At 57.7% G+C, this 112,268-nt stretch carries 112 protein-coding genes and 1 other RNA gene (1 of these 113 running past the window's edge); 50 read left to right on the top strand and 63 right to left on the bottom strand.

Features of this window, described 5'->3' with window-relative positions; genetic code table 11:
* On the top strand, positions 1-397 hold the 3' portion of the coding sequence (gene maa / locus KHQ26_RS13115) for a maltose O-acetyltransferase (RefSeq protein WP_002892030.1). Its footprint begins 170 nt before the window's first position; 397 of the gene's 567 nt are visible here — the last part of the coding sequence; its start codon lies off the left edge, out of view; the stop codon is at positions 395-397.
* Here the strand turns inward: maa and KHQ26_RS13110 are convergent.
* Positions 369-509: a hypothetical protein gene (locus tag KHQ26_RS13110; RefSeq protein WP_004147370.1), complete on the bottom strand. Its 141-nt coding sequence runs from the start codon at positions 507-509 to the stop codon at positions 369-371. The two genes, maa and KHQ26_RS13110, sit on opposite strands and share 29 nt — an antisense overlap.
* Before the next feature lie 20 nt (positions 510-529).
* Between KHQ26_RS13110 and KHQ26_RS13105 the strand changes: the two genes are divergently transcribed.
* Complete coding sequence (locus KHQ26_RS13105) at positions 530-1,000, top strand: YlaC family protein (RefSeq protein ID WP_040187972.1); 471 nt, start codon at positions 530-532, stop codon at positions 998-1,000.
* Here KHQ26_RS13105 and KHQ26_RS13100 read toward each other — a convergent pair.
* On the bottom strand, positions 975-2,426 hold the full coding sequence (locus tag KHQ26_RS13100; protein ID WP_004177237.1) for a PLP-dependent aminotransferase family protein: 1,452 nt from the start codon (positions 2,424-2,426) through the stop codon (positions 975-977). The two genes, KHQ26_RS13105 and KHQ26_RS13100, sit on opposite strands and share 26 nt — an antisense overlap.
* Positions 2,427-2,526: 100 nt before the next feature.
* Here KHQ26_RS13100 and KHQ26_RS13095 point away from each other — a divergent pair, with 100 nt between their 5' ends.
* The gene (locus tag KHQ26_RS13095) at positions 2,527-3,225 is read left to right on the top strand and encodes a GNAT family N-acetyltransferase (RefSeq protein ID WP_004177238.1); all 699 of its coding nucleotides are present in this window, start codon (positions 2,527-2,529) and stop codon (positions 3,223-3,225) included.
* Here KHQ26_RS13095 and ykgO read toward each other — a convergent pair.
* The 3 genes from ykgO to KHQ26_RS13080 all read right to left on the bottom strand — a co-directional run bounded on the left by ykgO (position 3,222) and on the right by KHQ26_RS13080 (position 4,811).
* Positions 3,222-3,362, bottom strand: a complete 141-nt coding sequence (gene ykgO, locus KHQ26_RS13090; protein WP_002892018.1) for a type B 50S ribosomal protein L36 — start codon at positions 3,360-3,362, stop codon at positions 3,222-3,224. The genes KHQ26_RS13095 and ykgO overlap by 4 nt on opposite strands.
* Complete coding sequence (locus KHQ26_RS13085) at positions 3,362-3,625, bottom strand: type B 50S ribosomal protein L31 (protein ID WP_002892011.1); 264 nt, start codon at positions 3,623-3,625, stop codon at positions 3,362-3,364. Before KHQ26_RS13085 ends, ykgO begins: the two co-directional genes overlap by 1 nt.
* A gap of 115 nt (positions 3,626-3,740) precedes the next feature.
* The gene (locus tag KHQ26_RS13080) at positions 3,741-4,811 is read right to left on the bottom strand and encodes a LacI family DNA-binding transcriptional regulator (protein WP_004177239.1); all 1,071 of its coding nucleotides are present in this window, start codon (positions 4,809-4,811) and stop codon (positions 3,741-3,743) included.
* 270 nt (positions 4,812-5,081) lie between these two features.
* Between KHQ26_RS13080 and KHQ26_RS13075 the strand changes: the two genes are divergently transcribed.
* A complete protein-coding gene (locus tag KHQ26_RS13075; protein WP_004177240.1) occupies positions 5,082-6,353 on the top strand; it encodes a maltoporin in 1,272 nt (423 codons plus the stop codon).
* A gap of 136 nt (positions 6,354-6,489) precedes the next feature.
* Here the strand turns inward: KHQ26_RS13075 and KHQ26_RS13070 are convergent, their stop codons facing one another.
* The 6 genes from KHQ26_RS13070 to KHQ26_RS13045 form a co-directional block, all read right to left on the bottom strand.
* Complete coding sequence (locus tag KHQ26_RS13070; RefSeq protein ID WP_002892003.1) at positions 6,490-6,804, bottom strand: glucose PTS transporter subunit EIIB; 315 nt, start codon at positions 6,802-6,804, stop codon at positions 6,490-6,492.
* Between the two features lie 64 nt (positions 6,805-6,868).
* Entirely contained in the window at positions 6,869-8,926 is a 2,058-nt protein-coding gene (locus KHQ26_RS13065) for a beta-galactosidase (RefSeq protein ID WP_004177241.1), read from the bottom strand.
* Positions 8,927-8,957: 31 nt separating this feature from the next.
* A complete protein-coding gene (locus KHQ26_RS13060) occupies positions 8,958-10,160 on the bottom strand; it encodes a glycoside hydrolase family 53 protein (RefSeq protein ID WP_049124783.1) in 1,203 nt (400 codons plus the stop codon).
* Between the two features lie 4 nt (positions 10,161-10,164).
* Entirely contained in the window at positions 10,165-11,016 is an 852-nt protein-coding gene (locus KHQ26_RS13055; protein ID WP_000079398.1) for a sugar ABC transporter permease, read from the bottom strand.
* A gap of 10 nt (positions 11,017-11,026) precedes the next feature.
* Positions 11,027-12,334 (bottom strand): carbohydrate ABC transporter permease, encoded by a 1,308-nt coding sequence (locus KHQ26_RS13050; protein WP_004177243.1) that lies wholly within the window; start codon positions 12,332-12,334, stop codon positions 11,027-11,029.
* 62 nt (positions 12,335-12,396) lie between these two features.
* Complete coding sequence (locus KHQ26_RS13045; RefSeq protein ID WP_002891991.1) at positions 12,397-13,629, bottom strand: maltodextrin ABC transporter substrate-binding protein; 1,233 nt, start codon at positions 13,627-13,629, stop codon at positions 12,397-12,399.
* A gap of 356 nt (positions 13,630-13,985) precedes the next feature.
* Between KHQ26_RS13045 and KHQ26_RS13040 the strand changes: the two genes are divergently transcribed.
* Positions 13,986-15,095, top strand: coding sequence for an ABC transporter ATP-binding protein (locus KHQ26_RS13040; RefSeq protein WP_004177244.1), 1,110 nt, complete (start codon positions 13,986-13,988; stop codon positions 15,093-15,095).
* Positions 15,096-15,329: 234 nt separating this feature from the next.
* Positions 15,330-16,889 (top strand): EAL domain-containing protein, encoded by a 1,560-nt coding sequence (locus tag KHQ26_RS13035; protein WP_004177245.1) that lies wholly within the window; start codon positions 15,330-15,332, stop codon positions 16,887-16,889.
* Positions 16,890-16,923: 34 nt separating this feature from the next.
* Here KHQ26_RS13035 and KHQ26_RS13030 read toward each other — a convergent pair whose 3' ends face one another.
* A complete protein-coding gene (locus KHQ26_RS13030; protein ID WP_004177246.1) occupies positions 16,924-17,196 on the bottom strand; it encodes a metal-sensing transcriptional repressor in 273 nt (90 codons plus the stop codon).
* Between the two features lie 164 nt (positions 17,197-17,360).
* Here KHQ26_RS13030 and KHQ26_RS13025 point away from each other — a divergent pair, with 164 nt between their 5' ends.
* Positions 17,361-18,224 (top strand): nickel/cobalt efflux protein RcnA, encoded by an 864-nt coding sequence (locus KHQ26_RS13025; protein WP_004177247.1) that lies wholly within the window; start codon positions 17,361-17,363, stop codon positions 18,222-18,224.
* A gap of 44 nt (positions 18,225-18,268) precedes the next feature.
* Here KHQ26_RS13025 and KHQ26_RS13020 read toward each other — a convergent pair whose 3' ends face one another.
* Positions 18,269-18,883, bottom strand: coding sequence for a YczE/YyaS/YitT family protein (locus KHQ26_RS13020; protein ID WP_004177248.1), 615 nt, complete (start codon positions 18,881-18,883; stop codon positions 18,269-18,271).
* An 88-nt stretch (positions 18,884-18,971) separates the two neighbouring features.
* Here KHQ26_RS13020 and KHQ26_RS13015 point away from each other — a divergent pair, with 88 nt between their 5' ends.
* Positions 18,972-20,399: a PLP-dependent aminotransferase family protein gene (locus tag KHQ26_RS13015; RefSeq protein ID WP_004142690.1), complete on the top strand. Its 1,428-nt coding sequence runs from the start codon at positions 18,972-18,974 to the stop codon at positions 20,397-20,399.
* Positions 20,400-20,533: 134 nt separating this feature from the next.
* On the opposite strand, the gene KHQ26_RS13010 is transcribed toward KHQ26_RS13015, so the two are convergent.
* From KHQ26_RS13010 to ffs, 3 genes are all read right to left on the bottom strand, one after another.
* Positions 20,534-20,749 carry a hypothetical protein gene (locus KHQ26_RS13010; protein ID WP_004142688.1) on the bottom strand — a complete coding sequence of 72 codons (216 nt, stop codon included), beginning with the start codon at positions 20,747-20,749 and terminating at the stop codon, positions 20,534-20,536.
* On the bottom strand, positions 20,746-21,003 hold the full coding sequence (locus tag KHQ26_RS13005) for a hypothetical protein (RefSeq protein ID WP_002891977.1): 258 nt from the start codon (positions 21,001-21,003) through the stop codon (positions 20,746-20,748). Before KHQ26_RS13005 ends, KHQ26_RS13010 begins: the two co-directional genes overlap by 4 nt.
* 309 nt (positions 21,004-21,312) lie before the next feature.
* Positions 21,313-21,409: signal recognition particle sRNA small type (gene ffs / locus KHQ26_RS13000), an RNA gene on the bottom strand.
* A 240-nt stretch (positions 21,410-21,649) separates the two neighbouring features.
* Here ffs and KHQ26_RS12995 point away from each other — a divergent pair.
* The gene (locus KHQ26_RS12995) at positions 21,650-22,057 is read left to right on the top strand and encodes a dTDP-glucose pyrophosphorylase (RefSeq protein ID WP_004178755.1); all 408 of its coding nucleotides are present in this window, start codon (positions 21,650-21,652) and stop codon (positions 22,055-22,057) included.
* A 67-nt stretch (positions 22,058-22,124) separates the two neighbouring features.
* Entirely contained in the window at positions 22,125-22,436 is a 312-nt protein-coding gene (locus KHQ26_RS12990) for an MGMT family protein (RefSeq protein ID WP_004142687.1), read from the top strand.
* A gap of 37 nt (positions 22,437-22,473) precedes the next feature.
* On the opposite strand, the gene KHQ26_RS12985 is transcribed toward KHQ26_RS12990, so the two are convergent.
* Positions 22,474-22,965 (bottom strand): YbaY family lipoprotein, encoded by a 492-nt coding sequence (locus KHQ26_RS12985; RefSeq protein WP_002891903.1) that lies wholly within the window; start codon positions 22,963-22,965, stop codon positions 22,474-22,476.
* Between the two features lie 216 nt (positions 22,966-23,181).
* Here KHQ26_RS12985 and tesB point away from each other — a divergent pair, with 216 nt between their 5' ends.
* Positions 23,182-24,045, top strand: coding sequence for an acyl-CoA thioesterase II (gene tesB, locus KHQ26_RS12980; RefSeq protein ID WP_020804789.1), 864 nt, complete (start codon positions 23,182-23,184; stop codon positions 24,043-24,045).
* 54 nt (positions 24,046-24,099) lie between these two features.
* Here tesB and amtB read toward each other — a convergent pair whose 3' ends face one another.
* The 5 genes from amtB to KHQ26_RS12955 form a co-directional block, all read right to left on the bottom strand.
* Positions 24,100-25,386, bottom strand: a complete 1,287-nt coding sequence (gene amtB / locus KHQ26_RS12975) for an ammonium transporter AmtB (protein ID WP_004152876.1) — start codon at positions 25,384-25,386, stop codon at positions 24,100-24,102.
* A gap of 33 nt (positions 25,387-25,419) precedes the next feature.
* Positions 25,420-25,758 carry a P-II family nitrogen regulator gene (gene glnK, locus KHQ26_RS12970; RefSeq protein ID WP_002891893.1) on the bottom strand — a complete coding sequence of 113 codons (339 nt, stop codon included), beginning with the start codon at positions 25,756-25,758 and terminating at the stop codon, positions 25,420-25,422.
* A 243-nt stretch (positions 25,759-26,001) separates the two neighbouring features.
* The gene (locus tag KHQ26_RS12965; RefSeq protein ID WP_004178754.1) at positions 26,002-27,780 is read right to left on the bottom strand and encodes a SmdB family multidrug efflux ABC transporter permease/ATP-binding protein; all 1,779 of its coding nucleotides are present in this window, start codon (positions 27,778-27,780) and stop codon (positions 26,002-26,004) included.
* Entirely contained in the window at positions 27,773-29,545 is a 1,773-nt protein-coding gene (locus KHQ26_RS12960; protein ID WP_004213754.1) for a SmdA family multidrug ABC transporter permease/ATP-binding protein, read from the bottom strand. Before KHQ26_RS12960 ends, KHQ26_RS12965 begins: the two co-directional genes overlap by 8 nt.
* 43 nt (positions 29,546-29,588) lie before the next feature.
* Complete coding sequence (locus tag KHQ26_RS12955) at positions 29,589-30,047, bottom strand: Lrp/AsnC family transcriptional regulator (RefSeq protein WP_002891873.1); 459 nt, start codon at positions 30,045-30,047, stop codon at positions 29,589-29,591.
* 115 nt (positions 30,048-30,162) lie between these two features.
* Here KHQ26_RS12955 and KHQ26_RS12950 point away from each other — a divergent pair, with 115 nt between their 5' ends.
* Complete coding sequence (locus KHQ26_RS12950; protein WP_004147342.1) at positions 30,163-31,215, top strand: PLP-dependent cysteine synthase family protein; 1,053 nt, start codon at positions 30,163-30,165, stop codon at positions 31,213-31,215.
* 44 nt (positions 31,216-31,259) lie between these two features.
* Here the strand turns inward: KHQ26_RS12950 and cof are convergent, their stop codons facing one another.
* Positions 31,260-32,078 (bottom strand): HMP-PP phosphatase, encoded by an 819-nt coding sequence (gene cof / locus KHQ26_RS12945; RefSeq protein WP_004151335.1) that lies wholly within the window; start codon positions 32,076-32,078, stop codon positions 31,260-31,262.
* A 127-nt stretch (positions 32,079-32,205) separates the two neighbouring features.
* On the opposite strand from cof, the gene KHQ26_RS12940 reads away from it, so the two are divergent.
* Together KHQ26_RS12940 and queC are read left to right on the top strand one after the other, a co-directional pair.
* The gene (locus tag KHQ26_RS12940) at positions 32,206-33,906 is read left to right on the top strand and encodes an SgrR family transcriptional regulator (RefSeq protein ID WP_211777894.1); all 1,701 of its coding nucleotides are present in this window, start codon (positions 32,206-32,208) and stop codon (positions 33,904-33,906) included.
* A gap of 66 nt (positions 33,907-33,972) precedes the next feature.
* Entirely contained in the window at positions 33,973-34,674 is a 702-nt protein-coding gene (gene queC / locus KHQ26_RS12935) for a 7-cyano-7-deazaguanine synthase QueC (protein ID WP_002891863.1), read from the top strand.
* A 111-nt stretch (positions 34,675-34,785) separates the two neighbouring features.
* Here queC and KHQ26_RS12930 read toward each other — a convergent pair whose 3' ends face one another.
* From KHQ26_RS12930 to bolA, 9 genes are all read right to left on the bottom strand, one after another.
* On the bottom strand, positions 34,786-35,187 hold the full coding sequence (locus tag KHQ26_RS12930; protein WP_002891860.1) for a YbgC/FadM family acyl-CoA thioesterase: 402 nt from the start codon (positions 35,185-35,187) through the stop codon (positions 34,786-34,788).
* A 111-nt stretch (positions 35,188-35,298) separates the two neighbouring features.
* Positions 35,299-35,667 (bottom strand): helix-hairpin-helix domain-containing protein, encoded by a 369-nt coding sequence (locus tag KHQ26_RS12925; protein ID WP_004144680.1) that lies wholly within the window; start codon positions 35,665-35,667, stop codon positions 35,299-35,301.
* A 148-nt stretch (positions 35,668-35,815) separates the two neighbouring features.
* On the bottom strand, positions 35,816-37,690 hold the full coding sequence (ppiD, locus tag KHQ26_RS12920; protein WP_020804792.1) for a peptidylprolyl isomerase: 1,875 nt from the start codon (positions 37,688-37,690) through the stop codon (positions 35,816-35,818).
* A 214-nt stretch (positions 37,691-37,904) separates the two neighbouring features.
* Positions 37,905-38,177, bottom strand: coding sequence for a nucleoid-associated protein HU-beta (gene hupB / locus KHQ26_RS12915; RefSeq protein WP_002444653.1), 273 nt, complete (start codon positions 38,175-38,177; stop codon positions 37,905-37,907).
* Positions 38,178-38,386: 209 nt separating this feature from the next.
* Positions 38,387-40,741 (bottom strand): endopeptidase La, encoded by a 2,355-nt coding sequence (lon, locus tag KHQ26_RS12910; protein WP_004151336.1) that lies wholly within the window; start codon positions 40,739-40,741, stop codon positions 38,387-38,389.
* 183 nt (positions 40,742-40,924) lie between these two features.
* On the bottom strand, positions 40,925-42,199 hold the full coding sequence (clpX, locus tag KHQ26_RS12905; RefSeq protein ID WP_002891807.1) for an ATP-dependent protease ATP-binding subunit ClpX: 1,275 nt from the start codon (positions 42,197-42,199) through the stop codon (positions 40,925-40,927).
* Positions 42,200-42,449: 250 nt separating this feature from the next.
* On the bottom strand, positions 42,450-43,073 hold the full coding sequence (gene clpP, locus KHQ26_RS12900) for an ATP-dependent Clp endopeptidase proteolytic subunit ClpP (protein WP_002891804.1): 624 nt from the start codon (positions 43,071-43,073) through the stop codon (positions 42,450-42,452).
* 309 nt (positions 43,074-43,382) lie between these two features.
* Complete coding sequence (gene tig / locus KHQ26_RS12895; RefSeq protein WP_004147333.1) at positions 43,383-44,681, bottom strand: trigger factor; 1,299 nt, start codon at positions 44,679-44,681, stop codon at positions 43,383-43,385.
* A 345-nt stretch (positions 44,682-45,026) separates the two neighbouring features.
* The gene (bolA, locus tag KHQ26_RS12890) at positions 45,027-45,344 is read right to left on the bottom strand and encodes a transcriptional regulator BolA (protein ID WP_002891649.1); all 318 of its coding nucleotides are present in this window, start codon (positions 45,342-45,344) and stop codon (positions 45,027-45,029) included.
* Positions 45,345-45,646: 302 nt separating this feature from the next.
* On the opposite strand from bolA, the gene KHQ26_RS12885 reads away from it, so the two are divergent.
* The 8 genes from KHQ26_RS12885 to KHQ26_RS12850 all read left to right on the top strand — a co-directional run bounded on the left by KHQ26_RS12885 (position 45,647) and on the right by KHQ26_RS12850 (position 53,591).
* Positions 45,647-46,225: a lipoprotein gene (locus tag KHQ26_RS12885; protein ID WP_002891647.1), complete on the top strand. Its 579-nt coding sequence runs from the start codon at positions 45,647-45,649 to the stop codon at positions 46,223-46,225.
* 43 nt (positions 46,226-46,268) lie between these two features.
* Entirely contained in the window at positions 46,269-47,744 is a 1,476-nt protein-coding gene (ampG, locus tag KHQ26_RS12880) for a muropeptide MFS transporter AmpG (protein ID WP_020804780.1), read from the top strand.
* Between the two features lie 479 nt (positions 47,745-48,223).
* Positions 48,224-49,168, top strand: coding sequence for a cytochrome o ubiquinol oxidase subunit II (gene cyoA, locus KHQ26_RS12875; RefSeq protein WP_002891641.1), 945 nt, complete (start codon positions 48,224-48,226; stop codon positions 49,166-49,168).
* Positions 49,169-49,187: 19 nt separating this feature from the next.
* Positions 49,188-51,179, top strand: coding sequence for a cytochrome o ubiquinol oxidase subunit I (gene cyoB, locus KHQ26_RS12870; protein ID WP_002891638.1), 1,992 nt, complete (start codon positions 49,188-49,190; stop codon positions 51,177-51,179).
* Positions 51,169-51,780, top strand: a complete 612-nt coding sequence (locus KHQ26_RS12865; protein WP_002891635.1) for a cytochrome o ubiquinol oxidase subunit III — start codon at positions 51,169-51,171, stop codon at positions 51,778-51,780. The genes cyoB and KHQ26_RS12865 overlap by 11 nt, the downstream gene beginning before the upstream one ends.
* Entirely contained in the window at positions 51,780-52,109 is a 330-nt protein-coding gene (locus KHQ26_RS12860; protein ID WP_002891634.1) for a cytochrome o ubiquinol oxidase subunit IV, read from the top strand. Before KHQ26_RS12865 ends, KHQ26_RS12860 begins: the two co-directional genes overlap by 1 nt.
* A gap of 11 nt (positions 52,110-52,120) precedes the next feature.
* Complete coding sequence (cyoE, locus tag KHQ26_RS12855; RefSeq protein ID WP_002891629.1) at positions 52,121-53,008, top strand: heme o synthase; 888 nt, start codon at positions 52,121-52,123, stop codon at positions 53,006-53,008.
* Positions 53,009-53,258: 250 nt separating this feature from the next.
* Positions 53,259-53,591, top strand: a complete 333-nt coding sequence (locus KHQ26_RS12850) for a hypothetical protein (protein WP_004178748.1) — start codon at positions 53,259-53,261, stop codon at positions 53,589-53,591.
* 39 nt (positions 53,592-53,630) lie between these two features.
* Here KHQ26_RS12850 and KHQ26_RS12845 read toward each other — a convergent pair whose 3' ends face one another.
* Complete coding sequence (locus tag KHQ26_RS12845; protein ID WP_002891624.1) at positions 53,631-54,389, bottom strand: IclR family transcriptional regulator domain-containing protein; 759 nt, start codon at positions 54,387-54,389, stop codon at positions 53,631-53,633.
* 152 nt (positions 54,390-54,541) lie between these two features.
* On the opposite strand from KHQ26_RS12845, the gene KHQ26_RS12840 reads away from it, so the two are divergent.
* From KHQ26_RS12840 to KHQ26_RS12805, 8 genes are all read left to right on the top strand, one after another.
* The gene (locus KHQ26_RS12840; protein ID WP_004178747.1) at positions 54,542-55,363 is read left to right on the top strand and encodes a shikimate dehydrogenase family protein; all 822 of its coding nucleotides are present in this window, start codon (positions 54,542-54,544) and stop codon (positions 55,361-55,363) included.
* Positions 55,360-57,036: an FAD-dependent oxidoreductase gene (locus KHQ26_RS12835; RefSeq protein ID WP_004223003.1), complete on the top strand. Its 1,677-nt coding sequence runs from the start codon at positions 55,360-55,362 to the stop codon at positions 57,034-57,036. Before KHQ26_RS12840 ends, KHQ26_RS12835 begins: the two co-directional genes overlap by 4 nt.
* A 13-nt stretch (positions 57,037-57,049) precedes the next feature.
* Positions 57,050-57,370 (top strand): NIPSNAP family protein, encoded by a 321-nt coding sequence (locus KHQ26_RS12830; RefSeq protein WP_002891541.1) that lies wholly within the window; start codon positions 57,050-57,052, stop codon positions 57,368-57,370.
* A gap of 10 nt (positions 57,371-57,380) precedes the next feature.
* Positions 57,381-59,078 (top strand): FAD-dependent oxidoreductase, encoded by a 1,698-nt coding sequence (locus KHQ26_RS12825; protein ID WP_020804783.1) that lies wholly within the window; start codon positions 57,381-57,383, stop codon positions 59,076-59,078.
* A gap of 57 nt (positions 59,079-59,135) precedes the next feature.
* Complete coding sequence (locus KHQ26_RS12820) at positions 59,136-59,954, top strand: sugar phosphate isomerase/epimerase family protein (protein ID WP_002891476.1); 819 nt, start codon at positions 59,136-59,138, stop codon at positions 59,952-59,954.
* A 10-nt stretch (positions 59,955-59,964) separates the two neighbouring features.
* The gene (locus KHQ26_RS12815; protein WP_004177260.1) at positions 59,965-61,329 is read left to right on the top strand and encodes an MFS transporter; all 1,365 of its coding nucleotides are present in this window, start codon (positions 59,965-59,967) and stop codon (positions 61,327-61,329) included.
* Between the two features lie 331 nt (positions 61,330-61,660).
* Complete coding sequence (locus KHQ26_RS12810) at positions 61,661-62,839, top strand: Gfo/Idh/MocA family protein (RefSeq protein WP_004177261.1); 1,179 nt, start codon at positions 61,661-61,663, stop codon at positions 62,837-62,839.
* A 159-nt stretch (positions 62,840-62,998) separates the two neighbouring features.
* Positions 62,999-64,363, top strand: a complete 1,365-nt coding sequence (locus tag KHQ26_RS12805) for an MFS transporter (protein WP_004144660.1) — start codon at positions 62,999-63,001, stop codon at positions 64,361-64,363.
* A 42-nt stretch (positions 64,364-64,405) separates the two neighbouring features.
* On the opposite strand, the gene KHQ26_RS12800 is transcribed toward KHQ26_RS12805, so the two are convergent.
* Entirely contained in the window at positions 64,406-64,897 is a 492-nt protein-coding gene (locus tag KHQ26_RS12800) for a YajQ family cyclic di-GMP-binding protein (protein WP_002891465.1), read from the bottom strand.
* Positions 64,898-65,088: 191 nt separating this feature from the next.
* On the opposite strand from KHQ26_RS12800, the gene panE reads away from it, so the two are divergent.
* From panE to KHQ26_RS12785, 3 genes are read left to right on the top strand one after another with little or no spacing between them, the layout of a single operon-like run.
* Positions 65,089-66,000, top strand: coding sequence for a 2-dehydropantoate 2-reductase (panE, locus tag KHQ26_RS12795; protein ID WP_004177262.1), 912 nt, complete (start codon positions 65,089-65,091; stop codon positions 65,998-66,000).
* Positions 65,963-66,556 (top strand): protein deglycase YajL, encoded by a 594-nt coding sequence (gene yajL, locus KHQ26_RS12790; protein ID WP_002891460.1) that lies wholly within the window; start codon positions 65,963-65,965, stop codon positions 66,554-66,556. Before panE ends, yajL begins: the two co-directional genes overlap by 38 nt.
* Positions 66,557-66,606: 50 nt before the next feature.
* A complete protein-coding gene (locus tag KHQ26_RS12785; RefSeq protein ID WP_004177263.1) occupies positions 66,607-67,083 on the top strand; it encodes an SRPBCC family protein in 477 nt (158 codons plus the stop codon).
* 66 nt (positions 67,084-67,149) lie between these two features.
* Here the strand turns inward: KHQ26_RS12785 and thiI are convergent, their stop codons facing one another.
* Positions 67,150-68,598 (bottom strand): tRNA uracil 4-sulfurtransferase ThiI, encoded by a 1,449-nt coding sequence (gene thiI / locus KHQ26_RS12780; RefSeq protein ID WP_004151340.1) that lies wholly within the window; start codon positions 68,596-68,598, stop codon positions 67,150-67,152.
* A gap of 181 nt (positions 68,599-68,779) precedes the next feature.
* Here thiI and xseB point away from each other — a divergent pair, with 181 nt between their 5' ends.
* The 4 genes from xseB to KHQ26_RS12760 are packed head-to-tail and all read left to right on the top strand — an operon-like array spanning position 68,780 to position 72,838.
* Complete coding sequence (gene xseB, locus KHQ26_RS12775; RefSeq protein WP_002891398.1) at positions 68,780-69,022, top strand: exodeoxyribonuclease VII small subunit; 243 nt, start codon at positions 68,780-68,782, stop codon at positions 69,020-69,022.
* Entirely contained in the window at positions 69,023-69,922 is a 900-nt protein-coding gene (gene ispA / locus KHQ26_RS12770; protein ID WP_004177264.1) for a (2E,6E)-farnesyl diphosphate synthase, read from the top strand.
* An 18-nt stretch (positions 69,923-69,940) separates the two neighbouring features.
* Entirely contained in the window at positions 69,941-71,803 is a 1,863-nt protein-coding gene (gene dxs / locus KHQ26_RS12765; protein ID WP_004144655.1) for a 1-deoxy-D-xylulose-5-phosphate synthase, read from the top strand.
* A 60-nt stretch (positions 71,804-71,863) separates the two neighbouring features.
* A complete protein-coding gene (locus tag KHQ26_RS12760) occupies positions 71,864-72,838 on the top strand; it encodes an aldo/keto reductase (RefSeq protein WP_004177265.1) in 975 nt (324 codons plus the stop codon).
* 45 nt (positions 72,839-72,883) lie between these two features.
* Here KHQ26_RS12760 and pgpA read toward each other — a convergent pair whose 3' ends face one another.
* The 6 genes from pgpA to nrdR form a co-directional block, all read right to left on the bottom strand.
* Positions 72,884-73,387: a phosphatidylglycerophosphatase A gene (gene pgpA, locus KHQ26_RS12755; RefSeq protein WP_004177266.1), complete on the bottom strand. Its 504-nt coding sequence runs from the start codon at positions 73,385-73,387 to the stop codon at positions 72,884-72,886.
* Entirely contained in the window at positions 73,380-74,351 is a 972-nt protein-coding gene (gene thiL, locus KHQ26_RS12750) for a thiamine-phosphate kinase (protein ID WP_004177267.1), read from the bottom strand. Before thiL ends, pgpA begins: the two co-directional genes overlap by 8 nt.
* A gap of 71 nt (positions 74,352-74,422) precedes the next feature.
* Entirely contained in the window at positions 74,423-74,842 is a 420-nt protein-coding gene (gene nusB / locus KHQ26_RS12745; RefSeq protein WP_002891356.1) for a transcription antitermination factor NusB, read from the bottom strand.
* A 19-nt stretch (positions 74,843-74,861) separates the two neighbouring features.
* Positions 74,862-75,332 carry a 6,7-dimethyl-8-ribityllumazine synthase gene (ribE, locus tag KHQ26_RS12740; protein ID WP_001021161.1) on the bottom strand — a complete coding sequence of 157 codons (471 nt, stop codon included), beginning with the start codon at positions 75,330-75,332 and terminating at the stop codon, positions 74,862-74,864.
* 87 nt (positions 75,333-75,419) lie between these two features.
* Positions 75,420-76,523 carry a bifunctional diaminohydroxyphosphoribosylaminopyrimidine deaminase/5-amino-6-(5-phosphoribosylamino)uracil reductase RibD gene (gene ribD, locus KHQ26_RS12735; protein WP_004144650.1) on the bottom strand — a complete coding sequence of 368 codons (1,104 nt, stop codon included), beginning with the start codon at positions 76,521-76,523 and terminating at the stop codon, positions 75,420-75,422.
* Positions 76,524-76,526: 3 nt separating this feature from the next.
* Positions 76,527-76,976, bottom strand: coding sequence for a transcriptional regulator NrdR (nrdR, locus tag KHQ26_RS12730; protein WP_002890417.1), 450 nt, complete (start codon positions 76,974-76,976; stop codon positions 76,527-76,529).
* A 147-nt stretch (positions 76,977-77,123) separates the two neighbouring features.
* On the opposite strand from nrdR, the gene KHQ26_RS12725 reads away from it, so the two are divergent.
* Both KHQ26_RS12725 and KHQ26_RS12720 read left to right on the top strand, forming a co-directional pair.
* The gene (locus KHQ26_RS12725; RefSeq protein WP_002890414.1) at positions 77,124-77,663 is read left to right on the top strand and encodes a DUF3251 domain-containing protein; all 540 of its coding nucleotides are present in this window, start codon (positions 77,124-77,126) and stop codon (positions 77,661-77,663) included.
* Positions 77,664-77,961: 298 nt separating this feature from the next.
* The gene (locus KHQ26_RS12720) at positions 77,962-78,846 is read left to right on the top strand and encodes a nucleoside-specific channel-forming protein Tsx (protein ID WP_002890412.1); all 885 of its coding nucleotides are present in this window, start codon (positions 77,962-77,964) and stop codon (positions 78,844-78,846) included.
* Positions 78,847-78,900: 54 nt separating this feature from the next.
* Here KHQ26_RS12720 and KHQ26_RS12715 read toward each other — a convergent pair whose 3' ends face one another.
* From KHQ26_RS12715 to KHQ26_RS12680, 8 genes are all read right to left on the bottom strand, one after another.
* Positions 78,901-79,596 (bottom strand): helix-turn-helix transcriptional regulator, encoded by a 696-nt coding sequence (locus KHQ26_RS12715; RefSeq protein WP_004144646.1) that lies wholly within the window; start codon positions 79,594-79,596, stop codon positions 78,901-78,903.
* Between the two features lie 23 nt (positions 79,597-79,619).
* Positions 79,620-79,985: a VOC family protein gene (locus KHQ26_RS12710; protein ID WP_002890404.1), complete on the bottom strand. Its 366-nt coding sequence runs from the start codon at positions 79,983-79,985 to the stop codon at positions 79,620-79,622.
* Positions 79,986-80,121: 136 nt separating this feature from the next.
* Positions 80,122-81,093 carry a protein translocase subunit SecF gene (secF, locus tag KHQ26_RS12705; RefSeq protein ID WP_002890403.1) on the bottom strand — a complete coding sequence of 324 codons (972 nt, stop codon included), beginning with the start codon at positions 81,091-81,093 and terminating at the stop codon, positions 80,122-80,124.
* A gap of 10 nt (positions 81,094-81,103) precedes the next feature.
* Positions 81,104-82,951, bottom strand: a complete 1,848-nt coding sequence (gene secD / locus KHQ26_RS12700; RefSeq protein WP_002890400.1) for a protein translocase subunit SecD — start codon at positions 82,949-82,951, stop codon at positions 81,104-81,106.
* Positions 82,952-82,977: 26 nt separating this feature from the next.
* A complete protein-coding gene (gene yajC / locus KHQ26_RS12695) occupies positions 82,978-83,310 on the bottom strand; it encodes a preprotein translocase subunit YajC (RefSeq protein ID WP_002890398.1) in 333 nt (110 codons plus the stop codon).
* 22 nt (positions 83,311-83,332) lie between these two features.
* Complete coding sequence (gene tgt / locus KHQ26_RS12690; RefSeq protein ID WP_002890395.1) at positions 83,333-84,460, bottom strand: tRNA guanosine(34) transglycosylase Tgt; 1,128 nt, start codon at positions 84,458-84,460, stop codon at positions 83,333-83,335.
* Positions 84,461-84,568: 108 nt separating this feature from the next.
* Positions 84,569-85,633, bottom strand: coding sequence for a tRNA preQ1(34) S-adenosylmethionine ribosyltransferase-isomerase QueA (queA, locus tag KHQ26_RS12685; protein WP_002890390.1), 1,065 nt, complete (start codon positions 85,631-85,633; stop codon positions 84,569-84,571).
* A gap of 64 nt (positions 85,634-85,697) precedes the next feature.
* Entirely contained in the window at positions 85,698-85,814 is a 117-nt protein-coding gene (locus tag KHQ26_RS12680; protein WP_004218831.1) for a hypothetical protein, read from the bottom strand.
* A gap of 74 nt (positions 85,815-85,888) precedes the next feature.
* Here KHQ26_RS12680 and acpH point away from each other — a divergent pair, with 74 nt between their 5' ends.
* Positions 85,889-86,470, top strand: coding sequence for an ACP phosphodiesterase (acpH, locus tag KHQ26_RS12675; RefSeq protein WP_004177269.1), 582 nt, complete (start codon positions 85,889-85,891; stop codon positions 86,468-86,470).
* Between the two features lie 127 nt (positions 86,471-86,597).
* Entirely contained in the window at positions 86,598-87,200 is a 603-nt protein-coding gene (locus tag KHQ26_RS12670) for a peroxiredoxin (RefSeq protein ID WP_002890386.1), read from the top strand.
* 123 nt (positions 87,201-87,323) lie between these two features.
* On the opposite strand, the gene KHQ26_RS12665 is transcribed toward KHQ26_RS12670, so the two are convergent.
* Positions 87,324-87,491: a hypothetical protein gene (locus KHQ26_RS12665; protein WP_004893917.1), complete on the bottom strand. Its 168-nt coding sequence runs from the start codon at positions 87,489-87,491 to the stop codon at positions 87,324-87,326.
* Between the two features lie 55 nt (positions 87,492-87,546).
* On the opposite strand from KHQ26_RS12665, the gene KHQ26_RS12660 reads away from it, so the two are divergent.
* The 5 genes from KHQ26_RS12660 to fba all read left to right on the top strand — a co-directional run bounded on the left by KHQ26_RS12660 (position 87,547) and on the right by fba (position 91,613).
* Complete coding sequence (locus tag KHQ26_RS12660; protein WP_002890380.1) at positions 87,547-87,990, top strand: PTS sugar transporter subunit IIA; 444 nt, start codon at positions 87,547-87,549, stop codon at positions 87,988-87,990.
* Positions 87,991-87,995: 5 nt separating this feature from the next.
* Positions 87,996-88,283: a PTS sugar transporter subunit IIB gene (locus KHQ26_RS12655; RefSeq protein WP_002890376.1), complete on the top strand. Its 288-nt coding sequence runs from the start codon at positions 87,996-87,998 to the stop codon at positions 88,281-88,283.
* A gap of 20 nt (positions 88,284-88,303) precedes the next feature.
* Entirely contained in the window at positions 88,304-89,695 is a 1,392-nt protein-coding gene (locus KHQ26_RS12650) for a PTS ascorbate transporter subunit IIC (RefSeq protein WP_004151345.1), read from the top strand.
* 65 nt (positions 89,696-89,760) lie between these two features.
* Positions 89,761-90,723 carry a carbohydrate kinase family protein gene (locus tag KHQ26_RS12645; RefSeq protein WP_002890372.1) on the top strand — a complete coding sequence of 321 codons (963 nt, stop codon included), beginning with the start codon at positions 89,761-89,763 and terminating at the stop codon, positions 90,721-90,723.
* A 35-nt stretch (positions 90,724-90,758) separates the two neighbouring features.
* Entirely contained in the window at positions 90,759-91,613 is an 855-nt protein-coding gene (gene fba / locus KHQ26_RS12640) for a class II fructose-1,6-bisphosphate aldolase (protein WP_004218830.1), read from the top strand.
* Positions 91,614-91,671: 58 nt separating this feature from the next.
* Here fba and KHQ26_RS12635 read toward each other — a convergent pair whose 3' ends face one another.
* From KHQ26_RS12635 to KHQ26_RS12625, 3 genes are all read right to left on the bottom strand, one after another.
* A complete protein-coding gene (locus tag KHQ26_RS12635) occupies positions 91,672-93,540 on the bottom strand; it encodes an amidohydrolase (RefSeq protein WP_004177270.1) in 1,869 nt (622 codons plus the stop codon).
* 24 nt (positions 93,541-93,564) lie between these two features.
* Positions 93,565-94,110, bottom strand: coding sequence for an antibiotic biosynthesis monooxygenase (locus KHQ26_RS12630; protein ID WP_002890365.1), 546 nt, complete (start codon positions 94,108-94,110; stop codon positions 93,565-93,567).
* A gap of 186 nt (positions 94,111-94,296) precedes the next feature.
* Positions 94,297-94,938: a hydrolase gene (locus KHQ26_RS12625; RefSeq protein WP_002890357.1), complete on the bottom strand. Its 642-nt coding sequence runs from the start codon at positions 94,936-94,938 to the stop codon at positions 94,297-94,299.
* A gap of 266 nt (positions 94,939-95,204) precedes the next feature.
* On the opposite strand from KHQ26_RS12625, the gene KHQ26_RS12620 reads away from it, so the two are divergent.
* Entirely contained in the window at positions 95,205-96,107 is a 903-nt protein-coding gene (locus KHQ26_RS12620; protein ID WP_002890353.1) for a LysR substrate-binding domain-containing protein, read from the top strand.
* On the opposite strand, the gene malZ is transcribed toward KHQ26_RS12620, so the two are convergent.
* The 5 genes from malZ to phoB all read right to left on the bottom strand — a co-directional run bounded on the left by malZ (position 96,104) and on the right by phoB (position 103,272).
* Positions 96,104-97,921: a maltodextrin glucosidase gene (gene malZ / locus KHQ26_RS12615; RefSeq protein WP_004147293.1), complete on the bottom strand. Its 1,818-nt coding sequence runs from the start codon at positions 97,919-97,921 to the stop codon at positions 96,104-96,106. The two genes, KHQ26_RS12620 and malZ, sit on opposite strands and share 4 nt — an antisense overlap.
* Positions 97,922-98,072: 151 nt before the next feature.
* Positions 98,073-99,446, bottom strand: a complete 1,374-nt coding sequence (gene proY, locus KHQ26_RS12610) for a proline-specific permease ProY (protein ID WP_004177271.1) — start codon at positions 99,444-99,446, stop codon at positions 98,073-98,075.
* An 86-nt stretch (positions 99,447-99,532) separates the two neighbouring features.
* Positions 99,533-100,852 carry a branched-chain amino acid transporter carrier protein BrnQ gene (gene brnQ, locus KHQ26_RS12605; protein ID WP_004144627.1) on the bottom strand — a complete coding sequence of 440 codons (1,320 nt, stop codon included), beginning with the start codon at positions 100,850-100,852 and terminating at the stop codon, positions 99,533-99,535.
* A 413-nt stretch (positions 100,853-101,265) separates the two neighbouring features.
* The gene (gene phoR / locus KHQ26_RS12600; protein WP_002890344.1) at positions 101,266-102,561 is read right to left on the bottom strand and encodes a phosphate regulon sensor histidine kinase PhoR; all 1,296 of its coding nucleotides are present in this window, start codon (positions 102,559-102,561) and stop codon (positions 101,266-101,268) included.
* Positions 102,562-102,582: 21 nt separating this feature from the next.
* Positions 102,583-103,272 carry a phosphate response regulator transcription factor PhoB gene (gene phoB / locus KHQ26_RS12595; protein ID WP_002890343.1) on the bottom strand — a complete coding sequence of 230 codons (690 nt, stop codon included), beginning with the start codon at positions 103,270-103,272 and terminating at the stop codon, positions 102,583-102,585.
* 182 nt (positions 103,273-103,454) lie between these two features.
* Between phoB and sbcD the strand changes: the two genes are divergently transcribed.
* Both sbcD and sbcC read left to right on the top strand, forming a co-directional pair.
* Positions 103,455-104,660 (top strand): exonuclease subunit SbcD, encoded by a 1,206-nt coding sequence (gene sbcD, locus KHQ26_RS12590; protein WP_004177272.1) that lies wholly within the window; start codon positions 103,455-103,457, stop codon positions 104,658-104,660.
* Positions 104,657-107,794, top strand: a complete 3,138-nt coding sequence (gene sbcC, locus KHQ26_RS12585; protein WP_004177273.1) for an exonuclease subunit SbcC — start codon at positions 104,657-104,659, stop codon at positions 107,792-107,794. Before sbcD ends, sbcC begins: the two co-directional genes overlap by 4 nt.
* Positions 107,795-107,867: 73 nt before the next feature.
* Here the strand turns inward: sbcC and mak are convergent, their stop codons facing one another.
* A complete protein-coding gene (gene mak / locus KHQ26_RS12580; protein ID WP_004177274.1) occupies positions 107,868-108,782 on the bottom strand; it encodes a fructokinase in 915 nt (304 codons plus the stop codon).
* A gap of 89 nt (positions 108,783-108,871) precedes the next feature.
* Between mak and rdgC the strand changes: the two genes are divergently transcribed.
* Positions 108,872-109,783 (top strand): recombination-associated protein RdgC, encoded by a 912-nt coding sequence (rdgC, locus tag KHQ26_RS12575; RefSeq protein WP_002890285.1) that lies wholly within the window; start codon positions 108,872-108,874, stop codon positions 109,781-109,783.
* A gap of 71 nt (positions 109,784-109,854) precedes the next feature.
* Here the strand turns inward: rdgC and ppnP are convergent, their stop codons facing one another.
* The 4 genes from ppnP to aroL form a co-directional block, all read right to left on the bottom strand.
* Entirely contained in the window at positions 109,855-110,139 is a 285-nt protein-coding gene (ppnP, locus tag KHQ26_RS12570; RefSeq protein ID WP_002890284.1) for a pyrimidine/purine nucleoside phosphorylase, read from the bottom strand.
* Between the two features lie 77 nt (positions 110,140-110,216).
* On the bottom strand, positions 110,217-110,897 hold the full coding sequence (locus tag KHQ26_RS12565; protein WP_004144619.1) for an AroM family protein: 681 nt from the start codon (positions 110,895-110,897) through the stop codon (positions 110,217-110,219).
* Positions 110,898-111,147: 250 nt separating this feature from the next.
* A complete protein-coding gene (locus KHQ26_RS12560) occupies positions 111,148-111,339 on the bottom strand; it encodes a YaiA family protein (protein ID WP_002890278.1) in 192 nt (63 codons plus the stop codon).
* Between the two features lie 71 nt (positions 111,340-111,410).
* Positions 111,411-111,944: a shikimate kinase AroL gene (aroL, locus tag KHQ26_RS12555; protein ID WP_002890276.1), complete on the bottom strand. Its 534-nt coding sequence runs from the start codon at positions 111,942-111,944 to the stop codon at positions 111,411-111,413.
* Positions 111,945-112,268: the final 324 nt, after the last annotated feature.

Genomic DNA, 112,268 nt, shown 5'->3' with positions numbered 1-112,268 from the left:
CGGCGATGCGTATATCGAGCCAAGCTTTCGCTGCGACTATGGTTATAATATTTTTCTCGGCGCCGGTTTTTACGCCAATTTTGACTGCGTGATGCTCGACGTCTGCCCTATCCATATTGGCGATAACTGTATGCTGGCGCCAGGCGTCCATATTTATACTGCCACTCATCCGCTGGACGCCGATGCGCGTAATAGCGGCCAGGAATACGGCAAGCCGGTAACTATTGGCCACAATGTGTGGATTGGGGGTCGGGCAGTGATCAATCCCGGCGTGACCATTGGCGATAATGCGGTCATTGCGTCCGGCGCGGTGGTCACCAAAGACGTCCCTGCCTGTACCGTCGTCGGCGGTAACCCGGCGCAGATCATTAAGCGCCTTCCGCCGACAAATCCGTAACTGTTATGCTTTTCTGTAACTGATCTGTTACTTTCTCCGCAGAATATTGCAACATAAAATAGCCTTCAGGCTGAGCCTGCCGCGCCTGGTCCGCCGGGCGCGGCAGGCTCATTGCAGAATTCGAGGACCAAGATGACAGAAATACAACGCCTGCTGATTCACACCATTGACGAACTCAACGTCCAGGAAAAACGCGATAATCGCCCGCGTTTTAGCATCAGTTTTATCCGCAACCATCCGGGACTGTTTGTTGCCATGTATGCCGCGTTTCTGGCGACGCTGGTGGTCATGCTGCGCTCTGAAACGCTGGTAGACTCGGTCTGGTTGCTGGTGGTGCTGTTCATCCTGTTCAACGCCTTTTTCTTCTTTGACGTCTATCCACGCTATCGCTACGAGGATATCGATGTCCTCGACTTTCGCGTGTGCTACAACGGGGAATGGTACAACACCCGCTTTGTCCCCCGGCAGCTGATCGACCGTATCCTGCAGTCGCCAAACGTCGATAGCGAGCAGAAGGCGCAGCTCAAAAAGATGGTCGCCACCAAAGGCGAGCTCTCCTTCTACGACGTCTTTACCCTCACGCGCGCCGGTGCTGCGCAATAAGGCGATTTAGGGTCCGCAGCGCCGGGAGATAGCGAGAAGCAGAGGTATTGCCATACCCAAGCACCAGTCCGCTCCGCGCTCGCTGCGGGTCGAGATAGAAATGACTTAACGCGGCGGGCGCCAGCTGAAACTGGCGCGCCTGCTGCGCAAGCGTCCGGTCATTAACGCCCTCCATCGCCACCGTCAGGTGCATCCCCCCTCCCCCGCCGAGAACGTCGCACGGCACGGTTATCTCTTGCGCCAGCGCCTCGCGCAGCTGTTGCTGACGTTTACGGTACAGGCGGCGCATCGCTGCCAGATGGCGCGCATAGTGTCCCTTCTCGATAAAGCTGGCCAGCGCCCGCTGTTCAGCACGGTGTCCCCCGCGCAGCAGCGCGCCAATGGCGTCCTGAGCAGCATCCGCCAGCGCGGGCGGCATAACCATAAAACCGATACGCAACGCCGGAAACAGCGTTTTGCTGAAGGTGCCGAGATAGACCACCGGGGCATCAGGCACCATTCCCAGCATCGCCGGGATCGGTTCTCCGCTATGGCGAAACTCGCTGTCGTAGTCATCCTCCACAATCCACGCCCCGTGCCGGCGGGCATATTCCACGAGCGCCAGACGGCGCCCGGCGCTCATGATGCTCCCACAGGGATACTGGTGTGAAGGAGAGGTGAAAATGAGCCGGGGCGGCTCCGCGACGCCGTTGGCAATACACATCCCTTCATCGTCGACAGCCATTCCTCTGACCCGCAGTCCCGCCCGCTGAAAGCCACTCCTCGCCCCCAGGTACCCCGGTTCTTCCAGCCACACGCTGTCGCCCGGGTTGGTCAGTAGCGAGGCGCATAAGTTGACGCCTTCCAGCGCGCCTTCGGTGATGACGATCTGCCGGATATCGCACCGGATGCCCCGGGAGAGCGCCAGATGACGAGCGATAGCCTCTCGCAGCAAAGGATCGCCCGCGGCTTCGCCATAACCCAGCAGCGCGCTACCATCTTCGCGTAGCACGTTATCCATCAGTCGCCGCCACAGCGGCAGCGGGAAATAGTTTACCGCCGGCATGCCTGGCGTAAATGCCAGCGTCGGTGAGTCGCGGCGCATCGCGGCTGGCAGCCTTTGCAGCCGCTCAGGCAGCACGACGGGCGGCATCTGACCCACCTCCTGGCGGCAGGAGGCGAGTGGTGCCACCTGCGTTCCCTGACGGCTCCGTGTCAGGTACCCCTCCAGCGCCAGCTGTTCCAGTGCGGCATTGACCGTATTCCGCGACAGGTGTAGCCGTTCGGCCATCACCCGCGATCCGGGTAAACGGCAGCGGGCCGTCAGGGTTCCCTGCAGGATAGCGTCACGTAAGGTGTGGTAAAGGGCGCGCTGTAAGGTTTCGACCGTGCGGTTCCGCATCCCCTGCGTCAACAGCGTAAAAAACCCCTCGTCCGGTATATTCATATTGCCTCCTCGTGGCCCCATAAAAACATACTCTAATGGCACTTTTTATGGAACCAGCGAGCGCGTACGCTGCCTGTAAATCCCCAATAAGGAAACCGCAATGTGCGAATATAATCAGTTTGGCCAGGCGCTCGGCGTCGCGCTGCCTGACTGGCAGCCGCGCCCCTGGCCGACACGACAGGTATTACAGGGCAGCCGTTGTCGACTCGAACCGCTGACTCTTGCTCATGCCAGCGATCTGTTCGCCGCTCACCAACTGGCGCCAGACGCCCGCAGCTGGACGTGGCTGCTGCGTGAACCTGAGAACAACCTTGCAGAATTCAGTGCCTGGGTGGAGCAGGTCGCCACGCTGGCAGACCCGATTCATTTTGCCGTCGTTGACCAGCAGCGAGGGAAAGCGGTCGGCTCGCTGGCGTTAATGCGTATCGATATCGCTCACGGTGTGGTAGAGGTGGGGCATGTGCATTTTTCACCGTTACTGAGCCGAACGGCCATGGCCACCGAAGCGCACTGGCTGTTGATGCAGTATGTCTTTGATACGCTCGGCTACCGTCGCTATGAATGGAAATGCAACAGTCTTAATATCCCATCAGCCCGGGCGGCAAGGCGGCTGGGGTTTCAGTACGAAGGACGTTTTCGCCAGGCGCTGGTGAGTAAAGGACACAACCGGGACACGGACTGGTTTTCGGTGATAGACGGCGAATGGCCGGAGCTGGATAACGCCATGCGCCAATGGCTGGCCGCCGACAATTTTACCGCCGACGGCCAACAGCGCCGCTCGCTGGAGAGTTTCCGTTAACGGCGTTTTTTGCGCCCCTGCACCGCTTTGAAGCGGGGGTTGCTCTTACAGATAACGTACAGCCGCCCTTTGCGTTTAACCAGCTGGCAATCCGGGTGGCGCTGTTTAGCGCTACGTAATGAGTTGACGACCTGCATCATGCTTTCCTTTTCGCATCAATAAAGCCGCCGAAGCGCTGGCGGAATCGGGCTGCACTGCCTTCATTGGCGAAGGTTTTTTGTTTGCCCGTGTAGTACGGATGCGATTTCGAGGAGACGTCGATCGTCACATACGGAAAAGTTTCGCCATCGAGTTCAATCACGCGATCGGTGCGGATAGTTGAGCCGACTTTAAAATACTCATTCGCGCTGGTGTCGTGAAACACCACCGTACGATAGGGAGGATGGATATGGGCTTTCATGATGACCTCTTTATTACGTTATAACATAACAATAAGGTTACGCCGTGCTGTGACAAAGATCAACCCTGCTCAATTTAAGGGTAAGGTGATAAGGCGAGTTTCCCCGCCTTTGGCGTCAGGGTGCCAGACGGTGGGCGATGGCGCGGAGCTGTTCCGCAATGGCCTGCAGATCTTTTCCCTGCTCAATTCGGGCGCCGCTGGAATGGCGTATCACCAGGCGCGCCGGCAGAATGGATGAGGCATGAGGCGCCCCGCTGGTGCTGGCGAGGATCCGCCGCACCGCCTCTTTCCCCTGCAGGTCGAGGTCGAGCGACACGGTACTCAGCGCCGGATAGAAAAAGGAGCTTTCGTAGGTATCGTCATAGCCAATAACCGACTTCTCACCCGGCACCGCCACCTGATGCTGATGGAAGGCGCTGAGCACCCCCAGCGCCATCTGATCATTACCCACCAGCACAGCGCTGAAATTAGGCGTTTCGCGCAGCATCTGCAGCGCGCCGGCGTAGCCGCTCTGCGCATCCCAGTTGCCGTGCAGGACGGTCACCGGCTTCAGACCGTAACCATCCAGGGTCTCCAGCCAGCTTTTTAACCGGAGTTTGGCCGAGACTGAGCTGTCCGGCCCCGCCAGCAGGGCGATCTCCCGATGCCCCATCTCATAGAGATATTTGACGCTGGCCCGGGTGCCGTCCGCCGGGTTAAACGAAACGTTAAACACGGAGCTGTAGGGATCAACGTCGAGAAACAGGCAGACGATATCATCGTTGTCAGCAGCGATTTTCTGCGCCTGTTCGGTCTCCAGCGGCACGTTGATAATGACTTTATCCACCCGCTGAGATTTCAGCTCATTGATGGAATCCTGGATGCTTTGGTTGACGCTCTCATCGATCATCGAAATCAGAACCTGGTAACCTTCCAGGTTGGCATAGCGTTTTACCGCCGCCGCCACCTGGGAAGGCGCATGCCAGGCCAGAGAAATAGTCACCAGCCCGACCGTCTGGCTCTCCTTCCCCACCAGCTGCTGCGCCAGCCGGTTTGGCACATAGCGTAAGGCCTCTATCGATTTCTCCACCTTGCGACGCGTCGCCTCGGATACATTAGCTGATTTGTTGAGTACCCTGGACACGGTCTGGTAAGAGACGCCCGCATGGCGTGCGACGTCTTCCAGAGTAGCGCTTTTAGACTTCATGGTCCGGTTCCTTATGTTGTTATCCCATGATTGTAACAGGGGCCATTTGAAAAAACGCTCACCGCCACCTCTCACTGCAAAACAATAGCGATAAAAGTATTACGTTCACAATACAACGAATTGTGAATCATCTCACCCATCGCAACAAAAACCACCGTGATTATTTGCAGTTAGTCACACAATAATCATATCTCATTTGCCTGAAGTTACATTTAGGCATTTTATGACACCAGTTATGTGAACGTAATACAAAACAATAAGAGGATAGAGATGAACACTACACTGCGCGCCCTTTCAGTCGCGTTAGCCGCTGCGCTAATCGCTCCTTCCGCGTTTGCGGCCACCGCCGCGATCCCAACGATCGATTTCCATGGCTATATGCGCGCCGGGGTTGGGGTCTCCGGCGACGGTAGCGAAGCGGAATGGCAAAAAAATAAGCTGGGCCGTTTGGGGAACGAGTCGGATACCTACGGCGAGCTGGAGCTGGGCTCTGAGGTCTATAAGAAAGATGACGTCAGCTTCTATCTCGACAGTATGGTCAGCATGGTCTCCGACGGCTCTAACGATAATGAAACCACGCTGAACGATGATGCACAGTTCGGCTTACGTCAGTTGAACCTGCAGATAAAGGGGCTGATCCCTGGCGATCCGAATGCGGTGATCTGGGGCGGTAAACGTTACTACCAGCGCCATGATCTGCATATCATCGATACCAAATACTGGAACATTTCCGGCTCCGGAGCCGGGGTGGAAAACTACACCCTCGGCCCGGGCGCCGTCTCGCTGGCCTGGATCCGCGGCGATGCCAACGATGTTGACTATCGCGTCGATGGCGACAGCAACGTCAATATCAACTATATCGATTTACGCTACGCGGGCTGGAAGCCATGGGCGGGCTCGTGGACCGAATTCGGTATCGACTACGCGATGCCAAACACCACCAAAAAACAGGATAGCTACGGCGGACTGTACGATGCTGACAACGGCGTCATGCTGACCGGTGAAATCAGTCAGGATATGCTGGGCGGCTATAACAAAACCGTGCTGCAGTACGCCAACAAAGGCCTGGCGCAGAACATGGTCTCCCAGGGCGGCGGCTGGTACGATATGTGGAACTACGTGAACGACGCCACCGGTTATCGCGTGATTAACACCGGCCTGATCCCGATTACTGAGAAGTTTTCTATCAACCACGTTCTGACCTGGGGCTCGGCGGATGACATTACCGACTATACCGACAAAACGCGGATGCTGTCGCTGGTCGCCCGCGGGCAGTACCAGTTCACCGACTACGTGCGCCTGATTGGCGAAGTCGGCGGTTTCTATCAGAAAGACAGCTACAACAATGGCACCAGCTACAAACAGGCCGGTGAGAAATACACCATTGCGTTGGGCCTGGCGGACGGGCCAGACTTTATGTCACGTCCGGAATTACGCATTTTTGCTTCATATTTGAATGATTCCGAAGATGGTAAACCGTTTGAAGACCAGACGGCGAATAATACCTGGAATTTCGGCGTGCAGGTTGAGGCCTGGTGGTAATTGCGCACGGCTAAGACTCATACGTTATTTTTATCTCCTGCTGTAAGACTGTTAATTATCTTCCGGTAAACTTTATTGCCACTGCTGTCTTTGTCTTATTTTCGGGATAACCTGCTTTCAGGTTATCCCGTTTTATTTATTTCCGGGCGGCAAAATGTTCATCCAGAAGCTGACGCAGCGCATCGGACTGTTTACCGAAAATAGCATGCACCTGCTGACCAAGAATAATAACCCCCAGCGCGCCCTGCTGCTGTAATGCTTCGGAGTCCACGGCCGCAAGATGGCGAACGCTAACCCGCAGACGGGTAATACAGGCGTCCACTTGCGTAATATTCGCTTCGCCACCAAAGGCCTGAATAAGCGCCTCGATTTGCTGTTTTTCCGCCTCGCTTAATGGCTGTGCCGGACGCGCTGGGGAGAAATAGTGCAGGAAGGATTTTAAACTCACCATAATAAACTCCAGGTTTAAGATAAAAAAAAGCCTGCTCGTCAGAGCAGGCGTGGAGAAGAAGAAATTACGCGTGACGACGGAGAATACGGCAATCCCATGCCGACAGGGTCAGTGGAGCCGATACCGCCGCGTCGGTCAGGCAATCCCAATACCCTTGCGGCAGGGTCAGGGTATGGTTTTGCGCGCTGTAGTTCTGCAGGAAGATAAATGCGTTGTCACCGTCGGTGCGCGCAGTCGCCACCACGCCGGGTGGTAACTCCGTCGCTATCGCCCGCGGCAGGGCCAGCTCCTTGCTCAGGGCGGTAAAGAAATCGCGCTGGAAGGCTAAATCGTTGCGGGAGGCCACATGCCAGGCTTTGCCTTTCCCGAACGCGTTCACCGTCACAGCCGGCCGTCCGGCATAAAAATCATCCCGGTAGGTGGCCAGCGCCTGGGCGCTCTCGATATGGATCAGTTCGCAGAGATGGCGCACCTGATAAGGGCCCTGCAGACCGCACTGATTCCCGGCAAGCCCCTGCACCAGATTAAACTCGCCGTCATTCAGGCAGTCGATCTCTTCCGCCCAGATCCCCAGCAGATTGCGCAGCGGGCCCGGGAAGCCGCCGAGATAGCAGAGATCGGACTCATTGACGATACCGGTCCAGTAGGTGGTCACCAGGTGGCCGCCGTTGGCGACAAACGCCTCCGCCCGACCGGCAAAGCCGTCGCGCACCATATATAACATCGGGGCAATCACTAACTGATACGGCGTTAAATCGACATCGGCATCAATCACATCGACGGCGATGCCCTGCTCCCAGAACGGGCGGTAGTGCTCGTTGACCGTCTTCTCATATTCCATCCCAAGATTGCGCGGCCCCTGGGCGTCATCCAGCGCCCAGCGGTTCTGCTGGTCGAAGATAATCGCTACTTTCGCCTCGGTGCGACAGCCCCTCACCTCCGGCAGCTTGCTGAGGATCTCGCCGAGCTGGCAGACTTCGCGGCCAATGCGGGTATCAATATGTCCGACGTGGTCGACCACTGCGCCGTGAAATTTCTCAACCGAACCGCGGCTTTTCCGCCACTGGAAATACTGCACCGAGTCGGCGCCATGCGCCACCGCCTGCAGCGAGGAAAGAATATGCATTCCCGGCTTCTTCAGTTTGCTGGTCGGCTGCCAGTTGGTGGCGCCCGGGGTGGACTCCATCAGCACAAACGGTTTGCCGCCCTTCAGGCTGCGCATCATGTCGTGATACATCGCGGTGTAGCAGGCCAGCGCGGTTTCGTCTTTATCGCGGTGCCACATCGGATAGCTGTCCCAGGAGATGAAATCCAGCGCCTCCGCCAGCTGCCAGTAGTCGTAATCGTAGAAATACTCCATAAAGTTGGTAGTCACCGGCAGGGAGGCATTCGCCGCCTTCAGCGGAGCAATTTCATGGCGGCAGAAATCGGTCACCTGAGCGGTGTTAAAGCGATGCCAGTCAAGATTAAGACCGTGGATCGACATCTCGCCCTGCGGCGCAGGCGATTCAATCTGCGACCAGTCGGTATAGGTATGACTCCAGAAGGTGCTCCACCAGGCCTGGTTGAGGTTCTCCAGGGTCTGGTAACGCGCCTTCAGCCAGTCGCGAAAACGGTTCTGGCAGAGATCGCAATGGCATTCACCGCCATATTCGTTGGAAATATGCCAGCCCAGCACCGCCGGGTGTGAGGAATAACGTTCTGCCAGCAGGGTATTGATTTGCAGGGTTTTCTCGCGATAGACCGGTGACGACATACAGTGGTTGTGACGGCCGCCGTGCAGGGCCGGCACCCGATCGCGCCCCACCCGCAGAACCTGCGGATAGCGCTGCGACATCCACGCCGGACGCGCGCCGCTCGGCGTGGCCAGAAAGACATGAATGCCGGCGGCATACAGTTTATCGAGGATAATATCCAGCCAGGCGAAATTAAATACCCCTTCGCGTGGCTCCAGTTTCGCCCAGCTAAATATTCCCACCGACATCACATTGCATTTTGCCTGCTGCATCATGGCAATGTCTTTATCAATAATATCGGGGTCATTCTCCCATTGCTCCGGATTATAATCCGCGCCATGCAGCAGCGTACTAACCTTCGGATGTAAAGGTGCAAATTTATTCATAATAAACTTCCTGAAAAAGACGACAAAAAAATTAATTAAAAACTTTTACCGACGGCAATACTTTTCCCTGGCAATCAAATAGCGCCTGATTTTCACGTGCATTACCCTCTTTCCACTCGTCGTGGATATATTTCATCCCCGCCGGGGTGGCCCAGGTATTTCCCGGCACGGCAATCCATGTAGGCTCCCAATAGAAAATACCTTTACCACGCTGGTCTGGCACATCAACCACCGCCTGCATTAAATCGTGAATATAGTTATATTGCCCCTGTACGCTGGCGGGATATCCCCCATCCTTTTCCTCTTTCGCCTGGAAACTATTTTCCGCGTTATCGCAGTTGGCCAGGGTATAGGCATAGGCCGCCTCGACGACGATGACGTCTTTGTTATAGCGTTTGCTGATGTCATCCATATTGGCCTTCAGGGCGCTGATCGGGCCATTCCAGTAGGTGTACATCGACAGACCAATCACGTCATACGGTACATGGCGCTTGTCGATCTCATCAAACCACCAGCGGAAGGTATCGTTCCTGGTCCCTTTGGCCAGATGCAGCATGATTTTCACCTGCTCGCCCTGGCGCAGGTTCTCCTTCAGGCCAGCGATAGCCGCGTTCAGCAGGCCAGCCAGCCGGTCGAACTCTCCGCCGCCCTGCCCCCAGCTTTTCCCTTCCGGCCACAGGATGCCGCCGTTGATTTCGTTGCCGATCTGCACCATATCCGGCAGCACGCCCGCCTGCTTAAAGCGGGCGATGGTATCGCGGGTATAGTCATGAATCGCCGTTTTCAGCTGCGGGTAATCCAGCTTTTCCCAGGCTTTCGGCTTGAACTGCTTGCCGGGATCGGTCCAGAAATCGCTGTAGTGAAAATCAAGCAGCAGCTTCATCCCCTGGGCTTTCGCCCGTTTCGCCAGCGCCAGGGTGGTGGCCAGATCGTTATTCCCTCCGCCATAGTCCTCGCCGCTCGCCGATTGCGGATCCACCCACAGACGGAGGCGGACATAGTTGACGCCGTTCTCTTTCAGAATAGCGATCGGATCCTTGCGCTGATTATTCTGATCGTAGAACGTCGCCCCGTGCTTTTCGGCGTCCAGCAGCGTGGAGATATCCGCGCCTTTGATAAAGTCCGCCGGCATGCCCTGAAACGCGCGGGTTGCAAGCGCGTCCGCGGCCAGAGAAGAGGTGGAGAAACTGCATGCCAGACAAACCGCAAGCCATGCGGGTGTGAATCTTTTCATGTGCTTATCCTTTAGTACTGCCCGAGGTCAGGCCGGAGACGAAGTATTTTTGTAGCGCCAGGTAGAGGATCGCCACCGGTACGGCGATCAGCACCGCCCCCGCCGCGTAGGTGGTGTAGCTGGCACCCATTTTTTGCGCCACCAGGTTATACAGACCGATAGGCAGCGTGTATTTATCCGGGGTACGCAGGATGGTGCTGGAGAGGATGAAATCCCCCAGCGGCCCAGTGAACGAGAACAGCGCCACCACCGCGAGGATGGGCCTCGACAACGGCATGATGATCTCGATAAAGATGCGAAAGCTGCTGGCGCCATCCATGCGGGCGGACTCATCCAGATCTTTGGGGATCGCGTCGAGATACCCTTTCATCAGCCAGGTATTCATCGGGATCATCCCCCCGACGTAGATCAGCACCAGCGCCAGATGGCTATTAATCAGGCCAAGCAGTTGCGACAGGACAAAGATGGCAATCAGCGCGGAAAACTGCGGGATCATCTGCAGCAGCAGGAACAGCATCAGCCCGTTCTGCCGCCCTTTAAAGCGGAAGCGGGAGAAGGCGTAAGCGGTAAAGCTAACGCTAATCAGGGTCAGCACCATGGTCAGGAAGCTGATTTTCATCGAGTTCCAGTACCAGGTGAGGTAATTCACATTGCCATTGAACAGATCGGCATAGTGCTGGAACGACACATTTTCCGGAATGATTGAGGTACTGAGCAGGCTATTGCCGGCGTTCAGCGACGCCCCGACCGTCCAGACCAGCGGATAGATAATCACCACCGAGACCAGAATAACCACCAGCCAGGTGAGAGAGAGCCGGATCCACTTTTCGCGTTTAATACTGGGTGATTGAGCCATGTTGCTTCCCTTACGCCATGTCGTCATTTTTGAAGGATTTGGTGGCGCGGAACTGCCACAGCGCCAGGCCGACGACAAAGATCGACAGCAGGATCGTGATGGTCGCCGCGATGGCGTACTGCGACGAAGACATCGTCAGCTTATAGATCCACGACACCAGAATATCCGTCCCGCCGGCGTTAGAGCCTGCCACCGCAGGGCCGCCGTTGTTGAACAGGTAAATGATATTGAAGTTATTAAAGTTGAAGGTGTACTGGGTGATGATGATCGGCGCGATCGCATACAGCACCAGCGGCAGGGTGATGGTGCGCAGACGGGTAAAGGCGCTGGCGCCGTCCATCGTCGCCGCTTCATACAGATCGTCCGGGATCGCCTGCAACACGCCGGTGGTCATGGCAAAGACAAACGGGAAGCCAAGCCAGGTCTGCATCATGATCAGCGCCGTTTTGGTCCAGAACGGATCGGTGAGCCATGCCTTCGGACTGATGCCAAAAAAGGACAGGATCGCGTTGTTGATGACCCCGAAGGAGTCGTTGAACATGCCGGCAAAAACGAGAATGGTGACAAACCCCGGCACCGCCCACGGCAAAATAAAGATGGTGCGGATCAGCGGCTTAAAGCGCAGATCTTTTTGGTTCACCAGAATCGCCAGCAGCACGCCCACCGTACACTGCAGGGTGGTCGCCAGCAGCGTCCACACCACGGTCCACTGCAGCACATCCAGGAAAGTGGAGCGCCAGATGGAGAGGGTGAAAATATTAATAAAGTTTTTCAGCCCCACCCAGTCCACCAGCTTCGCCGGCGGGGTGTGGTACAGGTTGTAGTTGGTGAAGGCGATGGCGAAACCGAACAGAATCGGAAAGATCACCACAAACACCAGCAGAATAAAGCCCGGGGTGATCATCAGGTACGGAAAGCCGTCGCTCAGCAGCATCTGGTACTGCTTACGCACGCTGTTGAGGGCGATCCCCTCATCGCGTTTTTTGCCGTTGAGCCACGCATCCCGCAGCGAGAGAAAATAGATCAGCACGCCGAAAGCGACGATCAGCACGCTGATAATCCCCTCGGCTAACAGGAAGATAGAGTTATCCCGCGGTACCTCTTCACCCAGGGTATATAACCCCCACAACCCCTCACGCAGGAAATCATAAAAAATCCCCAGAAAGCTGCTCAGCAGCACCAGGAAGACCAGCCCTTTCAGCCACTGGCGATGATAAAACTGACCGAAACCCGGCACGATTGCCAGCAGCAGGCCGCACCATGCATGGCGCCCGGGCCCGCGTGCGTCGCTAAAATTTTCGCTGGAATGGATGCTCACACTCGACTCCTTCTACAAACGGGAGGTCCCCCTCCCGCTCGGTGACTTCACGTGACGGTGAATTACTGATTGCTGGCCTGCATCGCTTCGATCTGCATCGTGATCTGTTTCACCGCGTTATCAAGCGCGGCCTGCGGCGCCTGCTTACCGGTGAGGCTCAGTTCAAGCGCGGCGTTGGCCGGCCCCCACACTTCCCCCATCTCGGGAATGCCCGGCATCGCTACCGCTCGCGCCGACTGGATGGCGACGGCGCTGGCCTTTTGGTCGTTTTTAATCACCGGATCGTCAATCATCGCCTTCAGCGGCGGAATTTCGCCAGTGGCGACATAGCGGGCTTTCACATACTGCGGCTGGTTGATGAACTCGATAAACTGTTGCGCCAGCGCTTTGTCTTTACTCCAGGTCGATACTACATAGCCTTTGACGCCGAGGAAGGAGCTCATCGGCTTGCCGTCCGGCAGGGTCGGCAGGGGCGCCACGCCATAGTTAATGCCAGCGGCTTCATACGGCTGGAAGGCCCAGGGGCCGTTGATCACCGCCGCCGCTTTTTTCTCGGTAAACAGGGAATCGATGGCATTCAGCCCGTTATCGCCGAGGATCCCCGCCGGAAAGACCTTCTCGGCATAGAATTTTTTCAGGAAGGTGACGGCTTCCACGGCGCCGGGGGTATTGAGACCCACCTGCTGCGGGTTAAAGCCGCCGCTGTCGTTTTTAGCAAAGATATAGCCGCCCATCGGGCCAATCGCCCCCCAGCTGTAATAGATCTGGTCAAACTTGGCGAGCAGGCCGTATTTGTTCTGCTCGCGCTGGGTTTTCGAGTAGTCCAGCCAGGCCTGCAGGCTGTCCAGCGGCTTGTCGATCAGGTCCTTGTTGTAGATAAGCACCAGGGTTTCCACCGCCTTCGGGATCCCATACAGCGCGTTGTCCATGCGGAAGGCATTGATGGAGGCTGGCGTAAAGGCATCCTGTTTCGCCTGATCGACGCTGAGCGGCGAGAGTAGTCCCTGAACCACGGCGCCGCCGAGCTGGTCATTCGGGATCACCAGCACGTCCGGCCCAATGCCCGCCGGGCCGTCGAGGCGCAGTTTTTCCAGTTGCTGGGCGTAGGGCATCTCCTGGAGATTGACCTTCACGTTGTACTGCTTTTCAAAATCGCTAACCGCGGTTTTGATGCCAGCGGATTTTTTAATGTCCTCCCAGACGTTGAGCTGCCCGGCGGCATGCGCCTGCAGGCTGGCGAGTTGCCCCGCCGCCAGGGTGGTAAGGATCAGTGCAGCAAGCGTGTTCTTTTTCATTATCAACCTCATGTGAAGGTATAACAATTTAATGGTTTTTATTTGAATTCCGTCTGCCAGTTAGAAAAATAAATCTTTTCAAACTGCCGTATTACGTGGAAAACATGTTCTGATGCGCTTTTGTTATACGCTACGCTTTGATCGTTGATAAAACTACCATAAGCTGCCAGTTGTGTGATCATCCTTGCAGAAATGAAACGTCCCTGTATGGCGCAAAATCCGCGGAAGTTATAGTCAGGGCATGATTTTACTGCTGTTGAACATCGTCACACTGATTTGTTACACGTAATACAAATCACACTCAACATAGCGATAAGCCAACGGCAAATAACAGCTACTCACTCCGGGGAATGTGGATGTCCAATATACGACTGAGGAATGTCACCAAAAGGTTCGGCAGCACGGTGACGCTGCACCAGGTCAATCTCGATATTGAAGATGGCGAGTTTGCCGTCTTCGTCGGCCCTTCCGGTTGTGGAAAATCGACGCTACTGCGCATGATTGCCGGGTTGGAAGAGGTCAGCGAAGGAGAAGTACTGATCGGCGATGAGGTGATGAATGATGTCGTGCCCGCCCGCCGCGGCGTGGCGATGGTCTTCCAGTCCTATGCGCTCTATCCGCACATGACGGTGGCAGAGAACATGGGCTACGGGCTGAAGGTGAATAAAGTGCCGAAAACGGAGATCCGTCGCCAGGTGGAAATGGTGGCTAAAACGCTGCAGCTCTCGCACCTGCTGGATCGTAAACCGAAGCAGCTCTCTGGCGGCCAGCGGCAGCGCGTGGCCATTGGCCGGGCGATCGTGCGTAATCCCCGGGTGTTTATGTTCGATGAGCCGCTCTCTAACCTTGATGCGGAGCTGCGCGTCGATATGCGCCTGCATATTGCCCGTCTGCACCAGGAGCTGAAGACCACTATGGTGTATGTCACGCACGATCAGGTGGAGGCGATGACGCTGGCCGATAAAATAGTGGTCATGAACTACGGGAAAGTCGAACAAATGGGTTCGCCGATGGCGCTTTACTACAATCCGGTCAACAAATTCGTCGCCGGCTTTATCGGCTCGCCGAAGATGAACTTTCTGCCGGCTATCGTCAGCGACTGGCAGCCGGAACGCTTAACGGTCACCCTCGCGCAGGACCATCAGCTGGCCCTGAATATCGCCACCCAGCCGCTGAAGCCCGGCGCTGCGGTGACGCTGGGGATCCGGCCGGAGCACCTCACCCCGGAAGTCGCCACCGGTACCGTAGTGGAGTTTCAATGTGAAGTGGTGGAGCGTCTGGGCAACAATACCTATCTGTTCGGCCAGTGCTACGGCCACGATAACGTCAAGGTTTTGCTGCCCGGCGACGTCCATTTCCGCCCGTGGCAGAAGATTAATCTGGCCTTCGACGACCGCTTCTGCATGGTGTTTGATGAGAACGATCTGCGCATCAGCGCCGACATCACGGCTCCGGATGCTCACTAGCTAACATATTGCTGTCATCTGCGCAGCGTATGCTGTGACTGAATGCCGGAATACACCCTGCCCGGCATTCACACCCTCATTTTTATTCTGCTGCATCGGAATCATCCTTCTCTCCCGGCATCGCAGGCACTTGTGATGCCGGCTTTTTTCCCTGAGCGGCATTCTTTCTCCCGCTGCGCCGGGCTTATCTTTCGCATATACTGATGACACCCGGCGAACGATAAGGACACAGGCATGAGGACCCGGCATCTGATGGCGCTGTTTACAGGAGTGCTGATACTGGCCATCATCCTGCCCATTTCACTCAGCATCTGGCAGGCGGCGCGGCAGGCCAAAATGCAGTTCTATCGTGAACTGGATGACTATTCCAACCGTATCGTCGTTCGGACGCTGCAGGTTGCCGACCAGGCCCGGGAAGCGTTACGAGAGGCTGACGCACACACCGCCGCCTCCTGTAGCCCTGAACATCTGCTTACGCTCCGCCGCATCGCCTATACCCATCGCTACATTCAGGAAGTGCTCTGGCTGCGTGATTCCGTGCCGCAATGCTCCTCCCTGGAAGACCATAGCGTCGCGGTCACCTTCCCCCCGCCGGACCATATTGCCCCCGACGGCTATCGCACCTGGCTGACCTCAATTAACGATCTTGGCCTCGATCATCAGATGACGGCCATGGGCAGCCGGCAGCACATGGTGATGATCGACCCCGTCTCCTTTATTGATGTCGTTCCCGCCAGCGAAGAGAAGATCCATACCATGCTGTTTGGCCTGGACCACCAGAAAATGGTGATCAGCAGTCAGCCGCTGCCGGCGAAAGTCTGGCAACGCATTAAAGATCCGCATGTGGATATGCTTACTCTGGATAACACGGTCTACCGGATCCAGCGCATTCCCGAGCTGGGCTCTGGCATCGTAACCTGGTCTTCAACCTTGCCGCTGCAGCAGCGCATTCGACAGCAGCTGTTCTTCTGGCTCCCTGCCGGCATTTTCACCAGCCTGCTCGCCACCTGGCTGCTGCTGCGTCTGCTAAGGCACCTGCGCTCACCGCGCAACAGCATGCTGGACGCCCTCAATTCCGAAGCGATTCAGGTTCACTATCAGCCGATTATTTCGTTGCAGGAAGGGAAAATTGCCGGGGCGGAGGCCCTGGCCCGCTGGCAGCAGCCCGATGGCACTTTTTTATCGCCGGATATCTTTATTCCCCTGGCCGAGCAGACCGGGCTCATCACGCAGCTGACGGAAGATATCGTCAGGAAAATTTTTGCCGATCTCGGCCCCTGGCTGCGGCAGCGGCCGGAAGTGCACATCTCCATCAACCTGTCGGTAGATGATTTACGCTCGCCCACCCTGCCGACGTTGTTGCACAATCAGCTACAGCACTGGGGGATCGCCGCCGAACAGATCATCCTTGAAATCACCGAGCGCGGGTTTGTCGACCCGGAGACCACCATGCCGGTGATCGCTCACTACCGTCAGGCTGGCCATCGGATCTCGATTGACGATTTCGGTACCGGCTACTCCAGCCTGAGCTATCTGCAGAAACTGGACGTCGACACGCTGAAAATCGATAAATCTTTTGTCGATACCCTCGAGTACCGGCCGCTGACGCCGCACATTATTGAAATGGCCAAAGCGCTCAATCTGGCCACCGTCGCCGAAGGGGTGGAAACCGAAAGCCAGCGCGACTGGCTGCGCCAGCACGGCGTTCAGTACGCCCAGGGGTGGCTGTACAGCAAAGCGCTGCCAAAAGAGCAGTTCATTCTGTGGGCAGAGCATAACCTCCATGCGCATTAAGCGGCGGGTGGCTTGAGCGGAACGTCAGGAGGCGCTACTTCAGATAGGATTTAATCACCTGCATCACCGTCTCCAGATCCGCTTCGCGCTGCGTCTCGTCAGGCTCTTTCACCACATGGTCGGTAAGATGCCCCTGAATAACCTGCAGCATCATGCCGTTGACCGCGCCGCGGATCGCCGCCAGCTGCTGTAATATTTCAGCGCACTCATGCTCGCGATTAAGCATTTTCTCTAACGCGATACTCTGCCCCTGAATTTTCTTCAACCGGGTCAGTAACATCTTTTTATGTCGAACTGTATGTGACATTGCACGATCCACCGTTTCATTCTGTCCGGGATTACCGACCTGCGTGGTCAGCAACGCCTGCCAGCATACCATGATCCTTTTTATTAGCCGCTTTATCTACTGGGGGGTAGTATTTTACTACTGGGGGGGAGTAGGATAATCGCACTTTTGGCAAGGATCCCGATATGAACGATTTCACTTCCCTTCTGCAGCAGGGCAATGCCTGGCTGTTTATACCCAGCGCAATACTGCTCGGCGCGCTGCACGGCCTCGAACCGGGCCATTCAAAAACGATGATGGCCGCCTTTATCGTGGCGGTACGGGGAACGTTAAAACAGGCGGTACTGCTGGGGCTGGCGGCCACGGTTTCCCATACGGCGGTGGTCTGGCTGATCGCCATGGCCGGCCTGTGGTTTGGCCGCGGCTGGAACGCCCAAACCTCTGAACCCTGGTTTCAGCTGGTCTCAGGGATTGTCATTGTGCTGATTGCCTGCTGGATGCTCTGGCGCACCTGGCGCGAATCGCAGCCTCACACGCACCATGAGCACCACCATGAACATGAGCACCACCATGAACATGATCACCACCATGACCATGATCACCGCCATGACCATGATCACCGCCATGACCATCACCATGCGTCCTCATCCGCCGCGCCGCTGGTGGCGGAGAAGTGGCAGGACGCGCATCAGCGGGCCCATGCTCAGGAGATCAACCGGCGCTTTGATGGCCGCCAGGTGACGACCGGGCAGATCGTACTGTTTGGCCTGACCGGGGGGCTGATCCCCTGCCCGGCGTCCATTACCGTGCTGCTTATCTGTTTACAGCTGAAGAAATTCTCGCTGGGCGCCACGCTGGTGCTGGGCTTTAGCGTTGGTCTGGCGCTGACGCTGGTGGCTTCCGGGGCCATCGCCGCCCTGAGCCTTAAACATGCCACCCGCCGCTGGCCGTGGCTTAACGACCTCTCGCGCAAGGCGCCCTGGTTCTCAGGCTTACTGATTATTGTGGTGGGGATCTACATGATGCTTCATGGCCTGAGCGGCCTGTAAGCGATGAAAGGCCCTCTCCGTGATGAAGAGGGCGATGGGTTAATTCAGGAGACTATTTCCCGGGGAGGGCTGACCGCGTTGCGGCTGACGGGCTGGCTGAACCACGGTAGGCACAGCTGGATCAGCGGCCCAATCGACAGCGCGTAGATGACGGTTCCGACGCCAAATTTGCCCCCCAGCAGCCAGCCAATCAGCAGTACGGAAAGCTCGATCGCCGTCCGGATACCGCGCAGTGACCAACCAGTGCGAGCATGCAGACCGGTCATCAGGCCATCGCGCGGCCCGGGGCCAAAGCCCGCGCCAATATACATTCCGGTAGCGATAGCGTTCAGCACAATCGCTCCTACCAGCAGCGCACTGCGCGCCACCATCGACTCCAGCGGCGGCAGGACGGCCAGCGTGGCGTCCGCCGCTAGTCCCAGCACGATGACATTGCTCACCGTGCCGAGCCCCGGCATTTGCCGGATCGGGATCCACAGCAGCAGTACCGCCGCGCCGGTCAGGATAATCACCGTACCGAAACTGATACCCAGCTGTTTAGCCACCCCGAGATGGAAAACATCCCACGGATCGGCGCCGAGATTGGCATGCACGAAGAGCGCCGTGGACACGCCGTAAAGCACCAGACCAATATATAACTGCAGCAGGCGACGAAGCATATTTTTTCCTCAACATCATTGCGAATGCCCTAATCATCAGCAAAAATGGACTGATAATTAATGGCCAGTTTTGGAAAAGTGGATCGCTATGTCAGCCCGACGCTTTGGAACCCAATCGCTGGTACGCCTGCTCGGCAACTGGCAGGAGACCAGCTCACGCACGCCGCTATGGCGCCAGCTGGCGGAAGCGCTCCGCCTGCTGATCCTTGATGGTCGCCTGACGCTGCAAACGCGCCTGCCCGGCGAGCGCGAGCTGGCGGCGGCCCTGAACGTCAGCCGGACCACCATCGCCAGCGCCCTCGGCCAGTTGCGGGAGGAGGGCTTTCTCTACAGCCGCCAGGGGAGCGGGTCACGCATTGTTTTGCCGGAACGCCCCGCCGATCTTCCTCTGCCTGCCGGCATCTCATCTACGCTTAATCTATCTACCGCCGCCCTCAGCGCCGGGCCGGAGGTCCATCAGGCCTTCCAGCACGCTATGACCCTGCTGCCGCCCTATCTCGCACAGACTGGCTATGACCAGCAGGGGCTGCCGGTGCTGCGGGAGGCGATTGCCCGGCGCTACAGCGAACGCGGTCTGCCGACGCGGCCCGATGAGGTGATGGTGGTCAACGGCGCCCTCAGCGCCTTCGCGCTGATCCTGCGCCTGTTCACCGGGCCGGGCGATCGGGTGGTTATTGACGCCCCCACCTATCCGATGGCCATCAGCGCCATTCAGGGCGCCTCCTGCCGCCCCGTCGGGGTTGCGCTTCCGCAGCAGGGATGGGACTGCGATGGACTGGCGGCGACTATTGCGCAGACTGCGCCGCGGCTGGCGTGGCTGATGCCGGATTTTCACAACCCCACCGGACGCTGTATGGATGCCCCCACCCGCCAGCGGGTTGCGGACATCGCCGCCAGGACGCGAACAACGCTGGTAATCGACGAGACCATGGCCGACCTTTGGTATAACGCGCCGCCGCCCCCGCCGCTGGCCAGCTTCAATCCCGATGCCGCGGTGCTCACCATTGGTTCGGCCGGGAAAAGCTTCTGGGGGGGACTACGTATCGGCTGGATCCGCGCCAGCGCGCGGACCATCGCCTCGCTTATTCAGGCCCGCGATTCGCTGGATTTGGGTACGCCGCTGCTGGAGCAACTGGCCTGCAGCTGGCTACTGGAAAATGCCGCCACACTGCTGCCGCCGCGGCGGGATATGCTCAAGGCGCGCCGGGACATGTGCGAAACGCTGATGGCGGAATATTTTCCCCGCTGGCGGTTTTCGCCACCGGAAGGTGGGCTCTCTTTTTGGGTGGAACTTCCTGACATGCTGGCCACCCTGTTCTCTGCGCGTGCGGAAAGCCAGGGGATCCATATCGGCACCGGTACGCGGTTTGGGCTGGAAGGGGCGTTCGATCGCTATTTACGTCTGCCGTTTACGCTGCCGGATGAAGCATTGCGCCGGGCCTTCTCCACGCTACAACCGCTGTGGCAAAGCCTTGCTGAACAGAAGGAAAATACACGTTTGCGAAAAATAATATAAGAAAATAGCGACGGGCTGACTTCAGCCCGTCAAATGACCTTCATCCATGAGGTATATGAGATGTTTTTATAAAATTGCCTGGCTATCCTGCCCTCTGGTTATGGCAACCCAATGACAGAAAGAAGGCAATTTCATTAATGCTGGCGCGGAATAGGAAACCCTTTCAGGGAAATAATAAAGCCATCTTCATCTTTTTTGATTTTAGCGCCGGTGTCACACCAGTCGGAAGCAATGCGAAAGAACTCATCACTACCGATATTCCAGTTCAGGCGGACGTGTTTTACGTATCCTGAGCGCAACATATCGCAAGCTTCGCTATAGTTGCTGGCTGTAGAGAATTGTTGTTTCATTTTTTCTTCTTCAGAAGTTTTCTTAATGCTTTGATTTCTTTAGGGGTAAGTGGCGTCGCTTCCTCTTCGGTATGCTGGCTGTCAATGTCCTCTTCCGTCACCCCCGCCTCACCTGCTGACTCCTCCAGCTGAAAAGCCAGCTGCAGCAGCTTTTCCGTTGCCGTTCCCAGGTTCTCGTTATTAACTTCCGCATAATGACGCAACTTTTCTTTTAGCTCTGCGTCAATTTTTACATTCAAAACCACTGTGGTCATAGCTACGCTTCCCGTGCAATAAAATCATCATAATTAATACACGAAGTTAACATGCTGATCCAGAGATATATTTTACAGCATGAGCCTGGCAACAAATTCCCATCAGTAAGATGCGCTTTATTTATGACATGCAAATGACATTAATATTTCAGTAGTATTTCAGATTTATGACAAGTAAATATTATGGAATAAAAGAAGGGGGGTTTAACAACAAAAACTAATATGCGATCTTTATCAGAAATTAATTATTGCAGGAATAAAAACCGGACAAATATAAGGGAAACACCAGGCGGGAGAAATGGGTGGGGGCCCTGCCAGCTACATCCCGGCACACACGTCGTCTGCTCTGGCTGCTTCCTTCCGGACCTGACCTGGTAAACAGAGTAGCGTTGCGGGAGAACCAACAGAGCCCCCATTGAGAGCGTTAGTTGCCTAACGCGCTGGCGCATTATCCCTGCTGACCTGGTGAATTGCAAGCTCACACCGTCCGCCTGCTGGTTTATTGCGCAATAACGCGAATAAAACCAGCCACTCACGGTCAGCCTGTGAGATTGCGAGCCCGCGCTCAGCACACATCCGGGTTATCCACCATACTTATCCTCTTCGTCCTCTTTTATCACCAGTACATTGTCTCGACGGTAATCGAATGACTGACTCATCACCACAGACCATCACTCTGCCTTTACCTGCTATTGAAGGGATGACCATCGCCTTTCAGGGCGTAAACTACCTGCGTCCTGAAAAAATGCTCGACTTCGCGACCATCAGTCCCGCGCCGGTGCGGGCGGTTACGCCGCTGGCGCTGCTCTATTCCACCGTCGGCGTGCTGCGCCAGGTGGAGCTACGCAAGCTGCCGGTCTATATCAGCGGTCGGGTGGTGTACCCTATCTCGTCGTTAACCATGCCGGGCCTGCGCGCGAGGCTGATCATCAACGCCACTTCGCAGCGGTTGAAATTTCTTGAGAGTCTCATCGCCAGCTCAGCCTCCGACAATGTCCATGGCATGCAGATCCTCGGCCTCGCTCTGACGTTCACCGTCGAACAGGCCGCCTGACCCAGGCCGGCTGTACAGCTCCTGGCTTAGCGCTTATGCTGACGTTTTGCCGGTAACAGGACAGAAAATGGCTCCGCACGACACATTTCCCCAACGCGTCTGGCACATCGTGGCGTCGATACCGGAAGGGTATGTCACGACCTACGGCGAGGTCGCCCGGCTGGCAGGTTCACCGCGCGCGGCGCGCCAGGTGGGCGGCGTATTGAAGCGCCTGCCGGAAGGGTCCACCCTGCCATGGCATCGGGTGGTCAATCGCCATGGCGATATCTCCCTCACCGGCCCCGATCTACAGCGGCAGCGTCAGGCGCTGCTGGCCGAGGGTGTGCAGGTCTCCGGCAGCGGCCATATCGATCTCCAGCATTATCGCTGGGTTTATTGAAGGCAAAAAAAAGCCCCCATCCGGGGGCGTAGCGAGCTTACTGGGCGACAGGAACGGCGGTCTGCTGGACCGGAACCAGCGTCAGGTCGGCATGAGTGCCGCCCTGGTTTATTACCGTCTGCACGGTATCGGTAATAAACATCAACTGGCCGTTAACCGTGATCGCCGCGCTTAGCAGAATGCGAGCGTTCGGTTGAATATCTGCCGGGTTGTAAGGCAGCGCAAAGTTAAATGGCGCCTGTTTGCCTTCGGTACGCACCGCTTTTTGCGACAATACGCGGGCTGGCGCATCTGCCAGAGAAGCATCCGACAGGGTCACCGTCAGTACCGCATCCGGCGGTAAAGCGATTCTCTGGCGGATATTAATCGTCCCCGTGACGCTCGGCTGCTGCTGCGCCACGCTCAGCGTCGCGATACCGTAAGGGTCGGGCGCGGCCGCCTGCGTCGAAGAATTGTTCGAGTGGTGATTAGCACAGGCGGTCAGCGTCGCGGCGACGGCTAAGGCACTAAACATATAGGCAAATTTCATGATGTTCTCCTTATCATCCCTTAATACCCAGGAGGATGTTCCGCCGCTTCGCCGGCAGGAACTTTCGTGTCGTCAATAAGTGTGGCACAGATCTCAGATTTGTTCCTGTTAACTGGTCGTTATTCAGATTATTACACCCATCGGACCACTTGCGATTCCAGGTTATACTTGGCCACATTACGCGCGCTGCGCCGCTATTGTTAATTGAGGATAAGTATGAGTCAGGCACTCTCTAACCTGCTGGCATTATTAGATCTGGAAAAAATTGAGGAAGGGTTGTTTCGCGGGCAGAGCGAAGACCTGGGGTTACGTCAGGTTTTTGGCGGCCAGGTAGTGGGTCAGGCGCTGTATGCGGCAAAAGAGACCGTGCCCGTTGAGCGTCTGGTTCATTCGTTTCACAGCTACTTTCTTCGCCCCGGCGATAGCCAGAAGCCGATCGTTTACGATGTGGAGGTGCTGCGCGACGGCAACAGCTTCAGCGCCCGTCGGGTCGCCGCCATCCAGAACGGGAAGCCGATTTTCTATATGACCGCCTCCTTCCAGGCGCCAGAGAATGGCTATGAGCATCAGAAAGCAATGCCGGCCGCCCCCTCCCCTGACGGCCTGCCTTCGGAAACCGATATCGCTCGCAAGCTGGCGCATCTCCTGCCGCCGCAGGTGAAAGACAAATTCCTCTGCGATAAACCGCTGGAGATCCGTCCGGTGGAGTTTCATAACCCAATGAAAGGCCATATCGCCGAACCGGTGCGCCAGGTCTGGCTGCGCGCCAACGGCGCCGTCCCTGACAATCTGCGTATTCATCAGTATCTGCTGGGCTATGCTTCAGACTTTAACTTCCTGCCGGTGGCGCTGCAGCCGCACGGCGTTGGTTTCCTTGAGCCCGGCATGCAGGTCGCCACCATCGACCACTCTATGTGGTTCCACCGGCCGTTTAATATTAATGAATGGCTGCTGTATAGCGTCGAAAGCACCTCGGCCTCCAGCGCCCGCGGCTTCGTTCGCGGCGAATTCTACACCCAGGATGGCACGCTGGTTGCCTCAACGGTTCAGGAAGGGGTGATGCGCAACCGCAACGCATAAAAAAAGCCTCCCGGACGGGAGGCTTTTCGCTATCAGGAGAGAATGGCTTTTTTATCAGGCGTTATAGGCGTTTTCGCCATGGCTGTTGACGTCCAGCCCTTCGCGCTCCTGCTCTTCCGGCACGCGCAGCCCGACGGTCATATCCGCCACTTTGTAGCCGATGAACGCCACAACGCCGGACCAGACCACGGTGATGGCGATACTTTCCAGTTGCACCAGCAGCTGATGGCCCATGGTGACGCCTTCCGCATAACCGACGCCGCCCAGAGAAGTCGCCGCGAAGATACCAGTCAGGATACAGCCGACGATGCCGCAGACGCCGTGAACGCCGAAGACGTCGCAAGGATCATCCACACGCAGCCAGCGTTTCAGCGCAGTCACGCCCCAGATACCCGCCAGGCCAGAGGCGATACCGACGATCAGCGCCCCGCCGACACCGATATAACCACACGCCGGCGTAACGCCAACCAGACCGGCAATTGCCCCGGAGCAGGCGCCCAGCAATGAAGGTTTGCCGCGCAGAGCCCATTCGCCAAAGGTCCACGCCAGGATAGCCGCAGCGGTCGCCACGACGGTGTTAACGAACGCCAGGGCCGCAATTTCATTCGCTGCGCTGGCAGAGCCGGCGTTGAAGCCGAACCAGCCCACGTAGAGGATAGCGGTGCCAGTGAACACCATCGGCAGGTTATGCGGTTTGAACGCTTCTTTGCCGAAGCCCACGCGTTTGCCCATCATATAGGCGCCCACCAGCCCGGCGACCGCGGCGTTGATGTGCACAACGGTGCCGCCGGCGAAGTCCAGCGCGCCATGGGTCGCCAGCAGACCGCCGCCCCAAACCATATGCGCAATCGGCACGTAGGAGAGTGTCATCCATACCACCACGAAGATCAGTACCGCGGAGAAACGAATACGTTCCGCCAGCGCCCCGACAATCAGCCCGACGGTGATGCAGGCGAACGAGCCCTGGAATGCCACGTGGATATACTGATAGAAGGTGCCCATCAGCGCTTTCAGCTCAATATTTTTCAGCATCACCCAGTCAAAGCTGCCGAAGAAGCTGCCGCCGGTGCCGAAGGCCAGGGTATAGCCATAAATCACCCACAATACGCAGACCAGGCCAAAGGTGACAATCACCTGAGTCAGCATGGACAGAACGTTCTTACCGCGGATCAGGCCGCCGTAAAACAGCGCAATCCCCGGGATAGTCATAAACAGAACCAGCGCGGTGCAAATCATCATAAACGCGTTATCGGCTTTGTCCGCCACCGCAGGCGCGGCCATCGCCAGCCCCGGCAGAAGGGCTAATGCCCCCAGACCCGATTTCATTGTTGCCATTTTCATTGTTTCGTTCCCCATCACTGTGTGGTCTGGAAATTACAGTGCCGCTTCGTCAGCTTCGCCGGTACGGATGCGAATGACGCGCTGCAATTCAGCGACGAAAATTTTGCCGTCGCCAATTTTTCCGGTGTAAGCCGCTTTGCTGATGACATCGATGACTTCATCCAGCTGATCGTCGGCAATCGCCACATCAATCTTCACTTTTGGCAGAAAGTTGACGCTATACTCGGCGCCGCGGTAGAGCTCCGCGTGACCTTTCTGACGGCCAAATCCTTTGACTTCAGTGACCGTCAGGCCCTGAATGCCGATGGAAGACAAAGCTTCACGCACGTCTTCCAGTTTGAATGGTTTGATTACCACGGTAACCAGCTTCATAAGTCCCCTCCAGTCAGTATTCGGTAATGGCCGCAGCTAACACGATGGATATAAAGCAAGGGCTATGCCAGAAATGAAAAAAGGCCGCAAAGCGGCCCTTTGATGGCAAAAAACAGGGGACAGGTCAGGCAATATCCTGCGCAACGGCGCCTGGCGCGCAAAAATGCACCACAACGGTGCATTTGATGTAACGTTTTTGCACCATCGCAGGCCGCCCAGCGTTCCCTGCCTGCTGGTGGTGCATCAGGCGCTGAGCGACTCCTCTCTGGCGCTGGCCGCCAGCTCTTCGCCGGCCAGCTGCAGCTGATACATCTGCCAGTAGCGGCCTTTCGCCGCCAGCAGCTGCTGATGGGTGCCCCGCTCGACAGCCTGACCTCGATGCAGAACCAGGATGGTATCGGCCTCCACAATGGTCGAAAGCCGATGGGCAATAACCACGAGGGTGGTATGCTGGCGGACCTTCGCCAGCGCCTGCTGGATCGCCTGCTCGGTACCGGAGTCGATGTTTGCCGTCGCCTCATCCAAAATCAGTACCTGCGGGGTGTCCACCAGCACGCGCGCCAGCGCCAGCAGCTGCTTCTGCCCGACGGAGAGATTATTGCCCTGCTCGCCCAGTTGGGTGTACAGCCCATCGCTCATGCTGCGCGCCACCGCCGCCAGCTGCACCGCCTCCAGCGCTTCCCAAACCTGCGCCTCACTGATGTCCCGGCCCAGCGCGACGTTGGCGTAAAAGGTATCCGCCAGCACTACGGGATCCTGTTGCACCATCGCGATGCCCCGACGCAACGCGCTGTGGCTGAGGGATGCGAGCGGTCGACCATCGATGCGGATCTCGCCGTGGGTTAACGGGTAATAGCCCATCATCAGACTGGCGAGGGTACTTTTTCCGCTGCCGGTATGTCCGACCAGCGCCACGAAGCTGCGGGAGGGAATATCCAGCGTGATATCCTGGAGAACCAGACGGTCCCCCCGGTAAGCAAAGGAGAGATGGTCAATTTCCACCCGACCGCTGCTCAGCGGCGCGTCATCCGCACCCCACGCCTGGCGCGGGCGATCCATCAGCTCGAAAACGCGCTCGCCGGCGACCACCGCCTGCTGCAGCATCGACTGCTGGGTGGTCAGCTCGATAAGCGGCTCGTTAAGGCGTCCAAGATAGCTGATAAACGCGTACAGGACCCCAACCTCGATCGTGCCCACCGCGCTAAAGCCGAACAGCATCAGCAGCCCGCACAGCACCAGCGAGGAAAAAAGGCTCAGCAGCGGGCGCAGCAGAAAACCGTCCAGGCGCAGCGTCTGCATCCGCGCCAGATAGTGGGCATAGCTGGCCTCGCGCATCCGTTCGCCAAAGCGCGCCTGCTGGCGGAACTGCTGGATGACGCCCATGCCGTTGATCACTTCGTTGAAGCCATCGTTGATGTCGGCAAGCCAGGCGCGCACCCGCCGCACGATCGGCGTGCTATAGCGCTGATAGATAATCATCACGATCAGCACCGCTGGGAAAATCGCGATCGCCACCAGCGCCATCCGCCAGTCGAGGCTAAACATCGCCACCAGCATCGCGCCGATCAGCGCGGCGCTGCGCAGTACCGTAGCCACCACCGTCACGTACAGATCGCGAATGACTTCCGTATCGTTGGTTACCCGTGAGATAAGCTGCCCAACCGGCTGGGTATCAAACTCGCTGAGCGGCTGATGCAGGGCGGCATCCATCACGTCGCTGCGCAACTGCTGGACGACGCCGACCGCGGCGCGGTTAAACAGCAGCGACTGGTTATAGTGCAGGAGCGCCGCCAGCAGCTGCAGGCCGATATAGGCTACCGCCAGGCCGGCCACCAGCTTCAGCGGCAGCGTATGTTTCGCCACCATGTTGTCGATGAAATAGCTAATAAGCAGCGGGCCGCTCACTTCCGCCGCCGCCGCAATCCACATCATCGCCACCGCGATGGCCAACGGCTTGCGCCACGGTGAACCATAGGCCAGCAGGCGTTTAAGCGTCGGCCAGAGTTCGGTAAAGCTACGCATCCAGGGCCTCCTCTTGCGTCTGCGGGACCTCGTCGAGCGCGGCCTCCAGCTGCTGATATCGATACATGTCGCGGTACCAGCCGGGCTGCACGGCCAGCGCCTCGTGGCGGCCTCGCTGGGCAATATGCCCATGCTGCAGTACCAAAATTTCACTGGCCTCGGTGAGCGCCGACAGGCGGTGGGCGCTGATAATGACCGTCCGCCCCTCCCCCCACTGGCGCAGGTTATGCAGGATCTGGTGCTCGGTGCGGCCATCCACCGCCGATAAGGCATCGTCGAGGATCAAAATTTCGGCCTCCAGCAGCAGGGCGCGAGCAATAGAGATGCGCTGTTTCTGGCCGCCGGAGAGCATCACGCCGCGCTCGCCCACTTCGGTCTCGTAGCCCTGAGGCAGACGCAGAATGTCGTCATGCACGCTGGCCAGTTGTGCAACCCGCTCAATCTGCGCCTGCGTCGCGTCCGGTTTTCCCAGCGCGATATTATTGGCGACGGTATCGGAGAATAAAAATGGCGTCTGATTGACCACCGCCAACCGGGCGCGCCAGCTGTCGAGCTGCAGAATCGGCAGCGGCAGATCGTGAAAGCGGATCTCGCCGTGAGTGACGTCAAAATGGCGCTGCAGCAGCGCCAGAATGGTGCTTTTGCCGGCGCCCGTCGGCCCGCAGATGCCCAGCATTTGCCCCGGCTGGAGAGTAAAATTTACCTGCTCCAGCGAAGGTTTGCTCGCCTGCGGATAGATGAAATCGCGGATAGCAACCTGCAGGAGGCCGCGGCCTGCCGGCACCGCCTCGGTCCCGTCATCCACCGCCGGCGCCTCTTCAAGCATCGTGCGGATACGACCATAGGCCGCGCTACCGCGCTCCACGATGTTAAACATCCACGCCAGCGCCAGCATCGGCCAGATCATCAGGCCAAGATACATCACGAAGCTGGTCAGCTGGCCCAGGGTCAGGCTGCCGTGGATCACCATCCAGCTGCCGCCGCCGATGGCCAGCAGGTTAGCGGCCCCGATGGCGATATAGATGGTGGGGTCGAAGCGGGCGTCAATGCGTGCCACGCGCATGTTTTTCGCGCCGGTATCGGCAGCATCGGCAGCAAACTGCGCCGACTGGCGATCCTCCAGCCCAAACGCCTTAATCATGCGGATGCTGGTCAGGCTCTCCTGCGTGCGATCGTTGAGGCTGGAAAAGGCCGCCTGAGCAACGCGAAAACGTTCGTGAAGCGCATCGCCGTTGCGTTTGATCGCCAGGGCCATCAGCGGCATCGGCAGCAGCGCCAGCAGAGTAAGCTGCCAGCTAATCTGCGTCGACATCACAATCAATACCGCACAGCCCATCACCAGGGAATCCACGAGGGTTAATACTCCTTCGCCAGCGGCAAACACCACCCGGTCCACGTCATTGGTGGCGCGGGCGATAAGATCCCCAGTGCGATGGCGCAAATAGAACGCCGGATGCTGGCGGCTCAGTTGCCGGTAAAAATCTTCCCGCAGCTCAACCGCCAACTGGTAAGAAGCACCGAACAACAGCACGCGCCAGACATAGCGCAGCAGGTAGACCATCACCGCGATCAGCACCAGCGCGCCGATCCACATCCACACCTTCTCCGCGGTGTAATGTTGTTGCGTCACGCCGTCGACCACAATGCCCACCACCTTCGGCGGAATAAGCTGCAGGACGGCAATAATGACCAGCAGGGCAATTGCGCCAAGATAGCGGCGCCACTCCCGGCGGAAGTACCAGCTGAGTTGAGCAAATAATCGCAAGCAATAAAATCCTGATTTTGTAATGGGTTACGGCGCAATACCGTTATTCGACAGGCAAGGCGGTGGTATATTTTATCTGTTCCATGGCAAAACTCGAAGTGACATCCGACAGACCGGGCACACTGTTCACTAAACGTTTATAAAAGTCGTCATAGCGTTTCATATCAGCCACCTGCACCCGTAGCAGGTAGTCATACTCCCCCGCCATCCGCCAGAAGCCGAGCACTTCCGCCATCTGCGTCACTTCGCTCACGAACTGACAGTACCAGTCGCTGCTGTGATGCTGGGTCTTGATCAGGACGAACGCCGTCAGCCCCAGCCCCACCTTTTCCGCGTCCAACAGGGCGACGCGCCCGCGGAGAATACCCTCGTCTTCGAGCCGTTTCAGGCGTTTCCAGCAGGGCGTGGTGGTCAGATTAACGGCATCGGCCAGCGCCTGCAAAGAGAGGGTGCAATCTTCCTGCAGTAGCGCCAGCAGCTTACGGTCAATTTTATCTAGCATTGGGCATCCTCAGAGAAAATTTTGCTCTCATAATGGTAATCCACAGGTTAAATGGCAACAATTTTTCCTGCGCTTTCCGCTAAGCTAGGCACAAAATGACAAACAGGAAATCACGATGAATAGCGCCTGGGTTAAACATGCCATTAGCGAAATCAACGCTGACTATCAGCGCTCCGCCGACACGCACCTGATCCGTCTGCCGCTGCCCGCTTTTCCGGGCATCCACCTGTATCTGAAAGATGAAAGCACCCACCCCACCGGCAGCCTGAAGCATCGCCTGGCGCGGTCGCTGTTTCTCTATGGCTTGTGCAACGGCTGGATCAAAGAAGGCACGCCAATTATAGAGTCCTCCTCAGGGTCAACCGCCGTTTCGGAGGCCTATTTCGCCCGCCTGCTGGGGCTGCCGTTTATCGCTGTGATGCCTTCCTGCACCGCCAAGCGCAAAATCGAACAGATCGAGTTCTACGGCGGACGCTGCCATTTTGTGCAGAGCGCCGGCGAAATCTACGCGGCTTCCGAAACGCTGGCCCGCGAGCTGAACGGCCATTATATGGATCAGTTTACCTTCGCCGAGCGGGCCACCGACTGGCGCGGCAACAACAATATCGCCGACAGTATTTTCCGCCAGATGAGCCATGAGCCGCACCCGCAGCCGTCATGGATCGTCATGAGCGCCGGCACCGGCGGCACCTCAGCGACCATTGGCCGCTATATTCGCAGCCAGGGCTACGAGACGCAGCTGATGGTCGTTGATCCGCAGAATTCGGTGTTCCTCGATTACTGGCAGACCCGCGACGCCAGCCTGCGCAGCCCGGTCGGCAGCAAAATTGAAGGCATCGGACGGCCGCGCGTCGAGCCGTCGTTTATTCCCGACGTTGTCGATGAGATGCTGCGCGTGCCGGATGCGGCGAGCGTAGCCACCGCCCTGTGGCTGGAAACGCAGCTTGGGCGCAAGGTCGGCGCCTCGACCGGCACCAATATGTGGGGCGTATTGCAGCTGGCCACGCGGATGCGCGAGGAAGGTCGCACCGGCTCGATAGTGACACTCCTGTGCGACAGCGGCGAGCGTTACCTGGAAAGCTATTACAACCCGCAGTGGGTGGCGGACAATATCGGCGATATTGCGCCCTGGCAGGCGGAGATCGCCGGTCTGGTCGAAAGGCGATAAAAAAAGCCAGATAGAAGCCTATCTGGCTTGCTGGAAGGGTCTCTCTATTCGGGGGAATAAGGAAGATCAGGATTATCCAGCCAATGAGTTAAAAAATGGGAGACTGCCTGATTCCGGCAGTCGCCAATTACCGGCAAATGCGGCAGCTCGGCTTTCAGCTGCGGCATCGCGTTGCCCATGATGAACCCCCGCCCAACGCTGCCCAGCATCTCGCGGTCGTTCATCGCATCGCCGAAGGCCATGCACTCCTGCAGGGTGAAGCCTAAATGCTGGCTGAGCACCGCCAGCGCCGCGCCTTTATTGCAGCCAACCGGCAGCACCTCCAGACAGTCCATTGCCGAGAAGCAGAGAAATGCGCGATCGCCCAGCGTCTCATTCAGCTGGATCCGCAGACGGCGCAAATCGTCATGATCGCCGCAGAAACAGATCTTGGTGACATGCTGCGCCGACATACGCTTCAGATCGCACAGTTGATAGTGAAAGCCGCTGAATACATGCGCTTGCAACAATTCAGGCCTTGCCTGGCCGGTGAACCAGCCGCCATCGTTAAAGACGTGCATGCTGGCCTGGGTATCCCATTTGCCGTGCAGCACCGCTTCCGCCGCTTCGGGAGCGAGATCCTGGCGATAAAGCTCCTCCCCTTCCAGCGAATGGATGCGCGTCCCGTTGCCGGTGATCAGAAATGCATCAAGGGAAAATTCGCCAATCACATGGTGCATCTCCAGCACATGGCGGCCGGTGGCGAAGGTCAAGGTGATATCGCGCTCACGCAGCCGTTTCAGCGCGGAAAGCGTCTTTTCTCCAAGACGATGGTCCGGCATCAGCAGGGTGCCGTCCATATCAAATGCCGCCAGTTTTGCCATGGTATTTTCCCCGATGTGTGATGGGCTTCGCTTGTGTTGCAGTATCTCCTGGGATATACGGAAGTAATAGTGAATAGATATTATTAATTGTTCCGGGTTTACAGCGGCCCGGTGGACGACGGCCCCCATGCGACTCTTACACCGTTTAAATCAGTACCAGCGATTGTGGCAACCCTCAGCCGGGGCGCCGCAGCAGGTCACCGTCGGCGAACTGGCGGAGCGCTGTTTTTGCAGCGAGCGCCACGTCCGTACTCTGCTGCGTCAGGCGCAGGAGGCCGGGTGGCTAAGCTGGCAGGCCAGCTCCGGGCGCGGCAAACGCGGACAGCTCTCATTTCACAAAACCCCGGAAAGTCTGCGCAACGAGATGATGGAGCAGGCGCTGAACAACGGTCAGCAACAAATCGCGCTGGAGCTGGCGCAGCTTGCCCCGGTGGAGCTGAAAGCCCTGCTCCATCCCTTCCTCGGCGGTCAGTGGCAAAACAATACCCCCACGCTGCGTATTCCTTACTATCGCCCGCTGGAGCCGCTGCGTCCCGGCTTTCTCCCCGGCCGCGCCGAGCAGCATCTGGCCGGACAAATCTATGCCGGGCTGACGCGCTTCGACGAAGGCGACAATATGCCGATCGGCGATCTGGCGCACCACTGGCAGGTCTCCCCGGACGGCCTGCGCTGGCATTTTTATATCCGCTCCACGCTGTGCTGGCACAATGGCGATACGGTGGAAACCGTGCAGTTGCGACAGCGGTTACTGCTGCTGCTTGAGCTGCCCGCCTTGCGGACCCTCTTCGCCAGCATCAGCCGTATCGATGTCACCCATGCCCAGTGTTTAACAATAACCCTGCATCGCCCTGACTACTGGCTGCCGTTCCGCCTCGCCAGCTACTGCAGCGTGCTGGCGCATCCCGACGATCCGGCCATTGGCTGCGGACCGTTCCGCCTGAAGCGGTTTAGTCCGGAACTCGTCCGCCTGGAAAACCATCCCCGCTACCACCTGCAGCATCCGCTGATCCAGGCGGTGGAGTACTGGATCACTCCTCAGCTCTTTGACCGCGTTCTCGGCACCAGCTGCCGCCATCCGGTGCAGATCACCATCGGCGATCGCGAAGAGCTGCATAATCTGCGTCAGGTCAGCAACCGTATCAGCCTTGGCTTCTGCTATTTGACCCTGCGCCACAGCCCTCGGCTTAGCAAAGCGCAGGCCCAGCGGCTGGTGTCGATAATCCATCACTCGTCGCTACTGGATACGCTGCCGCTGGAGGAGGATCTGATTACGCCAAGCCATGAGGTGCTGCCGGGCTGGTCCATCCCGCAGGGACCGGCAAACAACGCGGTACCGCTGCCGGCCAGGCTCACCCTGCTCTATCATCTCCCGGTCGAGCTACATGCGATGGCCGAACAGCTGAGGCAACGTCTGGCTCTGCTGGGCTGCGAGCTGACGCTCCTGTTCCACGACGCTAAAAACTGGGAAGGCTGCCAGCATCTGGGGCAGGCCGACCTGATGATGGGCGACCGTCTGATCGGCGAAGCGCCGGAGTACGCCCTGGAACAGTGGCTGCGCTGCGATATGCTGTGGCCTAATTTGCTGACCGGGGCGCAATATGCTCATCTGCAGGCGACATTAGACGCGGTGCAGTCTCAGCCCGACGCTCGCAGCCGCAACGATGCGCTGCGCAACGTATTTAACAGCCTGATGGAAGACGCCATCATGACGCCGCTGTTCAAGTATAACTATCGGATCAGCGCGCCACCGGGGGTCAATGGTCTGCGCCTCAACGCCCGGGGCTGGTTCGACTTCGCCAGCGCCTGGCTGCCGGCCTCGTCGACGTGAGAGAGCTGGTGATGGAGGGCGTCTGGCGCTACCATATCGCCTTTATTCATTTAGTCAGGAATTGCCATGAAACGCGCCGTAGTTGTCTTCAGCGGAGGACAAGATTCAACCACCTGTCTGGTGCAGGCTCTGCAACAGTATGATGAAGTGCATTGCGTCACTTTTGATTATGGCCAACGCCACCGCGCGGAAATCGACGTTGCGCGCGAACTCGCCCTGAAACTGGGCGCCGTCGCGCATAAAGTGCTGGACGTCACTCTGCTCAACGAACTGGCAGTCAGCAGCCTGACCCGCGATAACATTCCGGTACCGGACTATCAGCCTGATGCCGAGGGTATTCCCAACACCTTTGTCCCCGGGCGTAATATTCTGTTTTTAACCCTGACGGCAATCTACGCCTATCAGGTAAAAGCCGAAGCCATCATCACCGGCGTGTGCGAGACCGACTTCTCCGGCTACCCGGACTGCCGCGATGAGTTTGTCAAAGCGCTGCACCACGCCGTCAGCCTGGGGATGGCGAAAGACATTCGCTTTGAGACGCCGCTGATGTGGCTGAATAAAGCCGAGACCTGGGCGCTCGCCGACTACTGGGGTCAGCTGGATCTGGTGCGCCGAGAAACCCTCACCTGCTACAACGGCATTAAGGGCGATGGCTGCGGCCAGTGCGCCGCCTGTAACCTGCGCGCAAACGGACTCAACCAGTATCTGGCGGACAAGGTCGGGGTAATGGCGGTGATGCAGCAAAAAACCGGACTGGCGCAGGCATAATCTCCGGGGATCGATTTACCGGAGCTTTGACTCAAATTCCCCGGTGGCGCGATGCTTACCGGGGCTACGGGTTCATCACCTGCCGTGGGCCCGCCACTCGCACGACGGTTGTCAGCGCAGGTTCATCTGGTCAAGTTTCGCACGCAATTCCCCTTCCAGCGGCAGCGCCTTCTGGGTTTTCAAATCGATACAAACGAAGGTAATCAGCGCATCGGCCACTACTTCGCCATTGGGGTTGAGGGTGACCACCTGGCTTAGGGTGCCGCTTTTGCCGTTGAGTTGCTCCAGTTTGCTGCTCACCGTCAGCACATCGCCCAGTACCGCCGGACGACGATAGTTAATATTGATATTCACCACCACGAAGGCGATGTTTTTCTCCATCATCCACTGAAACGCGGGGCTGTTTTCCAGGCCGTCCCAGCGGGCTTCCTCAAGGAACTCCAGGTAGCGAGCGTTGTTCACATGCTGGTAGACGTCCAGATGATAGCCGCGAACTTTAATTTGTGTCTGCATAGCACTAATGCCTTTCTGTTATTGTTGTTTATGAGGTAAGAGGTCACACCACTTGATGCAACCTCTTTATCCTGGCAAAAAATCACCGCTGTGCAAGGTCTGGCATAAAATTTACAGCGTCAGATGGGCTAAATTGCGCTCCACCAACGCGCTCCCCATTCCCGGGACCTGCTTCAGATCATCGAGGGTTTTGAACGGCCCGTACTCTTCGCGGTAGCTGACAATAGCCTGGGCTTTTTTCAATCCTACGCCATTCAACGCCTGCGCCAGCTGTTCGGCGCTGGCGCGGTTAATGCTGACCTTTGTCGCCCCGTTGTCAGACTCGCCGGGCACCGCTTCCGCCTTCGCCGAAGAGGACGCCTGCACATTTTCTTTATTCACCGCCGCTTTGCCGCTGGCGGGTGCCGCCAGCGCCCCCTGTACCCCTACCGCAAAAACCAGAACGCCCGCGGCCATCAGTGCTTTTATTCCATATTTCATGCTGATATCTCCTTGTGTGTAGACAGCAAGGTCACGATAGCGTCAGTGCGGATAGTCGACAAAAGGCAAATCACAGAAATGGAAAGGGCCGCGAAAGCGGCCCTTGAGGATTACATCGTGTTGCTCATTTTTGCGAGACGACGCGAAATTACTGCTGCTGGTCGATGCTGTCGCCGAGCTTAATTTTCGCCGCCTTGCGCAGGTTGCTCATCAGCGCTTCGAAAGCGATTTGGGCATTGTTCTGGGTGATCCCCTGAACCATGGCCTTCTTCTGCTCTTCCGGCATGCTGCCGGCTTTCACCTCATCCAGCGCTACCAGCACCACATCGCCTTGCATATTGCTGCCCACGCCGTAGACCGGTTTACCCTGCTGCGGCAGCGGCAGGGTAAATGCCAGCTGGCTCAGCGGATCCTGGCCGGTACGAGAAAGCGTCTGCGGCGCGCCAAAGCTCAGGCCAGCCGACTTCATCGCTTCATCGCCTTTGCCGTCTTTCAGCGCCGCCAGCAGCTTGTCGGCCTCCAGTTTCGCCTGCTGTTCCGCTTTATTGTGCTTAACGATATCGCTAACCTGTGCCTTCACTTCGGCCAGCGGCTTCACCGCCTCGGCTTTGTGTTCGCTAATGCGCAGAACAAAAGCGCGATCGCCGTCAACGGTAATGATATCGGAGTTGCTGCCCGGCGCGCCGTTCTCACCCACCAGACCGCCGTTGAAAATAGCGTCAGCGACCGGTTTAAAGTTCAGCTCCTCCGGCAGGTTATCGCGGCCAAACCAGCCGGTTTCTACGACCTTCATCCCGGCGACCTGCGCTGCGCTCGCCAGCGATTCATTATCGTTGCTGGCCGCATCGCTCACCTTCTGCTGCAGCGCGTAGTAAGCATCCAACGCTTTTTCCTGCTTCACTTTCGCCGCAATGTCATTACGCACGTCAGCCAGCGGCTTCACCTGCGCCGGCTGGACGTCGTCCAGACGAGCTACCAGGAAGCCAACCGAGGATTTGATCACGCCAGACAGCTGGCCTTTCTCTTTCAGCCCGGCATCTTTCAACTCAGGCACGGTAGAGGCATCTTCCATCCACCCCATATCGCCACCGTTGCGGGCAGAGATAATATCGGTCGATTTTTCTTTCGCCAGCGTGGCGAAGTCCGCTCCTTTTTGCAGCTCGGCCAGTACCGCTTTCGCATCGGCTTCAGTTTTGGTCTGAATCACGCTGTAGCGGTTGCGCTGCGGCTGAGTGAACTGATCCTTGTGCTGGTCGTACCATGACTGAATCTCTTCGTCAGAGGCGCTCTCCTGCATGCTGGCGGCATCCATTTTGATGTAGCTGACGCGGAACTGCTCCGGCGCCATAAAACGGGCCTGATTCTGCTGCCAGAAGGCGTTGATTTCCTCATCGCTGGCGGTCTGTTTTGCCGCCAGGGCATTTACGTTGATGGTCGCTTCGCGGACCACCCGCTGTTGAGATACCAGCGCCGCCAGCTGATCGGACTCGCCCGGCAGCATGAAGTCGGTACCCGCAATGGCGTTAATCAGCTGCTGCGTGGTCAGCTGGTTACGCAGCGCCTGGGCGTACTGATCGGTGGTCATCCCCATCTGGGCGACAATACCGCTGAAACGCTGGTTGTCGAACTTACCGTTCGTCTGGAACGCCTGGGTCTGGAAGATCGCCTGCTTCACCTGCTCATCGCTGATGCTGAGGCCCAGCTCGCGGGCATACTGATCCAGAAGCGACTCATCGATCAGGCGGTTCAGCACCTGCTGGCGCATGGTTTTCATGTAGTTTTCGTTCGCCGCCAGCTCGGAGAATTGATCGCCAAGCTGCTGCTGCATACGGTTACGTTCGCTGGCGACGGCGTTTTCAAACTGCCCACGGCCAATCTCCTGGCCATTCACTTTTGCGGCATAGTTTTTGCCACCGCCAATCAGGTAACCACTCACCCCGGTCAAAATGAACGAGACGATAATGATACCGAAAATAATCTTGAGCACGACGCTGTTGGCGGCCGTGCGTAGGTTGTCCATCATGGTGTAACAACGCTCCGCTGTAGATGACTTTAGCTCGCGCAGCATAGCACGTGATGGCCGCCGCGCGTGAGGACGTATTTTGACAAGAAAACAGGGTGATTGTCAGCCCACAAGTGGCGATAAACACACATAAAGTGGTCTGAAAAGGCAATAAAAAAGGCACATCTCACGATGCGCCCTTGTACTTCGTCACATTCCCTGACGGGAAAGCCGATCAGTTCACCGCGTCTTTCAGCGCTTTACCAGCACGGAAGCCCGGCACTTTTGCGGCAGCGATAGTAATTTCTTTACCTGTTTGCGGGTTGCGACCAGTACGGGCGGCACGTTCTTTAACAGCAAAGGTACCAAAACCTACCAGCGCAACGTCATCCCCAGCCTGCAGAGATTCAGTAACAGAAGCGATTAAAGCATCTAACGCACGTCCAGCTGCAGCTTTAGAAATGTCCGCACCCGCAGCAATTTTGTCAATCAGTTGAGATTTATTCACTGTTCTCTTCCTCTCTTTATAATTTATATCGCACCTGAGTCCTTCATAGTGCGACCGCGCAGCAGTTATATCAGGACTGTCATGCCCTTACAACAGCAGTTGTCGATGACCCCCCTGCCAGCGATCTAAGTTAGCTACACAAAAAAAGGCTGGCAAGTCCGAAATGACTTACCAGCCCTATTTTTATTAGCGCAATTTGCGCAGAATCACTATTTCGCGGTCACAACCTGCATGCCGAACGGTTCGTTCTGCAGCGCAAGTGTCAGAACTTCCTCGATTCGTTTCACCGGATGGATATCCAAATCGGCGATAACGTTATCCGGAATTTCTTCAAGGTCGCGTTTGTTCTCATCAGGAATCAGAACAGTCTTAATGCCGCCGCGATGCGCCGCCAGCAGTTTTTCCTTCAGACCGCCGATCGGCAGCACCTGACCACGCAGAGTAATTTCACCGGTCATCGCCACATCAGCGCGTACCGGGTTGCCGGTCAGGCAGGAGACCAGCGCCGTGCACATGGCAATACCCGCGCTCGGACCATCCTTAGGCGTCGCCCCTTCCGGCACGTGCACGTGAATGTCACGCTTCTCGTAGAAGTCGGCGTTAATGCCCAGCTTGTCAGCCCGCGAACGTACCACCGTCAGCGCAGCCTGAATCGACTCCTGCATCACCTCGCCCAGCGAGCCGGTGTAGGTCAGCTTGCCTTTGCCCGGCACGCAGGCGGTTTCGATGGTCAGCAGATCGCCGCCCACTTCCGTCCACGCCAGACCGGTCACCTGACCGACGCGGTTCTCACTATCGGCGCGGCCATAGTCGAAGCGCTGTACGCCGAGATAATCATGCAGATTCTCACCGTTAATTTCGATGTGTTTCAGCGATTTATCCAGCAGCAGTTGCTTAACGGCCTTGCGGCACAGCTTGGAGATTTCACGCTCCAGGCTACGTACCCCCGCTTCCCGCGTGTAGTAACGAATAATGCCGATAATGGCGCTATCGTCGACGGTCAGCTCGCCTTTCTTCAGCGCGTTACGTTCGATCTGCTTCGGCAGCAGATGACGTTTGGCGATGTTCAGTTTTTCATCTTCGGTATAGCCGGAGAGACGAATCACTTCCATACGGTCCAACAGCGGCGCCGGAATGTTCATGGAGTTGGAAGTCGCCACGAACATCACGTCGCTGAGATCGTAATCCACTTCCAGATAGTGGTCGTTAAAGGCCACGTTCTGTTCCGGATCCAGCACCTCAAGCAACGCGGAAGCCGGGTCGCCGCGCATGTCGGAAGACATTTTGTCGATCTCGTCCAACAGGAACAGCGGGTTTTTGACCCCCACTTTCGCCATTTTCTGGATCAGTTTGCCCGGCATCGAGCCAATGTAGGTCCGACGATGACCGCGGATTTCCGCTTCATCGCGCACGCCGCCAAGCGCCATACGAACGTATTTCCGTCCGGTCGCTTTGGCGATGGATTGACCCAGCGAGGTTTTACCTACCCCCGGCGGTCCCACCAGACAAAGGATTGGCCCCTTGATTTTGTTCACCCGGCTCTGCACCGCGAGATATTCAAGGATGCGATCCTTCACGCGCTCCAGGCCATAGTGATCGGTATCGAGGATCTCCTGGGCCTGACGCAGGTCTTTTTTGACCTTACTGCGCGCATTCCACGGCACCTGCACCATCCAGTCGATGTAGCCACGCACGACGGTCGCTTCCGCAGACATCGGCGACATCATCTTCAGCTTCTGCAGTTCCGCTTCGGTTTTTTCTTTCGCCTCTTTCGGCATTTTCGCCGCGTCGATCTTACGCTTCAGCGCTTCGTTTTCGTCCGGGGCGTCGTCCATCTCGCCGAGTTCTTTCTGAATCGCTTTCATTTGCTCGTTCAGATAGTACTCGCGCTGAGATTTCTCCATCTGCTTTTTGACGCGGTTGCGAATGCGCTTCTCAACCTGCAGCAGATCGATTTCCGATTCCATCATCGCCATCAGATATTCCAGACGTTCGTTAACGTCGGACATCTCAAGCACAGACTGCTTGTCAGCCAGCTTCAGCGGCATGTGCGCCGCGATGGTATCCGCCAGGCGCGCCGGATCGTCGATGCTGTTCAGCGACGTCAGCACTTCCGGTGGGATCTTCTTGTTCAGCTTGATATAGCCTTCAAACTGGCTGATAGCGGTGCGAACCAGCACTTCCTGCTCGCGTTCGTCAATCGCCGGCGAGTCGAGATACTCCGCTTTCGCCGAGAAATGCTCGCCATTATCAGACAGCGCAGAAATGCGAGCACGCTGCAGCCCTTCGACCAGCACCTTCACGGTGCCGTCCGGCAGCTTCAGCATCTGCAAAATAGACGCCACGGTTCCAACGGTGAAAAGATCGTTTACACCCGGCTCATCCGTCGACGCTTCTTTCTGCGCAACCAGCATGATTTTTTTATCATGGTCCATGGCCGCTTCGAGGCAACGGATAGATTTTTCCCGCCCTACGAACAGGGGTATGACCATGTGCGGATAAACCACCACATCGCGCAATGGCAATACGGGGATTTCAATGCGTTCAGAACGCTCAGGATTCATAGAGCTCTCTCTTAGTTTAAAGTCCGCCAGGTAGCCGACGACGCCACACTCCACTGCATCGTCGTTAATATGTAATCCAGTATATGGGGATGTATTCCACACATTCAACGGCGGGAATGCAGGAAAAATAAAAGGGGAGATGAAATCCCCCCTTTTTGTTAACTGCTTGAGTGAAATGGTTAATTATTCACCAGATGCCTGCTGAGCTTCCGGTTTGCCGTAGATCAGCAGCGGTTTGCTCTGACCGGCGATAACCGACTCATCAATGACCACTTTTTCGACATCTTCCATCGAAGGCAGGTCATACATGGTATCCAGCAGCGCCGCTTCCACAATTGAGCGCAGGCCACGGGCGCCGGTTTTACGCGCCATCGCTTTCTTGGCGATAGCGTCCAGCGCTTCGTCGCGGAATTCGAGCTCTGCGCCTTCAAGGCTAAACAGCGCCTGATACTGCTTGGTCAGGGCGTTTTTCGGCTCTTTCAGGATCTGGATCAGGGCTTCTTCGCTCAGCTCGTTCAGGGTCGCCACTACCGGCAGACGGCCGATGAACTCCGGGATCAGACCAAACTTGATCAGATCTTCCGGCTCGACCTGAGCCAGCAGTTCCCCTTCGCTCGCTTTGTCGGACTTCGCTTTTACCGTCGCGCCAAAACCAATGCCGGAGCCGGTTTCCACACGGTGGGAAATCACTTTGTCCAGGCCAGCGAACGCGCCGCCGCAGATAAACAGGATCTTGGAGGTATCAACCTGCAGGAACTCCTGCTGCGGATGTTTACGCCCGCCCTGCGGCGGAACGGCGGCAACGGTCCCTTCGATAAGCTTCAGCAGCGCCTGCTGCACGCCTTCGCCTGAGACGTCGCGCGTAATCGACGGGTTATCGGATTTACGCGAAATTTTGTCGATTTCGTCGATATAAACGATGCCGCGCTGCGCTTTCTGCACGTCGTAATCGCACTTCTGCAGCAGTTTCTGAATGATATTTTCGACGTCCTCACCCACATAACCGGCTTCGGTCAGGGTAGTGGCGTCCGCCATGGTAAACGGCACATCCAGCAGGCGCGCCAGCGTTTCCGCCAGCAGCGTTTTACCGGAACCGGTCGGCCCGATCAGCAGGATGTTGCTTTTACCCAGCTCTACGCCATTGCTGGTATCGCCATTGCGCAGACGCTTGTAGTGGTTGTATACCGCGACCGCCAACACCTTCTTCGCCTGTTCCTGACCGATGACGTAGTCATCAAGGTGGTGGCGAATCTCGTGCGGCGTCGGCAGCGCGCTGCGCTCGCGGTGCGGCGCCACTTCTTTAATCTCTTCGCGAATGATGTCGTTACATAAATCAACGCATTCGTCGCAGATATACACGGATGGCCCGGCGATCAGCTTACGCACTTCATGCTGGCTTTTGCCGCAAAAAGAGCAATACAACAATTTGCCCGATCCATCTTTGCGTTTATCTGTCATGAGTCCAAACCTCTTTTTAAGTTCTTTGTGCCGCACACGACGACGCAAATGCCATTCTCAGGCGCAAGCCGCCATATAGCGTTGTGCCGCCCTTCATTAGTATATACACAAAATCCTTCGCGCTACATCGAGCCGGTAGCGAAGCCACCGGCCGCAAGCCTGCCAGACAAGCGGCCGAATAAAAGCCAACCGCTCGCACAGACGTGGCGAGAAGGATGAAGCATAAAGCGGCACCCTTGCGCCTTGGGCATCAATTACGATGGGTCAAAATAGAGTCGACCAGCCCGTACTCCACGGCTTCCGCAGCAGACAGGAAGCGGTCACGCTCGGTGTCACGCTCAATCTGCTCAAGAGACTGGCCGGTATGATGCGCCATCAGCTCATTCATGCGTCCTTTCACCTTCAGGATTTCACGGGCGTGGATCTCAATATCCGTCGCCTGTCCCTGATAGCCGCCCAGCGGCTGGTGGATCATCACGCGGGAGTTCGGCAGGCAGAAGCGCTTGCCTTTCGCCCCGGCGGTCAGCAGGAACGCGCCCATAGAAGCGGCCTGCCCCATACAGATGGTGCTGACATCCGGCTTGATGAACTGCATGGTGTCATAAATCGACATCCCGGCGGTGATTACCCCGCCCGGAGAGTTAATGTACAGGTAAATGTCTTTTTCCGGGTTTTCCGCTTCCAGAAACAGCATCTGCGCCACGATCAGGTTTGCCATGTGGTCTTCGACCTGGCCGGTCAGAAAAATGACGCGTTCCTTAAGCAGACGGGAGTAGATATCAAAAGAACGTTCACCGCGTGAGGTCTGTTCAATGACCATCGGCACCAGGGCCATATGGGGTGCAAAGTTGTCTCGTTCGCCACTGTATGACATTTCCGTCTCCTGGAGTAATTTTAAAATACCTGCTGCACTGATTGTAACCTTACGGACGGATTATCAGCCACAGTTTCTATCCGCTGAATGCGTCACCGCCTCTTCAATACGCGTGCGATTGCGGATGCAGTTGCCACCCCCGGTAATGGGGATGGTGTTGCCATATTTCAAGCATAACAAGCTTTTGCTGTAACGCTATCATGGTTAATGCGTTTTCGCACCGTGCCTGTGGCTATCATTATCTTAAAAAAAAACCCGCCGCCTTTCGGCAACGGGTTTTTGCTCGAACCTTAAACGATAGCGGCGAAATTACGCCTGCTGGTTCATCAGTTCGTTGAAGGAAGTGGCTTTTTCAGACACTTTGGCTTTCGCCAGCACGGCTTCAACAGCCTGCTCTTCCAGCGCCACGTTGCGCATGTTGTCCATCAGCTCTTTGTTCTTGCTGTAGAACTCAACGACTTCAGACGGATCTTCGTACGCAGAAGCCATCTCTTCGATCAGGGCTTTTACGCGCTCTTCGTCAGCTTTCAGCTCGTTGGTGCGGATCACTTCGCCCAGCAGCAGACCAACAACGACGCGACGTTTAGCCTGCTCTTCGAACAGCTCGCGCGGCAGTTCCAGAGCCTGTTTCTCATTGCCGCCGAAACGCTGAGCAGCCTGACGACGCAGCACGTCGATTTCGCTGTCGATCAGGGCAGCCGGAACGTCGATCTCGTTGGCTTTAACCAGACCTTCGATAGCCTGAGACTTCACGCGGTTACGCACAGCGCCTTTCAGCTCGCGTTCCATATTTTTACGCACTTCAGCGCGCAGGCCAGCGACGGAACCATCTTCCACGCCGAAACGTTTGATGAACTCTTCGGTCAGCTCAGGCAGTTCACGCTCTTCGACTTTCTTCAGGTTGATAACGAACTTAGCCGCTTTACCTTTCAGGTTTTCTGCGTGGTACTCTTCCGGGAAGGTCACGTCGATGGTGAACTCTTCACCCGCTTTGTGGCCTTTGATACCGTCTTCGAAGCCCGGGATCATGCGACCCTGGCCCATCGCCAGTACGAAGTCAGAGGCTTTGCCGCCTTCGAACTCTTCGCCGTCAACAGAACCGGTGAAGTCGATGGTTACGCGATCTTCAGCGTCAACCGCGCCTTCTTTTTCTTTCCAGGTCGCCTGCTGCTTGCGCAGAGTTTCCAGCATGGTATCAACGTCAGCGTCGGTGACTTCAACAACCGGTTTTTCAACTTCGATCGCGTCCAGACCCTGCAGTTCAACTTCCGGATACACTTCGAACTCTACCGCGTAGGTGAAGTCTTCGCCCAGTTTGTATTCGCCCGGAACGTAGTTCGGCGCGCCGGCCGGATTGATTTTTTCTTTGATGATCGCGTCAACGAAATGACGGCTCATCAGGTCGCCCAGCACGTCCTGGCGAACGGAAGCGCCATAGCGCTGAGCAACAATATTCATCGGCACTTTGCCTTTACGGAAGCCGTCAATGCGAACTTTTTTCGCTACGTTGACCAGCTCGCTTTTGACAGCATTCTCGATGCTGTCAGCGGCGATAGTAATCGTTACACGGCGCCCAAGGCCCTGAGTGGTTTCAACTGAAACTTGCATCTTGTTACCTCAAAAAAATCACAGTGCTCGGTCAACTCTGGAAGCGCGTGTAGGTGGCTTCGCAGAACCGGGATGCCCTCTTCAAATCAGAAACACATTCCCTGTCGTCAGAATCATCCCGAAGACATTCATATATAAGACGCGGCATTATAGCGGCATCACTTTTGTGAGTCGAGAACGGTTGTCGCCTGGTGCTGCGGCATTTTTCACATTTCCCGCTCAAATTTGCCCGCAAAAGCGCTGACTTTGCGCATTTTCCAGGCAAAACAAAACGGCCCGTAGGCCGTTTTTGCTAAATCTGCAAGCAACATACTGGAAAAGCGCCAGCGGTTGCAAATGGGATTTCTAAGCGATACTCCCTGCGCCGCGGCACGGCGGCGAAGCAAATACCGTATCCTGTAATGCTTCCCATTCTTTAATCGTGTAGGTGTGCAGCGCCAGGGCATGCACCGTATTCGACAGCTCCTCGGTTAGCGTGCCGTAGATCATACGGTGGCGATTGAGGAAACGCTCGCCAGTGAAGCGATCGCTCACTAACACCACTTTAAAATGACTTTCAGAGCCCGCAGGGACGTTGTGACGATAACTTTCATCCACGACTTCGAGATACATCGGGTCGAACGCTGCTCTAAGTTTTGCTTCGATCTGTTCACGTATCATCATGAATTTTCTCCTCCGACAACGCTGAGATGCCGCCACTCCATTTAAATGTTAGCCGCTTTTACCGCTTCCATTAGGAGAAAACAACAAAAAATTAGCATTGTTCTGATATTTTCATTCAAAAGTATCACGTTTACTGGCTCTGGTCGCCAAATCCGTCGGGGAACGAGCCATTAACCGTGGCGGGACGCTCAGAAAACCGCCAGCACGATGGATTTACACGCGTTGCCACTTCCCCTTGCCGTTGGCAATGCTATGATGGCGGTAATTTTCCTTATAACAACACCATGCGTTGAGACCTGAACATGCTTAAGAAGATTCTTTTCCCGTTGGTCGCCATGTTTATGCTGGCAGGATGCGCCACGCCGCCGACCACCATTGAAGTATCGCCGAAAATCACGCTGCCGCAGCAGGATCCAAGCCTGATGGGCGTGACCGTCAGCATCAACGGCGCCGATCAGCGTCCGGACCAGGCGCTGGCGAAAGTGACGCGTGACAATCAGCTGGTCACTCTCACCGCCTCCCGCGATCTGCGCTTCCTGCTGCAGGAAGTGCTGGAGAAACAGATGACGTCTCGCGGCTACATGATTGGCCCGAACGGCGCGGTCGATCTGCAGATCATCGTCAACAAACTCTATGCTGACGTCTCTCAGGGTAACGTGCGCTATAACATCGCCACCAAAGCCGATATCGCCATCATCGCCACCGCGGCAAACGGCACGAAAATGACCAAAAACTACCGCGCCAGCTACTCCGTTGAAGGCGCCTTCCAGGCCTCGAACAAAAACATCGCTGATGCCGTCAACAGCGTCCTGACCGATACCATCGCCGATATGGCGCAGGACACCAGCATCCACGATTTCATCAAGCAAAACGCGCGTTAATGCTATCGCGAACCCGGCCTCCGCCGGGTTCGTGCTTTATGCTATGTCCAGTCATTACTTACGCATTTTTCAGCAGCCGAAATCAGCCATTTTGCTGATCCTTGGCTTCGCCTCCGGTCTGCCGCTGGCCCTCACCTCCGGTACCCTGCAGGCCTGGATGACGGTGGAAAATATCGATCTGAAAACGATCGGTTTTTTCTCGCTCGTCGGCCAGGCCTATGTCTTTAAATTCCTCTGGTCCCCGCTGATGGACCGCTACACGCCGCCGTTTCTTGGGCGTCGTCGCGGTTGGCTGTTGACCACCCAGGTATTACTCCTGCTGGCGATCGCGACGATGGGCTTTCTTGAGCCGGTCACCCAATTACGCTGGATGGCGGCGCTGGCGGTGGTGATCGCCTTCTGCTCGGCGTCGCAGGATATTGTGTTCGACGCCTGGAAAACCGACGTGTTGCCAGCAGAAGAGCGTGGCGCCGGCGCCGCGATCAGCGTGCTGGGCTATCGCCTGGGGATGCTGGTCTCCGGTGGACTGGCCCTGTGGCTTGCCGACCGCTATCTCGGCTGGCAGGGGATGTACTGGCTGATGGCGGCGCTGCTGGTGCCCTGCATTATCGCCACGCTGCTGGCGCCCGAACCGAGCGACGTTATCCCGGTCCCCAGATCGCTCGAGCAGGCGGTAGCCGAACCGCTGCGCGATTTTTTCGGCCGCAACAACGCCTGGCTGATTTTGCTGCTCATCGTCCTTTATAAGCTTGGCGATGCGTTTGCCATGAGCCTGACCACCACCTTCCTGATCCGCGGCGTGGGATTTGACGCTGGCGAAGTGGGAATGGTGAACAAAACCTTAGGCCTGTTCGCCACCATTCTCGGCGCCCTGTACGGCGGCGTCCTGATGCAGCGGCTGACGCTGTTTCGGGCACTGCTCATTTTCGGTTTGCTGCAGGGGGTCTCTAACGCCGGCTACTGGCTGCTGTCGATTACCGATAAGCACCTCTATTCCATGGCGACCGCGGTATTCTTTGAAAACCTGTGCGGGGGAATGGGGACGGCGGCATTTGTCGCGCTGCTGATGACGCTATGTAATAAGTCGTTCTCCGCCACCCAGTTCGCGCTGCTCTCGGCGCTCTCTGCGGTCGGTCGCGTATACGTTGGGCCGATTGCCGGCTGGTTTGTCGAGGCTCACGGCTGGTCGACCTTCTATCTCTTCTCTGTCGTTGCGGCGGTGCCGGGGATTGCCCTATTGCTGCTGTGCCGGCAAACGCTTGAGCATACCCAACGCACCGCAAGCTTTATGCCGCGTAGTGAGTTCCCGCAGGCCTATGCGCTGGCGCTGGGGCTCCTGACTCTGGGCTGCCTGCTGCTCGCGGTGTGGCTGGCGCTGCTGATCCTCAACGCGCTGGATTATACGTCGTTCTCCTTCCTGTCCGGCCTGCTGGAGGTTGCCGCGCTCACCGCCGTCGGCGGGATTTTGTTCGGCGGCCTGCTTGACTATCTGGCGCTGCGTAAAACCCGCCTGATTTAAGGATCCAGCATCATTATTAGCCGTTGTAATTACGAAACGTAATTATAACGGCTTATTAACGCTTTTATATTGTCCGCCGCGCTATTTGTTGTTTTGTGCGTTTTTGATTTCTGGAAATTATTGACAGTTTTCGTTCGATTCTTTAAATAATTTAACCGATTCAGCTCCGGGGATTTTATTTTTCGTTTTCACAATGTCTTTTATTTGATAATTAAATGTTAAACAATTGTTCTAATTTGTGGGTGGTTATGCCCATTAGCCGCTAAGCACTCCTTTTCTTATCCCTTTCGTTATCAATCCCGCGAAAATCAGGCTTTGCAAGCGATTAAGTAACACTACGTTACATATGTGACAAACCAAGCAGAAGCCGCTAACACAGAACTGACAGAGATCCAATCATGTTTACAGTAATGCAACCTTACCGTAAAATGCCCATACACTTTAAACGCCACCAGATCCCGTGGAATTGAGGTCGTTCAATGAGACTCAGGAAATACAATAAAAGTTTGGGATGGATGTCATTAATCGCAGGTACTGTATTACTCAGTGGTTGTGATTCTGCACTCCTTGACCCAAAAGGACAGATTGGACTGGAGCAACGCTCTTTGATTCTGACGGCCTTCGGCCTGATGATGATTGTCGTTATTCCCGCCGTCTTGATGGCAGTAGGATTTGCCTGGAAGTATCGCGCGAGCAATAAAGATGCGAAGTATAGCCCGAACTGGTCACACTCCAACAAAGTGGAAGCTGTGGTCTGGACGGTACCTATTCTGATCATCCTGTTCCTGGCCGTTCTGACCTGGAAAACCACTCACGCACTGGAGCCAAGCAAACCGCTTGTCCATGACGAGAAGCCAATCACCATCGAAGTCGTATCGATGGACTGGAAATGGTTCTTTATCTATCCGGAACAGGGTATTGCTACCGTTAACGAAATCGCCTTCCCGGCGAACGTACCGGTACACTTCAAAGTGACCTCTAACTCGGTGATGAACTCGTTCTTTATTCCGCGCTTAGGTAGCCAGATTTATGCAATGGCCGGTATGCAGACTCAGCTGCACCTCATTGCTGACGAAGCTGGTACTTATGACGGTATCTCCGCTAGCTACAGTGGCCCGGGCTTCTCAGGTATGAAGTTCAAAGCGATTGCCACCCCGGATCGGGCGACTTTCGATCAGTGGGTTGCAAAAGCCAAACAGTCTCCGAACTCCATGGACTCCATGGCCGCGTTCGAGAAAGTGGCTGTGCCTAGCGAATACAACAAAGTGGAATATTTCTCTAACGTGAAACCGGATCTGTTCAAAGATGTTGTGAACAAATTCATGTCTCACGAGAGCATGAACATGTCTAAACCTGAAGGCGAGCACGCTGCTCACGACGGGATGGAAGGCATGGACATGAGCCACGCGGAAACCGCTCACTAAGGGGCCGAGGAAGAAAACGATGTTCGGAAAACTTACACTGGATGCAGTGCCCTACCACGAACCTATTATCGTGGTAACGGTGGCTGCGATTATCATTGGGGGACTGGCGCTTCTGGCAGCCATCACTTACTTCGGTAAGTGGTCCTACCTATGGAACGAGTGGCTGACTTCTGTCGACCACAAACGTCTCGGTATCATGTACGTTATCGTGGCAATCGTCATGCTGCTGCGTGGCTTTGCTGACGCCATCATGATGCGTAGCCAGCAGGTGCTGGCTTCGGCCGGGGAAGCCGGCTTCCTGCCGCCTCATCACTACGATCAGATCTTTACCGCCCACGGCGTTATCATGATCTTCTTCGTGGCGATGCCGTTTGTTATCGGTCTGATGAACCTGGTGGTTCCGCTTCAGCTCGGCGCGCGCGACGTAGCCTTCCCGTTCCTCAACAACCTGAGCTTCTGGTTCACCGTTGTGGGCGTGATTCTGGTTAACCTGTCTCTGGGCGTTGGTGAGTTCGCGCAGACCGGTTGGCTGGCCTATCCGCCGCTGTCGGGAATTGAGTACAGTCCTGGCGTAGGGGTTGATTACTGGATTTGGGCGCTGCAGCTCTCCGGTATCGGTACTACCCTGACCGGTATTAACTTCTTCGTGACCATTATCAAGATGCGCGCCCCGGGCATGACCATGTTCAAGATGCCAGTATTCTCCTGGGCATCTCTGTGCGCTAACATCCTGATTATCGCCTCGTTCCCAATTCTGACCGTCACCATCGCGCTGCTGACCCTGGATCGTTACCTGGGCACCCATTTCTTTACCAACGATATGGGTGGCAACATGATGATGTACATCAACCTGATTTGGGCCTGGGGTCACCCGGAAGTGTACATCCTGGTTCTGCCGGTGTTCGGGGTCTTCTCCGAAATCGCCGCGACCTTCTCGCGTAAGCGTCTGTTCGGTTACACCTCTCTGGTATGGGCAACCGTCTGTATTACCGTTCTGTCGTTCATCGTTTGGCTGCACCACTTCTTCACCATGGGTGCTGGCGCGAACGTAAACGCCTTCTTCGGTATTACTACCATGATTATCGCGATCCCGACCGGGGTTAAGATCTTCAACTGGCTGTTCACCATGTATCAGGGTCGCATCGTCTTCAACTCGGCGATGATGTGGACTATCGGCTTTATCGTGACCTTCTCCGTAGGTGGGATGACCGGCGTGCTGCTGGCGGTACCGGGCGCGGACTTCGTTCTGCACAACAGCCTGTTCCTGATTGCGCACTTCCATAACGTTATCATCGGCGGCGTAGTGTTCGGTTGCTTCGCAGGTCTGACCTACTGGTGGCCGAAAGCCTTTGGCTTCACCCTGAACGAAACCTGGGGCAAACGCGCTTTCTGGTTCTGGATCATCGGCTTCTTCGTGGCGTTTATGCCGCTGTACGTGCTGGGCTTCATGGGTATGACCCGTCGTCTGAGCCAGCAGATCGATCCGCAGTTCCACCCGATGCTGGTTATTGCAGCTTGCGGTGCGGCGCTGATCGCCTGCGGTATTCTGTGCCAGCTGATTCAGTTCTACGTGTCTATTCGCGACCGCGATCAGAACCGTGACCTGACCGGTGACCCGTGGGGTGGCCGTACGCTGGAGTGGGCAACCTCTTCTCCACCGCCGTTCTACAACTTCGCTATCGTTCCTCAGGTTCACGAACGTGATGCCTTCTGGGAAATGAAAGAGAAAGGTGAAGCGTACAAACAGCCTGCTCACTATGAAGAAATTCATATGCCGAAAAACAGCGGCGCCGGCATCGTGATTGCCGCCTTCGCTACGGTATTTGGTTTCGCCATGATCTGGCATATCTGGTGGATGGCGATCGCCAGCTTCATCGGCATCGTAGCGACCTGGATTATTAAGAGCTTTGACGAGGACGTGGATTACTACGTACCGGTTGCAGAAGTCGAAAAACTGGAAAAACAGCATTTCGATGAGATTAACAAAGCAGGGCTGAAAAATGGCAACTGATACTCTTGCGCATACTGCCCACGCGCATGAACACGGGCACCATGATACAGGACCGATGAAGGTATTCGGTTTCTGGATCTACCTGATGAGCGACTGCATTATCTTCGCTACGCTGTTTGCTACCTATGCCGTTCTGGTGAACGGCACGGCCGGCGGACCGACGGGCAAAGATATTTTTGAACTGCCGTTCGTTCTGGTTGAAACCGCACTGCTGCTGTTCAGCTCCATCACCTACGGCATGGCGGCTATCGCCATGTACAAAAACAACAAAAGCCAGGTGGTTTCCTGGCTGGCGTTGACCTGGTTGTTTGGCGCCGGATTCATCGGGATGGAAATCTATGAATTCCATCACCTGATCATGGAAGGCTTTGGTCCGGATCGTAGTGGCTTCCTGTCCGCGTTCTTCGCGCTGGTCGGCACCCACGGTCTGCACGTGACCTCCGGTCTTATCTGGATGGCGGTGCTGATGTTCCAGGTTTCACGTCGTGGCCTGACCAGCACTAACCGCACGCGTATCCTGTGCCTGAGCCTGTTCTGGCACTTCCTGGACGTCGTGTGGATCTGCGTGTTCTCGGTTGTCTATCTGATGGGGGCGATGTAATGAGTCATTCTACCGATCATAGCGGCGCTTCTCACGGCAGCGTGAAGAGCTACATGACAGGATTTATCCTGTCCATCATCCTGACGGTCATTCCGTTCGCCATGGTGATGAGTGGCTCCGCCTCGCATGCGGTTATCCTTGGCACCATTCTGGTGACCGCTGTGGTGCAGATCGTGGTACACCTCGTGTACTTCCTGCATATGAACAGCAAGTCCGATGAAGGTTGGAACCTGACCGCATTTATCTTCACCGTAATCATCATTGCGATCGTGGTTGTCGGCTCCATCTGGATTATGTGGAACCTGAACTACAACATGATGATGCACTAAGAGCGGCGAGTATGTTTAAGCAATACCTGCAAGTAACGAAACCAGGCATTATTTTTGGCAACCTGATCTCCGTGATCGGCGGTTTCCTGCTGGCCTCCAAAGGCCACATCGACTATCCGCTGTTCGTCTGGACGCTCCTTGGAGTATCCCTGGTGGTCGCCTCGGGTTGTGTATTCAACAACTACATCGACCGGGACATCGATCGTAAGATGGAACGGACGAAAAACCGGGTGCTGGTCAAAGGGCTGATCTCGCCAGAAGCTTCGCTGGTGTACGCCACCTTGCTGGGTATTGCTGGCTTCATGCTGCTGTGGTTCGGCGCTAACCCGCTGGCCTGCTGGCTGGGGGTGATGGGGTTCGTGGTTTATGTCGGCGTCTACAGCCTGTACATGAAACGCCACTCCGTCTACGGCACGCTGATTGGCTCACTCTCCGGCGCTGCGCCGCCGGTGATTGGCTACTGCGCGGTCACCGGTGATTTCGACAGCGGTGCGGCGATCCTGCTGGCTATCTTTAGCCTGTGGCAGATGCCTCACTCCTACGCCATCGCGATTTTCCGCTTTAAGGATTATCAGGCGGCGAATATTCCGGTGCTGCCGGTGGTGAAAGGCATTTCGGTCGCCAAAAACCATATTACGCTGTACATCGTCGCCTTTGCCGTGGCAACCCTGATGCTCTCGCTGGGCGGCTACGCCGGGTATAAATACCTGGTCGTGGCGGCAGCGGTCAGCGTCTGGTGGCTGGGCATGGCGCTGCGTGGCTATAAAGTGGCCGATGATAAAGTCTGGGCGCGTAAGCTGTTCGTCTTTTCTATCGTCGCCATCACCGCGCTGTCCGTGATGATGTCCGTTGACTTTATGGTGCCGGATTCACATAGTCTGCTGGCTTACGTGAGATAATTACGCACTCCCGTACGATCTAAAGCCCCGTATTTACGGGGCTTTTTCTTTCCTGTTTCATCATCGCTTTCTTTCTCATTTCATACTTCCCTCCCCTCCCCCCGTCGCTTTCCCGCTATCTTTCATATCAAAAAATGAGGAAAAATTGAGCCAGTACGCATCGGGCATCACTCGCGCCGCACGGTCCTGCAATGCTACCTTTCGCCGGGGCTCTTGCCCCTTTGGGAAATAATCACTACAAGGAATTGCAATGAAAGAGTTAACACTGAACGAAATGGAGTATATCTCCGGTGGCTTTAATCTGTTCGGCGCAGCCAGCGGCTTCGCCAGCTTTGTCGCCAACTCTGGCGTCGGCTTCACCTCTTTTGTTCTGACCTCCGGCACCGCATTTGCCTCCTTCGTCGGCGACAGCGCGATGGCGTTTGGTTCCTTCCTGACCGGACAGTCAAACTGGGAAACCTTTGTGACCGCCGGAAAGGAAAACTGGGGAAGCTTTGTTAACACCGCCGGCAACAGCTGGAATACTTTCGTGAATAACGCGGCCAGCGACTGGAACACCTTTCTGACCAAAGCGTCGGCCTAAGCGACGTCTATCTTAGGGCAGCGCCACTGGCTGCCCTGTTTAACCCACCAGCATCGCCTGCGCGCTATAGAGCAGATCGAGGTGATCGCGGCATAACGCTTCCAGCGAAGTGCGCGATTGATGACTGGTCAGACTCAGCGCCCCCCACCAGGTCCCTTCCCTGTCGGTTAACGGCACCGCCAGCACCAGCATGCCAATCTCAAACTCCTGCTCAATAGTGGCGTATCCCTGGCGCCGTACCTGGGCGATTTTCTCCATCAGCGACGCAATATCGGTCACCGTATAGGGGGTACGTTGTTCCCGGGTTATGCGCTGCAGGACGGTCTCACACTCTGCTTCCGGCAGCGAAGCCAGCCACAATCGCCCCCCGGCGGTACAGAAAATGGGCACCCGCTCCCCAAGCCGCACCGACGTAGAGTTGAACGGCGTATGCCGACTGCGGGCGATATAGACCAGTTCATCTTCATCCACCACCCCCACCGAGGCGTGCTCTTCCGTCCGACTGGCGATGTATTCGACAATCGGCCGTACCATGCGAGGAAACTGCGCCGAATCGACATAGGCCTGGCCAAGCCGCAGCGTCTTTGGGGTAAGCCAGTAATAGCGCCCGTCGGTTTGCAGATAGCGCTCATGCAGGAGCGTCAGCAGAAAACGTCGCGCGGCGCTTTGCGTCAGGCCGCTCATTTTCGCCGTCTGGGCGACGGTGAGCTTTGGGCAGGTTTTGGAAAAAAGCTGAATTAGCGCCAGCCCTTTTTGTAAACCGACGATCAGATCGCGTGGATGAATGGTGTTTTGCATATTCGCTCACATTTTTGCAACATCATTATCGATTTCCTGCGATTATCGCAGCGTTCGTGCGATTAACAACCGACATGTCCGAATTCTGCGTTGTCGCTCCCAGCTTCCACTGAAATACTTTCACAACATTAATTTAACAAATGAGGTTTGAAATGGTCAGTGGAACTACCCAGGTTGTCGCCGTGATTGGTCATCCGATCGCCCAGGTGAAATCGCCAGATAACTTCAACCGCTACTTTGCCGAACAGCACATGGACAGCGTCATGATCCCGGTGGATATCGTCCCGGACGCGGTGGCCGCCTACCTCAACGCCCTGCGCGGCTGGCAGAACATGACCGGCGTGCTGGTGACGGTGCCGCATAAACAACGCGCCGCCGCGCTGGTCGACGACCTCACGCCGCGCGCCCGCCGACTCAACGCCGTCAATGTGATCCGCAAGCTGGCGGATGGCCGCCTGCAGGGCGATATGCTGGACGGCGTCGGCTTTCAGCTCGCCGCCGAGGCGCAGGGTTTTCAGCCGGCAGGTAAGCAGGCGCTGCTCTCCGGTTGCGGCGGCGTCGGCAGCGCCATCGCCTGGGGACTGTGCGAGGCGGGGATCCGTCGGCTGGCCCTGCACGATCAAACCCCGGCCACCCGGCAGCGCCTGCATGACCTTCTGGCTGAGGCCTTTCCGGCGGTGCAACTGAGCGCGCTGCCAGACACCCTTTACGGCCTCGATCTACTGGTTAATGGCTCACCGGCCGGCATGGCCGGATTTGATGAGCTGCCTCTACCGCAGGCGCTTCTGGATACGCTCGACAGCACCACTCATGTGGCCGACGTTGTCACCGCCCCGGTGATGACGCCGTTGCTCACTTTCGCCGCCGCCCGTGGTTGCAAAGTACAGACCGGGCCGGAAATGGCGCTGGCGCAGATGAGGCTGATGGGCCAGTTTATCGGCGCCATCCCGCAGGCGCAGGGAGCGGCGGCATGAAGAGCTGGGATGTGATCGTCATCGGCAGCGGCGCGGCCGGTTTTGCCGCCGCGGTCACCGCCTGCTGTAAAGGGCTGTCGGTGCTGATGCTGGAGAAAGCCGGCCAGTTCGGCGGCACCTCGGCCATCTCCGGCGGCGCCGTGTGGCTGCACGATACCGACCAGGCGCGCGCCGAGGGCAAAAGCGGTAGCGCCGAGGCGATGAAAACCTACCTGCGAACCATTATCGGCGAGGGCCAGTACCGCGAAGATCTTGCCGAAGCGTTTGTCAGCGCCGGGCGGGAGGCGCTGGCCTTTCTCGAGCGTGAGGGGGCAGTAAAGTACAGCCTGCGTCCGCTCTCGCCCGATTACTATCCGGATGAACCCGGCGCAGTCGACGTCGGTCGTGCGCTGGAGGTGGTGGAGTATGACGGCCGTGAACTGGGGGACGCGTTTCGCGACCTGCGTTCACCGCCGCCGGGGATGCTGCTGTTTGGCGGGATGATGGTCAACCGCGTCGATATTCAACATTTTCTCGACATGCGCCGCTCGCTGCGCTCCCTGGCCCATTGCACCCGGCTGCTGCTGCGCTATGCCCGCGACCGGGTGAAGTACCCTCGCGGTACCCGCCTGGCGATGGGCAATGCGCTGATTGCCCGCATGGCGACTACGGCGCTGCGTAAAGGCATGAGCCTGCGGCTGAATGTCAATGTTCTGACGCTGTGCGAAGCGCAAGGCGCGGTCCGCGGGGTGGAGATTGAGTATCAGGGGCAAAGAGAGACGCTGCACGCCCGCCGCGGGGTGGTACTGGCCGCAGGCGGCTTCGCCGCGGGCGCGCTGGCGGCGCGCTATCGGCCACATACCCGCGAACACTTCACCATGTCGCCGCCGGCCAACGATGGCGCCGCGCTGCATCTCGCGGCGGCGCTTAACGCTCGCGAGGGAGCCGATCGGCCATCCAATTTTTTCTGGGCGCCGGTATCGGTGCTGACCCGGGCCGACGGCAGCGAGGAGCGCTTCCCCCATCTGGTAACCGATCGCGCAAAACCGGGCGTGATTGCCGTCAATCAGCGGGCGGTACGCTTCGTCAACGAGTCCAGTTCCTATCACCATTTCGCCAGCGCAATGCAGGATGCAGCGGAAAATGCCCCCTGTTTTTTACTCTGCGACGCCCAGGCGATGAAGCGTTATGGCCTCGGGCTGGCACGCCCGGCGCCGGTCAATAATGACGCCCTGGTCGCCGCCGGCTATCTGCACAAAGCCGATACCCTGGCCGCGCTGGCGCAACAGCTTGGTCTGGATGCCCAAACCCTGAGCGAGACGGTAGCCCGCTACAACCGCGACGCCGCGCAGGGCGTGGATCGGGAATTTGCTAAAGGCGGCAACAGCTATAACCGGGCGATGGGCGATCCGGGCCATCAGCCTGACGCCTGTAATGCCCCCCTGCTCAGCGCGCCGTTCTATGCCATCAAACTTTATACCGGCGATCTGGGGACCTCACGGGGCCTGGTCACCACCGCCGATGCCCAGGTCGTCAATACCGAAGGACACCCCATCCCGGGGCTGTACGCGGTGGGAAACGACATGGATTCGCTGATGGCCGGCACCTATCCGGGCCCCGGTATCACCCTCGGCCCGGGGCTGACGTTTGGCTATCTCGCCGCCTGCCATCTGGCACAACACTCCACCCACTAATCAGGAAAACATCATGATCTACGAAAAACGCACGTACACCATCAATCCGCTGAAAATGGCCGACTGGCTGGCGCTGTACCAAAGCGATGCCCTGGCGGTGCAAACCGACCATCTCGGCCAGCTAATCGGCTTCTTTTTTACCGAGATCGGCGTGGTCAATCAGGTAGTGCACATCTGGGCTTATGAAAGCCTGGACGATCGTCTGGTGCGCCGCGCGCGGATGGCCCAGGACGAACGCTGGCAGACCTTCTCGCGTAAAAATCGCGAACTGGCCGCCGTGGAACGCCTCGAGTCGGTGCTGATGCGCCCCACCGCTTTTTCACCTCTGCAGTAAGGAGTCCAACATGAGCGGGCCTGTGAAGGTGGATGTGCTGGTGGTCGGCTCCGGCGCCGCGGGGCTCTCTGCCGCGGTGACTGCGGCGATGCACGGCGCCAGCGTCATGGTGGCGGAGAAAGCGTCAGTGCTCGGCGGAACCAGCGCCTGGTCCGGCGGCTGGCTGTGGATCCCCCGCAACCCGCTGGCGCGGGCGGAGGGCATCGACGAAGCAGCCGACGCGCCGCTGACCTATCTGCAGCATGAGATGGGGGGCGAAGCCGCCGATATTCGTCTGCAAACCTTCCTGCGTTACGGGCCGGAGATGGTGGAATTTTTCCATCAGCGGACGGCGGTGCAGTTTCTCTCGGGCAGCGCCATGCCGGACTTTCACCCGTCGCCGGGTGCGGCGAACGGTGGGCGGTCGGTCACCGCGCAACCCTACGATGGCCGCCTGCTCGGCGACTGGCTCCATCGCCTGCGTCCGCCGCTGGAAACCATTAGCCTGGGCGGGATGGGCATCGCCGGCGGCGCGGATATGGCGCATTTTTTCAATGCCACCCACTCGCCGCGCTCCGCGCTGTATGCTGCCCGCCGCCTGCTGCGCCACGGCTGGCAGCGGCTACGCGCCGGACGGGGGCAGCATCTGGTCAATGGCAATGCGCTGGTCGCCCGTCTGCTGCGATCCGCCCTCGACGCCGGCGTGCGTTTTCAGCTCAATGCCCCGGTGGTCCGGCTGCTGCAGGGTCCGCCGGGCGTGTCCGGCGCGGTGCTGCGCAGCGACGGCGGGGAGATTCACGTCGAAGCTGGCGCCGTGGTGCTGGCCTGCGGCGGTTTTCCCCACGATCGCCAGCGGCTGGCGCAGGTGGTGCCTCACGCTGCGGAGGGTTACGGCCATTTCTCCGCCGCACCGCCGGACAATCAGGGCGAGGGGATCAGGCTTGGCGAATCCGTCGGCGGCCAGTTCGACACTTCCCTGCGCCACCCGCTGGCCTGGGCGCCGGTGTCCCGCGTCACTCTGGCCAGCGGCCAGCAGCTAATGTTTCCTCATCTGGTGGAGCGCGCCAAACCCGGGGTGATCGCCGTCCTGCCCAACGGCAAACGTTTTGTTAACGAGGCCGACTCTTATCATGACTTTATCGCCGCCCTGCTGGCGGCCACACCCGCGGGCGACACGCCGCAGGCCTGGCTGCTGGCCGATCGTCGCGCGCTGCGTCGCTACGGCCTGGGCCACGCCAGACCGTTCCCGTTCACTCCCACCGCCTGGCTGCGTACCGGCTATCTGCAGCGAGGAAACACCCTGGCGGAGCTGGCGAAGCAGTGCGCTATCGACGCCAATGCGCTGGCGGAAACCGTTGAACGCTTTAACCACTTCGCCAGCACTGGCGAAGACGTCGATTTTCACCGCGGGGCATCAGCCTATAACCGCGCCCAGGGTGACCATCAGGTGACGCTCGGACCGCTGCGCGAAGGGCCGTTCTACGCGGTGCGCATTCTGCCCGGCTCGCTGGGCACCTTCAGCGGATTGCAAACCGACGAACACGCCCGGGTGCTGGATGAACAGCAGCAGCCGATACCGGGTCTGTACGCCATCGGCAACGACATGTCGAGCGTGATGCGCGGCTATTACCCCAGCGGAGGGATCACCCTCGGGCCCGCCATGACCTTCGGCTATCTGGTGGGTAAAAATCTGGCAAAAAAAACAAATATAAACAATAACATAACTTGACTTCCACGAATGGATGCACCCTAACTCTCTTCACCTGCAACTGTACCGGAGCCCTTTATGAACAAGCGTACCCTATCGCTCGCCGCGCTGACCCTGCTCGATGTCCCTCCCCCCGAACAGGTGCGGATTGCGGCCAGAACCGGTTTTACCCACGTTGGGCTGCGACTGCTCCCCGCCACACCGACCGACCCGGACTACGACATGCTGGGCGATACCCCGGCCGTCCGGGCGACGCTCGCCGCGTTGATGGAAACTGGCATCCGCGTGTCGGACGTGGAGATCGTCCGCCTGACCCCCGGGTTTACCCTCGACGATCGGCTGCAGCGTTTTATGGAGACCGCCGCGCGTCTTGGCGCCGGACAGGTGTTAGTCGCCGGCAATGATGACAACCTTCAGCGCAGCGCTGACAACCTCGCCATCCTCGCCGCGGCCGGTCGTCCATTTGGGCTGACCATGAATCTTGAGCCGATGCCCTGGACCCAGTTGCGCAACATCGCCGCAGCGCAAGCACTAATCGCCGCCAGCGGGCGGGAAGACATCGGCATTCTGGTGGACGCTCTCCATTTCTGGCGCGCGGGAGAATCGCTCGCCGCCCTCTCCAGCCTGCCCGCGCATCATCTCAACTATATGCAACTCTGCGATGGCGCGGCACAGAGGCCGGAGAGCGAGCAGGAACTTATCCGCCAGGCCCGCTCGGCGCGCAACGTGCCGGGGGAAGGCGGTCTGGATCTGCATGGTCTGATGTCGGCCCTGCCGGCGACGCTGCCGGTCTCTCTCGAAGTGCCGCTTGACGGCGAGCAAGGCGCCCTGCCGCCTCTTCAGCGGGCGCAGTTACTGTTCGATGCCGCGCAGCCCTACCTGCGCGCCTGCGCATAAGGAATACGCTATGACACAGACTCAACGCCTGGATGTCAGAGAGTTAATAAATCGTAACCCGCTGAGCCGATTTCAGAAGCTGATTATATTTCTCGGCTTTTGCGTCATCGCTCTCGATGGTTTTGATATCGCGATCATGGGCTTTATCGCCCCGACGCTAAAGCTGGAATGGGGGGTAAGCAACCACCAGCTGGGTCTGGTGATCAGCGCCGCGCTGATCGGCCTCGCGCTGGGGGCGATTTTCTCCGGCCCGCTCGCCGACTGGCTGGGACGTAAGAAAATCATCATCAACAGCGTTTTCTTCTTCGGTTTCTGGACCATCGCCACCGCCTTCTCGCACAACGTAGAACAGATGATGTTCTTTCGCTTTATGACTGGCCTCGGGCTGGGCGCCGCGATGCCGAATATCGGGACGCTGGTGTCGGAATACGCCCCGGAACGCCAGCGTTCATTTATTATCACCGTCATCTTTTGCGGCTTCACCTTCGGCGCGGCGGCGGGAGGATTTTCGGCATCGTGGCTGATCCCCCAGTTTGGCTGGCACTCGCTGATGGCGCTCGGCGGTATTCTGCCGCTGCTGTTTGCCCCCCTGCTCATCTGGCTGCTGCCGGAATCGGTTCGTTTTCTGGTGATCAAACAAGCGCCCGCGGCGCGCATACGCGCCATTCTTAACCGTCTCTATCCCGGACAAATCAGCGACAATGTGACGTTTATCCTACCGGCGCAGCCAGCGGCCGGCAACGCGATGCGCATTGTCCTCTCCCGCCAGTACGGTTTCGGCTCGCTGATGCTATGGCTGGTCTACTTTATGGGGCTGTTCCTGGTCTATATCCTCGGCAGCTGGCTGCCAACGCTGGTTAAAGCGGTAGGAATGACCGTTAGCCAGGCGGCCATCATGACGGCGATCTACCAGGCGGGCGGCACCCTCGGCTCGTTGTTTGCCGGCTGGCTGATGGACAGGATCAACCCCCATCGCGCGCTGGGGATAATCTACGCCGTTGGCGGCCTGTTCACCATGGCGATGGGCTACGCCGCGGGCAGCTTTGCCTTGCTCTGTATGCTGGCGTTTATCAGCGGCGCCTGCCTGAACGGCGCGAATACCGGCATGAACGCCCTCTCCGCCCGCTACTACCCTACACAGGCGCGGGCGACGGGCTCCAGCTGGATGCACGGCGTCGGGCGCATCGGCGCCATTCTCAGCGCCTTTGCCGGCGCCGAGATGATGGCGCTCAACCTGCCCTTTGAAAGCGTCTTTTTGATCCTCGGCATCCCGGCTGCCCTCACCGTCGCAGGCCTGGCGGCGAAGGGCATCTTTGCGGCCGGTCATCCTCCCGTCGCTTCAACTTCCCCCGCGTCTGTGCGCGGAGCGTCATAGCGGCATCTGGTCCCCGGTGCAATCGGCGGATTGCACCGCCTTCAGCAGCTAATAAAGAAAATTTATTTCATATTTTTTTGAAACGAAAAAACGCCCGCAACAATCTGGACGACTCCGGCAGGCGATATCCCGCCCTCACCTTTTCAACCAAGCGCAAAAGAAACTATCGCTAATTCGATCCCCCTCGCATATATGGAAAATAAATTCCACAACACAATTGAAACAGAACAAACATTTCCTTAAGTTGAAGTCAGTCTATCCGGATGCGCGTTGCCGCAGGCGTCGGCATTGAGCGCCTCAGAGTGCAAATGATTTCAAAAAGGAGAGCACCATGTTAAACGGCCTGAAACCCTTATCCCGTTCCCTGCGCTGGGGCATGGTCGGCGGCGGGGGAACCAGTCAGATCGGCTACAGCCACCGCTGTGCGGCGCTGCGTGACAATGTTTATACCCTGCTGGCCGGCGCGCTTGACGTCGATGCCGAGCGCGGGCGCGCGTTCGGTGAGCAACTGGGCATCGCGCCGGATCGCTGCTACGCCGACTACCAGACCCTGTTTCGCGAAGAGGCGCAGCGCCCTGACGGGATCGAGGTCGTCTCGGTCACCACCCCGAACAATACCCATTTCGCCATCACCAAAGCGGCGCTGGAGGCGGGACTCCACGTTATCTGCGAAAAGCCCCTCTGCTTTACCGCCGAAGAAGCGCGCGAGCTGGTGGATCTGAGCAAAAAACAGAACAAAATCGTCGGCGTCACCTACGGCTATGCCGGCTATCAGATGATCCAGCAGGCGCGGCAGATGATTGCCGATGGACTGCTCGGCGAGATCCGCATCGTTAACATGCAATTCGCCCACGGCTTCCATAATCAGGCCGTCGAGCTGCAGGCAGAATCCACCCGCTGGCGAGTAACGCCGAAGTTTGCCGGGCCCAGCTATGTGCTTGGGGATCTGGCCACCCATCCGCTGTTTGTCGCCGAGACCATGGCGCCGCAGCTCAATATCAAACGGCTGATGTGCTCCCGTCAGAGCTTTGTTTCCTCCCGCGCGCCGCTGGAAGATAACGCCTTTGTCCTGATGGAATATGACAACGGCGCGGTTGGATCGATGTGGACCAGCGCGGTCAACAGCGGCGCCATGCACTCGCAAAAAGTGCGCATCGTCGGCGAAAAAGCAAGCATCGAATGGTGGGATGAGCATCCTAACCAGCTCAGCTATGAGGTGCAGGGCGAGCCGGCGCGCATTCTGGAACGTGGGATGCCCTACCTGTCGCCGAATGCGCTGGCGGATGACCGCATTGGCGGCGGCCATCCGGAAGGGTTGTTCGAAGCCTGGGCCAACCTCTATCGCCGCTATGCGCAGGCGATTGACGCCACGGACCGCGACGATCGCGCCTTCCTGCAAGACTTCTGGTATCCGGACGTCGAAGCCGGGCTGCACGGCGTCTATTGGGTAGAGCAGTGCGTCAAATCGGCTGACGCTGGCAGCCAGTGGGTTGACTTTACTTTACCTTAATTTTCCCCCTCGCCAGTGGAGTCCCCCTCCACTGGTTTATTGATTTTTACCAACTTGTCGCATCGCGCAACAGCCCCGTAATATCTGTTAAACAAACATTTATTTACGCTTCTTACCCCCCGCCGCTACACTAGGCGCAGTTTTTATATTGAGGTGGTAATGAACGATAACAAAATGACGCCAGGGGAACTGCGCGCGACCTGGGGTTTGGGGACAGTATTCTCCCTGCGCATGCTTGGCATGTTTATGGTCCTGCCGGTTCTGACCACGTATGGCATGGCGTTGCAGGGTGCCAGTGAAGCGCTGATTGGCCTGGCGATCGGTATCTACGGCCTGGCGCAGGCGGTGTTCCAGATCCCCTTCGGACTGTTATCTGACCGTATTGGCCGTAAGCCATTGATCGTCGGCGGCCTGCTTATCTTCGTGCTCGGCAGCGTCATCGCCGCGCTCACCGACTCCATCTGGGGCATCATTCTTGGCCGCGCCCTGCAGGGCTCCGGCGCCATCGCCGCCGCGGTTATGGCCCTGCTGTCCGATCTCACCCGCGAACAGAACCGCACCAAAGCGATGGCCTTTATCGGCGTCAGCTTCGGCGTCACCTTCGCCATCGCCATGGTGCTGGGGCCGATTGTCACCCACCAGCTGGGTCTGCACGCGCTGTTCTGGATGATCGCCATCCTGGCGACCGTCGGCATCCTGCTCACCCTGTGGGTGGTGCCCAACAGCCATAACCATGTCCTTAACCGCGAATCCGGGATGGTGAAGGGCTGCTTTAGCAAGGTGCTGGCGGAGCCGCGCCTGCTGAAGCTTAACTTTGGCATCATGTGCCTGCACATTATGCTGATGTCCACTTTTGTCGCCCTGCCCGGACAACTGGAGGCCGCCGGCTTCCCGGCCGCCGAGCACTGGAAGATTTACCTGGTCACCATGGTTATCTCGTTCATCTCGGTGGTGCCGTTTATCATCTACGCCGAAGTGAAGCGCAAGATGAAGCGCGTCTTCCTGCTCTGCGTCGCCATCCTGCTGATTGCGGAAATTGTCCTCTGGGGCGCCGGAGGCTACTTCTGGGAGCTGGTGGCGGGCGTTCAGCTCTTCTTCCTGGCGTTTAACCTGCTGGAAGCGCTGCTGCCGTCGCTAATTAGCAAGGAGTCTCCGGCGGGCTACAAAGGCACCGCGATGGGCGTCTACTCCACCAGCCAGTTTCTCGGCGTGGCGATTGGCGGCGCGCTTGGCGGCTGGGTCGATGGTTTCTTTGATTCGCAAACCGTGTTTCTGCTGGGCGCCCTGCTGGCGATGCTGTGGCTGCTGGTGGCCAGCACCATGAGCGAGCCGCCGTACGTCAGCAGCCTGCGGGTGGAGGTGCCGGACGGCGTGGTGGTCGACAGCGCGCTGCAGGCGCGTCTGCTGAGCGCCAGCGGGGTTCATCAGGCGCTGGTGGTACCCGAGGAGCGTTCGGTGTATATCAAAATCGACAGCAAGGTCACCAACCGCTTCGAGATAGAGCAGCTCATCAAAGGGGTATAAAAAAGCGGGGAATTCCCCGCTTTTTGCTGTCTGCCCGCCGCCTTAGTCGCGGAAGTTTTTGAACTGGAACGGCTGTCCCAGATCGCCACCGCGCACCAGCGCCATCACCGACTGCAGATCGTCGCGGGACTTACCGGTCACGCGGATCTCTTCACCCTGAATCTGGGCCTGCACTTTCAGCTTGCTGTCTTTGATCAGTTTAACGATCTTCTTCTGCACCGCGCTTTCAATGCCCTGCTTCAGCTTCGCTTCAACAAACCAGGTTTTACCGCTGTGCACGATATCTTCCGGTACGTCGAGGGAGGTGCCTTCAATGCCGCGCTTGAGCAGCTTGGCGCGCAGGATATCCAGCAGCTGGTTCACCTGGAAGTCAGACTCGCTCAGCACTTTAATGGTCTTGTTGGCGTCGTTTAATTCAAAAGTGGCTTCAACGCCACGAAAATCAAAACGCGACTCGACTTCGCGGCTCGCGTTGTCCACCGCGTTACGGGCTTCCTGAAGATCAACTTCAGAGACAATATCGAAAGATGGCATATTTTCCTCTCCTTCCGTTTCTTTTGCGTTGCATAATACCTGCAACGCGGCATAACTCAACTTGTTATCCCGGAAGCTTAGCTGATTACGCAACGCTCGCGCTATTTTCCCCGTGATGTCCGACGATGCGAAAAGCGACGAGATAGACTTTAGCCATCAGCGCCTGGGATAGCGGCAGATGAGGAGGAACAATGAAAGTAACCGTACTGGGATGCGGTGCGCTGGGACAACTATGGCTGACCGCGTTGTACAAACAGGGACATGAAGTCCAGGGCTGGCTGCGCGTACCGCAGCCATTCTGTAGCGTCAACGTCATTGAAACCGATGGCTCAGTGTTCAACGAATCGCTGACGGCCAACGACCCCGATTTTCTCGCCAGCAGCGAGCTGCTGATCGTCACCTTAAAGGCCTGGCAGGTGTCGAATGCGGTAAAGCACCTGGCCGGGATCCTGCCGGACACCATGCCAATTGTGCTGATTCATAACGGCATGGGCACCGTCGAGGAGCTGCGCGGCGTGAAACAGCCGTTGCTGCTGGCCTCCACGACCCAGGCGGCGCGGCGCGATGGGAATGTCATCATCCACGTTGCCCAGGGCACCACGCATATCGGACCGGCAAAAAGCTACGAGGGGGACTACAGCTATCTCGCAGAAGTTCTGCAGAGCGTGCTGCCGGATGTCGCCTGGCATAACAATATCCACTCGGCCATCTGGCGCAAGCTGGCGGTTAACTGCGTCATTAACCCTCTGACCGCGCTCAAAGGGTGTAAAAACGGCGATCTGCGCGACTATACGCAGGAAGTTGCGGCCATTTGTCGCGAGGTGGCGGCGGTGATGGAGCGCGAAGGTATTCATACCTCGGCGGAAAACCTGCTATTTTATGTCGAACAGGTAATTGAAAGTACGGCAGAAAATATCTCTTCCATGCTGCAGGACGTTCGCGCCCAGCGGCATACAGAGATCGACTACATCACCGGTTTTCTGCTCAACCGCGCCCGCGCCCACGGCGTCGCCGTACCGGAAAACGCCCGCTTATTTGAATTGATCAAGCGTAAGGAGAATGAATATGAGCGCGTCGGCACTGATTTGCCTCGCCCCTGGTAGCGAAGAGACCGAAGCGGTCACCACTATCGACCTGCTGGTCCGCGGCGGAGTAAAGGTGACCACCGCCAGCGTCGCCAGCGACGGCAGCCTGACCATCGTCTGTTCGCGCGGCGTCAAACTGCTGGCGGATGCGCCGCTGGTCGAGGTGGCCGATGGTGATTTCGATATCATCGTCCTCCCGGGCGGTATCAAGGGCGCAGAGTGCTTCCGCGACAGCACGCTACTGGTGGAAACCGTCCGCCAGTTTCATCTCTCTGGGCGCATTGTGGCCGCCATCTGCGCCGCCCCGGCGACCGTGCTGGTACCCCATAATCTGTTCCCGATCGGCAACATGACCGGTTTTCCGGCGCTGAAGGAACATATCCCCGCCGAGCAGTGGCAGGATAAAAGAGTGGTCTGGGATCCGCGGGTGAATCTGTTAACCAGCCAGGGTCCGGGGACTTCGATTGATTTCGCCCTGAAAATGATCGATCTGCTGGTGGGGCGCGAGAAAGCGTATGAGGTCGCCTCACAGCTGGTGATGGCCGCTGGCATCTATAATTACTACGAAGCCTGATAGCCGGTCCGCGCCGCGGGCTGGCTCCCCTTTTCCTGAGGAGTCGCAGCATGTCCCGGAGCGCAACCGATTCTCGCGATCTTGTAATCAGCCGCCTGCTCAGCGCGCCCGCCCCAGCCCTGTGGCGCGCGTGGGCCGACCCGGCATTACTCCGAACCTGGTGGTGCCCGAAGCCCTGGCAAACCGAGGTTCTGGCCTTTGATTTTCGCGCCGGCGGGGCCTTTCACACCGTGATGCACGGGCCTGACGGTGAACGCAACGATAACCCCGGCTGTTTTCTTGAGGTTATCCCGCAACAAAAAATCGTCATGACCTCGATGCTGACGGCGGATTATCGCCCCGCCGTTTCCCCCTTCGCGATGACGGCCATCATCACCTTTGCCGATGAACAGGTCGGGTGTCGCTATACGGCTACGGTGCTGCATGCCGATGATGAAACCCGCGAGCAGCATGAGCAGATGGGATTTTTCGAGGGCTGGAATATTGTCATCGATCAGCTCAATGACCTGGCGCTGACCCTGCGCTAATATACTCCCCTGCCAATAGTAAAAAGACCTTCCATCAGGGAAGGCCTTTTGCATCATAACAACCTGTTACGGGCGATACACTTTCACGTTGCTGAAGCCCTGCTCGCGCAAATAAAGCGCCTGCAGACGGCTCATCACCCCGCGCTCGCACCACAGCAGCCAGGTTTTGCTCTGATCGAGATCGCCAAATTTGGTGCTTAGCTTGTAGAACGGCAGGGAAACAACCTCAACCCCCTCGACCTTCAGCGGCTTGTCTTCCTGCTCGTCGATGGAGCGAATGTCGAGGATCGCGTCGTTGGCGCCAAAGCCGGTCACGGTTTCCACTTCCACCACCGTCTCTTCCGTCTGCTGGGCGATCTCGCGGATATCGATATTGCTCGCCTCTTCCACCACTTTATCAAGGATGCTGAAATCGAAGTGTTCTTCTTCCGCTTCGATCTTCGCCTTCACCGCCTTCACGGTCGGGCTCTTGGAGATCACGCCGCAATATTCCGGCATGGTGCGGGCGAAATCTTCCGTGCCGATCTCACGCGCCAGGTCGATGATGTGCTCTTTATCGTGCGAAATCAGCGGGCGCAGGATCAGAGTATCGGAGACATTATCGATCAGGCGCAGGTTAGTGAGGGTCTGACTGGAGACCTGGCCGAGCGCTTCGCCGGTGACCAGCGCCTGCACGCCATAGCGTTCCGCGACTTTTGACGCGGCGCGGACCATCATGCGCTTGAGCACGACGCCCATCTGGCCGTCGTCCACTTTTTCAAGGATTTCGCCGACTACTGGCTCAAAGTTAATCGCCACAAAGCGAACGCGGTGTGAGCTGCCGAAGCGGTTCCACAGATAATGCGCAACCTGGCGGACGCCAATCTCATGGGCGGCGCCGCCAAGGTTAAAGAAGCAGTAATGAACGCGGCAGCCGCGGCGCATCAGCATGTAGCTGGAGACGCCGGAGTCAAAGCCGCCGGAGATCAGCGACAGCACATCTTCCTGGGTGCCGATCGGGAAACCGCCGATGCCTTCATAGCGGCCTTTCACCAGCAGCAGGCGATCGTTTTCAATCTCGAGATTGACGGTGACGTCCGGGTCGGTCAGCTTCACGCGCGCCGTTTCAATATGCTGATTCAGGCCGCCGCCGACGTAGCGTTCCACTTCAATTGAGGTGAATTCATGTTTGCCGCGACGCTTCACTCGCACGCAGAAGGTTTTGCCTTCCAGCGCCTCGCGCCACAGCGGCAGCGTCTGCTCGAAAATATCGTGCAGCGAGGTGAACGGCACGTCTTCGACTTCCAGAATATGGTGGATGCCGGGGATACGGGTCAGCGCATCGCGAATAGCCGGGCGCTGATTTTCATCTTTCGCGCGAACTTCGATATGATCCCAATGACGGACGACGGCCAGCGTCTCATCATAGTTTTTGAGAACGTTACGAATGTTCCCGGTTAAGATTTTAATGAAGCGCAACCGCACAGATTGGCTTTTGATGGTGATTTCCGGGAACAATTTAATGATAAACTTCATAGCGACAATAGTTCGTTGGCAAGCCCGACGGGGCTATAAGCAAAAGTTGTAAAGCAGCGCACACCGGTGCCTGCATCCTGGGCGCGGAGTATATCACCATTGCGCGTTATTTGCTTACACGCGTGACTTCGTTACCATACCCGGTATTGCCGTCGCGACATAACAAGAGTCTACATTCACTATGCCAAAGAAAAATGAGGCCCCGGCCAGCTTTGAAACTGCTCTGGGCGAACTGGAGCAGATCGTTAACCGTCTGGAAAGCGGCGATTTGCCGTTAGAGGAAGCGCTAAGCGAATTTGAGCGCGGCGTACAGCTGGCGCGCCAGGGGCAAAGTCAGCTGCAGAAGGCCGAACAGCGCGTGCAGATCCTGCTGGCGGATAGTGAAGATTCCCCGACCACGCCTTTTACGCCGGACGCTGAATAAATGGATTTCCCGCAACAATTGCAGGCCTGTGTGGAACAGGCAAACGAAGCGCTGCGCCGTTTCATCGCCCCGCAGCCCTTTCAGAACACTCCGCTGGTGGAAGCGATGCATTATGGCGCATTGTTAGGCGGTAAACGCCTGCGTCCCTTCCTTGTCTACGCCACCGGCGAGATGTTCGGCGTGTGCCGTACCACGCTGGATGCTCCTGCCGCGGCGGTCGAATGCATTCATGCCTACTCCCTGATGCATGATGATTTGCCGGCGATGGATGATGACGATCTGCGCCGCGGCCTGCCGACCTGCCATATTAAATTTGGCGAAGCCAACGCAATTCTTGCGGGAGATGCCCTGCAAACGCTGGCGTTCTCTATACTGAGTGATGCGCCGATGGTCGACGTTCCTGACCGGGACCGGCTGGCGATGGTTTCCGAACTGGCGCAGGCCAGCGGCGTGGCGGGCATGTGCGGCGGCCAGGCGCTGGATCTGCAGGCCGAGGGACAGCAGGTTGATTTACAGGCGCTGGAGCGTATCCATCGCCATAAAACGGGCGCCCTGATCCGCGCCGCCGTCCGGTTGGGAGCCCTGAGCGCCGGCGAACGCGGCCGCGCTGCCCTGCCCGCGCTGGATCGCTATGCGGAAAATATCGGTCTTGCCTTCCAGGTCCAGGATGACATTCTCGACGTGGTAGGGGATACTGCGACCCTTGGCAAACGTCAGGGTGCCGACCAGCAATTGGGTAAAAGCACCTATCCCGCCCTCCTGGGTCTTGAGCAAGCCCGGAAGAAAGCGCACGACCTGATCGCTGATGCCCGCCGGTCGTTAGATGAGCTGGCCGCACAATCTCTGGATACTTCGGCACTGGAAGCGCTCGCGAATTACATTATTCAGCGCGATAAATAAACAAAAAATGAGTCTCTGATGAGTTTTGATATTGCCAAATACCCGACCCTGGCGCTGGTAGATTCCACCCAGGAGTTGCGCCTGTTGCCAAAAGAGAGCCTGCCGAAGCTATGTGATGAGCTGCGGCGCTATCTACTGGACAGCGTCAGCCGTTCCAGCGGTCACTTTGCCTCTGGCCTCGGCACGGTGGAACTGACCGTGGCGCTGCACTACGTGTATAACACGCCGTTCGATCGCCTGATCTGGGACGTCGGCCATCAGGCCTACCCGCATAAAATTCTGACCGGTCGCCGGGACAAAATCGGCACCATTCGTCAGAAAGGCGGCCTGCATCCCTTCCCGTGGCGCGGTGAAAGCGAGTATGACGTGCTGAGCGTCGGTCACTCCTCCACTTCCATTTCCGCGGGTATCGGGGTGGCTATCGCCGCCGCGAAAGAGGATAAGCAGCGGCGCGCGGTGTGCGTCATTGGCGACGGGGCGATCACCGCCGGCATGGCGTTTGAGGCGATGAACCACGCCGGGGATATCAAACCCGACCTGCTGGTGGTGCTGAATGACAATGAAATGTCGATTTCCGAGAACGTCGGCGCGCTGAACAATCATCTGGCGCAGCTGCTCTCCGGTAAGCTCTACTCCACCCTGCGCGAAGGGGGCAAAAAGGTCTTCTCCGGGGTGCCGCCGATTAAAGAGCTGCTTAAGCGTACCGAAGAGCATATCAAAGGGATGGTGGTGCCGGGCACGCTGTTTGAAGAGCTGGGCTTTAACTACATTGGCCCGGTGGATGGCCATGACGTGCTCGGTCTGGTCAGCACGCTGAAGAACATGCGCGACCTGAAAGGCCCGCAGTTCCTGCATATTATGACCAAAAAAGGCCGCGGCTATGAGCCCGCCGAGAAAGACCCGATCACCTTCCATGCGGTGCCAAAATTCGACCATACCAGCGGCGTACTGCCCAAAAGCAGCGGCGGCCTCCCTTCCTACTCGAAAATCTTCGGCGACTGGCTGTGTGAAACGGCGGCCAAAGACAACAAGCTGATGGCGATCACGCCGGCGATGCGCGAAGGTTCAGGGATGGTGGAGTTTTCGAAGAAATTCCCCGATCGGTACTTTGACGTCGCCATTGCCGAGCAGCATGCGGTCACCTTCGCCGCCGGGCTGGCGATTGGCGACTACAAGCCGGTGGTGGCGATCTACTCCACCTTCCTGCAGCGAGCCTACGATCAGGTGATCCACGATGTGGCTATCCAGAAGCTGCCGGTGCTGTTTGCTATCGACCGCGCCGGGATCGTCGGCGCAGACGGCCAGACGCATCAGGGAGCGTTCGATCTCTCCTTCCTGCGCTGTATTCCGGATATGGTGGTAATGACCCCGAGCGATGAAAATGAATGTCGCCAGATGCTGTACACCGGCTACCACTACAGCGACGGCCCCTGCGCGGTGCGCTATCCGCGCGGTAGCGGCACCGGCGCGACGCTCGAGCCGCTGGCATCGCTGCCGATCGGCAAAGGGGTGGTGAAACGTCAGGGCGAGAAAATAGCGATCCTCAACTTTGGCACCCTGCTGCCGGAAGCCGCGGCAGTAGCGGACAAACTCAACGCCACCCTGGTGGATATGCGCTTTGTGAAGCCGCTGGATACCGCGCTGATCCTCCAGCTGGCCGGCGAGCACGACGCGCTGGTGACGCTGGAAGAGAACGCCATCATGGGCGGCGCCGGCAGCGGCGTGAACGAAGTGCTGATGGCCCACCGCCGGGCGGTACCGGTGCTCAATATTGGCCTGCCGGATTATTTTATTCCTCAGGGCACTCAGGAAGAGATCCGCGCCGACCTCGGCCTTGATGCCGCCGGTATTGAAGCCAAAATCCGCGACTGGCTGGCATAATTGCCCCTTCCGCTCCTGCTATGCTTAAGGGATACCCTTGATGAATAGCAGGAGCGCACTATGCACTATATCCCCCTCGGTGATACTGCCTTACGTGTTTCCCGACTCTGCCTCGGCTGCATGACCTTCGGCGAGCCGGACCGCGGCAGACACGCCTGGACGCTTCCGGAAGAGAGCAGCCGCCCGCTTATCCAGCACGCCATTGAAGGCGGCATCAACTTCTTCGATACCGCAAATAGCTACTCCGACGGCAGCAGCGAAGAGATCGTTGGCCGCGCCCTGCGCGACTTTGCCCGCCGTGACGAGGTGGTTGTCGCCACCAAGGTGTATCACCAGGTCGGCGATCTGGCGGAAGGACTTTCCCGGGCGCAGATCCTGCGCTCCATCGACGACAGCCTGCGCCGTCTCGGGATGGACTATGTCGACCTGCTGCAGATCCACCGCTGGGACTATACCACCCCGATTGAAGAGACGCTCGAAGCGCTGGACGAGGTGGTGAAAGCCGGCAAAGCGCGCTATATCGGCGCCTCGTCCATGCATGCCCGACAGTTTGCCCAGGCGCTGGCGTTCCAGCAGCAGAACGGCTGGGCGCGCTTCGTTACCATGCAGGATCACTACAACCTGATTTACCGGGAAGAAGAGAATGAGATGCTGCCCCTGTGCCAACGTAACGGCGTAGCGGTGATCCCATGGAGTCCGCTGGCGCGCGGCAGGCTAACCCGCCCCTGGGGTGAGACCACCGCCCGGCTGGTCTCAGATGAGTTCGGCAAATCGCTGTACAGCGCCAGTGAAGAAAACGATGCGCAGATCGCCGGGAATCTCGCGGACGTGGCGGAAGAACTCGACGCCAGCCGCGCCCAGGTCGCCCTCGCCTGGCTGTTAAGCAAACCCGGCGTCGCCGCGCCGATTATCGGCCCGTCGCGTCAGGAACAGCTTGATGATCTGCTGCAGGCGGTGGATTTGACGCTCTCCGCGGAACAGATCGACAAGCTGGAGGCGCCGTATCAGCCGCATCCGGTGGTGGGATTTAAGTGAAGGGCGTGGTTTCCCCGGCAGCGTAGCGTTGCCGGGGAGAGGCGGTTAAAGCAGACCGATGGGCCAGTGATGGCCAATGACGTACAGCACGCCAGCGGAGATCACGCCGGCGACGATGTCGTCGACCATAATCCCCATTCCGCCGTGGATATTGCGATCAAACCAGCGAATTGGCCACGGCTTCCACATATCGAAGATACGGAAAATCACGAAGCCGGCGGCCACCCACTGCCAGTCCAGGGTCGGCAGCGCCATCAGGGTGATCCACATCCCGACGAACTCGTCCCAGACGATGCTGCCGTGGTCATGGGTGCCCATATCTTTGGCCGTGCGATGGCACAGATAGACGCCGATACAGATGCTCATCATCACCACCAGCGAGTAAAGCTGCCAGGGGAGAAAGGTCATCAGATACCAGAACGGGATCGCCGCCAGCGAGCCCATCGTCCCCGGCACCACCGGGCTTAAGCCGCTACCAAAGCCGGTCGCCAGCAGATGCCACGGATTACGCATACTCAGGCGGCTAAGCGCCTCGTCTCGACTACGCAAAGTGATCGTATCCCTTTAAATCAAGCGCGACCGGCTTACCGTCGCGGATAAACTGCAGCCCTTCGCTCTCCGGCGCAATCTGTCCGATACAGGTAAAACGCGCGCCAAGATGGCCAAGAGCCACGTCCAGCGCCCCGCGGTTCAGCTCCGGTACGGTAAAGCACAGCTCGTAATCTTCCCCGCCGGCGAGCGCCCAGCGCAGCGCCTGCTCAGAATCAACCTGGCGCAGCATCGCATCGGAGTACGGCATGGCATCGAGATCGATACGTGCGCCGCAGCCGCTGGCTTTGAGAATATGGCCCAGATCGGAGATCAGGCCGTCGGAGAGATCGATAGCCGATGTCGCCAGGTCACGCAGCGCCTGGCCCTGCAGCACGCGCGGCATCGGCCGCAGATGACGGGCCAGCAGGTAGTCGGCGTCAGACGGTTCATCCACCGTTAGACGATTCTGCAGTACCGCCAGACCGGCGGCGCTATCTCCCGGAGTGCCGGTAACATAGATCCAGTCCCCCGGCTTCGCGCCAGCGCGTTTCATGGCGCGTCCCGGCGGCACAAAGCCGTGGATACCCAGCGTCATGGAGAGCGGGCCACGGGTAGTGTCGCCGCCAATCAGTTGCATATCGTAATAGTCCAGCTGGACAAACAGGCTGTCGCTGAAGGCTTCCAGCCAGGTTTCATCCACCTCCGGCAAGGTCAGCGCCAGCGTGAGCCACGCCGGCTCCGCGCCCATCGCCGCGAGGTCGCTCAGGTTCACCGCCAGCGCTTTATAAGCGAGGTCGGCAGGGTCGATATCGGGTAAGAAGTGATTGCCCGCCACCAGGGTGTCGGTGCTGATTGCCAGCGTTTTTTTCTCGGGAATATGCAGGAGCGCGCAGTCATCGCCGATGCCGGTTTCAACATCAAGGCGGGCGCTTTTAACGCGATCAAAATAACGGGCAATCAGGGAGAATTCGCCGCATGCCATACGTTATGCCTCAGCAAAATAATAAATAAGGCCGGGCTGCGAGGCGACCCTCGCAAAACCCGGCCTGCAGTTTACTTCTTGTGGGGACGAATTACCGGAGCCGCTTTGTCCAGCACGCCGTTAACGAACTTGTGGCTATCTTCAGCGCCGAAGGTTTTCGCCAGTTCGATAGCTTCATTGATGGCCACTTTATACGGTACGTCATCACGTTTGGACAGCTCAAACAGCGCGATACGCAGCACCGCTTTTTCAACCTGGCCCAGCTCTTCCAGCTGGCGGGACAGGTAGGGCTTCATCAGGCCGTCGAGGTACGCGCTGTTAGTCGCCACTCCGGACAGCAGTTCGCGGAAATACAGAACATCAACATCTTTTACGTCCTGTTCCGCCAGGAACTGGTATTCGACATCAGCGATGTCGTTGTGGGACAACTGCCAGGAGTAGAGCGCCTGAACGGCACACTCACGGGCGCGGCGACGAGCAGCAGGTTTCACGGAATTCCCCTTACAAAAATCAGGCCTTGATGGCTTTCAATACGTTAATCATTTCCAGCGCGGTCAGCGCAGCTTCTGCACCTTTGTTACCGGCTTTGGTGCCAGCGCGCTCAATGGCTTGTTCAATACTTTCAGTGGTCAGAACACCAAAGGCTACCGGGATTTCGCTGTCCTGAGCGACATGCGCCAGGCCATTGCTGGCACCGCCTGCCACATATTCAAAGTGGGCGGTACCGCCGCGAATCACCGTCCCCAGCGCGATCACCGCGTCATATTTACCGGTTTTCGCCAGTGCGCCAGCCGCCAGCGGCAGCTCATACGCGCCTGGAACCCAAACGACGGTGATGTTTTCATCTTTTACCTGACCAATGCGTTTCAGGGCGTCAATCGCGCCTTCCAGCAGGCTGTCATTGATAAAGTTGTTGAAACGCGCAATGGTGATGGCGACGCGAGCGTCCGGGGTAGCAACGTTAGCTTCAATAATGTTCATACTCTTCCTTCGGGTTCATGTGCCCCGCAAGGGGGGCGGATTTTATCATATTATTCTGAGCGCTGCTTCCTAATAATCAGGAAAGCCTCACGCAGTGGTTAAATGCAGGCAGACATCCGGGCCAACCTGACGTATCTCATTGAATTTAAAATGGGGGGCCTGGCTCAGCTCTTCAAGCCCCGGCAGCGCGCATAATCCACGCGCCGCATTGCCTAACAGTTTAGGCGCAATATAGACGATAAGCTCGTCGACCAGGCCCGCCTGCAGCAGCGCCCCGGCAAGCGTGGCCCCTGCCTCAACCCAGACGCTGTTGATCTGCTGTTTGCCGAGCAGCATCATCAGCAGCACCAGATCGAGATGGCCGTTATGCTCCGGAACCAGCAGCGTGCGGGCACTTTCCGGCCACTGCCGTTCATCGGCGCGCAGGCGGGCAAACAGCGTTTCCCCCGCCTGCTGCACAATACGATGCTCAGGCGTGACGCGGTTCTGGCTGTCGATAACGACGCGCAGCGGCTGGCGCAAATTCTCTTCGGGATAAAGCGCCTGGGTATCGGCGCTCAGCTCCTGCCAGCGCACGGTCAGCGCCGGATCGTCCGCCAGCACGGTGGCGCTGCTGGTCAGGATGGCATGGCTCTGGGCGCGCAGACGCTGCACGTCGCGTCGCGCCTGCGGGGAGGTGATCCACTGGCTTTCGCCGCTGGCCATCGCCGTGCGGCCGTCCAGCGAGGCGCCCAGCTTCAGCTGCACCCAGGGAAAACCGGTGCGCATCCGCTTCAGAAAGCCCTTATTCAGCGCTTCCGCTTCGTTCATCATCAGCCCATGGCTGACCTCAATGCCGGCCTGCTGCAGGCGATACAAACCGCGCCCCGCCACCTGCGGGTTCGGATCCTGCATCGCGGCGACCACGCGGCTGACGCCGGCGGCAATCAGCGCATCGCAGCATGGCGGCGTACGGCCATGGTGGCTGCAGGGCTCAAGAGTGACGTAGGCGGTGGCGCCGCGCGCCTTTTCGCCAGCCATGCGCAGGGCGTGCACTTCAGCATGCGGCTCGCCGGCGCGATAGTGAAACCCCTCGCCGACGATCTCGCCGTCTTTCACAATGACGCAGCCGACGTTAGGGTTAGGATGGGTAGTAAAGCGACCGCGCGCGGCAAGCTTCAGCGCACGCGCCATGTACATTTCGTCCTGCATGGCTTAGTCCTGTAAGCGGGCGATCTCTTCGCCGAATTCTTTAATATCTTCGAAGCTGCGATAGACCGACGCGAAGCGAATATAGGCGACTTTATCCAGCTTTTTCAGCTGCTCCATCACCAGGTTGCCGATCATTTTGCTGGCCACTTCGCGCTCGCCGGTGCCGCGCAGATGAGTCTTGATATGGTTGACCGCCATTTCCACGTCGTCGGCGCTAACCGGACGTTTCTCCAGCGCTTTCAGCATCCCGCTGCGCAGCTTGTCTTCGTTGAAGGGTTCGCGCACATCGTTACTCTTCACCACCCGCGGCATCACCAGCTCCGCCACTTCGAAGGTGGTAAAGCGTTCGTTACAGACCAGGCACTGCCGACGGCGACGCACGGAAGAGCCTTCCCCCACCAGACGAGAGTCGATCACTTTGGTATCCACGGCGAAACAGAAAGGGCAATGCATAGCGCGTCCTGACAGGTAGTTAAACTGAAGAGTAGTTTACCGCGAAGTGACCGGACTACAAAGAAAGAGCTTTTGAGACAAAGGATCTATGGGAGATGAGGCCGGTTTGGCTACCATTAAGCATCCTCTGTAAACGGAATCCTGACCATGACAAGACGTTACCTGAAGCTCGCCATCGCGGGCTGCCTGTTCACCCTGACCGCCTGCGCCCAGCAAAGCGAAATCCGCCAGATGCACCAGAGCGTGAGTACGCTGAGCCAGGAGATGACCCAGCTCAACCAGCAAACGATCAAAATCACCCAGCAAAACGCGCTGAACGCCAAATCCACCCGCGGCGTCTATCTGCTGCCGGAGGCCAAGACCCCGGCGCGGCTGGAGAGCCAGATCGGCACCCTGCGCATGTCGGTGGGCAGTATTACCCCGGATGGCGATGGGTCACGCCTGACCTTACGCATTCAGGGCGAATCCAACGATCCGCTGCCGGCCTTTACCGCCACCGTCGCTTCCGGACAGATCACCGGCACCACCCACAGCTATCAGGAAGTCAATGTTCAGGATCAGCTGATTAGCGCGCCGGCCAGCACCCTCGCCCCCAGCGATGTCGATATCCCGTTGCGCCTCAATGTAACGCCAGATAAAGTCGGTTTTATTCGCGTACACGATATCCAGCCCGCCGCCGCCCAGTAAGCCTTCAGCCGGGCCTGCCCCGCCCGGCTACCTCCTGCCCTGTCTTTCTTATCCACTTACAACTTTTCGCAAGAGTTCATTAGAAATCGTTCTGCAGCGCGATTTTCAGTAGCATTTTGTCAAGAAATGCATAGAATCGTGAACGCAATCGATTACGCATGTTCTGGTTATGTGAAACAACACGTATTTTTGTGAGCAATGATTCCTATAATAGACCCCCACAGAAAGACGAAATATTTAGAAACGCTTCGGCACTTCTTTTAACGCCTTCAGGCTCAATTTAAACAGTGGCATTACTATGAAAAAAACATTACTGGCAGCGGGTGCGGTTGTGGCGCTCTCCACTACTTTTGCCGCGGGCGCGGCAGAAAACGACAAACCGCAGTATCTGTCTGACTGGTGGCACCAGAGTGTTAACGTGGTGGGCAGCTACCACACCCGTTTTGGACCGCAGATCCGTAACGATACCTACCTGGAATACGAAGCGTTCGCCAAAAAAGACTGGTTTGATTTCTACGGCTATATCGATGCCCCGGTATTCTTCGGCGGCAACAGCACGGCAAAAGGTATCTGGAACAAAGGTTCCCCGCTGTTTATGGAGATCGAACCGCGTTTCTCTATCGATAAGCTGACCAATACCGACCTGAGCTTCGGGCCGTTCAAAGAATGGTATTTCGCCAACAACTATATCTACGATATGGGCCGCAACGACTCCCAGGAGCAGAGCACCTGGTATATGGGTCTGGGTACCGATATCGATACCGGCCTGCCAATGAGCCTGTCGCTGAACGTCTACGCCAAGTACCAGTGGCAGAACTACGGCGCCTCCAACGAAAACGAATGGGACGGCTATCGCTTCAAAGTGAAATACTTTGTGCCGCTGACCGACCTGTGGGGCGGTTCGCTGAGCTACATCGGCTTCACCAACTTCGACTGGGGTTCTGACCTCGGCGATGACAACTTCTACGATCTGAACGGGAAGCACGCGCGCACCAGCAACTCTATCGCCTCCAGCCACATCCTGGCGCTGAACTACGCGCACTGGCACTACTCTATCGTCGCCCGTTACTTCCATAACGGCGGCCAGTGGGCTGATGATGCGAAGCTGAACTTCGGCGATGGTCCGTTCAGCGTTCGCTCGACAGGCTGGGGTGGTTACTTCGTGGTCGGCTACAACTTCTGATTGCTGAAACAGCAAGACAGCGCCCGGGCCGCAGCTCCTGCTGCCCGGGCTTTTTTATTTCTCCCGCACCTCGCACCGGACCTTGCGCAGAAAATCGCTTAACGAGCGGTCGGCGCACTCGCTGAATCGACGTTCGGTCCTTCTGACCTCCAGGCAACGATCGAGGCGAAAATTGCGGTAATCATTGCGCAGTTCGCACCAGGCCACCAGCAGCCAGCGTTCGCCCCAGAAAAACAGCCCCAGGGGCAGCACTTCACGCCACGTCACCTGACCGGATTCATCCTGGTAGTGAAGCTGTAATACCTGCTGATTGGATACGGCCTGGTGGATAACGTCAAAATGGGTTTTAGCATAGCGATGCGCGCCAAGGTCAGGGGCAAACAGGCGAGTCTGCTCCGCCTGGCGCCGACGCGCCTCCGGCAGGATCGCCAGCATTTTTTCCTGGGCGGACTCCAGCGACTGCGACAGCGCCTCACCGCCCCAGGTTTTTAACAGCCGAATCGCAGCGATCAGCGCCTCGGACTCTTTGGTGGTCAGCATCAGCGGCGGCAGATCGTAGCCCGCCAGCAGCCGGTAGCCGCTGCCCGCTTCGCCCTCCACCGGTACGCCGGAGAGGGAGAGATCGCGAATATCGCGATAGACGGTACGCTCCGACACGCCCAGCCGCTCCGCCAGCAGCGCGGCGGTAGTGAGCCGCCTGCCGCGCAGGATCTGCACAATCTGAAATAAACGGTCGGCGCGTCGGGTCATGTCTCACTTCACAAAAGTTAAGGTTAAGCCGGCTGGTGCAGGCCGACGCGGTTGCCCTCGCTGTCGGTAAACAGGGCGATGGTGCCAATATCATTCGGCAGCGTCAGCGGGCCGAAGACACAGGCCCCACCCGCCGAGGCAACGCGCTCCAGCGTGGCGGCAAGATGATCAGTATGCAGATAAATAATAGCGCCCTGCGCCGAGGGCGCGATACCTTCAAATTTGGCCAGCGCGCCGCCGGGGGCCGGATCCTGATGCGGGAACACCGCCAGCTCGGCGCAGTCCATGGTTTCGCGACGCAGCGACACTTGCATCACCGGCTCATAAAACGCGACGGCGCGATCCATATCGGCGACCGGAATTTCAAACCAGTTAATCACGTTGTTCATACTTCCTCCTGCTCGTTAGTGAGTTCAGAGGCAGTGTATGGGAGGGCTCCTGACAGCATACTGTCAGCAGGTTTTGTCGCGGGCAAAAAAATCCCGGCCGCAAGGGCCGGGATTGCTTTATCTCAACTGAACTCTATTACGGCAGAATGGACGGCTGATCCGCCCCTTCTTTTTCGACCTTCTGCTGGATCAGATGCTCGCGCTTCATGCCCAGCTTCAACGCCAGCGCGGACGCGACGTAGATAGAAGAAGCCGTACCGATGGAAACACCGATCAGCATGGTCAGCGAGAAGCCTTCCAGAATCGGGCCGCCGAACAGGAACAGCATCAGGATCACCATCAAAGTGGTACCAGAGGTGATCAAGGTACGGTGCAGCGTCTGGGTCAACGACACGTTAAAGATCTCGTACGGCGTACCGCGGCGGATCTTACGGAAGTTTTCACGGATACGGTCCGATACCACGATACTGTCGTTCAGCGAGTAGCCGATAACCGACATCAACGAGGCCACGATGGTCAGGTCGATCTCGATATGGAACAGCGACAGCACGCCCATGGTGATCACCACGTCGTGCGCCAGGGCGATAACCACCCCGGCGGCCAGACGCCATTCGAAGCGGAAGCCGACGTAGATCAGGATACAGACCAGCGCCGCAATCAGCGCCAGGGCGCCGGTTTGCGCGAGGTCCGCGCCGACGCTCGGGCCGACAAACTCAATACGCTTCACTGCCGCATTCTGGCTGGTCGATTCGTTAATCACCGTCACGACCTTGCTGCCCAGCTCCTGGCTGCCGTTGGCGTCATGCACCGGCGGCATACGTACCATGATGTCGCGGCTGCTGCCAAAGTTCTGCACCTGGGGCTCTTCAAAGCCCGCTTTCTGCAGGGAATCGCGCATCTGGTCCAGATCGACCGGTTTCTCAAGGGTAATTTCAATCACCGTACCGCCGGTGAAATCGAGCCCCCAGTTAAACCCGCGAACGCCGATGATGGCGATCGACACAATCAGCAGAAAACCTGAAATGCCGAAGGCCCAGTAGTCCCAGCGCATAAAGTCCCAGACTTTACGGCCGTGGTTCAATTGTTCAACAGTATATTCCTGTGCCACAACGCACTCCTCAGATAGACAGCTTTTTAACGCGCTTGCCGCCGTACAGCAGGTTCACGATGGCACGGGTGCCGACGATAGCGGTAAACATTGAGGTCGCGATACCGATACCGGTGGTAATCGCAAACCCTTTAATGGCACCGGTACCGACCGCGTACAGGATGATCACTTTGATAAGCGTCGTCACGTTGGCGTCGAAGATCGAGCTGAACGCGCCGCGATAACCTTCGTCAATCGCCTGCTGAACGGTACGCCCGTTGCTCAGCTCTTCTTTGATACGCTCGTTGATCAGAACGTTAGCATCGACCGCCACCGCCAGGGTTAACACGATACCCGCGATGCCCGGCATGGTCAGCGTCGCCCCCGGGATCAGGGACATAATGCCGACAATCAGTATCAGGTTGGCAATCAGCGCCGAGGTCGCAATCAGGCCGAACTTCTTATAGAAGAGGATCATGAACAGGATAGAGACCACCAGACCGGCCAGACAGGCTTCCAGACCCTGCTTGATGTTCTGCATTCCCAGGGTTGGGCCGATAGTCCGCTCTTCGACGATCTGAATCGGCGCAATCAGCGCGCCGGCACGCAGCAGCAGCGACAGCTGACGCGCTTCGTTCGGATTGCTGATACCGGTGATACGGAAGCTGTTACCCAGACGCGACTGGATGTTGGCGATGTTAATCACCTCTTCCTCTTTCGCCAGGATAGCGCGACCGTTAGCGTCTTTCTTACCGCTGTCTTTATACTCCACGAACAGGGTCGCCATCGGCTTGCCGATGTTGTCCTTAGTGAAGTTAGACATGATGTTACCGCCCGCGCTGTCCAGCGAGATGTTAACCTGCGGCTGGTTGTACTCATCCATGCTGGAGGTCGAGTCGGTGATATGGTCCCCGGTCAGGATCACCCGCTTGTACAGCACTACCGGCTGGCCTTCACGCGTCTGCTTCACTTCCGAGTCGCCCGGCACGCGGCCAGAGGCGGCGGCGGACTGGTCCACGTTAGTATTGACCAGACGGAACTCGAGGGTCGCGGTCGCGCCAAGGATTTCCTTCGCACGCGCGGTATCCTGGATACCCGGCAGCTCAACCACGATGCGGTCAGCGCCCTGACGCTGAACCAGCGGCTCGGCGACGCCCAGCTGGTTCACACGGTTACGCAGGATATTAATGTTCTGCTGAACCGCGTACTCACGGGCTTCTTTCAGGCGCTCATCGGTCATCACCGCTTTCAGGCTGTTGTCACCCTGAGAGGAAATAACCAGATCGCGATGGCGAGGGCTGAGATAAGAGATAGCCTGGTCGCGCGCCGCGCTGTCGCGGAAGACGATGCTCAGACCGTAGTTGTCTTCTTTACGCACGGTCGCGTAAGGAATGCCTTTGTCGCGCAGCTCGCTGCGCAGGCTATCGATGTTCTGTTCCTGCAGTTTGCCTAACGCGGTGTCCATGTCGACTTCCATCAGGAAGTGCACGCCGCCGCGCAGATCAAGACCCAGCTTCATCGGCTCGGCATAGAGCGCCGCCAGCCAGCGTGGGGTTGCCGGAGCAAGGTTCAGCGCCACGACGTATTTGTCACCCAGCACGTTAAGCAGCGCTTCGCGCGCGCGCAGCTGGGTATCAGTGGTGTCGAAGCGCGCAAGAATAGCGCCCTCTTCCAGTGCCACAGACTTCGCGGTTATTTTTTCTTCTTGTAAAGTTTTCTGGACCTGGATCAGCGTTTGCTCACTGGCGGCGACGCCGCGCGCGCCAGTGATTTGAACAGCCGGATCCTCACCATACAGGTTGGGAAGCGCATAGATCAGGCCGACGACAATGACGACGACCAGCATGACGTACTTCCACAAAGGATAACGGTTTAACACGGCAGTTCCCTTTGGGAAAAGTTAGATTACAGCGCCTTCATGGTGCCTTTCGGCAGAACGGCAGCAACGAAGTCACGTTTGATAACCACTTCAGTGGTATCGTTCAGCGCGATAGCAATGTAGCCAGTTTCCGCTACTTTGGTCACGCGACCGACCAGACCGCCGTTGGTCAGCACTTCATCACCTTTGGCGATGGAGTTCATCAGGTTCTTATGTTCCTTGGTGCGCTTCTGCTGTGGACGCAGGATCATGAAGTAAAAAATCAGACCGAACACCACCAGCATCAGAATCAGAGACATCGGGCTGCCCTGCGCCGGTGCACCCGTTGCCGCTACCGCATCAGAAATAAAAAAGCTCATTGAAATTCCCTCATTATTAAAATTAATCAACGTTCAAAGGAGGCACGGTGCGCCCCTGACGTTGGTAAAAATCGGTCACGAAGCTCTCTAATTTACCCTCTTCGATAGCCTTGCGTAAACCAGCCATTAAACGCTGATAGTAGCGCAGGTTATGAATGGTATTGAGACGCGCGCCCAATATTTCGTTGCAACGGTCGAGGTGATGCAAGTAAGCGCGTGAATAATTGCGACATGTATAGCAATCACACTCGGCGTCCAGCGGCGCGGTATCGCTTTTGTGCTTCGCGTTGCGGATTTTCACCACGCCGTCGGTGACGAACAGGTGGCCGTTACGCGCGTTGCGCGTCGGCATGACGCAGTCGAACATATCGATACCGCGACGTACCCCTTCCACCAGATCTTCCGGCTTCCCGACGCCCATCAGGTATCGTGGTTTATCGGCCGGGATCTGCGGGCAGACGTGCTCCAGAATACGGTGCATGTCTTCCTTCGGCTCACCAACCGCCAAACCGCCGACAGCGTAGCCATCAAAGCCAATCTCTACCAGACCTTTCACCGAGATATCGCGTAAATCTTCGTAAACGCTACCCTGAATAATGCCGAACAGCGCATTTTTATTGCCAAGGCTATCGAAACGGTCGCGGCTGCGCTTCGCCCAGCGCAGAGACATCTCCATTGAGCGCTTGGCGTAATCCCAGTCCGCCGGGTACGGCGTACATTCGTCGAAGATCATCACGATGTCAGAGCCGAGATCGTACTGAATCTCCATCGATTTTTCCGGATCGAGGAAAATCGGATCGCCGTTGATCGGATTGCGGAAGTGGACGCCCTGCTCGGTGATCTTACGGATATCGCCAAGGCTGAACACCTGGAAACCGCCGGAGTCGGTCAGGATCGGTCCTTTCCACTGCATAAAATCGTGCAGATCGCCGTGCAGCTTCATGATCTCCTGACCCGGGCGCAGCCACAGGTGGAAGGTGTTGCCGAGAATAATCTGCGCGCCGGTGGCTTCCACCTCTTCCGGCGTCATCCCTTTGACGGTGCCGTAGGTGCCAACGGGCATAAAGGCCGGTGTTTCCACCACGCCGCGCTCAAACACCAGGCGACCGCGGCGGGCGCGACCGTCGGTGGTATCCAGTTCAAATTTCATGCTTGCTCCTGCGTCAGAAAAACAGTCCGACGTTTTCATACTCGCCACGGAATGATTCCGTAGCTAAAAAATGCGTTATGGCGTCTACAAGCCGGCGTACCGGCCTTTTCAGGGACGCTCAGAAATAGCCTGCGGATTGTACGTGATAAACATCGCATCCCCGTAGCTAAAAAAGCGATATTTCTGCTCAACCGCCACCTTATAGGCGTTCATGGTGTGCTGATAACCCGCAAACGCCGACACCAGCATAATCAGGGTGGATTCAGGGAGATGGAAGTTAGTCACCAGCGCATCGATCACCTGGTACTGATAACCCGGGTAGATGAAAATCTGCGTATCGTCGAAGAACGGCGCGATCAGCGCGTCTTTCGCCGCCTGCGCCGCGCTCTCCAGCGAACGTACCGAGGTGGTGCCCACCGCGATCACGCGGTTGCCGCGCGCTTTCGCCGCCAGCACCGCATCGACCACCTCCTGCGGCACTTCAGCATATTCGGAGTGCATGGTGTGCTCTTCAATGCTGTCGACGCGCACCGGCTGGAAGGTGCCCGCGCCCACATGCAGGGTGACAAACGCCATCTCAACGCCTTTGGCGCGCAGTTTGTCCAGCAGCGGTTCGTCGAAATGCAAACCGGCGGTCGGGGCGGCTACCGCGCCCGGCCTGGTGCCATAGACGGTTTGATAGAGCTCGCGGTCGGCGTCTTCGTCCGGGCGGTCAATATAGGGCGGCAGCGGCATATGGCCGATCCCGTTAAGGATCTCCAGCACCGGGCGCTCGTCGTTAAACTCCACTTCAAACAGCGCGCCATGACGCGCCAGCATCGTGGCCTTAATGCTCTCGTCATCGCCCAGCAGCAGCTCGGCGCCCGGCTTCGGCGCTTTTGAGGCGCGAATATGGGCCAGAATGCGCTTATCATCCAGCATCCTCTCCACCAGCACTTCAATCTTGCCGCCGCTGGCCTTACGACCGAACAGACGCGCCGGGATCACCCGGGTGTTGTTAAACACCAGCAGATCGCCGGGATTAAGCTTATCGAGAATGTCGGTGAAGGTGCCATGCGTCAGCGCGCCCGTCGGCCCGTCCAGGGAGAGCAAGCGACAGCTACTGCGCTCAGGCATCGGATAGTGGGCGATCAGAGATTCGGGTAGTTCAAAAGCAAAATCGGTAACGCGCATGACGGTAACTCAGACTGAATAAAGAGGCGGGTAGTCTAGTGCCGGGGCGGTCTGGCTGCAACCTTTACCCCTCCGGATGAATGACATAATCTATATTCCAAATCATTCCGAATGCCGCCATGCGGCAACCGAATGCCTTACCGGTGGCAAAGGTGCCGCGCGCGGCCAGACAGCATGCCATTCGGCCACCGAGGCGGCGTTCAGCGCAACATCGGTGTTTCCACCTGCCCGCTCGTATTTAAAGGATGTCGTTTTATGAATTTTCTCGCCCACCTGCACCTGGCCCATCTCGCCGACAGTTCGCTGCCCGGCAACCTGATGGCCGACTTCGTGCGCGGCAACCCGCAGGGCGACTATCCGGCGGAGATCATCGACGGCATCTTTATGCATCGGCGGATTGACGTGATGACTGACAACCTGGCGGAAGTCAAAGAGGCGCGGGAGTGGTTTCGCCCGCAGACCCGCCGCGTCGCCCCCATCACCCTCGACGTCATGTGGGATCATTTCCTGTCCCAGCACTGGACGCAGCTCTCCCCTGACCTGCCGCTGGACGAGTTCGTACGCTACGCCGAGCGGCAGATCGTCCCCATCCTGCCCGACTCGCCGCCCCGCTTCGTCAATCTCAATCAATATCTGTGGTCGGAGCGCTGGCTGGAGCGCTATCGGGAAATGGATTTTATTCAGCGCGTGCTGAACGGCATGGCCAGCCGCCGTCCACGTCTCGAGGCGCTACGCGACTCCTGGCAGGATCTGGATATCCATTACGACCGTCTGGAGACGCAGTTCTGGCGCTTTTATCCGCAGATGATGCGCCTGGCAGAAAACAAACAGCTGTAATAGCCACGTCATTGATAGGTAAAAGCTGGCTGAACGATTGTTAGCGCCTCTTTGTGTTATTGCCGGGCAGGCTCTATACTTGCCCGCGTTGCGTTCCAAATAACCTTAGTAATTACAGGAGAATCAAATGGTTCTGGTCACTCGTCAAGCGCCGGATTTTACTGCAGCCGCTGTGCTGGGTAATGGTGAGATCGTTGAGAAATTCAATTTCAAACAGCACACCAACGGTAAACCTACCGTTCTGTTCTTCTGGCCGATGGACTTCACCTTCGTGTGCCCGTCTGAGCTGATCGCGTTCGACAAACGTTACGAAGAATTCCAGAAACGCGGCGTGGAAGTGGTTGGCGTTTCCTTCGACTCCGAGTTCGTGCACAACGCATGGCGTAACACCCCGGTAGACCAGGGCGGTATCGGCCCGGTTAAATACGCGATGGTTGCTGACATCAAACGTGAAATCCAGAAAGCTTACGGTATTGAGCATCCGGACGAAGGCGTAGCGCTGCGCGGCTCCTTCCTGATCGACGCCAACGGCATCGTTCGTCATCAGGTGGTTAACGACCTGCCGCTGGGCCGTAACATCGACGAAATGCTGCGTATGGTTGACGCCCTGCAGTTCCACGAAGAGCACGGCGAAGTCTGCCCGGCGCAGTGGGAAAAAGGAAAAGAAGGTATGGCCGCCTCTCCGGAAGGCGTTGCAAAATACCTGACCGAAAACGTTTCCAGCCTGTAATCGGCACGCGTTTTAATAAAAGGCTCGCTCAGGCGGGCCTTTTTTGTTAGCGGCGTCAAAATTTAAGAAAATGACCCGCCGATATTTGTGACCAGCGATACACTTCTGGCGAAAAAATTCGCTCTACCTCTCACTTTTTCTCTGCCAAATTTCAGCGTCAAAATACAAAGCCTTCATAACAGACTGAAAAATATATAAATTATTTATATCGTTTTCTGCCGGTACTTTGCCGTCGATGTGATCCCCATCAATATTTAAAACCGCGGATGTGATCTCATCCATCATTTTCATCAATGTATTTGGTCATGATTTAACTCAGGAACAGGAATACGTTCAGGAGCTGAGGATGGAAATTATTTTTGACCCGTCGTTAATCGCCCTTAAGCAGAATATTTCCCGTGCGGAAGAAGCCATCGAACTGGCGGGTTCATTACTTGCCAGGCGCCAGATTTGCAGTGCCGAATATGTCAACGAGATGCTGACGGTATATGAAGATTTTGGCGCCGCCATCGTGATAGATGACGGGATTGCCATGCCGCATGCCCGCCCGGAAAAAGGGGCATTACAGACCGGGTTCTCACTTGTCACCACCGCCACGCCAATCTCCTTCGGCCACGATGAGTTCGATCCGGTTTCCGTGGTCATCGCGATCGCCGGCGCCGATGCTGACAGTCATATCAAAATGATCCAACTGATAGCCTCGCTGATCGAGTCAGATATTGTGACCTTTCTTCAGCAGGAAAATGACGTTAATTCAGTCTTACATTTCATTCAAAAACAAATGGAGTAGTCATTATGTTAGTTATCAGAACGGTTTGTGGTAACGGTATTGGCAGCTCATTGATGGCTGCGAATAATGTGAAAAAGATCTGTGACGAATTAGGCATCAAAGCGGACGTCGCCTCGGTCGATTTTGCTAACGCCGTCGGGGAAAAAGCCGACCTTTACGTCACGATAAAAGAACTGGCAAATCAATTTCCGGCCCACTGTCATGTCGCCATCATTCGCAGCTACGTCCATAAAGCGAAGATCGCCGAGGATATTACCGACGCGCTGATGAAAATTGCTGCGACTCACTCTTAATCAGCATAGAGGGAACGACCATGCAGGCTATTCTTAGTTTTTTAACGGAAATATTCAGTCAACCCGCCTTTTTAATGGGGCTTATCGCCTTTGTTGGTTTAGTGGCGCTGCGCTCCCCCGGTAACAAACTGCTTACCGGCACATTAAAGCCGATTTTAGGCTATTTGATGTTGAGCGCTGGGGCAGGCGTTATCGTTGCCAATCTCAATCCGCTGGGCGGTATTATCGAGGCCGGATTTAATATCCGCGGCGTTATTCCGAACAATGAAGCCATTGTCTCCGTCGCCCAGAAAATGCTGGGCGTGGAAACCATGAGTATTTTGCTGTTAGGCTTTATTTTCAACCTGATTATCGCCCGCTGTACCAAGTATAAATATATCTTTCTGACCGGCCATCATTCGTTCTTTCTCGCCTGCCTGTTCTCCGCCGTTCTGCAGGCGGCAGAGTTCCAGGGCTGGATGTTGATCCTGATCGGTGGATTCCTGTTGGGCTCATGGTCAGCCATCTCCCCGGCCATCGGTCAGCGTTACACCAGACAGGTAACCGAAGACGGCGGGATCGCCATGGGCCATTTCGGTTCTCTCGGCTACTACCTCTCGGCATGGATCGCCAGCCGGACCGGCAATCCGGCAAATTCCTTCGCCGATACCGAAATTTCAGAAAAGTGGGGCTTTCTGCGCGATACCACGGTCACCACCGGTATCGTGATGTTTGTTATCTACTTTGTCTGCAGCGCTGTCGCCGGGTCGGCGTACCTGAGCACCATCACCGACCAAAACATGCTGATCTTCTCGGTGCTGACCGGTCTGCAGTTCGCCGTTGGCGTAGCCATTGTCTATAACGGCGTGCGGCTGATCCTCGGCGATCTGGTGCCGGCGTTCCAGGGCATCAGCCAGAAGCTGATCCCGGACTCCATCCCGGCCGTTGACTGCGCGGTGTTCTTCACCTTTAGCCCCACCGCGGTGGTGGTGGGATTCATCAGCTCCTTTGTGGGCGGGCTGGTCGGGATGCTCTTGCTCGGCGGGCTGGGCATGGCGCTGATTATTCCCGGCATGGTCCCGCACTTCTTCTGCGGCGGCACGTCCGGCGTCTTCGCCGACAAACTGGGGGGGAAGCGCGGATGTATCATCGCCTCCTTTATCGGCGGGATCTTCCTCGCCTTCCTGCCGGCGATGCTGCTGCCGGCGCTCGGCAACCTCGGGTTTGAAAACAGCACCTTCGCCGATTTCGACTTCGCGGTATGGGGCATCATTATCGGGAATGCGTTCACCCAGTTTGGTCAGATCACTATCTATCTGATTTGTCTGGCGCTGCTCGTCGCGCTGCTGGCGCCTTTCTGCTTCCGTCACGTCCAGGTGGTGGGCAACACGCTCAGCTATGAGGAGCTGACGGCGAAGCAGAAAAATGAATAAGCGAGGTCATTTTTCCCGGCGGGAGGGCCACGCTTTCCGCCGCTGACAAATAATCAGGAGTGGTTATGGCTATTTTGTCCATTGGATTTGCTTGTTTCGATCAGTTTTTCTTTCTCAATGAATGGCCCCAGGAGAATACCAAAAACTTTTGTCATGATTTTATTGAAAGCGGCGGCGGTCCGGCGGCCAATGCGGCCTGGCTGCTGGGATTATGGGGCGAGGAGGTTTATTACATTGGTCATCTGCAGCAGGACCTTTACGGTCAGCGCATTATCGATGAGTTTGCCGAGGCGGGGGTGGATACCAGCCAGGTGGTTTTCTCCGATGACATGATCACCCCGCTGGCCTCGGTGCTGGTCAATCGCTTAACGGGTTCGCGGACAATTATTACCCGCAAGATGCAAACGCCGCCTTCCCTGACCTACGAGCAAAAGCTCAAACTGGACGACCTCGCCGAGCGACTGATTGCCAGCGAGGAGCCGGTTACCATTTTAATTGACGGCCATGAGGCGGAAATCAGTGAATATTTAATTAAGAAACTGCCCAACGCCAGGGTCGTGATGGACGGCGGGTCACTGCGCGCCAGCAATATTAAACTGGCGGCCTGGACTGACTATTTTGTAGTGAGCGAACATTTCGCCCGCGATTATATGAGCTATCGCTCGCTGAGCACCGAAGCAGAAATTAAAGCGGCCCTGATTGAGTTGAATAAAATTTGCCGCGGTGAAGCATTTATTACCCTTGGCGAAAAAGGCTGCGCTTTTTTAAAAAGCGGTATGCTGCAGATCGTCCCGTCCTGGCTGTGCAATGCCGTTGATACCACCGGCGCCGGGGATGTATTTCACGGCGCCTTCACCTATGGCGTCCATTACTCATGGCATATCGATAACATTATTTTATTTGCCAGCCTGACCGCCGCCATTTCTATTGAGAAAAAAGGGGTTCGGGAATCGATGCCGGACCTGGCGGTCGTCCACCACTCGTTAAATAGCTACGAGAGAAACTTAACGCAATATTTTGAAGAATAACTGCATTTAATAAATATCAAGAGGTGAATATGTTAGTGTCGATGAAGGACATGCTTCAGCATGCCCTGCGGGACGGCTACGCCGTCGGTCAGTTCAACATTAATAATCTGGAATGGGTCGGCGCCGTATTAAGCACCGCCCAGCAGTGCCGCTCACCGGTTATTTTGGGGGTGTCCGGCGGCACGGTTAAGCATATGCTCGGGTTAAAATGTATTCATGACATTGTGGTTAACGCCATGGAGTATTTGCATATTGATGTTCCGGTGGCGCTGCATCTGGATCATGGCACCTCCCGGGAGGCCTGCGAAGCGGCGATCGCCGCCGGCTTCAGTTCCATTATGTTTGATGGCTCGCATCTGCCGTTCAGGGAAAACCTGGCCATTACCCGCCACCTGGTGACGCTGGCCCACAGCAAAGGTATCTCTGTGGAGGCCGAACTGGGGACCATCGCCGGCAGTGAAGACGGCATTGTCAATTCCGAAGTCATCTACGCCGATCCGCAGGAGTGCTACACCCTGGTGACAGAAACCCAGGTGGATTGCCTCGCCGCCGCGCTGGGCTCCACCCATGGTCTGTATAAAGGTAAAGCCCGGCTGGGATTTACCGAGATGAAAGCCATTGCCGAGCAGGTGAAGGTTCCGCTGGTGCTGCATGGCGGCACCGGAATTGCCGATGAGGATATGCGCCGGGCGATTGCCTGCGGCACCGCCAAGATTAACGTTAATACCGAAAATATGTACGCCTGGTGCCAACAGGTGAAAGCAATTTTCGCCGCCGACACCGGGCACGATGTGAACGATCCGCGGAAAGTCATCGCCCAGGGACTGCAGCCGGTACGCGAGATGATTGCCCGCCGCATGGCGCTCTTTGGCTCAGAGCAGCGCTATTGACGCCGGGCCAGCGGCTGAAACCACCGCCCCGACGCTGCCGGGGCGGTGGTTTCAGGTATCAAAAGGCAAAGCAGGAGCAGCCCAGCACGCCCCAGAAGGCCTGCTCGTCAGAGACCGGAATCGACGACTTACGCGCAATATCATGCTGATGGCCGTGGACGCCACAGCTACCGCAGCACTGGTGCATCTGCACCATGGCGCCGATTTTAGCCGTCGCCGGCGGAGCGGAACGGTAATGGCCCGGGACCTTCACCACCGGCGACCACTCCGGCAGCACCGGAATAGGCGGCGGCGCCAGCGGCGAGAAGTGACCGGCGGCATAGACCACTTTGCCGTCAACCACCGTCAGCACCGACTCAATGCCTTTGATCTCCTCTTCCGCGACGCTGAAGTAGTCTTTCGACAGCACCACCAGATCGGCAAGCTGACCGGCGGCCAGACGGCCTTTCTTGCCCTGCTCGCTGGAGAACCAGGCGCTGCCCGCCGTCCACAGCTCCAGCGCGACATCGCGCGGCAGGCGGTTGGCGTCGTCATACATCGCCATCCCGCCAACGGTGCGCCCGGAGACCAGCCAGTACAGCGCGGTCCACGGGTTATAGCTGGCGACGCGGGTCGCATCGGTGCCCAGCCCCACCGGCACGTCCAGCGCCAGCATCTTTGCTACCGGCGGGGTATGTTTCACCGCCTCTTTGCCGTAGCGATCGACAAAATATTCGCCCTGGAAGGCCATCCGATGCTGCACCGCAATACCGCCCCCCAGCGCCTTCACCCGCTCAATGTTACGCTCGGTAATGGTCTCGGCATGATCGAAGAACCAGTGCAGGCCATTAAACGGGATATCGCGGTTCACCTTCTCAAACACGTCCAGCATCCGGCTGATGGACTCATCGTAGGTGGCATGCAGGCGGAACGGCCAGCGATGCTCCACCAGATGGCGTACCACCCGCTCCAGCTCATCCTCCATGCCTTGCGGCAGATCCGGCCGCGGCTGCAGGAAATCTTCAAAATCCGCCGCCGAAAATACCAGCATCTCGCCGGCGCCGTTGGCGCGATAGAAGTCAGTCCCCTGCCCCGGCTTCAGCATGTCGGTCCAGCGTTCGAAATCCTCCAGCTCCTGCTTCGGCCGCTGAGTAAACAGGTTGTAGGCGATGCGCACGGTCATCTGATCTTTCGCGTGCAGCTGTTCGATAATTTCGTAATCTTCCGGATAGTTCTGGAAGCCGCCGCCGGCGTCGATGGCGCTGGTCAGCCCCAGTCGGTTCAGCTCGCGCATAAATTGACGGGTGGAGTTCAGCTGCAAATCCAGCGGCAGCTTCGGCCCCTTGGCCAGCGTAGCGTAAAGGATCATGGCGTTCGGTTTAGCGATCAGCATCCCGGTCGGGTTGCCGTGGCTATCGCGGACGATCTCGCCGCCCGCCGGATCCGGCGTCTCTTTGCTATACCCCACGGCTTTCAGCGCCGCACGGTTCAACAGCGCGCGATCGTAGAGATGGAGCACAAACACCGGCGTATCAGGCGCCGCCTCGTTCAGCTCTTCCAGGGTCGGCATCCGCCGCTCGGCGAACTGAAATTCGCTCCAGCCGCCGACCACCCGCACCCACTGCGGGGACGGCGTGCGATCCGCCTGATCCTTCAGCATTCGCAGGGCATCCGCCAGCGAGGGGACGCCCTCCCAGCGGAGCTCAAGGTTGTAGTTCAACCCACCGCGGATCAGGTGCAGGTGAGAATCGTTGAGGCCCGGGATCACCGTATGCCCTTTGAGATCGACGATTTGCGTCCCCTCGGCGGCAAAGCTCATGATCCGATCGTGACTTCCGGTGGCAACAATTTTTCCGTCGGCGATGGCCACGGCTTCCGCCAGGGGATTCGCACGATCGAGGGTATGAATCTGACCGTGGGTCAGAATCAGTGTGGCAGTTTGCGACATAACGCACTCCTTGAGGAGGCTGACTCAGTTTTTCTTCAACCAGCCAGCAAACAGGCGGGTCACGATGGGCATCCAGAACCAGACCACCAGCGCAACCACGCAGGCATCATTGATGAGGTGCAGCAGCAGGCTCCCCTTAAGCGACGGCAGCAGCATGCCGGTCACCGCAGGCACCAGGTTGGTGCTGGGGAAAATCACCAGCAGGGTGATCAGAAACTGTTTCCAGCGCCGCGGCTGGCGTACGTTCACCGTCGGCGGGGTAAACCAGAAGGCCGGTTCAGTCCGCACCTCAGTCCGATCGCCTTCCGTCAGCAGTGGGGCAATCTCAGCCACCAGTTGCCGACGGGTTTCCGACTGCGTCCAGGCGTAGAGGTGCTCCAGGGTATCGAAGCGGATTATGACGCTCCACAGATTCTGCCCTGCGGCGGGCCGGATCACATTCGCCCCAAGATGGCCGGGAAATTCTGCCGCAATGGGCATAATTTTACCGAGCCACTCTTCGTAGCGCTGGCTGTGTTGCGGATCGAGCAGATGGCTGATAACCAGGGTCACCGATTTTTGCTGCGCCATGACGAGTTCCTTGCTTCAGGGAAATGGCCGGTTTTCTCCTGCCACTCTCCATAAATGATCTGACACAACATCCTTCATGCTGCGTTGAAGCGGCAGGCGGGCACGTCCCCGTGAACTTGAATAAATTCAGTAGCTGGGGACGGACAAATGCAGCCAACAACGCAGCAGCCTGAAGGATGGAGTGATTTACGCTTTACGCTCCGGCGCGCCATGCACCATGGTATAAGCGTAATCGACGCCCATCCCGTAGGCGCCGCTGTGTTCGCGCACCAGGTCCATTACCGCATCGTAGGTCGCTTTGCGCGACCAGTCGCGCTGGTACTCCAGCAGCACCTGCTGCCAGGTCACCGGCACCGCCCCCGCCTGCACCATCCGGTCAATAGACCGCTCATGGGCGTCGACAGAGGTGCCGCCGGAGGTATCCGTCACTACATAGACCTCGTAGCCCGCCTCCAGCGCCATCAACGCCGGGAAAGTCAGGCAGACTTCGGTCCACAGAGCGGAGATCACCAGCTTTTTACGGCCGGTCGCTTTCACCGCTGCCACAAACGCATCGTCTTCCCAGGAGTTCATGGAGGTACGTTCAATCGGCTTGACGTCAGGATGCACGGCCAATAATTCCGGCCAGATATAGCCGCTAAAGCTTTTGGTCTCTACGGAGGTATAAATCACCGGTACATTAAAAATTTTGCCCGCTTTCGCCAGCGCCACGGTGTTATTTTTCAGGGTCTGGCGATCGATATTCGCCACGCCAAAGGACATTTGCGGCTGATGGTCAATAAAGATAAGCGCGGAATTAGTGGGATCGAGCAGTTCACGAATAGACATTAAATACCTTCTTAATCAATTAGTTAAAAAGATGACATGATGATTAATGCGTCGTGTGGATCCTGACTGATAAAGCATGGTGAGTATAGCCAGTTATTTCTAACAAGTTATTAAGGATTTTTTATGGTTTATATTTTTTGCCGCGACCAGGATTTATTCACGCCTGTTTTAATCAAATTTTTACGCCAAACTGTTCTGATTTATTCACTGGCTTTGATTATTGCGCTTAGGTACAACAGAGAAAACAAATTAATGGATAGTTTCATATGCGCGTAAACTTTGATGTTTTGATGATCCTTGATGCCCTTGACCGCCACGGATCCTTCGCCACCGCCGCGGAGTCGCTGTATAAAACCCCCGCCGCTCTGAGCTATATGATCCAGAAGCTGGAGAGCGATCTGAACATCGTGCTGTTGGATCGTTCCGGCCATCGGGCAAAATTTACCGATACCGGCCGGCTGATGCTGGAGAAGGGGCGACAGCTTTTAAGTGCCGCCAGAGATCTGGAAAAGCAGGCCCAGCAGCTGAGCGCGGGCTGGGAGCGAGAGCTAGCCATCGCCCTTGACGCCTCATTTCCCTTTTCGGCCCTGCTGCCGCTGATCGCCGAGTTTTACGCGCAAAACCCACAGACGCGACTGAACTTCAGCCATCACACCCTCGCCGGTTCGTGGGAAGAGCTGACCCATCATGGGGCGGATATTATCCTCGGCGCCATCAATGAGCCGCCCACCTCCGCGGAGTGGTCATGGCAAACCCTCGGCGCGTTGGATAACATTTTCGTCGTCGCCCCCCATCACCCGCTGGCTCAGGCGAAGGAGCCACTGGCCAATAAACAGCTCAGCCAGCATCGGGCCATCGTGATCCGCGACAGCGCCCGCTATTGCCATCCGCTCAACAGCAATCTCCTCGACGAGCAGCCGCAAATCGGCGTCGATGATTTCGCCAGTAAAGTCGAACTATTGTGCGCCGGGCTGGGCTGCGGCTTTCTGCCGCGCCATATCGCTCGCCCGTGGCTGGTAAAAGGCAGTCTGGTGGAGAAAAGCGTCGCCTGCTGGCGGGAAAAGGATATTACCTATATGGCCTGGCGCAGCGGGAATGATGGGCTGGCTCAGCGCTGGTGGCGGGAGGCGCTCCTCCGCGGCGACCTGCTGAGCCAGCTCTACCATTAACGGCCGGACCAGACGTTGGCGGAGATGGCCGGGAGGGTCAGCACCCCGTCCTGGAAGGCGCCGGCGCCCTCCTGCAGCGTCCACCCGGCCACGTTCAGCAGCGGGGAATCTTCAATAACCACCTCGCAGGCTTCCCCGCGGTTAATCGCCACCAGCACCCGCTGCTGTTTGTAGACGCGGACAAACACCACCACGTTATCCTCGGCGTAAATCACCTGACAGCCGCCGTAGCGCAGCGCCTGGTGGGCCTTACGCAGTTTCGCCATCCGCTGATACAGCGCCAGCAGCTGGGTATCCTGCAGCGCCGGATCCCACGGGAACGGTTTGCGGCAGAACGGATCGTTATTGCCATCCACGCCCACCTCGTCGCCATAGTAGATGCACGGTACCCCCGGCCAGCTGAACAGCCACACCACCGCCAGCGGCAGGCGCGCTACGTCTTTGCCAAGAAGAGATTTAAAACGCGCCGTATCATGGCTGTCGAGCTGGTTGAACATCCGCAGCTGCTGCTGATGCGACAGCCCGGCGCGATAATTATCCATCCACGCCATACAGGTCTGGGCGTCTATTTTCTGCGGATCGTAAGAGATATCGGTATTGGCGAGGAATCCCCAGATCGGGAAGGTGAAGCCACGATAGTTCATCGCCGCGTCTTCGGCATCCGCCTGCAGCCACTGGCGCGCGTCGCCAAAATGTTCGCCAAAGACAAAAGCTTCCGGCTGCGCTTGCTTCGCTGCCTGGGTAATGCCGGCGATATGCTGCAGGTTATTCCGCGCCCCGCCGCCTTCGCCCAGCATATGCACCACGTCAAGACGCCAGCCGTCCATGCTCCATGGCGCCTTCAGCCAGTGGCGTACGATACTGTCTTCACCGGCATAGATCTCGTTGACCAGGCTGGTCGACCGATAGTCGAGCTTCGGCAGACTGGCATAGCCCAGCCAGTTGTGCGCCTGCCCCTCCTCTGAGAAGGTAAACCAGTCGCGCCACGGGGAGTCCGGATCGTGGCCGGCGCCGCCGCTGCCCTGCTGGTGACGGTCGAACCAGGGATGGGAATCGCCGGTATGGTTGAACACGCCGTCGAGGATCATGCGCATTCCCGCCCGCTGGGTGTTGTGGCGCAGCCGGAGCAGCGCCGCGTCGCCGCCAAACTGCGGATCGACGCGCCGATAATCCTCGGTATCGTATTTATGCACGCTGGGGGCGGCGAAAACCGGGTTCAGATACAGAGCGGTTACGCCGAGCTGCTTCAGGTAGGGAAGTTTTTCGCTGATGCCGTCGAGATCCCCGCCGTAGAACGTCGACCCGCCCGCCTCGCCGGTAAGCGGGTCGTCCCACGCCTTGCGCACAATCTCCCGTCCCGCCGCGTGATGGTAATAGACCGCATCCTGGTCGGCGTCACGCGCGGCGCTGCGGGCAAAGCGATCGGGGAAAATTTGATAGAACACCTGATCGGCCACCCACTGCGGGCCGGCGTCCGGCAGGTCAATGGCGAACTGCTCCAGTCGGGCCGGCGGGAATCGGGTGAAGCCTTGTGGCGTAAACCAGCGCTGATGGTCGGCCCACAGCAGCTTAAAGCTGTAGCGGCGGCGCGGCTGGCCGCTGGCGAGAGAGATTTCGCCGCGCCATGCCACCACGCCTGGCTGCGGCGCCTGGCGGAGCCGCTGCATCGGCAGCGACAGCTCTTCGTTATCCTCTTCCGCGCGCAGCGTGATCCGCTGCGGCAGCGACTCACCGCTTAACCACAGAGTAATAAACAGTCGGTCCTGTTGCACCTTGATAAAGGGTGCAACCGGAAGGTGCCATGCCTTCAACATCGTGAATCCTCATTGTGCAGAATGGGCACACCTTGCCATAGCCGCCGGGCGCAGAACTCATCATCTCAGAACTTTTTGGGGGAGGATAACGGGGGAGGACGCGGGACCGCAAGCCGCCCCGGCCGCGCGATGCTGACCGGGGCGATGTCGATTACTGAGCCTGCGCCAGGCGGCGCTCACGGCGGGTCTTAAAGACCCAGCCGAGCAGCAACAGCACAATCCACGCCATACCGACGTACAGCGAGATGCGGGTGTCCGGATGATAGCCGATAAGGGCGATAATAAAGGCCAGGAACAGCAGGCCGATCACCGTGGTCACCACCCCGCCAGGGACTTTGAATTTCAGCGCCTTAACCTCTTCGGGCGACAGACGGCGGCGGAAGGCTATCTGTGACAGCAGGATCATAATCCACACCCACACCGTGGCGAAGGTGGCCAGGGAGGCGATCACCAGGAAAACGTTCTCCGGCATGATGTAATTTAGGTATACCGCAAACAGCAGCGCAATGGTCATCACCATCACCGTCACCCACGGAATACCGCGACGCGACGTTTTAGCGAACACCTTCGGCGCGCTGCCCTGCTCAGCCATGCCGTGCAGCATACGGCCCACGCCGAACACGTCGGAGTTAATCGCCGACAGCGAAGCCGTCAGGACCACGAAGTTAAGAATACTGGCCGCGAAGGTAATGCCCAGATGCTGGAAGGTCAGGACGAAGGGGCTGCCGTCGGTTCCCACCTGATTCCACGGGTAGATGGACATAATGACGAACAGCGTGCCGACGTAGAACACCAGAATGCGCATCGGCACCGAGTTGATGGCGCGCGGAATGGATTTCTCCGGGTCCTTCGCCTCACCGGCGGTAATGCCGATGATTTCGATGCCGCCGTAAGCGAACATCACCATCTGCAGCGACATCACCATTCCCAGCCAGCCGTTGCTGAAGAAGCCGCCGTTGCTCCACAGGTTATGAATCCCCGTCGGCTGGCCGCCGTTGCCGATCCCCCAGATAATGATGCCGAACCCGGCGAGGATCATGATGATAATGGTGGCCACTTTGAAGAACGAGAACCAGAACTCCAGCTCGCCAAACACCTTGACGCTCATCAGGTTGACGGCGCAGATGATCAGCACCACGCTGAGCACCCAGATCCAGTGCGGCACCGTCGGGAACCAGACGCCCATGTAGATGCCGAAGGCGGTAACGTCGGCGATGGCGACGATCAGGATTTCAAAGCAGTAGGTCCAGCCGGTGATATAGCCCGCCAGTCCGCCGAGGTTTTCCTGGGCATAGCGGGAGAATGAGCTGGCGGCAGGGTTATGCACCGACATCTCACCGAGCGCCCGCATAATGATATATGCCGCGACGCCGCCGATAATGTAGGCCAACAGTACGCTGGGTCCGGCCATTTTAATGGCGTCGGCCGAGCCGTAAAAAAGCCCGGTGCCGATGGCGGAACCCAGGGCCATAAAGCGAATGTGCCGGGTGCTTAGCCCGCGCTTAAGCTTGTTACTACTTTCCATCGTGGTTTTTCAATGCCGTTTAACACAAAAAATAAAAAACCACGGAACCCGAAGTCCCGTGGTTAAACGCTTGTCCTCACCGCCGGTTAATGCGCGCTGGAAGTCACCTGACGTCCGGCTGCGCGATCCCAGATCACCGCGAGAATGGTCATCACGGCGGTGGGCATCAGCCAGGCCAGGCCCTGCTCCGCCAGCGGCAGACGCGCGGTCCAGTCCGGCAGAATCGCGGCAAATGCTGATGACTTAATCCCGTCAATGATACCAAACATCAGGCTGATAAACATGGCCGGCGCGATAACGCGGGACGAATTATGCCACCAACTGCGGGTAAAGCTTAATACAACCAGTGCGATACACGGCGGATAGATAGCGGTCAGCACCGGAATCGATACCTGGATCAGATGGCTAAGGCCCAAATTGGAGACCGCCATGGAGAACAGGCCGAGAACAAAGACCAGCGTGCGATAGGAGAACGGCAGATACTGGGCAAAGAACTCAGCGCAGGCGCAGGTCAGGCCCACCGCCGTCACCAGGCAAGCGATGAAGATCAGCGCCGCCAGCAGGAAACTGCCCGCCCCGCCGAAGGTGTGCTGCACGTAGGCATGGAGGATCGCCGCGCCGTTGGCGGACTGATCCACGAGAGTAGCGCTGTCAGAGCCCAGACGGAACAGCGCCAGATACAGCAGGGTCAGGCCGACGCCCGCCATCAGGCCAGCCCAGACGGTATAACGGGTCAACAGACGCGCTTCGCTGACGCCGCGTGAGCGAGCGGCATTAACAATCACGATGCCAAATACCATCGCGCCGAGGGTATCCATGGTCAGGTAGCCGTTGACGAAGCCATTGGAGAATGGCGCCGTACGATACGCTTCCAGCGCGTCGCTGATCGGGCCCGCTGGCCAGATGATGGCGGCGACCGCCAGCACAATCAGGGCGATAATTTTCAGCGGCGCAAGGAAATTGCCCACGGTGTCCAGCAGTTTGCCCGGATAGAGGGAGACCAGAATCACCAGCGCGAAGTAAATAACGCTGTAGATCAGCAGCGGCAGCGGGCCGTCGCCGGTCAGCGGCGCAATACCGACCTCAAAGGAGACGGTCGCGGTACGCGGCGTCGCGAACAGCGGTCCTACCGCGAGATAGCACACCACCGCCAGCAGGATACCGGCCACTTTACCAATCGGGGTGCTCAGGCTTTCAACGCCGCCGCCGACTTTCGCCAGCGCCACCACCGTCAGCACCGGCAGACCCACCGCAGTGATCAGGAAGCCGATCGCCGCCGTCCAGACGTGCTCGCCCGCCTGTAAGCCAACCATCGGAGGGAAAATAATGTTGCCTGCGCCAACGAACAACGCGAAGGTCATAAAGCCCAACGCTATGATGTCGCGAGATTTTAACTGATGGGTCATAAATTCATTACTGCCTGTGGATGTGGTGTTGTAAAAAAATGGAAAAATACCGCGCTCCCCTCTCAGGGACGATACAGCGGCCATTGCCGGTAAACTCAGCGAGATATGCTCCCGAAGCGGCGTGGGAAAGAATTGTTTTTGGTATTACCACGCAAAAGCAGTCTGTCATCGACTGCGCAGGCGCAATTTAAACGCTTATAACGTTTTAAAGCAAGGCACGATCGCAAAAGCAGATGATTATGCTGGTTATGTCTTTCACACCAGAATCATTTACCATATTGATAGAAAACCCGTGGCTTATCATGCGAACAAAAAAGCAGCGCGCGCTCATTAAATAGGCGAGAAAAAACGACTGCCAATGAAAATGACCAGCTGAAGCTGGTCATTGGCAAGATAAACTGACAGCGCGTCGATCAGGCGTCATTTTTGGCAATTAATCGTTCCGGGAGCAGGAAGCTAAAGCGGGTTCCCTTGCCCACCGTGCTGTCGATTTCCAGCCGGCTGTCATGATGGTTAACCGCGTGTTTGACGATCGCCAGTCCCAGGCCACTGCCCCCCGTTTGCCGGGAACGGGCTTTATCCACCCGATAAAAACGCTCGGTCAGACGGGGAATATGCTCCGGCGCAATGCCTGGCCCGTTATCCTCGACGCTGAACAGCGCTCCCTGCGGGGTCCGCTGCCAGCTGACGCGAATTTCGGTCCCCGGCGGGGTGTGGTTCACCGCGTTATAGACCAGGTTGGAGATGGCGCTGCGCAGCTGCTCCTCATTACCCAGCACCTTGAGCTGCTCATCGACGGTGAAGATCAGCGTCTGTTTCTCCTGGCTGAGAGTTTGCGCCTCGCGCTCCACCACCCGCAGCATCATCGGCACGTCGATGCGATCATTCATCGCCAGCGCCGGCGCGGCTTCAATACGCGACAGCGTCAGCAGCTGCTTCACCAGGCCTTCCATACGTTGAGTTTGCTCCCGCATGGTGTGCAGGGCTTTTTCTCGGGTCGCCCCCTCCAGCACCTGCTCCTGCATCATCTCCAGATAGCCCTGCAGCACCGTCAGTGGGGTGCGCAACTCATGGCTGACGTTGGCGAAAAAGTTCCGCCGCGCCCCTTCCAGCTGATGCATCTGCGTCACGTCGCGCGCCACCATCAGCCACTGCTTGTCGCTGTAGGGCATCACGCGAATTTCCAGATGACGGGCGTTATTCAGCACCAGATTGAGCGGCTTTGAAAAATCGCGCTGTTTCAGATAGTTGGCGAACTCAGGATAGCGCAGAAGGTTAAGAATGTTTTGGCCACTGTCGTCCGGCCAGCGCAGGTTTAGAATCTGCTGCGCCAGGCCATTACACCAGAAAATAGCCCCCTCTTCCGTGGTCAGGACGACCGCATCCGGTAGCGATTCCGCCCCGCTGCGAAAGCGTTTAATCAGGCTTCCCAGCTCGCGCCGACGCTTTTTATTACGCATCTGCATCTGGTGCAGACCATACAGCAGCGGCTCCCAACTGCCGCGGCCAGGCGGAGGAGTCATGCTCCGGTCCACCCACAGCCACCACGACAGGCGCATCAAATTCCAGAAATGCCAGATCAGCAAACCGGTCACTGCCGCCAGTAAAAACCACGGCAGATGACCCACAAACGCCCCCAGAATCAGGGCCGGAATACACGCTAAAAAGAGCTCCAGCGCCAGCCTTTTCCATGACAGCCGTTCCAGCACGGGTCACACTCCTGTCAAAATTCAGAAACGGGCGGAGAAACGATACCCCGTGCCGCGAACCGTTTGCACCATACGATCATGGCCACTGTGTTCCAGCGCTTTGCGCAGGCGGCGAATATGGACGTCCACCGTGCGGTCTTCCACATAAACGTTGGTCCCCCAGACGTGGTTCAGCAGCTGTTCGCGGCTGTACACCCGCTCCGGATGGGTCATAAAGAAGTGCAATAATTTAAATTCCGTCGGTCCCATATCCAGCGGACTGTCGCCGGTCATTACCCGGTGCGATGAAGGGTCGAGGCTCAGCCCCTGCATTTCGATCACCTCTTCCACCGCCATCGGTGAAATACGGCGCATCACCGCTTTGATTCGCGCCACCAGCTCTTTCGGAGAGAAAGGCTTGGTGATGTAGTCATCCGCGCCGGTCTCCAGGCCGCGAACGCGATCCTCTTCTTCTCCACGCGCGGTCAGCATCACTACCGGAATATCCCGCGTCATCGCCTCGCGCTTGAGCAGTTTAATAAACTGCAGCCCCGAACCGCCCGGCAGCATCCAGTCCAGGAGAATCAAATCAGGCCAGGGTTCATTGAGTTGATTCACCGCGCTGTCATAATCTTCCGCTTCGACAGGCTGAAAGCCATTTTGCTCCAGAACAAAGCAGACCATTTCGCGGATTGGAGCTTCATCTTCAACGACCAGAATTCTTCTCGCCATTATTTACCCTGTGTTTTTTAGCCATCAGTATAGAAGTGCGGCGTCATTATGCGTCACTTTTGTGACAGATTTATGAAAAAAATGACCGTCTGATGATCGGGTATTTTGAAGCACGACGCGGACTTACCCCTCACTAACAAGTGGTATACTGCCGCCCATGCTTTTTTCGCTAGGGAAGATTTATGCGCCTCCTTCACACCTCCGACTGGCACCTGGGCCAGAATTTTTACAGCAAAAGCCGCGCGGCCGAACACGACGCTTTTCTTACCTGGCTACTGGACCGCGCGCAGGAGCATGAAGTCGACGCCATTATCGTGGCTGGCGATATTTTTGATACCGGCTCGCCGCCGAGCTACGCCCGCGAACTGTATAACCGTTTCGTCGTCCAGTTGCAGCAGACCGGCTGTCGCCTGGTGGTGCTGGCGGGCAACCACGACTCGGTGGCGATGCTCAATGAATCCCGCGATATCCTCGCCTTTTTACACACCACCGTGGTGGCGAACGCCGGCTACGCGCCGATTGAGCTGCCGCTGCGCGACGGCACGCCGGGCGCCATCTTCTGTCCGGTGCCGTTTTTACGCCCGCGCGAGCTGGTGACCAGCCAGGCCGGTCACTCCGGTCGGGAAAAACAGCAGCAGCTGCTGCACGCCATCAGCGACTATTATCAGGAGCAGTATCAGCAGGCCTGCGCGCTGCGCGGCGATCGGCCGCTGCCCATCATTGCCAGCGGCCATCTGACCACCGTCGGCGCCAGCAAAAGCGATGCCGTCCGCGACATTTACATCGGCACACTGGATGCCTTTCCGGCGCAACACTTCCCCCCTGCCGACTACATTGCGCTGGGCCATATTCACCGGGCGCAGATGGTCGGCGGCTGCGAGCATATCCGCTACAGCGGCTCGCCGCTGCCGCTGAGCTTCGATGAAACCGGCAAAGCGAAATCGGTGCATCTGGTGAGCTTTAGCGAGGGGCGACTTAGCGCCGTGGAAACCCTGGAGGTGCCCGTGACCCAGCCTCTGGCAGTAATCAAAGGCGATCTGGCCGCCATCACCGCCCAGCTGGAGCAGTGGCGCGGCGTCGAGCAGGACCCGCCGGTGTGGCTGGATATCGAAATCACCACCGAGGACTATCTGCACGATATTCAGCGTCATATTCAGGCGCTGACGAAGGATCTGCCGGTGGAAGTGCTGCTGGTGCGCCGCAGCCGCGAGCAGCGCGAGAAAATACTGCTCAACGCCCAGCGGGAGACGCTCAGTGAACTGAAGGTGGAGGAGGTATTCGAGCGCCGGCTGGCGCTGACCGAAATTGACGATATGAAGCGCGCCCGGCTGCATGAGCTGTTCGCCCATACGGTGCATACGCTCACCGCGGAGGATGAAAACGCATGAAAATCCTCAGTCTGCGTCTGAAAAACCTCAACTCCCTGAAAGGGGAATGGAAGATAGACTTTACCGCCGAGCCGTTCGCCAGCAATGGCCTGTTCGCCATTACCGGCGCCACCGGGGCCGGGAAAACCACGCTGCTCGATGCCATTTGCCTGGCGCTCTATCATGAAACGCCGCGCCTGAATAAAGTCTCCCAGTCGCAAAACGACCTGATGACCCGCGATACCGCCGAGTGTCTGGCGGAAGTCGAGTTTGAAGTAAAAGGCATCGCCTACCGCGCTTTCTGGAGCCAGAACCGGGCCCGTAACCAGCCGGATGGCAATCTGCAGGCGCCCCGCGTCGAGCTGGCGCGCTGCGCTGACGGCAAAATCCTCGCCGATAAAGTCTCGGACAAGCTGGAGCAAACCGCGACGCTTACCGGCCTCGACTATGGCCGCTTCACCCGCTCGATGCTGCTTTCCCAGGGGCAATTTGCCGCCTTCCTGAACGCGAAGCCGAGCGATCGCGCGGAGCTGCTGGAGGAGCTGACCGGCACGGAAATCTACGGCCAGATTTCAGCCATGGTCTACGAACAGCACAAAGCCGCTCGCCATGCGCTGGAGAAGTTCGAAGCCCAGGCGGCGGGCATCGTCCTGTTGACGGAGGCCCAGCAGCAGGCGCTGCAGGAAAGTTTGCAGGTACTTACTGACGAAGAAAAAGCCCTGCTGGCCCAGCAGCAGAGCCAGCAGCAGCAGCTCCAGTGGCTGACCCGCCGCGACGAGCTGGCGCAGCAACAGCAGCAGGCCGCCACCCGGCAGCAGCAGGCCCGCCAGGCGCTGGCGGACGCCGCCCCGGCGCTGGCGAAGCTTGAGCTGGCCCAGCCCGCCGCTCAACTGCGTCCCCTGTGGGAGCGCCAGCAGGAGCAGACGGCAGGCCTGGCGCAAACCCGGCAGCGGATCAGTGAAGTAAATGCTCGCTTACTTGCCAGCACGGCGCTGCGCGCGCGCATCCGCCAGGGCGCCTTGCGCGCTCAGCAGCAGCGTCAGGCTGAACTGGCCGATCTGGCGCAGTGGCTGGCCGCCCATGAGCGTTTCCGCTTATGGGGTCAGGAGATCGCCGGCTGGCGGGCGCAATTCTCGCAACTGACGCGGGATAAACAACAGCTAACGGCTCAGAGCACCCGCCTGGCCGCGCTACGCCAGAAGCTGGCCACGCTGCCAGCCAGCCCTCTCACCCTGAGCGCGGATGACGTTGCCGCAGCGATAGAACAGCAAACCCAATCGCGGCCGCTGCGCCAGCGCCTGATCTCCCTGCATGAGCAGCATCAGCTGCTGCGCAAGCGTCTGCGCCAGAACGCCGACAGCGTCCAGCAGGCGCAGGCGGAGCAGGTAAAACTTAACGCTACCCTGACGCTGCGCCGGGAACAATATAAAGACAAAAACCAGCACTATCTCGACCTGAAGGCGCTCTGCCAGCGGGAAGAAACGATCAAAGACCTGGAAAGCTACCGCGACCGGCTCGAGGCGGGTAAGCCCTGTCCGCTGTGCGGCGCCTGTGAACACCCGGCGATTGAACAATACGCCTCGTTGACGCTCACGGATAATCAGCGCCGCCGCGATGCGCTGGAAAAGGAGGTCGCCGCGCTGAAAGAAGAAGGCCTGCTGATCCTCGGGCAGGTCAAGGCCCTGACGCAACAGCTTCAGCGTGACACCGAAGCGGCCGGGCGGCTCGCAGAGGAAGAGCAAGCGCTTACTAAAGCGTGGCAGGAGACCTGCGCCTCTCTGCACATCGCGCGGGATATTGCGCAAGAGATAAACGACTGGATGCAGGAACAGGAGCGCTACGAGCAGCAGCTCTATCAGCTCAGCCAGCGCCTGATGTTGCAGAGTCAGCTTAACGATCAGCAGGCGCTGGAGCGCCAGGCCGAGCAGCAGCTGGCGGCCACGCGCCAGGGACTGGAGAGCGCCCTGCAGGCCCTGGCCCTGAGCCTGCCGGCAGAAGGGACAGAAGCCGCCTGGCTGCACGCTCGCGAAAGCGAATTTGCCCAGTGGCAGGCGCAACAGACCCAACATGATGCCATTCAGCAGCAAATCGCTGCTCTGCGGCCACTGCTGGAGACGCTGCCGACCAGCGACGAGACAGAGGTTGAAGCTGAGTCGGCCATCCCGGACAACTGGCGCGAAATCCACGAGGAATGCCTGTCGCTGCACAGCCAGCTTGTCGCCCAGCAGCAGCAGGAAACCCAGGAAAAGGCGCGTCTGGACCAGTCGCAGGCGCAATTCACCTCCGCCCTGGCCTCCAGCCGCTTTAGCGATCGGGAGGCGTTCCTCGCCGCGCTGCTGGATGACGAGACCGCCCAGCGGCTGACGCAGTTAAAACAGACGCTGGAGCAGCAGCTTCAGCAGGCGGCTGCGCTCTGCGAGCAGGCGACCCGGCAACATGAGGCGCACCTGGCGCTGCGTCCGCAAGGGGTGGACGCTGACGTCCCCACCCTGCAAACCCAGCTGCACGCCCTGGCCCAGCGGCTGCGGGATAACACTACCCGCCAGGGTGAGATCCGCCAGCAGCTCAGGCAGGACGCAGAGAGCCGTCAACAGCAGCAGGCGCTGGGGCAGCAGATTGCAGAGGCGGCGCAGCTGGCGGACGACTGGGGCTATCTCAATTCGCTGATCGGCTCCAGCACCGGCGACCGGTTCCGCAAATTCGCCCAGGGGCTGACGCTGGATAATCTGGTCTGGCTGGCAAACCAGCAGCTCAACCGCCTGCATGGCCGCTATCTGCTACAGCGCAAGGCCAGCGAGGCGCTGGAGCTGGAGGTTGTCGATACCTGGCAGGCCGACGCCGTGCGCGACACCCGCACCCTCTCCGGCGGCGAAAGTTTCCTCGTCAGCCTGGCGCTGGCCCTGGCGCTGTCAGACCTGGTGAGCCATAAGACGCGGATTGACTCCCTGTTTCTTGATGAAGGCTTCGGCACCCTCGACAGCGAAACGCTGGACACGGCCTTGGACGCCCTGGATGCCCTTAACGCCAGCGGTAAGATTATCGGGGTGATCAGCCACGTGGAGGCGATGAAAGACCGCATTCCGGTGCAGATCAAAGTGAAGAAGATTAACGGCCTGGGCTATAGCCGGCTGGACAAAGCGTTTGCGGTGGAGTGAGGTCTGAATTATGGCGATGTCCCCGCCCCCTAACCCTCTCCCGAGGGAGAGGGTTAGGGGGCGGGGAAGCGGTTCAGGTCCCCTGGAGCGGCCACAGCCAGGCCGCGCCGCGTACCCCGCTGGAGTCGCCGTGCATCGCTTTGCGGATCGGCGTTTCACACTCGCCGCCGAAGACCCACTGCTTCACCAGGTCCGGCACCGTCTGATACAGCCGTTCGACGTTGCTCATCCCGCCGCCCAGCACGATAACGTCCGGGTCGAGGATATTCACCACGTGGGCCAGCGATTTCGCCAGCCGCTGTTCATAGCGGCTCAGCGCCAGTTCAGCCTTTTCGTCACCTTCTCCCACCAGGCGCATAATCTCGCTGCCGGTTAACCCTCGGCCGCTCAGCCGCTGATAGTCGGTGGCGAAACCGGTGCCGGAGATAAAGGTTTCGATACACCCCTGTTTGCCGCAGTAGCAAGGGACTTCCGCACGGTAGCGTAGCTCATCGTCGTTCATCCACGGCAATGGGTTATGTCCCCATTCGCCAGCGTTACCATTGCCGCCGATATGCGCCCGCCCGTTGAGCGCCACCCCGGCGCCGCAGCCGGTGCCGATAATCACCGCGAATACCGTTTGCGCCCCCGCCGCCGCGCCGTCCACCGCTTCCGACACCGCCAGACAGTTGGCATCGTTAGCCAGCCGGACTTCCCGCTCAAGGCGCAGGCTGAGGTCCTTATCAAAGGGCTGGCCGTTGAGCCAGGTCGAGTTGGCGTTTTTCACCACCCCGGTATAAGGCGAAATTGAGCCAGGAATGCCCATCCCCACGGTACCCTGCTGTCCGGTCGCCTGCTCGGCCATCGCCACCAGAGTGGCGATGGTCTCGATGGTTTGCCGGTAGTCCTGCCGCGGCGTGGGTAACCGGTGGCGAAACAGCTGCTCTCCCTGGTCGCTCAGGGCTATCACTTCGGTTTTTGTTCCACCTAAATCAATACCAATACGCACGCTCAGCTCCTCACCGATTAACAATGCAAGCATAGCGACAATTCGCTATCATGCCCGCCTGATTTAACGACAAAGCCGTGGAAATTATCATGCTGTGGTTCAAAAATTTAATGGTTTACCGTCTCAGCCGCGATATCGAATTGCGCGCCGAGGAGATGGAAAAACAGCTGGCCGAGCTGACATTTACCCCTTGTGGCAGCCAGGATATGGCGAAAACCGGTTGGGTGTCGCCGATGGGATCGCACAGCGACGCGCTGACGCATACGGCAAACGGCCAGATCATTATCTGCGCGCGTAAAGAAGAGAAGATCCTGCCGTCGCCGGTGATTAAGCAGGCGCTGGAGGCAAAGATCCAGAAGCTGGAAGCCGATCAGGGGCGCAAGCTGAAGAAGACCGAGAAAGATTCCCTGAAAGATGAAGTGCTGCACTCGCTACTGCCGCGCGCCTTCAGCCGCTTCAGCCAGACAATGATGTGGATCGACACCGTCAACGGCCTGATCATGGTCGACTGCGCCAGCGCGAAGAAAGCGGAAGATACTCTGGCCCTGCTGCGTAAAACCCTCGGCTCGCTGCCGGTGGTGCCGCTGACCCTGGAGAATCCGATTGAGCTAACGCTGACCGAGTGGGTCCGCTCCGGCACCGTGGCGCAGGGCTTCCAGCTGCTGGACGAAGCCGAGCTGAAAGCGATGCTGGAAGATGGCGGCGTGATCCGCGCCAAGAAGCAGGATCTGGTTAGCGACGAAATCGCTGTACACATTGAGGCCGGGAAGGTCGTCACCAAGCTGGCGCTGGACTGGCAGCAGCGTATTCAGTTTGTGATCTGCGACGACGCGTCAATTAAACGCCTCAAGTTCTGCGATGAACTGCGCGACCAAAACGAAGATATCGATCGGGAAGATTTCGCCCAGCGCTTTGACGCCGACTTTATCTTAATGACCGGCGAGCTGGCTGCCCTGATCCAAAGCCTGGTGGAAGGGCTCGGCGGCGAAGCGCAGCGCTAAGCGCCGCTTTCCTTCCTGCCGGGCAGGAAGGAAAAAACAACCCGGCGGCAGGCGCCGGGCGTCACGCTGGCTTACAGATAGCGGCACAGATAAGAGGTTGGCTCAGCCACCTGCAGATGAAATTCGCTGTTGCCTGGCACATTGAAAACTTCGCCGGCAGCGTAAACTTTCCACTCAGTCTCACCCGGCAGCAGGACATTCAGCGCCCCGCTGACTACCGTCATCTCTTCCGGCTGCGCCGTACCAAAGGTGTATTCCCCTTCCGCCATCACGCCAACGCTGGCGCGACCGGTACTGCTGCTGGTGAAGCCAATGGATTTCACTTTTCCGTCAAAGTATTCATTGCTTTGAAGCATAAACAAGCCCTTCTGATCGTCGGTTAAAGGCTCAATATAGGGGGCGCTCCTTGCCCCTGTCACGCGAAATTAACACATTAGACCAATAGTTCTGCCGCCAGTCGGGAAACCAGCACATTCGACAGCAAAACCGGAACATCGAGGGCTTTTTGTAACACATCGCGATGATGCTGATAGTAACCGAGACAGTCGAGGACCAGCACGTCGGCGCCCTGCTCCAGCAACGTTTTGCCGGCGGTTAATAACTCGCTGTCGCTGCCGGTAAACGGATTGGCCAGCGCGTAGTATGGCGACTTTTCCAGCGAGAGCCACTTTTGCCGCTGCATGGGCATGATCTCTTCCACCGGCACGATCACCCCTACCTGGTGCCCATCGACGATCGATGCCACCAGCGGCGGGATGATCCGCTGCGGCTCGAGGAGGATCGCGTGGTGGGTGGTAAAACCGGTCAGCTGTTCGGAACTGAGCAGCAGGATCACATCATAATGTTGTCGATCCAGCATCGCGATCGCGCTGCGGACATCGCGTTCAATTTTCTGTCGCGACACCATCACCAACTGGTTATTACTGAGCAAGGTCAGGAGTCCTTTCTCGCCGTCACCTACGGCGTACTCGGCCATTACCTCGTCAGGCGTCATCTCGCCCAGCAGGCTGATGTGGGCGATCTGTTCTTCCCTGATATGTTCGGTCAGGAGCGGCAATACTCCCGCCAGCGGCACAACGCCGATGGTCAAAATTGCCATCGTTGCACTACTCATATCATGTACCTTTTCACAACCACTGCTTCAACACAGGCTTTCCACACACAGCATCCGCCCCCCTGGTGAGTAAAAATCAACCGTCGAGAAGCGTAGCAGCTCCACGCCGCGGTTGAATGTAAAGATTGCCGGGCGGCGGCGCCGTGCCTGAAAAATCCGTGTGTTAGATATTCATTAGTACGACTGATAAATAAAAAATGTGAGATACGCCCGATATTGCCAGCATGGCGGGCAATTCGGGCTCAGGGGGTTACGACTTGTCAGGATCTTCATAACGCCGTTTGGCATCCACGGCTTCCTGCTCGGTAGGATGTTCGCTGATAAGCGAATCAGGCTCAGGATAATCCGCACGGAGCTGATACCAGGTCACCGTCTGACCCTGAGGACCTTTCTCTACCGCAACCACGCGCGCTTCTCTCGGATATGGGGGCCTGTTTGGCATAGTTCTTCCTTCTTCTGGTAGCAGAACTATTAAGTATAGGCGCCCCTCGCCGCCTTAATGTAAGTAAATTCTTAACTTACCGGGGTTGCCGTCGCGCTGCATAGCATGGACATAATCTGCTCCACCACCCGATCCGGCGAGGCCGTGGCATCCACAATATGGTGGGCAGCGTCCCGGTATAACGCTTCGCGCTGCGCCAGCACCTCGCCCACTTCCTCGCGCACCGGTTTTCCGGTCAGCGTCGGCCGCTGTTCGGCTTTCGGGTAGGCTTCCAGACGGTCAATCAGCGCCGACACCGAGGCCTGCAGATAAATCACCACGCCATTCTCCCGCATAAACTGACGGTTACCTTCCGCCAGTACAATACCGCCGCCGGTGGCGATTACCGTATTCGGCAGGGTCACGGCCTTCAGCGACAGGGTCTCCAGTTCGCGAAAACGCGCCCACCCTTCCGCCTGCACGATCTCAGCCACCGTCCGCTGCTCATGGGCCTGTAGCCGATGATCGGTATCGGAGAACTGAAAATGCCGCGCTCGCGCCAGCGCATGGCCGACGGTGGTTTTACCGCAGCCGCGTGGCCCAATAAGAAAGATAGGCTGTGTCATAACCGAAGACCCCCTGGTTCCGTCTGTCGCAAAAAAATGAAAACGAAAGCACGTATTATCGCTGTCTGTCCCGCAATGCATACGTAAAGAAAAAATTACACAACTTCTTTACACCCCATTACCACGGTGAGAAGAGGGGCTATTAATGTAAACTTATCATTGCATTTAGTGTTTAACCAGCTTTACTTTCCGCTTGGCGTTATTTTTTATCCACCGCTGGCGTAAACGGTAACACATTTATGCATAGCTTTACGAAGCAACATATTTACAACATCATGTTTCAGAAGCACCCTGATGCCTATTCGACAGTGTGACAGAGGAATG

The sequence above is a fragment of the Klebsiella sp. 10 genome (genome assembly GCF_018223925.1).
GTDB classification, from domain to species: Bacteria; Pseudomonadota; Gammaproteobacteria; order Enterobacterales; family Enterobacteriaceae; genus Klebsiella; species Klebsiella pneumoniae.
This window is presented reverse-complemented; position numbering and strand designations above follow the sequence as displayed.

Coding starts and splice junctions, on each gene's coding strand:
- KHQ26_RS12635 (WP_004177270.1), bottom strand. CDS start 93,540: ATGTCGCAAACTGCCACACTGATTCTGACCCACGGTCAGATTCATACC.
- KHQ26_RS13030 (WP_004177246.1), bottom strand. CDS start 17,196: ATGTCACATACAGTTCGACATAAAAAGATGTTACTGACCCGGTTGAAG.
- KHQ26_RS12625 (WP_002890357.1), bottom strand. CDS start 94,938: ATGTCTATTCGTGAACTGCTCGATCCCACTAATTCCGCGCTTATCTTT.
- KHQ26_RS13035 (WP_004177245.1), top strand. CDS start 15,330: ATGAGGACCCGGCATCTGATGGCGCTGTTTACAGGAGTGCTGATACTG.
- KHQ26_RS12860 (WP_002891634.1), top strand. CDS start 51,780: ATGAGTCATTCTACCGATCATAGCGGCGCTTCTCACGGCAGCGTGAAG.
- KHQ26_RS13070 (WP_002892003.1), bottom strand. CDS start 6,804: ATGGTGAGTTTAAAATCCTTCCTGCACTATTTCTCCCCAGCGCGTCCG.
- KHQ26_RS13085 (WP_002892011.1), bottom strand. CDS start 3,625: ATGAAAGCCCATATCCATCCTCCCTATCGTACGGTGGTGTTTCACGAC.
- ribD (WP_004144650.1), bottom strand. CDS start 76,523: ATGCAGGACGAAATGTACATGGCGCGTGCGCTGAAGCTTGCCGCGCGC.
- tesB (WP_020804789.1), top strand. CDS start 23,182: ATGAGTCAGGCACTCTCTAACCTGCTGGCATTATTAGATCTGGAAAAA.
- KHQ26_RS12865 (WP_002891635.1), top strand. CDS start 51,169: ATGGCAACTGATACTCTTGCGCATACTGCCCACGCGCATGAACACGGG.
- KHQ26_RS13105 (WP_040187972.1), top strand. CDS start 530: ATGACAGAAATACAACGCCTGCTGATTCACACCATTGACGAACTCAAC.
- KHQ26_RS12785 (WP_004177263.1), top strand. CDS start 66,607: ATGTCCCGGAGCGCAACCGATTCTCGCGATCTTGTAATCAGCCGCCTG.
- KHQ26_RS12560 (WP_002890278.1), bottom strand. CDS start 111,339: ATGCCAAACAGGCCCCCATATCCGAGAGAAGCGCGCGTGGTTGCGGTA.
- xseB (WP_002891398.1), top strand. CDS start 68,780: ATGCCAAAGAAAAATGAGGCCCCGGCCAGCTTTGAAACTGCTCTGGGC.
- KHQ26_RS12630 (WP_002890365.1), bottom strand. CDS start 94,110: ATGGCGCAGCAAAAATCGGTGACCCTGGTTATCAGCCATCTGCTCGAT.
- proY (WP_004177271.1), bottom strand. CDS start 99,446: ATGGAAAGTAGTAACAAGCTTAAGCGCGGGCTAAGCACCCGGCACATT.
- cyoA (WP_002891641.1), top strand. CDS start 48,224: ATGAGACTCAGGAAATACAATAAAAGTTTGGGATGGATGTCATTAATC.
- KHQ26_RS12720 (WP_002890412.1), top strand. CDS start 77,962: ATGAAAAAAACATTACTGGCAGCGGGTGCGGTTGTGGCGCTCTCCACT.
- sbcC (WP_004177273.1), top strand. CDS start 104,657: ATGAAAATCCTCAGTCTGCGTCTGAAAAACCTCAACTCCCTGAAAGGG.
- KHQ26_RS12805 (WP_004144660.1), top strand. CDS start 62,999: ATGAACGATAACAAAATGACGCCAGGGGAACTGCGCGCGACCTGGGGT.
- KHQ26_RS13075 (WP_004177240.1), top strand. CDS start 5,082: ATGAACACTACACTGCGCGCCCTTTCAGTCGCGTTAGCCGCTGCGCTA.
- KHQ26_RS12650 (WP_004151345.1), top strand. CDS start 88,304: ATGCAGGCTATTCTTAGTTTTTTAACGGAAATATTCAGTCAACCCGCC.
- KHQ26_RS12995 (WP_004178755.1), top strand. CDS start 21,650: ATGACTGACTCATCACCACAGACCATCACTCTGCCTTTACCTGCTATT.
- KHQ26_RS12835 (WP_004223003.1), top strand. CDS start 55,360: ATGAAGAGCTGGGATGTGATCGTCATCGGCAGCGGCGCGGCCGGTTTT.
- KHQ26_RS13060 (WP_049124783.1), bottom strand. CDS start 10,160: ATGAAAAGATTCACACCCGCATGGCTTGCGGTTTGTCTGGCATGCAGT.
- KHQ26_RS12925 (WP_004144680.1), bottom strand. CDS start 35,667: ATGAAATATGGAATAAAAGCACTGATGGCCGCGGGCGTTCTGGTTTTT.
- KHQ26_RS12670 (WP_002890386.1), top strand. CDS start 86,598: ATGGTTCTGGTCACTCGTCAAGCGCCGGATTTTACTGCAGCCGCTGTG.
- phoB (WP_002890343.1), bottom strand. CDS start 103,272: ATGGCGAGAAGAATTCTGGTCGTTGAAGATGAAGCTCCAATCCGCGAA.
- KHQ26_RS12715 (WP_004144646.1), bottom strand. CDS start 79,596: ATGACCCGACGCGCCGACCGTTTATTTCAGATTGTGCAGATCCTGCGC.
- KHQ26_RS12825 (WP_020804783.1), top strand. CDS start 57,381: ATGAGCGGGCCTGTGAAGGTGGATGTGCTGGTGGTCGGCTCCGGCGCC.
- acpH (WP_004177269.1), top strand. CDS start 85,889: ATGAATTTTCTCGCCCACCTGCACCTGGCCCATCTCGCCGACAGTTCG.
- lon (WP_004151336.1), bottom strand. CDS start 40,741: ATGAATCCTGAGCGTTCTGAACGCATTGAAATCCCCGTATTGCCATTG.
- yajL (WP_002891460.1), top strand. CDS start 65,963: ATGAGCGCGTCGGCACTGATTTGCCTCGCCCCTGGTAGCGAAGAGACC.
- ribE (WP_001021161.1), bottom strand. CDS start 75,332: ATGAACATTATTGAAGCTAACGTTGCTACCCCGGACGCTCGCGTCGCC.
- KHQ26_RS12990 (WP_004142687.1), top strand. CDS start 22,125: ATGGCTCCGCACGACACATTTCCCCAACGCGTCTGGCACATCGTGGCG.
- KHQ26_RS13005 (WP_002891977.1), bottom strand. CDS start 21,003: ATGACCACAGTGGTTTTGAATGTAAAAATTGACGCAGAGCTAAAAGAA.
- KHQ26_RS12820 (WP_002891476.1), top strand. CDS start 59,136: ATGAACAAGCGTACCCTATCGCTCGCCGCGCTGACCCTGCTCGATGTC.
- KHQ26_RS13020 (WP_004177248.1), bottom strand. CDS start 18,883: ATGCTTCGTCGCCTGCTGCAGTTATATATTGGTCTGGTGCTTTACGGC.
- KHQ26_RS12845 (WP_002891624.1), bottom strand. CDS start 54,389: ATGCAAAACACCATTCATCCACGCGATCTGATCGTCGGTTTACAAAAA.
- KHQ26_RS13080 (WP_004177239.1), bottom strand. CDS start 4,811: ATGAAGTCTAAAAGCGCTACTCTGGAAGACGTCGCACGCCATGCGGGC.
- queC (WP_002891863.1), top strand. CDS start 33,973: ATGAAACGCGCCGTAGTTGTCTTCAGCGGAGGACAAGATTCAACCACC.
- KHQ26_RS12950 (WP_004147342.1), top strand. CDS start 30,163: ATGAATAGCGCCTGGGTTAAACATGCCATTAGCGAAATCAACGCTGAC.
- KHQ26_RS13110 (WP_004147370.1), bottom strand. CDS start 509: ATGAGCCTGCCGCGCCCGGCGGACCAGGCGCGGCAGGCTCAGCCTGAA.
- ykgO (WP_002892018.1), bottom strand. CDS start 3,362: ATGCAGGTCGTCAACTCATTACGTAGCGCTAAACAGCGCCACCCGGAT.
- KHQ26_RS12815 (WP_004177260.1), top strand. CDS start 59,965: ATGACACAGACTCAACGCCTGGATGTCAGAGAGTTAATAAATCGTAAC.
- bolA (WP_002891649.1), bottom strand. CDS start 45,344: ATGATGATACGTGAACAGATCGAAGCAAAACTTAGAGCAGCGTTCGAC.
- tgt (WP_002890395.1), bottom strand. CDS start 84,460: ATGAAATTTGAACTGGATACCACCGACGGTCGCGCCCGCCGCGGTCGC.
- KHQ26_RS12665 (WP_004893917.1), bottom strand. CDS start 87,491: ATGAAAATGATGGATGAGATCACATCCGCGGTTTTAAATATTGATGGG.
- KHQ26_RS12565 (WP_004144619.1), bottom strand. CDS start 110,897: ATGAGTAGTGCAACGATGGCAATTTTGACCATCGGCGTTGTGCCGCTG.
- sbcD (WP_004177272.1), top strand. CDS start 103,455: ATGCGCCTCCTTCACACCTCCGACTGGCACCTGGGCCAGAATTTTTAC.
- KHQ26_RS12830 (WP_002891541.1), top strand. CDS start 57,050: ATGATCTACGAAAAACGCACGTACACCATCAATCCGCTGAAAATGGCC.
- KHQ26_RS12710 (WP_002890404.1), bottom strand. CDS start 79,985: ATGAACAACGTGATTAACTGGTTTGAAATTCCGGTCGCCGATATGGAT.
- KHQ26_RS13045 (WP_002891991.1), bottom strand. CDS start 13,629: ATGAAAAAGAACACGCTTGCTGCACTGATCCTTACCACCCTGGCGGCG.
- yajC (WP_002890398.1), bottom strand. CDS start 83,310: ATGAGCTTTTTTATTTCTGATGCGGTAGCGGCAACGGGTGCACCGGCG.
- KHQ26_RS12655 (WP_002890376.1), top strand. CDS start 87,996: ATGTTAGTTATCAGAACGGTTTGTGGTAACGGTATTGGCAGCTCATTG.
- aroL (WP_002890276.1), bottom strand. CDS start 111,944: ATGACACAGCCTATCTTTCTTATTGGGCCACGCGGCTGCGGTAAAACC.
- KHQ26_RS12660 (WP_002890380.1), top strand. CDS start 87,547: ATGGAAATTATTTTTGACCCGTCGTTAATCGCCCTTAAGCAGAATATT.
- thiL (WP_004177267.1), bottom strand. CDS start 74,351: ATGGCATGCGGCGAATTCTCCCTGATTGCCCGTTATTTTGATCGCGTT.
- KHQ26_RS13040 (WP_004177244.1), top strand. CDS start 13,986: ATGTCCAATATACGACTGAGGAATGTCACCAAAAGGTTCGGCAGCACG.
- cof (WP_004151335.1), bottom strand. CDS start 32,078: ATGGCAAAACTGGCGGCATTTGATATGGACGGCACCCTGCTGATGCCG.
- tig (WP_004147333.1), bottom strand. CDS start 44,681: ATGCAAGTTTCAGTTGAAACCACTCAGGGCCTTGGGCGCCGTGTAACG.
- glnK (WP_002891893.1), bottom strand. CDS start 25,758: ATGAAGCTGGTTACCGTGGTAATCAAACCATTCAAACTGGAAGACGTG.
- KHQ26_RS13095 (WP_004177238.1), top strand. CDS start 2,527: ATGTGCGAATATAATCAGTTTGGCCAGGCGCTCGGCGTCGCGCTGCCT.
- thiI (WP_004151340.1), bottom strand. CDS start 68,598: ATGAAGTTTATCATTAAATTGTTCCCGGAAATCACCATCAAAAGCCAA.
- rdgC (WP_002890285.1), top strand. CDS start 108,872: ATGCTGTGGTTCAAAAATTTAATGGTTTACCGTCTCAGCCGCGATATC.
- KHQ26_RS12955 (WP_002891873.1), bottom strand. CDS start 30,047: ATGCTAGATAAAATTGACCGTAAGCTGCTGGCGCTACTGCAGGAAGAT.
- clpP (WP_002891804.1), bottom strand. CDS start 43,073: ATGTCATACAGTGGCGAACGAGACAACTTTGCACCCCATATGGCCCTG.
- KHQ26_RS12680 (WP_004218831.1), bottom strand. CDS start 85,814: ATGGCATGCTGTCTGGCCGCGCGCGGCACCTTTGCCACCGGTAAGGCA.
- cyoE (WP_002891629.1), top strand. CDS start 52,121: ATGTTTAAGCAATACCTGCAAGTAACGAAACCAGGCATTATTTTTGGC.
- clpX (WP_002891807.1), bottom strand. CDS start 42,199: ATGACAGATAAACGCAAAGATGGATCGGGCAAATTGTTGTATTGCTCT.
- KHQ26_RS12810 (WP_004177261.1), top strand. CDS start 61,661: ATGTTAAACGGCCTGAAACCCTTATCCCGTTCCCTGCGCTGGGGCATG.
- KHQ26_RS13010 (WP_004142688.1), bottom strand. CDS start 20,749: ATGAAACAACAATTCTCTACAGCCAGCAACTATAGCGAAGCTTGCGAT.
- KHQ26_RS12840 (WP_004178747.1), top strand. CDS start 54,542: ATGGTCAGTGGAACTACCCAGGTTGTCGCCGTGATTGGTCATCCGATC.
- panE (WP_004177262.1), top strand. CDS start 65,089: ATGAAAGTAACCGTACTGGGATGCGGTGCGCTGGGACAACTATGGCTG.
- KHQ26_RS12940 (WP_211777894.1), top strand. CDS start 32,206: ATGCGACTCTTACACCGTTTAAATCAGTACCAGCGATTGTGGCAACCC.
- KHQ26_RS12930 (WP_002891860.1), bottom strand. CDS start 35,187: ATGCAGACACAAATTAAAGTTCGCGGCTATCATCTGGACGTCTACCAG.
- KHQ26_RS13055 (WP_000079398.1), bottom strand. CDS start 11,016: ATGGCTCAATCACCCAGTATTAAACGCGAAAAGTGGATCCGGCTCTCT.
- ampG (WP_020804780.1), top strand. CDS start 46,269: ATGTCCAGTCATTACTTACGCATTTTTCAGCAGCCGAAATCAGCCATT.
- KHQ26_RS12800 (WP_002891465.1), bottom strand. CDS start 64,897: ATGCCATCTTTCGATATTGTCTCTGAAGTTGATCTTCAGGAAGCCCGT.
- ppiD (WP_020804792.1), bottom strand. CDS start 37,690: ATGATGGACAACCTACGCACGGCCGCCAACAGCGTCGTGCTCAAGATT.
- KHQ26_RS12850 (WP_004178748.1), top strand. CDS start 53,259: ATGAAAGAGTTAACACTGAACGAAATGGAGTATATCTCCGGTGGCTTT.
- ispA (WP_004177264.1), top strand. CDS start 69,023: ATGGATTTCCCGCAACAATTGCAGGCCTGTGTGGAACAGGCAAACGAA.
- brnQ (WP_004144627.1), bottom strand. CDS start 100,852: ATGACCCATCAGTTAAAATCTCGCGACATCATAGCGTTGGGCTTTATG.
- KHQ26_RS12620 (WP_002890353.1), top strand. CDS start 95,205: ATGCGCGTAAACTTTGATGTTTTGATGATCCTTGATGCCCTTGACCGC.
- KHQ26_RS12645 (WP_002890372.1), top strand. CDS start 89,761: ATGGCTATTTTGTCCATTGGATTTGCTTGTTTCGATCAGTTTTTCTTT.
- KHQ26_RS13015 (WP_004142690.1), top strand. CDS start 18,972: ATGTCAGCCCGACGCTTTGGAACCCAATCGCTGGTACGCCTGCTCGGC.
- cyoB (WP_002891638.1), top strand. CDS start 49,188: ATGTTCGGAAAACTTACACTGGATGCAGTGCCCTACCACGAACCTATT.
- KHQ26_RS12760 (WP_004177265.1), top strand. CDS start 71,864: ATGCACTATATCCCCCTCGGTGATACTGCCTTACGTGTTTCCCGACTC.
- KHQ26_RS12885 (WP_002891647.1), top strand. CDS start 45,647: ATGCTTAAGAAGATTCTTTTCCCGTTGGTCGCCATGTTTATGCTGGCA.
- ppnP (WP_002890284.1), bottom strand. CDS start 110,139: ATGCTTCAAAGCAATGAATACTTTGACGGAAAAGTGAAATCCATTGGC.
- amtB (WP_004152876.1), bottom strand. CDS start 25,386: ATGAAAATGGCAACAATGAAATCGGGTCTGGGGGCATTAGCCCTTCTG.
- KHQ26_RS13025 (WP_004177247.1), top strand. CDS start 17,361: ATGAACGATTTCACTTCCCTTCTGCAGCAGGGCAATGCCTGGCTGTTT.
- queA (WP_002890390.1), bottom strand. CDS start 85,633: ATGCGCGTTACCGATTTTGCTTTTGAACTACCCGAATCTCTGATCGCC.
- nrdR (WP_002890417.1), bottom strand. CDS start 76,976: ATGCATTGCCCTTTCTGTTTCGCCGTGGATACCAAAGTGATCGACTCT.
- KHQ26_RS13065 (WP_004177241.1), bottom strand. CDS start 8,926: ATGAATAAATTTGCACCTTTACATCCGAAGGTTAGTACGCTGCTGCAT.
- dxs (WP_004144655.1), top strand. CDS start 69,941: ATGAGTTTTGATATTGCCAAATACCCGACCCTGGCGCTGGTAGATTCC.
- KHQ26_RS12985 (WP_002891903.1), bottom strand. CDS start 22,965: ATGAAATTTGCCTATATGTTTAGTGCCTTAGCCGTCGCCGCGACGCTG.
- KHQ26_RS12725 (WP_002890414.1), top strand. CDS start 77,124: ATGACAAGACGTTACCTGAAGCTCGCCATCGCGGGCTGCCTGTTCACC.
- KHQ26_RS12965 (WP_004178754.1), bottom strand. CDS start 27,780: ATGCGTAGCTTTACCGAACTCTGGCCGACGCTTAAACGCCTGCTGGCC.
- KHQ26_RS13100 (WP_004177237.1), bottom strand. CDS start 2,426: ATGAATATACCGGACGAGGGGTTTTTTACGCTGTTGACGCAGGGGATG.
- malZ (WP_004147293.1), bottom strand. CDS start 97,921: ATGTTGAAGGCATGGCACCTTCCGGTTGCACCCTTTATCAAGGTGCAA.